The organism is Deltaproteobacteria bacterium HGW-Deltaproteobacteria-2 (genome assembly GCA_002840505.1).
In the GTDB taxonomy this organism is placed as follows: domain Bacteria; phylum Desulfobacterota; class Syntrophia; order Syntrophales; family Smithellaceae; genus Smithella.
Window position 1 is genome coordinate 779599 of sequence record PHBC01000001.1, and the last position, 115343, is coordinate 894941.

At 42.8% G+C, this 115343-nt stretch carries 110 protein-coding genes, 1 tRNA gene and 1 riboswitch (2 of these 112 only partly in view); of the genes, 63 read left to right on the plus strand and 48 right to left on the minus strand.

The window, feature by feature from the left end; translation table 11 throughout:
* The 11 genes from CVU62_03585 to CVU62_03635 all read right to left on the minus strand — a co-directional run.
* Positions 1 to 363, minus strand: partial view of a hypothetical protein gene (locus CVU62_03585; GenBank protein ID PKN39288.1) — the 5' portion only. It extends 27 nt beyond the left edge of the window; 363 of the gene's 390 nt are visible here — the first part of the coding sequence; the start codon lies at positions 361 to 363; its stop codon lies off the left edge, out of view.
* Between the two features lie 69 nt (positions 364 to 432).
* The gene (locus tag CVU62_03590; GenBank protein ID PKN39461.1) at positions 433 to 873 is read right to left on the minus strand and encodes an MOSC domain-containing protein; all 441 of its coding nucleotides are present in this window, start codon (positions 871 to 873) and stop codon (positions 433 to 435) included.
* Between the two features lie 50 nt (positions 874 to 923).
* Positions 924 to 1640 (minus strand): hypothetical protein, encoded by a 717-nt coding sequence (locus CVU62_03595; protein PKN39289.1) that lies wholly within the window; start codon positions 1638 to 1640, stop codon positions 924 to 926.
* A gap of 40 nt (positions 1641 to 1680) precedes the next feature.
* A complete protein-coding gene (gene metW, locus CVU62_03600) occupies positions 1681 to 2292 on the minus strand; it encodes a methionine biosynthesis protein MetW (GenBank protein ID PKN39290.1) in 612 nt (203 codons plus the stop codon).
* Entirely contained in the window at positions 2282 to 3454 is a 1173-nt protein-coding gene (locus CVU62_03605) for a homoserine O-acetyltransferase (protein PKN39291.1), read from the minus strand. The genes metW and CVU62_03605 overlap by 11 nt, the downstream gene beginning before the upstream one ends.
* Positions 3455 to 3552: 98 nt before the next feature.
* Positions 3553 to 4479 (minus strand): cysteine synthase A, encoded by a 927-nt coding sequence (cysK, locus tag CVU62_03610; GenBank protein PKN39292.1) that lies wholly within the window; start codon positions 4477 to 4479, stop codon positions 3553 to 3555.
* Positions 4480 to 4494: 15 nt separating this feature from the next.
* Positions 4495 to 5787, minus strand: a complete 1293-nt coding sequence (locus tag CVU62_03615) for an O-acetylhomoserine aminocarboxypropyltransferase (GenBank protein ID PKN39293.1) — start codon at positions 5785 to 5787, stop codon at positions 4495 to 4497.
* A 177-nt stretch (positions 5788 to 5964) separates the two neighbouring features.
* Positions 5965 to 7023, minus strand: a complete 1059-nt coding sequence (locus CVU62_03620) for a tRNA 2-thiouridine(34) synthase MnmA (GenBank protein PKN39294.1) — start codon at positions 7021 to 7023, stop codon at positions 5965 to 5967.
* Positions 7024 to 7056: 33 nt separating this feature from the next.
* Positions 7057 to 7494, minus strand: coding sequence for a hypothetical protein (locus CVU62_03625; protein ID PKN39295.1), 438 nt, complete (start codon positions 7492 to 7494; stop codon positions 7057 to 7059).
* Between the two features lie 206 nt (positions 7495 to 7700).
* Positions 7701 to 9125: a hypothetical protein gene (locus CVU62_03630; protein PKN39296.1), complete on the minus strand. Its 1425-nt coding sequence runs from the start codon at positions 9123 to 9125 to the stop codon at positions 7701 to 7703.
* A gap of 203 nt (positions 9126 to 9328) precedes the next feature.
* Entirely contained in the window at positions 9329 to 9958 is a 630-nt protein-coding gene (locus CVU62_03635) for a hypothetical protein (protein PKN39297.1), read from the minus strand.
* A 263-nt stretch (positions 9959 to 10221) separates the two neighbouring features.
* Between CVU62_03635 and CVU62_03640 the strand changes: the two genes are divergently transcribed.
* A complete protein-coding gene (locus tag CVU62_03640) occupies positions 10222 to 11781 on the plus strand; it encodes a hypothetical protein (GenBank protein ID PKN39298.1) in 1560 nt (519 codons plus the stop codon).
* Positions 11782 to 11822: 41 nt separating this feature from the next.
* On the opposite strand, the gene CVU62_03645 is transcribed toward CVU62_03640, so the two are convergent.
* On the minus strand, positions 11823 to 12272 hold the full coding sequence (locus CVU62_03645) for a hypothetical protein (protein ID PKN39299.1): 450 nt from the start codon (positions 12270 to 12272) through the stop codon (positions 11823 to 11825).
* Between the two features lie 389 nt (positions 12273 to 12661).
* Here CVU62_03645 and CVU62_03650 point away from each other — a divergent pair, with 389 nt between their 5' ends.
* The 9 genes from CVU62_03650 (at position 12662) to CVU62_03690 (ending at position 20540) form a co-directional block, all read left to right on the plus strand.
* Positions 12662 to 13600, plus strand: a complete 939-nt coding sequence (locus tag CVU62_03650; protein ID PKN39300.1) for a carbon-nitrogen hydrolase family protein — start codon at positions 12662 to 12664, stop codon at positions 13598 to 13600.
* Positions 13584 to 14603 (plus strand): hypothetical protein, encoded by a 1020-nt coding sequence (locus CVU62_03655; protein ID PKN39301.1) that lies wholly within the window; start codon positions 13584 to 13586, stop codon positions 14601 to 14603. The genes CVU62_03650 and CVU62_03655 overlap by 17 nt, the downstream gene beginning before the upstream one ends.
* A 25-nt stretch (positions 14604 to 14628) precedes the next feature.
* The gene (locus tag CVU62_03660; GenBank protein PKN39302.1) at positions 14629 to 15105 is read left to right on the plus strand and encodes a hypothetical protein; all 477 of its coding nucleotides are present in this window, start codon (positions 14629 to 14631) and stop codon (positions 15103 to 15105) included.
* Positions 15106 to 15175: 70 nt separating this feature from the next.
* Positions 15176 to 15943, plus strand: coding sequence for a hypothetical protein (locus CVU62_03665; protein ID PKN39303.1), 768 nt, complete (start codon positions 15176 to 15178; stop codon positions 15941 to 15943).
* A gap of 152 nt (positions 15944 to 16095) precedes the next feature.
* Complete coding sequence (locus CVU62_03670) at positions 16096 to 16752, plus strand: endonuclease III (GenBank protein PKN39304.1); 657 nt, start codon at positions 16096 to 16098, stop codon at positions 16750 to 16752.
* 197 nt (positions 16753 to 16949) lie between these two features.
* The gene (locus CVU62_03675; GenBank protein PKN39305.1) at positions 16950 to 18776 is read left to right on the plus strand and encodes a hypothetical protein; all 1827 of its coding nucleotides are present in this window, start codon (positions 16950 to 16952) and stop codon (positions 18774 to 18776) included.
* A gap of 147 nt (positions 18777 to 18923) precedes the next feature.
* The gene (locus CVU62_03680) at positions 18924 to 19811 is read left to right on the plus strand and encodes an MBL fold metallo-hydrolase (protein PKN39306.1); all 888 of its coding nucleotides are present in this window, start codon (positions 18924 to 18926) and stop codon (positions 19809 to 19811) included.
* 198 nt (positions 19812 to 20009) lie between these two features.
* Positions 20010 to 20357, plus strand: coding sequence for a preprotein translocase subunit SecG (locus CVU62_03685; protein ID PKN39307.1), 348 nt, complete (start codon positions 20010 to 20012; stop codon positions 20355 to 20357).
* A 97-nt stretch (positions 20358 to 20454) separates the two neighbouring features.
* Positions 20455 to 20540, plus strand: a tRNA-Leu gene (locus CVU62_03690).
* A gap of 45 nt (positions 20541 to 20585) precedes the next feature.
* Here the strand turns inward: CVU62_03690 and CVU62_03695 are convergent.
* The 6 genes from CVU62_03695 to CVU62_03720 all read right to left on the minus strand — a co-directional run bounded on the left by CVU62_03695 (position 20586) and on the right by CVU62_03720 (position 27332).
* Complete coding sequence (locus tag CVU62_03695; GenBank protein PKN39308.1) at positions 20586 to 21173, minus strand: hypothetical protein; 588 nt, start codon at positions 21171 to 21173, stop codon at positions 20586 to 20588.
* 94 nt (positions 21174 to 21267) lie between these two features.
* Positions 21268 to 22113 carry a hypothetical protein gene (locus CVU62_03700; protein PKN39309.1) on the minus strand — a complete coding sequence of 282 codons (846 nt, stop codon included), beginning with the start codon at positions 22111 to 22113 and terminating at the stop codon, positions 21268 to 21270.
* A gap of 152 nt (positions 22114 to 22265) precedes the next feature.
* Positions 22266 to 23183, minus strand: coding sequence for a cobalamin-binding protein (locus CVU62_03705; GenBank protein PKN39310.1), 918 nt, complete (start codon positions 23181 to 23183; stop codon positions 22266 to 22268).
* A gap of 78 nt (positions 23184 to 23261) precedes the next feature.
* Entirely contained in the window at positions 23262 to 25355 is a 2094-nt protein-coding gene (locus tag CVU62_03710; GenBank protein PKN39311.1) for a hypothetical protein, read from the minus strand.
* A gap of 26 nt (positions 25356 to 25381) precedes the next feature.
* Positions 25382 to 25560, minus strand: a riboswitch (cobalamin riboswitch).
* 18 nt (positions 25561 to 25578) lie between these two features.
* Positions 25579 to 26355: a heme ABC transporter ATP-binding protein gene (locus tag CVU62_03715; protein PKN39312.1), complete on the minus strand. Its 777-nt coding sequence runs from the start codon at positions 26353 to 26355 to the stop codon at positions 25579 to 25581.
* A gap of 2 nt (positions 26356 to 26357) precedes the next feature.
* A complete protein-coding gene (locus tag CVU62_03720) occupies positions 26358 to 27332 on the minus strand; it encodes an iron ABC transporter permease (protein ID PKN39313.1) in 975 nt (324 codons plus the stop codon).
* Positions 27333 to 27588: 256 nt separating this feature from the next.
* Here CVU62_03720 and CVU62_03725 point away from each other — a divergent pair, with 256 nt between their 5' ends.
* From CVU62_03725 to CVU62_03745, 5 genes are all read left to right on the plus strand, one after another.
* On the plus strand, positions 27589 to 28737 hold the full coding sequence (locus CVU62_03725; GenBank protein PKN39314.1) for a hypothetical protein: 1149 nt from the start codon (positions 27589 to 27591) through the stop codon (positions 28735 to 28737).
* Between the two features lie 156 nt (positions 28738 to 28893).
* Positions 28894 to 29892, plus strand: a complete 999-nt coding sequence (locus CVU62_03730) for an AAA family ATPase (GenBank protein PKN39315.1) — start codon at positions 28894 to 28896, stop codon at positions 29890 to 29892.
* Positions 29893 to 31095 carry a hypothetical protein gene (locus tag CVU62_03735; protein PKN39316.1) on the plus strand — a complete coding sequence of 401 codons (1203 nt, stop codon included), beginning with the start codon at positions 29893 to 29895 and terminating at the stop codon, positions 31093 to 31095.
* Positions 31074 to 32525, plus strand: a complete 1452-nt coding sequence (locus CVU62_03740) for a hypothetical protein (protein PKN39317.1) — start codon at positions 31074 to 31076, stop codon at positions 32523 to 32525. Before CVU62_03735 ends, CVU62_03740 begins: the two co-directional genes overlap by 22 nt.
* Positions 32526 to 32711: 186 nt before the next feature.
* Positions 32712 to 34556: a hypothetical protein gene (locus tag CVU62_03745; protein ID PKN39318.1), complete on the plus strand. Its 1845-nt coding sequence runs from the start codon at positions 32712 to 32714 to the stop codon at positions 34554 to 34556.
* A gap of 8 nt (positions 34557 to 34564) precedes the next feature.
* Here CVU62_03745 and CVU62_03750 read toward each other — a convergent pair whose 3' ends face one another.
* The 4 genes from CVU62_03750 to CVU62_03765 form a co-directional block, all read right to left on the minus strand.
* A complete protein-coding gene (locus CVU62_03750) occupies positions 34565 to 34825 on the minus strand; it encodes a hypothetical protein (protein PKN39319.1) in 261 nt (86 codons plus the stop codon).
* The gene (locus tag CVU62_03755) at positions 34822 to 35094 is read right to left on the minus strand and encodes a prevent-host-death family protein (protein PKN39320.1); all 273 of its coding nucleotides are present in this window, start codon (positions 35092 to 35094) and stop codon (positions 34822 to 34824) included. The genes CVU62_03750 and CVU62_03755 overlap by 4 nt, the downstream gene beginning before the upstream one ends.
* A 97-nt stretch (positions 35095 to 35191) precedes the next feature.
* The gene (locus tag CVU62_03760; protein PKN39321.1) at positions 35192 to 35560 is read right to left on the minus strand and encodes a hypothetical protein; all 369 of its coding nucleotides are present in this window, start codon (positions 35558 to 35560) and stop codon (positions 35192 to 35194) included.
* Between the two features lie 20 nt (positions 35561 to 35580).
* Positions 35581 to 36321 carry an alpha/beta hydrolase gene (locus CVU62_03765; GenBank protein ID PKN39322.1) on the minus strand — a complete coding sequence of 247 codons (741 nt, stop codon included), beginning with the start codon at positions 36319 to 36321 and terminating at the stop codon, positions 35581 to 35583.
* A gap of 296 nt (positions 36322 to 36617) precedes the next feature.
* Here CVU62_03765 and CVU62_03770 point away from each other — a divergent pair, with 296 nt between their 5' ends.
* Both CVU62_03770 and CVU62_03775 read left to right on the plus strand, forming a co-directional pair.
* The gene (locus CVU62_03770; GenBank protein PKN39323.1) at positions 36618 to 37247 is read left to right on the plus strand and encodes a hypothetical protein; all 630 of its coding nucleotides are present in this window, start codon (positions 36618 to 36620) and stop codon (positions 37245 to 37247) included.
* A 2-nt stretch (positions 37248 to 37249) separates the two neighbouring features.
* On the plus strand, positions 37250 to 37972 hold the full coding sequence (locus tag CVU62_03775) for a hypothetical protein (protein ID PKN39324.1): 723 nt from the start codon (positions 37250 to 37252) through the stop codon (positions 37970 to 37972).
* A gap of 96 nt (positions 37973 to 38068) precedes the next feature.
* Here CVU62_03775 and CVU62_03780 read toward each other — a convergent pair whose 3' ends face one another.
* The 6 genes from CVU62_03780 to CVU62_03805 form a co-directional block, all read right to left on the minus strand.
* On the minus strand, positions 38069 to 39490 hold the full coding sequence (locus CVU62_03780; protein PKN39325.1) for an amidophosphoribosyltransferase: 1422 nt from the start codon (positions 39488 to 39490) through the stop codon (positions 38069 to 38071).
* 82 nt (positions 39491 to 39572) lie between these two features.
* Positions 39573 to 39908, minus strand: a complete 336-nt coding sequence (locus CVU62_03785; protein ID PKN39326.1) for a DNA (cytosine-5-)-methyltransferase — start codon at positions 39906 to 39908, stop codon at positions 39573 to 39575.
* Between the two features lie 147 nt (positions 39909 to 40055).
* A complete protein-coding gene (carB, locus tag CVU62_03790) occupies positions 40056 to 43259 on the minus strand; it encodes a carbamoyl phosphate synthase large subunit (protein PKN39462.1) in 3204 nt (1067 codons plus the stop codon).
* A gap of 272 nt (positions 43260 to 43531) precedes the next feature.
* A complete protein-coding gene (guaA, locus tag CVU62_03795; GenBank protein ID PKN39327.1) occupies positions 43532 to 45061 on the minus strand; it encodes a GMP synthase (glutamine-hydrolyzing) in 1530 nt (509 codons plus the stop codon).
* Entirely contained in the window at positions 45058 to 46197 is a 1140-nt protein-coding gene (locus tag CVU62_03800; GenBank protein ID PKN39328.1) for a carbamoyl phosphate synthase small subunit, read from the minus strand. Before CVU62_03800 ends, guaA begins: the two co-directional genes overlap by 4 nt.
* Before the next feature lie 194 nt (positions 46198 to 46391).
* Positions 46392 to 48563, minus strand: a complete 2172-nt coding sequence (locus CVU62_03805; GenBank protein ID PKN39329.1) for a glutamine synthetase type III — start codon at positions 48561 to 48563, stop codon at positions 46392 to 46394.
* A 430-nt stretch (positions 48564 to 48993) separates the two neighbouring features.
* Between CVU62_03805 and CVU62_03810 the strand changes: the two genes are divergently transcribed.
* The 6 genes from CVU62_03810 (at position 48994) to CVU62_03835 (ending at position 60428) form a co-directional block, all read left to right on the plus strand.
* The gene (locus CVU62_03810) at positions 48994 to 50844 is read left to right on the plus strand and encodes a hypothetical protein (GenBank protein ID PKN39330.1); all 1851 of its coding nucleotides are present in this window, start codon (positions 48994 to 48996) and stop codon (positions 50842 to 50844) included.
* A 45-nt stretch (positions 50845 to 50889) separates the two neighbouring features.
* Positions 50890 to 52299 (plus strand): hypothetical protein, encoded by a 1410-nt coding sequence (locus CVU62_03815; GenBank protein ID PKN39331.1) that lies wholly within the window; start codon positions 50890 to 50892, stop codon positions 52297 to 52299.
* On the plus strand, positions 52296 to 53783 hold the full coding sequence (locus tag CVU62_03820) for an FMN-binding glutamate synthase family protein (protein ID PKN39332.1): 1488 nt from the start codon (positions 52296 to 52298) through the stop codon (positions 53781 to 53783). The genes CVU62_03815 and CVU62_03820 overlap by 4 nt, the downstream gene beginning before the upstream one ends.
* A gap of 132 nt (positions 53784 to 53915) precedes the next feature.
* Complete coding sequence (locus CVU62_03825; protein ID PKN39333.1) at positions 53916 to 56537, plus strand: glutamate synthase; 2622 nt, start codon at positions 53916 to 53918, stop codon at positions 56535 to 56537.
* Positions 56538 to 56621: 84 nt separating this feature from the next.
* Positions 56622 to 59207, plus strand: coding sequence for a phosphoenolpyruvate synthase (locus CVU62_03830; GenBank protein ID PKN39334.1), 2586 nt, complete (start codon positions 56622 to 56624; stop codon positions 59205 to 59207).
* Positions 59208 to 59648: 441 nt separating this feature from the next.
* Complete coding sequence (locus CVU62_03835; GenBank protein PKN39335.1) at positions 59649 to 60428, plus strand: hypothetical protein; 780 nt, start codon at positions 59649 to 59651, stop codon at positions 60426 to 60428.
* 144 nt (positions 60429 to 60572) lie between these two features.
* On the opposite strand, the gene CVU62_03840 is transcribed toward CVU62_03835, so the two are convergent.
* Positions 60573 to 62156, minus strand: coding sequence for a sigma-54-dependent Fis family transcriptional regulator (locus CVU62_03840; protein PKN39336.1), 1584 nt, complete (start codon positions 62154 to 62156; stop codon positions 60573 to 60575).
* Between the two features lie 286 nt (positions 62157 to 62442).
* On the opposite strand from CVU62_03840, the gene CVU62_03845 reads away from it, so the two are divergent.
* Both CVU62_03845 and CVU62_03850 read left to right on the plus strand, forming a co-directional pair.
* The gene (locus CVU62_03845) at positions 62443 to 63582 is read left to right on the plus strand and encodes an aspartate aminotransferase (protein ID PKN39337.1); all 1140 of its coding nucleotides are present in this window, start codon (positions 62443 to 62445) and stop codon (positions 63580 to 63582) included.
* 337 nt (positions 63583 to 63919) lie between these two features.
* Complete coding sequence (locus CVU62_03850) at positions 63920 to 65194, plus strand: RNA helicase (GenBank protein PKN39463.1); 1275 nt, start codon at positions 63920 to 63922, stop codon at positions 65192 to 65194.
* 99 nt (positions 65195 to 65293) lie between these two features.
* Here the strand turns inward: CVU62_03850 and CVU62_03855 are convergent, their stop codons facing one another.
* Entirely contained in the window at positions 65294 to 65746 is a 453-nt protein-coding gene (locus CVU62_03855; GenBank protein ID PKN39338.1) for a pyridoxamine 5'-phosphate oxidase family protein, read from the minus strand.
* A 33-nt stretch (positions 65747 to 65779) separates the two neighbouring features.
* Entirely contained in the window at positions 65780 to 66583 is an 804-nt protein-coding gene (locus tag CVU62_03860; GenBank protein ID PKN39339.1) for an SAM-dependent methyltransferase, read from the minus strand.
* Between the two features lie 80 nt (positions 66584 to 66663).
* Here CVU62_03860 and CVU62_03865 point away from each other — a divergent pair, with 80 nt between their 5' ends.
* Positions 66664 to 68235 (plus strand): hypothetical protein, encoded by a 1572-nt coding sequence (locus CVU62_03865; protein PKN39340.1) that lies wholly within the window; start codon positions 66664 to 66666, stop codon positions 68233 to 68235.
* Between the two features lie 129 nt (positions 68236 to 68364).
* On the opposite strand, the gene CVU62_03870 is transcribed toward CVU62_03865, so the two are convergent.
* Positions 68365 to 69105: a hypothetical protein gene (locus tag CVU62_03870; GenBank protein ID PKN39341.1), complete on the minus strand. Its 741-nt coding sequence runs from the start codon at positions 69103 to 69105 to the stop codon at positions 68365 to 68367.
* A gap of 85 nt (positions 69106 to 69190) precedes the next feature.
* Positions 69191 to 70057 carry a flagellar biosynthesis protein FlgM gene (locus CVU62_03875; protein ID PKN39342.1) on the minus strand — a complete coding sequence of 289 codons (867 nt, stop codon included), beginning with the start codon at positions 70055 to 70057 and terminating at the stop codon, positions 69191 to 69193.
* Positions 70058 to 70252: 195 nt separating this feature from the next.
* On the opposite strand from CVU62_03875, the gene CVU62_03880 reads away from it, so the two are divergent.
* Positions 70253 to 70591 (plus strand): hypothetical protein, encoded by a 339-nt coding sequence (locus tag CVU62_03880; GenBank protein ID PKN39343.1) that lies wholly within the window; start codon positions 70253 to 70255, stop codon positions 70589 to 70591.
* Positions 70592 to 70600: 9 nt separating this feature from the next.
* Here the strand turns inward: CVU62_03880 and CVU62_03885 are convergent, their stop codons facing one another.
* The 5 genes from CVU62_03885 to CVU62_03905 form a co-directional block, all read right to left on the minus strand.
* Positions 70601 to 71011 carry a hypothetical protein gene (locus CVU62_03885; GenBank protein PKN39344.1) on the minus strand — a complete coding sequence of 137 codons (411 nt, stop codon included), beginning with the start codon at positions 71009 to 71011 and terminating at the stop codon, positions 70601 to 70603.
* A complete protein-coding gene (locus CVU62_03890) occupies positions 71008 to 71403 on the minus strand; it encodes a hypothetical protein (GenBank protein ID PKN39345.1) in 396 nt (131 codons plus the stop codon). The genes CVU62_03885 and CVU62_03890 overlap by 4 nt, the downstream gene beginning before the upstream one ends.
* Before the next feature lie 183 nt (positions 71404 to 71586).
* A complete protein-coding gene (locus CVU62_03895; GenBank protein PKN39346.1) occupies positions 71587 to 72861 on the minus strand; it encodes a hypothetical protein in 1275 nt (424 codons plus the stop codon).
* Positions 72858 to 74648, minus strand: a complete 1791-nt coding sequence (locus CVU62_03900; GenBank protein PKN39347.1) for a hypothetical protein — start codon at positions 74646 to 74648, stop codon at positions 72858 to 72860. Before CVU62_03900 ends, CVU62_03895 begins: the two co-directional genes overlap by 4 nt.
* A gap of 280 nt (positions 74649 to 74928) precedes the next feature.
* Positions 74929 to 76812 carry a tRNA uridine-5-carboxymethylaminomethyl(34) synthesis enzyme MnmG gene (locus CVU62_03905; GenBank protein PKN39464.1) on the minus strand — a complete coding sequence of 628 codons (1884 nt, stop codon included), beginning with the start codon at positions 76810 to 76812 and terminating at the stop codon, positions 74929 to 74931.
* A gap of 249 nt (positions 76813 to 77061) precedes the next feature.
* Between CVU62_03905 and CVU62_03910 the strand changes: the two genes are divergently transcribed.
* From CVU62_03910 to CVU62_04005, 20 genes are all read left to right on the plus strand, one after another.
* Positions 77062 to 78066 (plus strand): TIGR01212 family radical SAM protein, encoded by a 1005-nt coding sequence (locus CVU62_03910; protein PKN39465.1) that lies wholly within the window; start codon positions 77062 to 77064, stop codon positions 78064 to 78066.
* 153 nt (positions 78067 to 78219) lie between these two features.
* On the plus strand, positions 78220 to 78771 hold the full coding sequence (locus CVU62_03915; GenBank protein PKN39348.1) for a hypothetical protein: 552 nt from the start codon (positions 78220 to 78222) through the stop codon (positions 78769 to 78771).
* Between the two features lie 15 nt (positions 78772 to 78786).
* Complete coding sequence (locus tag CVU62_03920; GenBank protein ID PKN39349.1) at positions 78787 to 79416, plus strand: imidazole glycerol phosphate synthase subunit HisH; 630 nt, start codon at positions 78787 to 78789, stop codon at positions 79414 to 79416.
* Complete coding sequence (locus tag CVU62_03925; GenBank protein PKN39350.1) at positions 79410 to 80189, plus strand: imidazole glycerol phosphate synthase subunit HisF; 780 nt, start codon at positions 79410 to 79412, stop codon at positions 80187 to 80189. Before CVU62_03920 ends, CVU62_03925 begins: the two co-directional genes overlap by 7 nt.
* A 76-nt stretch (positions 80190 to 80265) precedes the next feature.
* Positions 80266 to 81147 (plus strand): pyridoxal 5'-phosphate synthase lyase subunit PdxS, encoded by an 882-nt coding sequence (locus CVU62_03930; GenBank protein PKN39351.1) that lies wholly within the window; start codon positions 80266 to 80268, stop codon positions 81145 to 81147.
* Positions 81148 to 81153: 6 nt separating this feature from the next.
* Positions 81154 to 81828, plus strand: coding sequence for a pyridoxal 5'-phosphate synthase glutaminase subunit PdxT (locus tag CVU62_03935; protein PKN39352.1), 675 nt, complete (start codon positions 81154 to 81156; stop codon positions 81826 to 81828).
* 121 nt (positions 81829 to 81949) lie between these two features.
* Positions 81950 to 82624 carry a hypothetical protein gene (locus tag CVU62_03940; protein ID PKN39353.1) on the plus strand — a complete coding sequence of 225 codons (675 nt, stop codon included), beginning with the start codon at positions 81950 to 81952 and terminating at the stop codon, positions 82622 to 82624.
* A gap of 252 nt (positions 82625 to 82876) precedes the next feature.
* Positions 82877 to 84109, plus strand: a complete 1233-nt coding sequence (locus CVU62_03945; GenBank protein PKN39354.1) for an ammonia channel protein — start codon at positions 82877 to 82879, stop codon at positions 84107 to 84109.
* Positions 84110 to 84121: 12 nt separating this feature from the next.
* A complete protein-coding gene (locus CVU62_03950; GenBank protein ID PKN39355.1) occupies positions 84122 to 84463 on the plus strand; it encodes a transcriptional regulator in 342 nt (113 codons plus the stop codon).
* Positions 84464 to 84472: 9 nt separating this feature from the next.
* Positions 84473 to 84694: a hypothetical protein gene (locus tag CVU62_03955; GenBank protein PKN39356.1), complete on the plus strand. Its 222-nt coding sequence runs from the start codon at positions 84473 to 84475 to the stop codon at positions 84692 to 84694.
* A 5-nt stretch (positions 84695 to 84699) separates the two neighbouring features.
* A complete protein-coding gene (locus tag CVU62_03960; GenBank protein ID PKN39357.1) occupies positions 84700 to 85593 on the plus strand; it encodes a hypothetical protein in 894 nt (297 codons plus the stop codon).
* Positions 85594 to 85695: 102 nt separating this feature from the next.
* Positions 85696 to 86391, plus strand: a complete 696-nt coding sequence (locus tag CVU62_03965) for an amidotransferase (GenBank protein PKN39358.1) — start codon at positions 85696 to 85698, stop codon at positions 86389 to 86391.
* A 261-nt stretch (positions 86392 to 86652) separates the two neighbouring features.
* On the plus strand, positions 86653 to 87354 hold the full coding sequence (locus tag CVU62_03970) for a DNA-binding response regulator (GenBank protein ID PKN39359.1): 702 nt from the start codon (positions 86653 to 86655) through the stop codon (positions 87352 to 87354).
* Positions 87355 to 87477: 123 nt separating this feature from the next.
* Positions 87478 to 88332, plus strand: coding sequence for a phosphate ABC transporter substrate-binding protein (locus CVU62_03975; protein PKN39360.1), 855 nt, complete (start codon positions 87478 to 87480; stop codon positions 88330 to 88332).
* A 51-nt stretch (positions 88333 to 88383) separates the two neighbouring features.
* Positions 88384 to 88782: a low molecular weight phosphatase family protein gene (locus tag CVU62_03980; protein PKN39466.1), complete on the plus strand. Its 399-nt coding sequence runs from the start codon at positions 88384 to 88386 to the stop codon at positions 88780 to 88782.
* A gap of 18 nt (positions 88783 to 88800) precedes the next feature.
* Positions 88801 to 89688, plus strand: coding sequence for a phosphate ABC transporter permease subunit PstC (gene pstC / locus CVU62_03985; GenBank protein PKN39361.1), 888 nt, complete (start codon positions 88801 to 88803; stop codon positions 89686 to 89688).
* Positions 89689 to 89699: 11 nt separating this feature from the next.
* Positions 89700 to 90578 carry a phosphate ABC transporter, permease protein PstA gene (pstA, locus tag CVU62_03990; protein ID PKN39362.1) on the plus strand — a complete coding sequence of 293 codons (879 nt, stop codon included), beginning with the start codon at positions 89700 to 89702 and terminating at the stop codon, positions 90576 to 90578.
* Positions 90579 to 90580: 2 nt separating this feature from the next.
* Complete coding sequence (pstB, locus tag CVU62_03995) at positions 90581 to 91336, plus strand: phosphate ABC transporter ATP-binding protein (GenBank protein PKN39363.1); 756 nt, start codon at positions 90581 to 90583, stop codon at positions 91334 to 91336.
* 21 nt (positions 91337 to 91357) lie between these two features.
* A complete protein-coding gene (gene phoU / locus CVU62_04000; protein ID PKN39364.1) occupies positions 91358 to 92056 on the plus strand; it encodes a phosphate transport system regulatory protein PhoU in 699 nt (232 codons plus the stop codon).
* Positions 92053 to 93798, plus strand: coding sequence for a hypothetical protein (locus CVU62_04005; GenBank protein ID PKN39365.1), 1746 nt, complete (start codon positions 92053 to 92055; stop codon positions 93796 to 93798). The genes phoU and CVU62_04005 overlap by 4 nt, the downstream gene beginning before the upstream one ends.
* Positions 93799 to 93812: 14 nt before the next feature.
* Here CVU62_04005 and CVU62_04010 read toward each other — a convergent pair whose 3' ends face one another.
* From CVU62_04010 to CVU62_04035, 6 genes are all read right to left on the minus strand, one after another.
* Entirely contained in the window at positions 93813 to 94187 is a 375-nt protein-coding gene (locus tag CVU62_04010) for a transcriptional regulator (protein ID PKN39467.1), read from the minus strand.
* Positions 94188 to 94232: 45 nt separating this feature from the next.
* The gene (locus tag CVU62_04015; GenBank protein PKN39366.1) at positions 94233 to 95459 is read right to left on the minus strand and encodes an ammonia channel protein; all 1227 of its coding nucleotides are present in this window, start codon (positions 95457 to 95459) and stop codon (positions 94233 to 94235) included.
* Positions 95460 to 95680: 221 nt separating this feature from the next.
* Positions 95681 to 96343, minus strand: a complete 663-nt coding sequence (locus CVU62_04020) for a hypothetical protein (GenBank protein PKN39367.1) — start codon at positions 96341 to 96343, stop codon at positions 95681 to 95683.
* Complete coding sequence (locus CVU62_04025) at positions 96340 to 97101, minus strand: hypothetical protein (protein ID PKN39368.1); 762 nt, start codon at positions 97099 to 97101, stop codon at positions 96340 to 96342. Before CVU62_04025 ends, CVU62_04020 begins: the two co-directional genes overlap by 4 nt.
* On the minus strand, positions 97098 to 97508 hold the full coding sequence (locus tag CVU62_04030; protein ID PKN39369.1) for a hypothetical protein: 411 nt from the start codon (positions 97506 to 97508) through the stop codon (positions 97098 to 97100). The genes CVU62_04025 and CVU62_04030 overlap by 4 nt, the downstream gene beginning before the upstream one ends.
* Positions 97509 to 97555: 47 nt before the next feature.
* A complete protein-coding gene (locus CVU62_04035) occupies positions 97556 to 98395 on the minus strand; it encodes an ABC transporter permease (GenBank protein ID PKN39370.1) in 840 nt (279 codons plus the stop codon).
* 133 nt (positions 98396 to 98528) lie between these two features.
* Here CVU62_04035 and CVU62_04040 point away from each other — a divergent pair, with 133 nt between their 5' ends.
* On the plus strand, positions 98529 to 99983 hold the full coding sequence (locus CVU62_04040) for a peptidase (protein ID PKN39371.1): 1455 nt from the start codon (positions 98529 to 98531) through the stop codon (positions 99981 to 99983).
* A gap of 64 nt (positions 99984 to 100047) precedes the next feature.
* Here the strand turns inward: CVU62_04040 and CVU62_04045 are convergent, their stop codons facing one another.
* Both CVU62_04045 and CVU62_04050 read right to left on the minus strand, forming a co-directional pair.
* Positions 100048 to 100254: a hypothetical protein gene (locus CVU62_04045; protein ID PKN39372.1), complete on the minus strand. Its 207-nt coding sequence runs from the start codon at positions 100252 to 100254 to the stop codon at positions 100048 to 100050.
* Positions 100255 to 100510: 256 nt separating this feature from the next.
* Complete coding sequence (locus tag CVU62_04050) at positions 100511 to 101122, minus strand: hypothetical protein (protein PKN39373.1); 612 nt, start codon at positions 101120 to 101122, stop codon at positions 100511 to 100513.
* A 232-nt stretch (positions 101123 to 101354) separates the two neighbouring features.
* On the opposite strand from CVU62_04050, the gene CVU62_04055 reads away from it, so the two are divergent.
* From CVU62_04055 to CVU62_04065, 3 genes are read left to right on the plus strand one after another with little or no spacing between them, the layout of a single operon-like run.
* Positions 101355 to 101864, plus strand: a complete 510-nt coding sequence (locus CVU62_04055) for a hypothetical protein (protein ID PKN39374.1) — start codon at positions 101355 to 101357, stop codon at positions 101862 to 101864.
* 25 nt (positions 101865 to 101889) lie between these two features.
* Positions 101890 to 102393 carry a hypothetical protein gene (locus CVU62_04060; protein ID PKN39375.1) on the plus strand — a complete coding sequence of 168 codons (504 nt, stop codon included), beginning with the start codon at positions 101890 to 101892 and terminating at the stop codon, positions 102391 to 102393.
* Positions 102390 to 102839: a hypothetical protein gene (locus CVU62_04065; GenBank protein ID PKN39376.1), complete on the plus strand. Its 450-nt coding sequence runs from the start codon at positions 102390 to 102392 to the stop codon at positions 102837 to 102839. Before CVU62_04060 ends, CVU62_04065 begins: the two co-directional genes overlap by 4 nt.
* Before the next feature lie 14 nt (positions 102840 to 102853).
* On the opposite strand, the gene CVU62_04070 is transcribed toward CVU62_04065, so the two are convergent.
* Together CVU62_04070 and CVU62_04075 are read right to left on the minus strand one after the other, a co-directional pair.
* Entirely contained in the window at positions 102854 to 103627 is a 774-nt protein-coding gene (locus CVU62_04070) for a formamidopyrimidine-DNA glycosylase (protein PKN39377.1), read from the minus strand.
* A gap of 41 nt (positions 103628 to 103668) precedes the next feature.
* A complete protein-coding gene (locus tag CVU62_04075; GenBank protein PKN39378.1) occupies positions 103669 to 103860 on the minus strand; it encodes a hypothetical protein in 192 nt (63 codons plus the stop codon).
* Positions 103861 to 104051: 191 nt separating this feature from the next.
* On the opposite strand from CVU62_04075, the gene CVU62_04080 reads away from it, so the two are divergent.
* From CVU62_04080 to CVU62_04135, 12 genes are all read left to right on the plus strand, one after another.
* Positions 104052 to 105359 (plus strand): lysine 2,3-aminomutase, encoded by a 1308-nt coding sequence (locus tag CVU62_04080; GenBank protein PKN39379.1) that lies wholly within the window; start codon positions 104052 to 104054, stop codon positions 105357 to 105359.
* Between the two features lie 37 nt (positions 105360 to 105396).
* Positions 105397 to 106395 (plus strand): D-alanine--D-alanine ligase, encoded by a 999-nt coding sequence (locus CVU62_04085; protein PKN39380.1) that lies wholly within the window; start codon positions 105397 to 105399, stop codon positions 106393 to 106395.
* Between the two features lie 27 nt (positions 106396 to 106422).
* On the plus strand, positions 106423 to 107418 hold the full coding sequence (locus CVU62_04090; protein ID PKN39381.1) for a D-alanine--D-alanine ligase: 996 nt from the start codon (positions 106423 to 106425) through the stop codon (positions 107416 to 107418).
* A gap of 164 nt (positions 107419 to 107582) precedes the next feature.
* Complete coding sequence (locus CVU62_04095) at positions 107583 to 107888, plus strand: hypothetical protein (GenBank protein ID PKN39468.1); 306 nt, start codon at positions 107583 to 107585, stop codon at positions 107886 to 107888.
* Between the two features lie 6 nt (positions 107889 to 107894).
* Positions 107895 to 108377, plus strand: a complete 483-nt coding sequence (locus CVU62_04100) for an N-acetyltransferase (protein PKN39382.1) — start codon at positions 107895 to 107897, stop codon at positions 108375 to 108377.
* Between the two features lie 143 nt (positions 108378 to 108520).
* Positions 108521 to 109141: a DUF47 domain-containing protein gene (locus tag CVU62_04105; GenBank protein ID PKN39383.1), complete on the plus strand. Its 621-nt coding sequence runs from the start codon at positions 108521 to 108523 to the stop codon at positions 109139 to 109141.
* A complete protein-coding gene (locus tag CVU62_04110; GenBank protein ID PKN39384.1) occupies positions 109134 to 110135 on the plus strand; it encodes an anion permease in 1002 nt (333 codons plus the stop codon). Before CVU62_04105 ends, CVU62_04110 begins: the two co-directional genes overlap by 8 nt.
* 104 nt (positions 110136 to 110239) lie before the next feature.
* Complete coding sequence (gene lysA / locus CVU62_04115; GenBank protein ID PKN39385.1) at positions 110240 to 111505, plus strand: diaminopimelate decarboxylase; 1266 nt, start codon at positions 110240 to 110242, stop codon at positions 111503 to 111505.
* Between the two features lie 238 nt (positions 111506 to 111743).
* Positions 111744 to 113537 (plus strand): hypothetical protein, encoded by a 1794-nt coding sequence (locus tag CVU62_04120; protein ID PKN39386.1) that lies wholly within the window; start codon positions 111744 to 111746, stop codon positions 113535 to 113537.
* Positions 113538 to 113617: 80 nt separating this feature from the next.
* Positions 113618 to 114025, plus strand: a complete 408-nt coding sequence (locus CVU62_04125; GenBank protein ID PKN39387.1) for a hypothetical protein — start codon at positions 113618 to 113620, stop codon at positions 114023 to 114025.
* A gap of 203 nt (positions 114026 to 114228) precedes the next feature.
* Positions 114229 to 115077, plus strand: coding sequence for a glutamate racemase (locus CVU62_04130; GenBank protein ID PKN39388.1), 849 nt, complete (start codon positions 114229 to 114231; stop codon positions 115075 to 115077).
* A 3-nt stretch (positions 115078 to 115080) separates the two neighbouring features.
* A protein-coding gene (locus CVU62_04135; GenBank protein ID PKN39389.1) for a thymidylate synthase (FAD) crosses the window boundary here: on the plus strand, positions 115081 to 115343 show its beginning. The gene runs 1201 nt beyond the window's last position; 263 of the gene's 1464 nt are visible here — the first part of the coding sequence; its start codon is at positions 115081 to 115083; its stop codon lies beyond the right edge, outside the window.

The window sequence follows — 115343 nt, forward strand, 5'->3', positions numbered from 1 at the left end:
CGCCTGTGTCTTTCCGGCACGCGTGATTTTGATATTAACTGCCCAGGCTCCCGACATGGAAAAATTAACTCTTGCCATATACCGGCTACCGTTCAATTCGGCTTTTGCCTTGTAATTCATGGCCGGCATTCCGGGCATGGCCGGCATGCTGTAATCCACGGTCACCATGGCATCGGTTACATTGACCCCTTTGTCATCCTTGATGTTTATCTCCATCTTATTTGGACCGGTAATGGGCGGATTCTTGTCCAGCTTTACTTCAACCGTGTAGCCGCCGGCTTTTTTTATGACCGTGTAATCCTTCGCAAAGGCAAACCCTGCTGCAATTAATAATATGATTAACGCCGTAGCAAATTTCTTCATAATTTGTCTCCTTTCATTAATTTATCCAATATAATTAAATAATTTGTTCAATATCAAAAATATAATCATCTATTTGGCAATGTCTATAGAGTCATTTATTTTTATTTCGCCGCCAGTCAGCACTTTGGCGAAAATTCCTTCTCTGGGCATGACGCAATCTCCGACTGTGTAAAATATATTGCACCGGCTGTGGCATTCTTTGCCTATCTGAGTGACTTCCAGCAGAACTTCCTTCCCGACTTTTAACCGTGAGCCGATGGGTAGCGCTGGCAGATCAATGCCTTCAGTAGTGAGATTTTCCGCAAAATCACCATAGTTAACATCGAGTCCCTTGGCTCTGATTTTTTCTATACTTTCTTTGGCCAGGAGACTAACCTGTCTTATGATATCGGCTTGGGCGTGGGCGTCATTTTCGAGACCCAGGTTTTCCAGAAACAGACCGCAGTCGATATTGCTCTTTTTTTCACCTTTTTTCTGAGAAATATTTACCGCCAGAATTTTCCCACATATTTTTTTCATCTTAAATTACCTACTCTAATGAGTCCTAAGTTGTTGTGTTTTTAGATTCCTATCTTTTCGTTCAGTGATAACCTTCTTTGTCTTGTTTTTTTATTTTTCTTTATAGAAGTCGTTTTGGAGGGAATGATCTTATTCATAAGAACATCGCGGGTAACTTCTTTGAATTTTTGCGCGGCTATTTCCACATCATCTTGTGCATCCACGATCAGGGGTCTTAATATTGTGTTCAAGAAATCTATTTGTTTATTGTATTCTTTTGTTCCATCGAAGGCCAGCGAATGGAAAGAAAGTCCGATAAAATATATGAATATGGAAAGGGCAAATTGCCGCGATATGTTAAGTCTCTCGGACACACCACCTATATTAACGTCTGCAAAAACAGAATAAACGGCTTTCCACTGCTCGATATCCGTATTCCGAAAGTGGTCAATCGCAAGAAGCATGATGTTCTCATAAAACTCACCTTTTTCTTTCAAGTAATCCACAACGATGTCAAAACGATCGTGGATTTTTTCGACAGAACTGGTCAGGCGGATATATTCGTCCACATTTTTATCACCGATCCAGGCCATCATCGCTGCGAGAATGTCTTTCTTAGAGGGGAAATAATTATAGAGCGTTCCAGTGGACACATCTATCTCAGCGGCAAGTTGCCTCATGTTTATATTGAAATAACCCCTACGGGTAAATAGGGATAAACTTTTTTCCAGAATCTTTTCCCGGTATTCATCATGATTAACAATCTTTGGCAAAGGCAACTCCTCTTTTTAAATTAAATTTTATTCAGTTCATTCCATTTCATTTTACTTGACTCTTCCTATTCGTTAAAACGAAAATGGCATTCAAGGCCAATAGATTCGGCCAAAGATGCACAATTTTTTTTTCTCTCAGATAATGGGCTTCCACGATCCGGATATTTTTTTCTACACAAAAGTTTTTGAAATCTGTGATACTTAAAAAGCGAACGTTCGGTGTATCAAACCACAGATAAGGCAAAGATCCTGTAATAGGTGACTTCCCCTTGAAAAACAGCATAAGCCGCGATTTGATGTAGGCAAAATTGGGGAACCCGACAATGACCTTGTTGCCGATACGCAGGGCTTCCTGAATGACTAAATCGACTTTTTTTACTTCCTGCATGCTCTGGTTCAAAATAACATAATCGAAAGAATTATCCGGATATTCCAGTAAACTGTTTTCAATATCATCCTGAAAAACACTTAATCCCTTCCTGACACACTCCTGAATTGCTTTATCATTCAGTTCAATCCCTTGAGCCTTGATGCGCTTATCCCGGACAAGAGGATAGAGAAGTTCCCCTTCGCCGCATCCTAGGTCTAAAACGCGCGCATCGGGTTCAATAATCGAATAAATGATTTGATGATCAAGATTAATACTATTAGATTCCATAATTGCCCGTTACCAGATATCCGTTAAATGTCTTGTCGAGAAAATGTTTGATCAGCGTTGTCTGTTCATCCACTTCAATAAGAAAAGCGTCATGACCGTAACTGGACGTCAACTCGCAATATGTAGCATCAACATGCCTCCTTTTTAATGCGCGTACTATTTCCTGCGACTGGTGGGATGGATAAAGCCAGTCGGACTTAAAGGAAATGATTAGGAAGCGAGTGTTAATGGTCTTTCCGTGAGGGATGAGTTTTCCTCCAGACAGATCAAAGTAATCTATCGCTTTTGTAATATAGAGATAAGAATTGGCATCGAAGCGCTTCACAAAATTAGCTCCCCTATAGCGCAGATAACCTTCCACTTCAAAATCAGCGTCAAATCCGAAGCTGAACTTATCGTTCTTCAACCGCCGGGAAAATTTTTCTTCCATGGATTGATCACTCATGAAAGTGATGTGGCCAATCATGCGGGCAACCGACAGTCCCTTCTCTGGCTGACCATATTCATAGTAATTCCCTTCACGCCATGCCGGATCAGCCATGATGGACTGCCGGACAACTTCGTTGAAAGCAATCTGCTGGGGAGAGTGTTTCAGTGCCGTCGCAATAGGAATGGCCGATCGCACCCGCTCGGAATAGGAGGCAACCCATTGGAGTACCTGCATACCTCCCATGGAAGCACCGGCAACGCACAACAGTTTATCGATACCTAAAAAATCGATGAGATGCCGCTGAGCGTGGACCATATCGGCCACAGTTATAAACGGAAAATCCAGCGCATAAGGTTTTCCCGTAGCAGGATTCAGAGAAGACGGGCCCGTAGAACCTTTGCAACCGCCGACGACGTTTGAGCAGATGATGAAGTACCGGTTTGTATCAAAGGCCTTGCCCGGTCCGATCATATTATCCCACCATCCCGGATCATCCTGTCCACGATGAACGCCTGCCGCGTGGGCATCGCCGGAAAGCGCGTGCAGCACCAGGATTCCATTCGATTTATCCTTGTTCAATTTTCCGTATGTTTCATAAGCAAGGGTGATCGGCCCCAGTTTATCTCCGCTTTCAAATTTATATTCCCTGCCCGGCTCGGCAAAGGTGTAATACTGCGTTTCTACAACGCCAACCGATTCACCATATATTTTTTCGTTTCTCGTTTTCTTCATAATTATCAATCATCCTCTCCCCTCAAGGGAGGTGAACTTTTCCCTCCCCTGGCGGGAGGGATGAAAGGGAGGGGGTATGTTCGTAGTAAAAACCCTTACTATTTCTGAAACAGCCACGTTGACAAATACCTTTCCCCGCTGTCCGGCAAAAGAGCGACTATCATTTTACCTTCAGCCTCCTTGCGTTTTGCCACTTCCAGGGCAGCCCAGAGAGCAGCACCGCTGGATATCCCCACGAGGATTCCCTCTTCCTTCGCCAGTCGCCTGGCCATCTCTCCGGCATTTTCATGGACAACCTGGATAATTTCATCAATCACGTCTCTGTTCAACACATCCGGTACAAATCCGGCGCCAATGCCCTGAATTTTGTGAGGCCCGGGTTTTCCGCCGGATAGAACCGGGGAATCTGTTGGTTCCACAGCAATTATCTTCACGGAAGGATTTTTCTTTTTCAATACCTCTCCGATACCGGTAATCGTCCCGCCGGTTCCGACTCCTGCAATAAAATAATTAACTTTCCCGTCCGTATCATTCCATAACTCCTGGGCCGTCGTCCGGCGGTGTATCTCTGGATTGGCCGGGTTTTTAAACTGCTGAGGCATGAAACTGTTTTTATAGCTTGCAGCCAGTTCTTCCGCCTTTGCAATGGCTCCTTTCATGCCCTTGGCTCCTTCCGTTAGAACGAGCTCTGCCCCCAGAATACTCAAAAGATGTCTACGCTCCATGCTCATTGTATCGGGCATTGTGAGGACAAGCCTATAACCTTTTGCCGCGCAGACAAAGGCAAGGGCAATCCCTGTATTGCCGCTAGTCGGTTCGATGATCACCGTATCTTTGCTGATAAGCCCCGCTGTTTCCGCCGCCTCAATCATGGCAACACCGATTCTATCTTTCACGCTGGAAAGAGGATTGAAGGATTCGATTTTTACAAGAATCTCAACGTTCAATCCTTCCTGTATTCTATTGAGACGCACCAGAGGTGTGCCTCCGACTGTTTTGGTAATATCTTCAAATATTCTAGCCATAATAATCTCCTTAAATTAAACCTTTGCCAAGGCCTGTTCAATATCGGCAATAATGTCATCAATATGTTCAATTCCTATGGACAGTCTAATGAAATCCGGTGTCACTCCTGTAGCTAACTGTTCCTCCGCAGATAGCTGCTGGTGTGTTGTCGTTGCCGGATGGATCGCCAAAGTTTTCGCGTCGCCTACATTTGCCAAATGAGAGATGAGTTCCAGAGATTCGATAAACTTCTTTCCTGCTTGGGCGCCGCCCTTGATGCCGAATCCGATAATCGCTCCGGCACCTTTCGGAAGATATTTTTTCACCCGCTGTTGTTCCGGACTGAACTTAAGTCCCGGATAATTGACCCAATTGACTTTCGGATGTTTCTCCATATAACCGGCCACACTTAAAGCATTTTCGGAATGACGGGGCAGTCTCAAATGGATTGTTTCCAGTCCCTGCAGAAAGAGGAAAGCGTTAAACGGCGACAGTGCCGGTCCCAGATCACGCAGAAGAGATACACGAGCTTTAGTTATATATGCGATATTACCGTGCGGTTTCAGGGCTTCCACAAAATTGATTCCGTGATAACTCGGATCAGGATCAGCGATCAACGGAAACTTGCCGTTTGTCCAGTCAAATTTTCCTGAATCAACAATAACTCCGCCCAGCGATGTACCGTGACCGCCGATAAATTTAGTAGCCGAATATACTACAATATCCACCCCGAAATCAATGGGACGAAGCAGATAGGGCGAAACGGTATTGTCCAAAACAAAGGGAATGCCGTTTTTATGCGCGACATTGGCAATGCCTTCTATGTCGGCCACGTCCAGTTTAGGATTGCCGATAGACTCCGCGTAAATCGCCTTAGTCTTAGGTGTGATTGCTTTCTGCAAAGCATCGAGGTCGTTAGACTTGACAAACTTGACCGTAATCCCGAGACGGGAAAAAGTGTAATGTAACAAATTGTAGGTCCCGCCGTAGAGATTGTCTGCCGAAACTATTTCATCTCCGGCCTGGGCGATATTGAGAAGCGCCAGGGTAATGGCCGATTGGCCGCTGGCTACCGCCAGTGCCCCGACACCGCCATCCAGAAGAGCCATCCTCTTCTCAAAAACATCCGTCGTTGGATTCATCAGCCGTGTATAAATATTACCAAACTCCTTCAGGCCAAAAAGATTAGCCGCATGCTCAGTGTCTTTGAACTGATATGATGTTGTCTGATAAATGGGCACTGCACGTGATCCCGTTGTCGGATCCGCATCCTGGCCGCCATGTAGGGCCAGGGTTTCTATTTTTAATTTTGTATCGATTTTACTCATTGTATTTTATCCTTTCATATTAGTCTCATGCTTGTTCTCTGTCCGGTTATTCTCTCTTCTTGACTAAAGATGGAGCTACACATTATGTGTCCCCGGGCGAGACCTGCCGCAGTTAGAGTAATATTCAGCAAAACCGATCTTTCCTTCTTTGTTGATGTGAAAAAAGTATTCGCATGTCTACTTTCCATGCAAAACCTCTTCTATTGTTCCACCGCCCAGTACGCGGTCATTTTCATAAAAAACCACCGACTGGCCGGGGGTGATAGCTTCCTGCTCTTCAGCAAAGATTACTCTCAGTCTGCCGTTTTTGGTAGTTACTTCGCAAAGCGCCTCTTTTTTCCGGTATCTGATCTTCGCATACAATTGCTTGGGCCAATCCCGCACCAGTATATTTACATCGCTGGCCAGAAGCCCTTTTGCCATTAAGTCTTTCTTTTCACCAACAACAATAAGATTTTTATCGGAATCAATTGATACAACATACAGCGGCGTTGTATGACTTATACCCAAACCTCCCCGCTGTCCGATAGTATGAAATATAATTCCCCGATGCTTCCCCAGAACCTTTCCCTGCATATCCACAATCGGACCCGGTTCTAATTTCCGCACCCTTCCTAACAGAAACTCCTGATAATTTTTCTGTGTTACAAAACAAATATCCTGACTCTCCTGTTTTTCCGCAACAGGCAGGAGTGCTTTTTTCGCTACCTCCCTTACTTCCTCTTTGCTCAGAGAAGCGAGGGGGAAAAGTATGTTACCAAATCCATCATAAGGAATGGCGTAAAGAAAATATGTCTGATCTTTTTTTCGGTCTTTCGGCCTTTTCAGACAATAACCATCTTCATTTTGTTCAATGAACGCGTAATGACCGGTTGCCAGAAAATCAAACCCGAGCCCTTTCGCCTTTTTCAGAAGACTCCCGAATTTCAGGTAACGGTTGCATTCGACGCAGGGGTTTGGTGTTCTTCCTTTCTGATATTCGCTGATAAATTTTGCGATGACCTTATCTTCGAGTTGGGCCGCATAATCAAAAACATAGTGAGGAATTTTCAGCCGATCGCAGACTCTTTTGGCGTCATCGATCGCGGTGACACCGCAACACTTCGCTTCATCTTCCGTTGAGATGCCTAAACACATTGTTACGCCGGCGACATCGTAGCCTTCATTTTTGAGCAGCATGGCCGCAACTGACGAATCAACACCGCCGCTCATCGCTACCAAAACTTTTTTACTCATTTACTTTGATCGCTCCCTTCTAAATTTTCCTGATTATATAGACGGACTTATCGCCTGCTCTTTTTTCTCATTATTCATGACAACTAACTGTTCCAGCGTAATTGAGTTTAATATTTCCGATATCTTGCCGCCCAGCATGGTCCAGATATCACGACTGGCACAGGTGCTAACTCTGGGGCAGGCCTTGGGGTTTTTTACACAATCAACCAGACAATCTCCTTCGAATACATCAACAATATTTTTCAAGGTTATCTGCGATGGAGCTTTGGCCAGCGTATAACCTCCGGATGATCCCCTCACAGAATTAATCAGACCAACCCCTTTGAGCGGAATTATTATAAGGCTCAGATATTTTTCAGAAATTTCCTCCTCACGGGCAATATCTTTTAGAAATGTATTACCCCTTCCGTAATTTCTGGCCAAAGCCAGCATTAATCTCAGCCCGTAGCGTGATCGCGTAGAAAGTTTCATAAATTCAATTCCTTACAATTCACTATCAATACTATTGATTTACTAGTAATTAAACTAACAGAGTTAATTTGTCAAGAAAAAGTTTTTATTGATTATGTAAATTACAATTAATCTTAATTTTAATAATTAAGTTCGTTGCCTCAAGAATTTAGACATTCAAGGGAAATACTCTTGTGAATTATCGGATATGCGAGTCTGTTCAATTCTCAACCGAAGCGGCTACAATGTTTTTGAAAACGCACCATTGCGCCAATTGCTCTTTCAAAGGAAGGAAAAGCGGGAACTCCGGCTTCACAGAACCGCCTCCGAAGCTGTGATCCCTTTATGATGAGATCCTGATCACCGCCGTCATAATCAATTGTAAAGACTGTTGGTTTGGCTTTCTTGTGTGTTTTGATGAAATGTACGATTTCAGCAACCGAATCGGGAATATCCGGACTGTGAAACGCAAGACGCGGAATTAAGCGGTCGACAATCACCATGTGAATATTTTCATCTTTATAGGCCACGTCCAGCACTTCAAAAAGACGCTCAGGCACAAGAAAAACCTCCCAGAGGTCAAGTGGATTTCCGGCGATGCTTCCAGCTGTGGGCACAAATGGACGGATTCTTTCCATGCTTTCATTTGATAGTGTGGGCACATCCAGTCCGGCCCGAATGCATGAGTCAGAAAAAATAACGCTGTTGCCGCCTCCGCCGCCGATAATGAATACTCCTTTACCGTGTGTTTTAGGCAGAAGCGAAAATGCCAGACCTGTATCGACCCATTCATTCATGTTAGTGACACGTACAATGCCTGTTTGTTCGCAGACTGCATTCCATATTCTTTGATTGCCGGCCATTCTTCCCGTGTGGGATTCAACCGTCGCTGTCCCCTGGGCTGATTCGCCACCTTTCAGCATGATGATGGGTTTGCTGGGCGATATAGCCCTGGCCAGATTAAAAAATCGTCTTCCGTCACTGATGCTTTCCAGATAGACAGCGATGATGCTGACATCATTATCGTCAGCCATGAACTCCAGAAAGTCCGGGCTGTCCAACACTGTCGCATTGCCGATACTTGCCGCTTTACTCACACCTATGCCCAGCGAACAAACATATTCCGTGAAGCGCTGCGTCACGCTGCCGCTCTGGGAGATAATTCCCAAACAGCCGTCGCGACCGGGAACGCCGCCCCAGGCCGTCAGGTGCACAGATGGACAATAAGGTCCCATGCAGTTGGGACCCATAATCAGAAGATTGCGCTCTGCGGCTATCTCTACAATTTTATTCTCCAGCCGCTTTCCTTCTTGTGTTCCGATCTCACTGAAACCTGACGTCAGTATATGAATGTAGCGAACACCCGCCTTTGCGCAGTCCTCGAGCACGGATGGCACTATATCGGCCTTCACCGCAATCATCACCAGATCGGGTATCTCCGGAAGCGCTGCAAGCGAAGGATAAGCCTTCAGCCCCTGAATCTGCAATGCTTTGGGATTGATCGGATAAAGGCGTCCTTCATATCCCGCCTTCAGATAGTGACTGAGGAAACTGTTTCCTCCAAAAGTAAATGCTTCACGGGAGACGCCGATAACGGCGATGCTTTCTGGCTTGAAAAATCTGCCAAGCTCCGATGCTCGACGACGTGACATAAATTTTACCTCTATTCATTTTCGTTGCGGGTGATCGTGCCCCGCGTTTTTCTACCATAAGTTAAGTTAGAGTTCAGCCATTTTTTAAGCCGCTATCGATTAAGAATTGAATAAATGTTGAGGATTTCAGGAAGAAATATTGAAATAAACAATAAATGTCGATTGCTAATTCTATTTATGTTCCCTGCTCTGACAAAACTTGATCAACGGCATATTCCTTTGTTTTTAGCCAATTCCAGTGCTTTACAAACTCCTAATTTACAAGCCTTTTGTAAATCCCTGCAACCCGATTTGTCATTGTCCTGTTTTAAATAAGCAAGACCCCTGTTATTGTAAGCATCGGCATAATTCGGTTGCAAATGAATGGCTTTATTATAGTCTTCTATGGCACGTTGATATTGGTGAAGGCTGCCGTAATTAATCCCTCTGCTGTTGTATGCGATTATTGAATTTGGTTCCAGACGGAGAACTTTATTATAGTCCTCTATGGCATTTTGATATTGACCAATATTGTTGTAAACAGTTCCCCTGTTGTAGTAGGCCAAAACATTATCCGGTTTGAGGCGGATAGCTTCATTATAGTCCTCTATGGCACGCTGATTCTGGCCAAGATTTTTGTAAGCAACCCCTCGCTGGTTGTAAGTCTCAGCGTTATTAGGCTGCAGTTTAATAGCGTTATTCAAGTATTCAATTGCCTTATTCGGCTCCGTATATTGTTTCCCGTCCCATAACAGGCGCGCTCTGCTAATCCAGTCTTCCGCCGATTTGCCCTTTTCCGAGCATGAACAAAGAAAAATTAAAACACAAAAGATAAAAACGATAATCTTGCGCATAAAATCTCCGTTCGTATTTTTATTTGTTTTTTTATTATCACAATTGTTGAGAAAATTATATTAATAATTATTTACCTGCAGATCCCAGGGCTGCAAACGATTGCAGTAAATACTTCCGATGTGAGGAATAGCAAAATCCATCAATTTAGAGCAAATTGAGCACGCTCCTCGTTTTCCAGCAACAAATATATTCTTGCAATATCCGGCTCTTTCGACATAATTATCTCGGCGATTTTAAAATATTAAAGGAGAGGGAATTACTCATGGGAAATATTTCTTTTGAAATGACCAGAAGGCAACTGATGCAGACAGTGGCGGCATCCGCCTTTTTTCTGGGAATGCCGAATATTACCGGTTGCTCGTCTATTCCCAAATATCAACCGGCAGGCACCATCGAGGGTAAAACACTTTATCTCATCCATAGCAATGTTCTTGATGTTATCCTGGGTGTCATCCGTCGTGACCAAACTATTGCCATACGGAATGGTGTCATTGAAACTATTGCCAATGAAAGCCCCTCTGCAAGGGAAGGCGATATAATTATAGATTTGAAAAATCAGTTTATTATACCCGGCTTGATTGACGCGCATTGCCATGCGACCCTGCCTGGCCAATCGGAGCTCAATCCTTTGGGAATTTTAACAATTATGAATCAACAGAAAAGAAATTACATCCAGCAGATAAAGCATGGCGTGACGACTATCCGCGACATGGGCGCGATGCCGAAATTACTGCATGACTTCATATCACAAATAGAAAAAGGTGATCTCATCGGTCCGCGGGTTGTTTACTGCAATTCATTCACCAATATCTATGGCGGGCACCCCGATATTGATCCTTCAGACGTCAGCATTTTTTCTCCGGTGGTGATTGCGTTTGCCGGTGACACCAATTTATGGTTCAAGAATACAAAGGATCTGGAAGAAAAGATGCGGAAAAACTCCGCCTTCGGCGCATCGTTTATCAAACTAACCATGGACCAAAAGTCCGTGCTGTGCGGAAAAGGTGAGATTCCAGCTTATACAGATGAACATCTAAAATTGATATTTGACTACGCGCAGAAAAATAATCTGGCCACGGCCGGACACATTCATACCAAATTCGGGTTTGACCGTGCTCTGCAATACGGGATCAGTTCGATGGAGCATTCCATTGCTGACGCGGTGCTGACGGAGAAAGAAATAACCGCAATGGCTAAAAAGAATATCTCCATTGTGCCAACCATGATCATCGCGCAAATGCTGGCCGCACCGGAAGCCTATGAGGAACTGCCTCAAAAATACCGTAACGATTTCATTGATAGAGAAATGACCATTCGACGCGAATACATAAATTCTTCATTGGGAGATTATACTGAAACATCCATTCATGAAAGCAATATAGTTCATCTAAAAAACTATCGTAAACACGGTTGTGGCAATTTATACCAAAAAGGAATGTATATGCCCAATCCTGAAATTTATTTCGATATCCTGCTTGTCGGACCACGAAATTTAATGGCGATGAAAGACGCGGGCATTGCCATTGGCTGCGGCACAGACTCCGGAGTTCCTTTTTCATATCATGGAAGTCTATGGCGCGAAATGGAAATGCTGGGCCGCGTTGGATTTTCTTGTCTGGAAGCCTTGCAGTGCGCCACCATCAACAACGCAAAGATTATCGGAATGGCCGACAAAATCGGATCGGTGGATAAAGGAAAATACGCTGATCTGGTTGTACTGAAAGAAAACCCTTTGGAAAACATCAAAGCTTGTCGTAATCCGCAAGCCGTCATCAAAGACGGCAAGATTTATGATGTCAGCAAAATTATATTTAATGCATAACGATTTCGTTTCTGTGATCTGGAGGATTTAAAAAAATTCGATTAACAGGGAGGGGAATAGGAGCCTATTATCTTTTTGTGATCGGTACCGATTTCGGAAAACGTAACGCCCACTACATTCTTATGCACTCTGGTTATTTTGGTCACACCCTCTATCCAGTCTTGATTAATTTTCATTTTCAGCTTGTAAAAACTCCCAATTGCAAGTCCGTTGACATGATCTTCAAAAGAAAAAGAAGCTCCAATTTCGGAGATATTTTTAATGATAACCGGAATGTCCTTCTCTGCTAAAAGAATACCGGGCAAAGAACATCTCTTCCGATGCGCAGATCTAGTATCAAACAATAATTGATATTTTGCTCCACACATACAAGCTCGATCCAGAACTTTGTTTTGCAGTTCCTTTTCAGGCTTAGTATTTGTTTTTACCCCGCAGTCAGGACAGATAATTACTGCCCACCCTAAAGGGTTTACGAGTACTTTGGAAACCATGTATTTTCTCTCTCCGGATAATCCAGTTTCTTCTCCATCTTTAATTTGTAGTCTTTACATTCTTCACAAATATTATTGCTGAGCATCGCTTGACAGTAATTTTTATGGTGTGCGAGTATATGAACAATGATTTTGTTTGTCAAAGAATTTTTGAGAATAAAATTAATATATTGGTATTGCATAGAAGAAATTTAATATATTAATTTATTAAGGATTGAGTTATTATGGATAATCTTTTCAGCAGGAGAATACTTCTCGTGAACAGACGCTATATGTTTTCGCCGGCAGTATTTATTATATTGGTCATTTTCTCCATCTTCATTTCGCGCGAACTGTATAAAATATTCCTTAATGAACAAAGAAAAGCTAAATAACAAATAAGGAGAACCATGAAGAAGCCTGTCAAAGTCGCCGCAATCCAACTTGCTACAAAAATAGGAGATTCAAACACGAATATCGCCAGCTGTGAGCGATTAGCACTTATGGCTATCAAGGAGGAAGCGCGTTGGATAGCTCTACCGGAATTTTTTACTACGGGAGTCAGCTGGAATCCGAAGATTGTCGAGGCCATTCAGAACATTGACGGCACAGCCGCAAGTTTTATACGTGACTTTTCGGCAAAACATCAAGTTGTTTTGGGAGGTTCATTTTTGTGCAGGCTATCCGATGGCAGTGTACGCAATCGCTACCAGTGTTATGCTAACGGCTCTCTTCTGGGCCAGCACGACAAAGATCTTCCTACGATGTGGGAAAATTATTTCTATGAAGGCGGTGATTCGACTGATAGCGGCATTCTCGGGATCTATAACAACACACGTATTGGCGCGGCCGTCTGTTGGGAATTTATGCGCACTATGACCGCACGGAGGCTGCGCAATCAAGTGGATGTGATCATGGGCGGTTCCTGCTGGTGGAGCATACCAACCAATTTCCCTGACATGCTCCAGAGGCTTTGGGAACCGGCAAATAATCGTTGCTCCCTTGCGGCCATACAGGATAGCGCCCGTCTCATCGGTGCTCCGGTCATTCATGCCGCGCATTGCGGGGAGATTGAGTGCCCGATGCCGGGTTTACCGATCAAATACCGGGGTTACTTTGAAGGAAATGCGGCCATTGTGGATGCGAGCGGTCAAGTGTTGGCGAATCGCAGTGCCTCAGAGGGCGAAGGTATCGTTTGCGCAGAAATATCGATGGACGCACAAACAACTACTGAAGAAATCCCCCATCGTTACTGGCTGCGCAAAAGAGGATTCCTGCCTGCTTTTGCATGGCATCATCAACGCTTGTTGGGTCGGCGCTGGTATAAACGTAATGTGCGCCGGACATAAAATTTTGTTGTATTCTTTCTTCTACGAAAAAAATATTATAGAAGGAGATTGTATGGATACACGACGAGACTTCATCAAAAAAAGTGCCATCATAGGCACAGCTTTGTGCCTCCCGGTTTCTCTTACACAAGAAAGCATCGCTGCCTATCCCGATTTAAAAACACGCTCTCCGAAAAAAGTCCTGATTTTATGGTACAGCCAGACAGGCCATACTTATAGATACGCCAGGCTAATCGGCTGCATTTTGAAAGGTAAAAATTTAGAGGTAGATGTGTGCGAAATCCAGGAAACGGATAAAAAAATCCTACCTGATTATGATTTTATCATCGTTGGCAGTCCTGTTTTTTATTATGATACACCTTCCAATGTCAGTGATTGGCTGGAAGAAATTCCATCCATCAAGGGAACACCGGTTGCCACGTTCGTTTCCTTTGGTGGTCCCGAAGGCAATCAGCACAACGCCTCCTGTCACATTCTCAAAATCCTGGCAAGCAAAGGCGGAGTACCCGTAGGAAGGGATGCGTTTCGAAATATTCCCTCTTATCCCACACCAAAATGGGACAGTGCCAATCAAAAATCCGGACAACACCTGCCCAACGCAGCAACATTTGATCAGGTACGCCGTTTTACGGCAGACACTCTGACAAGAATTTCCCGAGGTGAGACAATTTCCATTAGCTATGAAATTGCTTTGAGAGAAGGTTTGCGGGCTTTGCCTCTTATCTGGTTAAACAAGAAAGCAATCAATAAACATACGGTGGACGCCTCAAAATGTATCGGTTGTGGAACATGTGTTAGAAAATGCCCGACCAAAGCCATCAATCCTTTTAAACAAACTGTTGACAGAGACAAATGTCTGGCCTGTTTCGGATGTCTGAATAATTGCCCTGCCGATGCCGTAGTGATGGAATACAGAGGCCAGCGTCTATACGGTTTCCCCGAATATTTAAAACGAAACAATATTACAATTATGGAACCACCGGAATTTAAGACGTGCACTTGAAATTATAAGGTGGAAGACCGGCAAAATGACTAAACGGAAATTGGCATCGATTATGGAGTGGCTTCGGCCTGCGGGTATTGGACTTGCTATTTTTTTCGCCTACTACGCAGGCCATGACCCGATATCACAATTTCATATTATGGGGTTGTTCATAGTCATGATTATGTCCGGCACGGTGGCCTTTGAATCTCTAATACTGGGAGAAGCGGCCTCCGAGAAAATCGGCTATGCGCCAAATCGCGCTTATCAAATTCAATCGGGACTAGCCAACGCGGCCACAGCCGTCACTGCCGTGCTTGTTTATGTGCTGGATTGGGGACGATACGCTGATGCAACAATCGTCACAGCGATGTTGATTTTCTTTACTTTCTCAGCGGCCAATCATCTGGCCACAGCCATCAGGAACGGGAACATGAAACCTGTTAACTTATTACGTCCTGCGATGACATTGGTGTTGCTTGGCTTACTGCTGCCTCTTATGATAAAAGCGCTGTCTTCGTAAAGCTGCACACAGCTTATTAGAACAGAATTTGAATAAATACTTGTTCTTATTAAAAAAGGGAGAAAAATTTATGAAACAATTTGTTATCACTCCGGCGGCGGGTAAACGTTTGATTGGAAAAGCAATAGCTAAAAATACTGCGATTGTAAAAGCACTGAAAAAAGGAACCATTGTCATTGTTGCCGGAACAACCAATGGCTATGTAGCGGAAGAAATTCTCAAAGAGCTTGGTCAGGCCAAGGCATTCCAACGGAATCATTTTTACCGCGGAATAATTTTACCGCCAAATCGCCCAACAACATCGACAGGAAGAAGTTATGACGAAAGCAAATTTCCGGGTGATGTTGTAATAATAAAAGGCGTGTATCAGAAGGGTAAAACAATATTTGATGTGGTCGATGAGCTGCGCGAAGGAGACGTCATTCTGAAGGGAGCCAATGCCGTTAATTTAATCCAAAGAAGAGCGGCAATTCTGATCGGTGCCCCGAATGCCGGAACCATCGGTGCTTCCCTTCCCGCAATTGTGGGAAGACGTGTCAAACTAATCGTACCGGTGGGATTAGAAAAACGTGTTTACGAAAATCTTGACGACTTGGCAGTAAAAATGAATGCCCTTGGAGTCCAAGGCCCCCGGTTTTTGCCTGTGCCGGGAGAAATATTTACCGAGCTTGACGCAATTGAGTTGCTTACAGGCGCTTCAGCTTCTTTGGTTGCGGCAGGCGGCGTAAGTGGCGCCGAAGGAAGCGTATGGCTGGCTGTCAGCGGTAAACCTTCGCAGGAAAAGGCTGCGGAAATTCTTATAAAATCCGTCGTCAATGAACCGGTGTTTACCTTCTAACAAATTCTCCTATTTGTCATTCCGGGCTGGAACTCGGGCGAATGCCTGATGACCCGGAATCCAGGAAATAACAAACACTACTGGATACCGGCCTTCGCCGGTATGACACCCTTTAAAAGAATGCTCCGAAATGACAAAGGACTTGTTAATTTATGAAAGACAGTCAAATTAACAACATCATTAAAATATTAAAGAAAGAACTGGCAGTGGGAACAATGCCGATTGTTTCTCATCTGGCGGAAGATCAGCGCGATGCTTTTGTGATTCTGATTTCAACACTCCTGAGTTTGCGGACGAAGGACGAAGTAACGGAGGTCGCAACAGAAAGGCTCTTTGAGCTGGCATCCTCTCCGGAAGAAATGCTGAAAGTGCCCTTGGATAAGATCGCTAAGACAATTTATCCGGTCGGCTTTTACCGCGTCAAAGCAAAAAATATTCATCACACTTGCCGGGAATTAATCGCGCGTTTTGGCTCCAAAGTGCCGGATAATATCGATGACTTGCTGACCATTAAAGGCGTCGGCCGCAAAACCGCCAATCTGGTTGTCTCTCTTGCTTACGGCAAAGACGCGATTTGCGTTGATACGCATGTGCACAGAATTTCCAACCGTCTGGGCTATGTAAAAACAAAAACACCGGACGAAACGGAATTTGCTCTGCGCAAAAAACTACCGCGCCGCCACTGGATTATTTATAACACTATCATGGTTGCCTTTGGCCGTAAGACATGCAAACCGGTTTCTCCTCTGTGTAGTCAATGTCCCGTAAACAAATATTGCGACCGCGTATATGTGACTTTGAGCCGATAACTTCCTGTAATCTTCAGTTTATTAGTCCCAAAAAATGATATAGACTTTCAGTTGGTAATCAATTATCGTTGTACGACATCTTATAGTAATGATTCACTTGACACACAAAAAAGTAATTTATATATTACACCATTCAAAAAATAACGCCTCACACTTTTAGCTTCACAAAAAATATTTTCCAAAAATCTGGAACTGATATGTCTAGTGACTACGAAATAATTGACTTAATCAAAAGTGCTGCTCAAGAAGGTCAATTTGATAAAATGTCATTGGAAGACCTGGAAAGCATTTATCAAAAAGGCTGTTCTTTAATTAAAGCTGTGCCTAATGACGAGGTTTTCATTAAGGCAGTTAATCAATTCAAGAAGGAAATTAGAAAAAGGAAAGTCAGACAATTCTTGCGTTGGGAGTTTTCTTTTGTTGGTTCTTTTTTAATGAAGTTATGGAATATCATCATTCTATTATTAGGATTTGCATGTTTAGGCTACTTTAGCGTTTTTTTAATACCTTTCTTCGCATCATTTCAGACACCAGTTCAACGAGTTATATTCGCATGTAGTGTATTTACAATATTTATTATTATCCTCGGACTCTGGCTTAAAATAAAGTATTCAAAAAAACACCCTGAAATTACCTCAGTCAAGAAATCTAAAATATACATATCTGATAATCTGAAAATAATCTTGGTAATTTTAGCTAATATTCCACCTTTACTTACCATGCTTGCTTGGCCATTTTTTGTATTTTGTTTCTTGTTAGGCATAGCTGATTCAGGACTTTCAGGAATATCGTCGATTGATTATATGTTTTTTTTGTGGCTCTACTTATTGTTTTATCCACTACTAATATTTTGGGGCATATCAATAATCTTCAAAGCTTTTCGTACAGGGAAATCTTCTCGTTCCATACCGGGATTCGTATTGACATACGGCAGTCTTCTTTTGTTTAGCATAATTTTCGGATTGGTTACGGGCACCGACAACATTGTTTTAAAAGCTTGGTACGCAATAACTATGAATCATAAAGGTCCCCATATTGTTCATTTGATGAAAGAAAAATCATCAAAAGAATATATTAGAGCAGTTGCTTGGAGCTCTGATGGGAAATCGATTGCGACAGCTGGGGAATCGAAGCAGATAACAATATGGGACGCATCAACTATGTCGATAAGGCATCAGTTAAAACAAGATTGGAGTAGTTCAGCAGTTGATAATATAACCTTCAGTCCGGATAGTCGATATGTGGCATCAGGCCTAAGAATTGTCAACGTATGGAAAGTCACCGATGGAACTCTACAAGCGACATTAGTAGCTCCTCATGTCATACCAGACATGCCGCAAGGTATAGTAATTGAATCCCTGCACTTTAGCCCTAATGGCAAAATTCTTGTGGTCACTTATTGTCATGATAAGGAAATCATGATTGCCTATCGTACAGATAACTGGCAAATTGCCTGGTCCTATGTGCCGCAAAAATACACGTATTTCCAAACGCCGCTGGTATTCACACCAGATGACAATAATGTCATTATTGGTGTAGGTGAGGTCGGGTCTAATCTTAGGTTCTTGCCCAAGATATTGATACTGAATACGGCCTCCGGCAAGTATCTACGAAGCATCGACAAAATCCACATTGACAAACCTACAGCTTTGGCCATCAGTTCGGACGGCAAGTGGGTGGCGACCGGTACAGAGACCGGAAGTAAAACTAATGGCATAGAGAATAAAGATCCTGTGAGGCTATGGAACATTGAAACCGGGAAACTGATAAAAGAACTTCCGGTGAAATGTGCTGTTAAGTCATTAGCCTTCAGCCGTAACGGAAAATTTCTTTTCGGTGCCAAATGTGATACTCACATGGCCAGGTTGACTTTGGCGGTTTGGGATATTGAATCGGGAGAATTGGTTCAGGAAGTTAGGAACAGTTACCTCCCTAATAGCTTAGCAGTCAGTCCCGACGGAAAGAAACTTGCCGCGGCTTGCGGTTATAAGCTGTCGATATATGAAATTACGACAGGCAATTGATTACAACCAGAAATCCTCAAATTTGATGATTCCCAAAAACTGTACCTTCGTAGGTATAAGCAATAAAGAGACAAGACTTCATTGGACTATTTCTGTCAATTCAAGTATAGGTCAAAAAAGATAACCTTCGAGGAACGTGAGTTAACCATGGATGTTCAATTTGGACGGATCAGGTTTATCCGCGGCGATAACTGCGGTAAATATCCCTTCAATCATTCCGTATATCTGGAAGGCAAAGATATCAGAGTAATCATCGATCCTTCCTGCAGCCAACAAAAACTAACGGATCTAAAACAACAAGATGGAGTTGATCAGGTCTGGCTTTCGCACTGGCATGAAGATCATATGGGATTTTTGAATCTTTTTGACAATTGTGTATTACGCCTCTCGGAGAGGGATTTTCCACCGTTGACCGACATCGAAATTTTTCTGGACTGGTACGGAATTAAAAAAATGCAAAGCCGTGAAATATGGAAAAATATCATGCTGAACAATTTTAACTATCGCCCGCAAAAGAAAGCTTTATTTCTTCAGGATGAAGAAACTATTGATCTGGGTTCTCTCAAGGTTAAGGTGATTGCTACGCCCGGACATACACCGGGACATCTTTCTTTTTTCTTTCCGGACGAAGAAATTCTTTTTCTGGGCGATTATGATTTGACAACATTTGGCCCCTGGTACGGCGATGTTTACTCCAGCATAGAACAAACAATAACATCCATCCACACGCTGAAGAACATTCCCGCCCGCCGATGGATTGCTTCCCACAACACCGGGGTCTTTGAAAGAAATCCGGGAAACCTCTGGGACGACTATGAAAATGTCATTTATCTACGCAACGAAAAAATTATGAACTTTCTGAAAGAACCCAAAACTCTGGAGGAAATTCTTGCCGCCTGGTTGATCTATGGCAGGCCAAGAGAACCAAAAGAATTTTTTGAATTCAATGAACGAGCTCTGGTTGGCAAACATATTGAATACTTAGAGAAAAACGGAAAGATTGCTCTGGACAAAGACAAGTATGTCAAAATCTGAGCTAAGGGACTTAAATGTATAAAATAACTACGGAAAGAAAAAAGTTGACTAGCTTATAGCGTTTTGGTATTGTCCAACCGCTTCAAGCGGATAATATAAAAACAAAAATTATTGTTTGAGCACAAGTAGCGGTTGGCCTCGAGAGCCTGGATTAAGATTAAATTTAACAATAATAAATTTTAGATAAGAGAAAATTTTATGTATACTTTATTGGTTATTTTACATATTGCAGCTTCCCTTACTTTGATTCTAATTGTGCTTTTACAGGCAGGCAAGGGTGCCGATATGGGCGCTGCGTTTGGCGGTTCCAGTCAAACGGTTTTTGGTTCTTCAGGAGCCGGTACCTTTTTGGGAAAGCTTACCGCGGGGATAGCTGTACTTTTCATGTGTACATCTTTGCTACTTACCTATACGGCAAGCCACAGAAGTTCTTCTTCATTATTGGAACGAACCAAAGTCCCTGTTACAGAGCAGAAACTTCCGCCGGTAAGCCCAAATGTACCAACACAACCATCGATGCCTCCCGTGGCACCGGTAAGTAAGTAGACAAAGAGCTTTTCATATTGACAATCCCACGACCGGATATGATAAAAGTTTAAATAACATTAGAATTCACTGCGTGGAGTGAAATATTTTTTTTGATGCCGAAGTGGTGGAATTGGTAGACACGCCATCTTGAGGGGGTGGTGGACAAAATCCGTGCTGGTTCAAGTCCAGTCTTCGGCACCATAAAAAAACTTTTTTAAGCATTACTCTAGTCGTTTTTCCAGCCTCTTATGCGCGTGAGCGCTTGCGACTCTGCCAAGCAGCAAATCCATTAACCATTGCCAGAAAAGGTGCCGCCACTGTAGCCACTATAATTTCATCAAACAGGCGGCTGTGAGAAACGGTATTGCCGCTCAAACGTGCGACAAAAGCATCAAATGTGTTGCCGCTTAAGTTTCCCAACATAATTATACGTATATAGAGCATAATATCATTAGCGATAACATCTCCATAAAAACGTTTAAGTTCCAGAAGATTTTCAGATGATGGATTGCGCTCCGTCTGTGCATATTCCTGTGCGAACTGCAAAGCCGGTCTTTCATAAGCGCTAACCTGCGTACCAATTTCCATCTGTAGAAGTTGAGTCACTTCCCCTGCTTCCACACCACTCATCTGCGCCAATGCGCCATGAAAACGCGCGCAATGCTGGCATCCATTCACTGCGGTAACTGCCAACATGATTTTTTCCGCCATTGGCCAGGGAACCCGCTTTGAACGATAAGCTCCTATTATCCAAGGCAGACTGTACGCAAAAAAATTAATATCCAGCAAAAACTGGTTAACCCTGTAAACTCGCTTGTGAAATTTTTGTGACATACTGCTCTCTTTCCGGATATGTCAATATATTGATCTCATTTAACAAATGGATAAGTCGGCTTGATTTTGTGGTTGCTTAAGATGCAAACTGTTATCAGCCGTTCTTGATTATCTGTTCTATCTCCGCGCCGTATACTTTAATTTTTCTTTGCGATAAATATTTTTCAGGATGTTCGATGTCCTGCGCGAGTTCAAGCAAATTGCTGTCCTGCAGAAACATGAATACGGCACGATTTTCATCTTTTGCCCGATGAAAACGCCAGAGGAAAAGTCTTTTAAGCAAGTCTTTTTGTTTTTGATTCAAAGAATTGTAGCCATTAATCCTTGTATGTCCTTGTCTATCTATTCTTTTTTCCTTCCAATTTGTCCCGGCAATCCTTGCAAAAGCTTCTTCGGCGGAATCTTTTAAATCTCTTCTGCTCAATTCCATGAATTGTTTTTCATAAAGCGTTGGAAGATATATAACATCCTGAACTGCGTATTGAAGTTGCTCTTCCGTCAATGGCCGGTTGTCCCAGCGCGATCGCTGCATTTTTTTGTCTTTTTTCAATTCCACACCGGCAAACTCTTTAATCATTTTTTCCAGCGAAAGTTGTTGAAAACCTAAAAGAAACGCCGCCCGATGAGTATCGAAGATATTTCTGAAACTAAATTTATAATCCCGTTTCAGAAGGCGTATATCGTTATCTGCCGCATGCAAAATCTTGACAATGTGCTGGTTATCAAAATATCTGCCCAGAAAAGACAAATTCAGATTATTCAGGGGATCAAAAACATAGGTTGTGTGATTGGCATGAATTTGAATCAGACAGAGTTTTTCTCTAAAATACCGGAATGAATCATATTCTGTATCGATGCTTAAAACATTCGCTTGCTCAAAATCATTAACGGCACGCTGTAATTTTTTAGGCGTATCCACCAAAAGCCATTTTGCAGTCATGGCGATTAACTTAACTGAAATGTAAATTTAATTCCAGTTTAAAGTGCGAAAGTTCCGGCTTTATTGAAGAACCAACGGAATTCCGCCATGCAACATCACGGACAGGACGGCCAAGATCAACAGTTCGTTTTTATTACACAATCTTAAATCAACTACGGTATTGATTTTTTAATATCCGGATGAAAAATCAACGCCATTTTTTCTATAGCATCCACAATGCGCGGTGACGCCCTGCTTATAAGATCAGTATTTACAGGGTAAATTTTATTATTTTTTACAGCCGGAATTCCTTTAAATTCCTGCCAGAATTTTTTTACTGCCGTAAATTCTTTATCGTGGATCATCGGCGCGAAGAGAACTATCTCCGGCGATGCCTGCATGATACCCTCAGCGCTGTAGCGGGGATAGCGGGCGGTATCAAGACCGGCAACATTAACTCCTCCGGCGCGTTCAATTGTTTCGTTGATTAACGTTCCTTTGCCGACTGTAATAACCGGCTCCAAACCAATCTGGAAAAAAACTCTTGGTTTACTTTTGTGTTTTATTTGTTCGGCAATATTATTTAATCTCTTTTGAAGTTTCTCCACCAGTTTTCCGGCTTCTTTTTCCCTGTTGGTTATTTCACCGATGTGTAAAATGCTTTTCAGGATGCCGGCGGTATCCGAAGGATTTGTCACATAGACGGACAAACCGATCCTGTCCAACTTTTGTATTATATCTTTTCTGTTGCCGTCAGCGGTGACAAGGATTAAATCCGGTTTCAAAGAAACAATTTTTTCCACTGAAGGATTGGTGAAACCGCCTATTCGAGGTTTTTGACGCGCCTGGGTTGGCCAGTTGCAATAACTGGTTACCCCGGCTATTTTTTCGTCAAGACCGAGCGAGTAAACTATTTCAGTAAGTCCGGGGGCAAGGGAGACAATTCTTTGCGGCGCAGAAGTTATATTTACACTACGGCCTATTTCGTCAGTAACTGTGCGGGCACAGGATATATCTGCGTAAAAAACCGCCAAGATAACGGTAAATAAAACCAGTAAAATGCTGTCAGTGTTTATTAACTGTTTGCGCATAATTTTTCACCAGATTGCGGCAGGGAAAAGTTTTCACCCGCCGCAATCCTTTTGACTACAATTTCAGCCAGTTAACTTTTAAAACTCAAAAGAGAGGCCGCCTTTAAATGTGATTCCGGGCATGGGGTAATAGAAATTCGAATAAGAGACACCCGGATAGCTATACTGTTCATAATCAAAACCGGAGGAAGAATATTTCACGTCGGCAATATTATCCACACCCAGAAAAGCTGTCAGGCCGAGCTTCCCGAAAGTCGGTTTGTAATAGACATAAATATTCATCAGCGTATGAGCTTCCAGTTTTTCGGTGCTGTTGTCGTTATCGCCGGAAATGAAAGCATCACCCACATACTGTACTTCAGGCCTCAGTGTCAGATTGTAGGGCAGATAAATTTCTAAACCGGCATTGGCCATATGGTTGGGAACCATGGGCATCTCTTTTTTATTGTCGGCGCCGTTTTCAAAAGTTGCCTTATGATATGTGTAATTTCCAAATATCTTGAAATACTTCGGCCAGATATAAGCCAGAGAAACTTCCATTCCATCATGACGGGTCTTTCCGGCGTTTTGATTATAACCCGTCGGGTAATATCCCACATACTGAATTTCATCTTCCATATCACTGCGGAAAAGCGTTAAGCCAAGTTTCAAATTCTCCAGAGGATAAAAATCCGTTCCCACTTCGGTACTGATTCCTTGTTCTTTGTCCAAACTCGTTAAAAATCCTCCGCCGCCGCCATTGAAATAAGCAACTTCCTCAAGAAAAGGAATGCGATAAGTGGTGCTGAATTTCATGAAAGCTTTCGACTGCTTTCCCCAAAGCAAAGTTAGTCCTGCTTCATAAGCTTCGGCATTATAAGTATTTTTCTGATCAGTAAAATTGTTCGATGGTGAAGAAAAATCCACGTTGGAACCTTTAATTGATGCCTGCTCGAACCGATAACCGGCGCTGATAATAAGATTTTCTAAAATACTGAATTCATCACGGATATAGCATCCCAAAGATTCCCGCGAAAGGTCCGCTTTGCTTAATTGTACCGTTCTTTCCCGATCACTATAAATATCTTTTTTGTATGGTTCATTATAATAATCGACACCTACTATTACTTTGTTATGAAAACCGACAATATCTTTTTCCAGAATATATCTCGGCGTAATTCCGTAAGTGTCGGCATTCGTATCGGAATAAACGTACGGAAACCACATGGTCAAGGATGACGGCATATTCATTTGCAGATCTTTTTTTCCATACAAAAAATTAATTTCCATCCGTCCCCAAGAGCCCCAAAAAGATTTAAAGCCCAGATTGACGTTTGTGTATTTATCCGACCCGTCATCATCCGGATGAGCGTTCATCCAATATAGCGGCATGGCTGGTTGATATTGCCTTCTGTCCTGCTCCATTTGTTCCTTAGTTAAAGCGCCGGGCATCTGATAATCAACTTTATTAAATGAAACGCCCAGCGAGATATTCAGCAAGTCATTTGCAGAATATCCCAAATCAAAGCCGCCGCCCTGCGCGGAATATTTCGAACGCTCCCGATAACCAAAATTAAAATTGTTTTCTCCGGTTATGGAGTAAGTCCATTTCTCGGTCGCACCGGTTACGCCGACCCGTTCGTTGTTGAGACCATAACTTCCCACAAGAGCAGAAGCACTAAATTTCGGTTTACTCTTGCCTTTTTTGGTGATGATGTTAATTACACCACCTATGGCCGCATCACCGTAAAGAACGCTGCCTGGGCCGCGAACAACTTCGATTTTTTCGATTGTATTGACCGGCATCTGTAACCAATTGATAGAAGCCATATCGGTTCTATTCAACCGGCGGCCATCCAGCATAACTAAAGTTTTACCAAAAGGATTGTCTCCGCCGAAGCCGCGCATATCAACCATTGCCTGCGATGAATTTCCGCTGTAAGTGCGAAACTGAATACTTTCCAGTTTGTCCAATGCTTCAATTATGGTTGTCACTCCTGATTTTTCAATTTCTTCAGCAGTAATGACTGTTACGCTGGATGGAGCTTTGCGGATTTCCTGCGTGTCGCGCGTCGCAGTAACGACAACTTCTTCCATCGTTACAATCGGTTCGCTGGATTTTTTATCTTCGGCTTGTGCAGGTGAAAAAACAGATACTGAAAATAACAGAACTAAAAATAAGACTTTCTTCATGGAGCTTCTCCTTCCCCCTCGGGATTAAGTAAGTTGGACTCACCATAAAGTTTTCTGACTTGCGGCGACCTAATTTCCACGCCTTCCCGATGCAGGGCATCAGTGACAAAATGTGGATTTCGTTCCGCTTACAGCTGCGGGGCAGTGCCGGATTTTAACCGGCTTCCTTTATTTGGCAGTCTTTGCTGATCTCTTTGAAAGAAATTCAGCAACATTTTTTCAATCAGGTTAATAATGTCACTCTGGGCAAACCGTTTTGCGGATTTTGATCAACCAGCACATCGACATCATAAACCTCTTTTATGTTCGCCGCAGTAATAACTTCTGCGGGTTTTCCTATAGCATAAATTTTGCCGGAGTAAAGCAAAATTATTCTATCGGAGTTTTGAGCGGCCAGATTGATATCGTGAGTAACAAAAATTACTGTGAGTTTTTGCATTGTGTTCAATTGTCGCAGCAAAGCTAAAAACTGAACCTGATGTTTCAAATCCAAAAAAACGGTGCTTTCATCCAGCAGCAAAACTTTTGGCTCTTGCGCAAGGGCGCGCGCAATCAATACTCTCTGACGCTCCCCGGCGCTTAGTTCACTGAAACGCCGTTCGGCAAACGCCAGTGTATCTGTTTTTTCCATGGCTTCATGGACTATCTTGTAATCTTTCTTATCCTCAAAACCATACCGGCCCAAATGAGGAAATCTCCCCATCAGCACAATTTCTTCCGCGTAAAACGGAAAAATCATCGCCGTTTCCTGCGGCACGATGGCTACTTTTTGTGCGATTTCCTTTCGCTGCCATCTGCCGGTTTCTTTGCCGTCAATAAGCATTTGCCCGGCATCGGGAAATAGCGTGCCGTTGATGATTTTCAAAAGAGTGGTTTTGCCGGAACCATTCGGCCCGATAACCGCTACGATTTGTGCTTCATCAATAGTAAATGAAACGTCTCCCATTACAGGTTTCGTGGCATAACTGAAGCTTATGTTTCTGGCATCGATTACAGGCATGTTTAACGCTTATTCCTTTTCAAAAGAAAAATAAAATAAGGTGCGCCGCAAAGCGCTGTTATAACTCCTACCGGCAACTCCGCCGGAGCAAGGACAATTCTGGCTATGGTATCGGCTACGATTAAAAACGACGCACCGAACAAAGCGGAAACAGGCAAAAGCAGTCGGTGGTCGGAGCCAAAAACAAGGCGCATTAAATGCGGCACCATAATCCCCACAAAGCCTATTATGCCGGCCAGAGAAACTGCCACGGAAATAATAAGCGAGGTTATAATCAGAAGTCTTTGCTTTGTTTTCTCTACATGGACACCTAATTGCTGCGCCGTGTCTTCACCTTGAACAATCAAATTCAGTTTCCTTGCATGCGCGTAAAGCAAAACAAAACCGGCAAGCAGGCAAACAGCCGCCACGCAAATTTCTTTTGCTGACGCCCCTGATAAGTCGCCCATCAGCCAGAAAGTGATGCTGTGCAACTCCATACTGTTGACTATCGATAAGAAAAAGAGAATAGCCGCAGAAAAAAAAGCGTTAACGACAACGCCGGAAAGTAAAAGCGAATTATCCGACAGAGGCCCTCTAACGCTTCCGGCCACTACAAACACCAAGAAAACAGTGGCCAACGCTCCCACAAAAGCCAACAGTGGAATTCCTAAATAAAAAGAACCCGCCCCGATAACAATGCCGATAATTGCTCCGAGAGCCGAGCCGCCCGATATTCCCAGAATATATGGATCAGCAAGAGGGTTGCGCAAAATCGCCTGAAAAACAACTCCGCCCAGAGAAAGAGAAGCACCGACAATTCCGGCAAAGATGATCCGCGGCAGGCGCACTGAAAATATAATTAATTCTTCCTGGGAAGAAAGAGAGCTTTCTCCGGTGAAGGAATTAACCAGCGATCTGAGCACCTCGATAAAACCAATATGGACACTACCCAACGAAAGAGAAACAACACAAACAGCAAGGAAAATCAGCAGCATCACGGCGCTTATTTGCAGTACCCTGGATAAAGTTACACGGCGGTAAATGTGCGATACCCTCCTTAGATATTAATATGGACTTATATATTTTCTTTAATTTGTTTTCCACCACTAAATATTTCACAGATTGCGCAGCACTCTTTGGCAAGGCACTGGTTGCGCACCTCATATCTGGCAACCAAGATTTTCTTGACATACTTAAGAGCGTCTCCTATATTTCCTCCTGCAAAAATAAGTCTTATAAAGGCAGGAGATCATGGACACGTTAACAGGCAAATACGCCCAGGCAGCGGATATTATTGTAAGGGCCGGAATTCTTCCGTTCGTAATATCAGATACCTTACTGGAAATAGTTAAAATCTATTTAACAGAAGAAGAGATCGATTTCATAATAAAGAATTTTGACAAAGAGACAACCCTCTCTATCGATCAGCTTAAAGAAAAATCAGGACTATCTACGGCCGACATAGAAAAAATGACAGATGGGTTGGCAAAAAAGGGCTTCATATTTAATCAGCCCAATACAAAGGGTGTAATGATCTACAGACTCTTGCCGCTAATTATCGTGGGCGCTTTTGAATACACGTTCATGAAGGAGCGCATGCAAGGTGAGAAAATAAAGGAATATGAAAAAATAGCTAAACTGTATCACAAGCTTTTGGAGGAACTTAAGGACACCGTACAAGGGCAATACGACGCATTCATTCCAATCTTTGAGGTTCAGCCTGCCCCTGACCGTACCGTTCCCGTATTTACAAACGAAAGCGGCAAGCCTATTAAAATAATCATCAATGAAACGGTAAAGGTAGAGGAGCAGGTTCTGCCTTCCAGGACTGTTGAGGACATCATCAGGAAAAATGATGACATCGCAGTAGGATACTGTTTCTGCAGGAATTATAACAAAGTTCTCGGCCACGACTGCGAAACAAACGCACCGAATGAAGTGTGTTTCACCTTTGGAAAGTCAGCCCGCCACGTAGTCAATCAAGGCTTCGCCAGAAAAATCACAAAAGAAGAGGCTCTTAAAATATTGAAGCAAACCGAAGAAGCCGGACTCATTCATAAGGCGATACACAATGGATCAAACATTATGAAAGAAGAAAACAGCGTCTGCAACTGCTGCAAGGACTGCTGCGACGCCTTTACTCTCTGGCGCAACGGCATTACGCCGATGATCAATTCCACGAACTATTTATCTTTAATCGACGAAGAAGAATGCACCGGTTGCGGAGAATGCGAGACTCGCTGCCCCGTGGATGCAATCAAGATTACCGACGATAAGGCAAAGCGGGAGGAGCAATATTGCATCGGATGCGGTGTATGCGCACGTTTCTGTCCCACAGATGCTATCTCGCTTAAGGAAGGCATGAGGCGGGTTTGCGTTCCGCCCCCAAGAAGGAGATAGTGAGAGGTACGCGGATAACATATTAACTTATTTTTTGTGCACGTCGCACAACTCACGCTATTCCTATTGCACCTCTGTTTGGAAATTTTTCCTTTAAACGCTTTTTATCTAAATTTCACACTCTACTTTTGGTGGTTAATTTATCATTGACATACAATGGTGTTTTTTCTATACTTCCGTTCACAAAAAAGATTTCCCCATCAAAATTTTATAGGAGACCTCAACGTGGATTTTAATGCGTGTCAAAATCTAATTGAGAATATTGCCCGCGTAATTGTGGGAAAACAGCGTTCGATTGAATTACTGGTTGTAGCATTGATTGCTGATGGACATGTGCTGATAGAGGATGTGCCAGGTCTCGGCAAAACCTTGCTTGCCAAATCTTTAGCCCGGAGTATCGGTGGATCATTTAAACGGGTGCAATGTACGCCGGATTTGCTGCCTTCAGATATTACCGGCTTCAATATATACAATCAGCAAAGCGGGCAATTTACTTTCCAGCCCGGTCCGGTGTTAACCAATATTCTGCTGGCGGACGAAATTAACCGTACGATCCCGCGCACGCAGGCCAGTCTTTTGGAAAGTATGGAAGAACGGCAAGTCACGGTTGACGGGTGCACGTATCAGCTACCGACTCCGTTTTTTGTAATCGCTACACAAAATCCGATTGAACTGGAAGGAACGTTTCCTTTGCCGGAAGCTCAGCTTGACCGGTTTCTATTGAAAACACAGATCGGATACCCTGAAAAAGCAGAAGAGCTGTTTATTCTGGAACGTTTTCAGGAAAACGAACCGTTTCTGGAATTGAAAGCTGTGACCAGTTTGGCGCAGATAACAGCATTGCAGCAAGCTCGAAAACAAATTCGGGTGTCATCTCCGTTACGGGAATATATCGTGAATCTGGTAGAAGCCACGCGGCATCACCCCGCAATTCGCTTTGGAGCAAGTCCGCGCGGGTCGCTGAGTTTAATGCGGGCGGGACAGGCGCTCGCCGCACTGCGCGGACGAACTTATGTGCTGCCTGATGATATTAAATATTTAGCCGGACCGGTGCTGGCGCATCGTTTGTTTTTACAGGAAACAGAACGACTCCGTGGCCAAACGCCGGAACAGGTGATAGATGAAATTCTCACCGAAATCGCAATCCCTTTGTAAATGAATATGGATGCACAGGAATACGATGTCTCAACACTGCTGACCGTAAAGCTAATTCAAATCATCATAGGCATCTTTCTTTTCATCGCACTATTAAACGGTGAACAGACGTTGGCATTGTTGACCTTTCTAATTCTGGTTATGGTCAGTGGGGTCAAACTCTGGAGTCGGGCCTGTGCGAACGGATTAATATGGAACGCGCGGCTAGACAGACAGCGTCTCTTCCCGGGAGAAAAATTAACTTTCACTGTCCGCGCTGAAAATACGACCTGGTTGCCTGTGTGGCTACAAATCGGCATTGCCACGGAGGGCCCGTTCCAACCCGTGGCGGATACAGCCGCATTAACACAGGAAAGCGGTTTGCTGTGGTATCAGCAGGTTGACATGCAGTGGGAGCTTGTCGCACAACGGCGTGGTGTATACCACATTGGCATGACGTCGCTTTGTGCCGGCGACTTATTAGGTTTCTTCCCTCATGACCAGCAAGTACATGATCTCCGGCAGGTGTTGGTGTATCCGCGTCTGATTCCACTGATCGGTCTCGGTGTGCAGAAACAAGACGTGTGGGGAACGCCGGGGGCCAAACATCCTATTCATGATCCCGTATATCTCCTCGGTACGCGAGAATATCATCATTCACAGCCAGCCAAATATATTCATTGGAAAGCCAGCGCCCGCTATAACCGGCTGCAGGAAAAACTCTTTGAACCGACAACACAGGAAAAAGTTCTGCTGGTGCTGGATGTGACTCAATTTACCAGACATCAGACCGCAGATACCTTCGAGCAGACGCTGGAAGTGGCGGCATCCGTCGGTGTACAATTGCTGCAAAAAGGACAAAGTGTAGGAATCGTCACTAATGGCCGGGTTATCGACGGTAGCCCCGGAATGCTCCCTATCGCCAGCGGTCCCCGCCAGTCGCAGGCACTGCTGGAACTGCTGGCTAAACTGCTGATGGAGACCACTGAAAATATATTAACGGTGCTCATGCGCGACATGAATTTACCCTGGGGGGTAAGTTGTTTTCATCTGGCATATTGTTATGACGATACGACAGCAGCTGTCAGCAACTTGTTTCAGCACCGCCATTTGCCGGCAATATTTGTAATGGGACAACTTTCGGCAGAAACGGACGGAATGTCAAAAGGCATACGCGGGAAGTGGTATCAATTGGAGGATTTGTGTCTGAACACAAAGAAATAAAACCAACACATCCTACGATATTATTACTGGCATGCGGCGTGATGGAAGTAACCTGGCTTTCTGCTTGGGCAATCTTCGTTATGTTTTCATTAACGCAGCGGCTGTTTCCGCTGCCTACCGCTATTGTGGCGTTCAGTATAGCTGCTGCACTAACATTTTTCATACGCGGCAGAGGTTGGCGCTGGATTACAATCATTGGACTGCATCTCTTGATATGTCTACCTGTGACACTTTACATTATTTATGCTTTTAATTACTGGTCGTATCCTTTTTGGAGCCGGACATGGACAGATGCTTTATTTAATACGCCTGATGGTCATCTGAAATGGTTGATTCTGTCCTTGACTTTATTCTGGGCATTACTGTTTTGGATGGGCGGAATACAATTTACACGATGGTCCAACACTTATCGGAATGTATGCAGGCGGTTTGATTTGGGTCTCGGAATGTTGTTAGGTCTGTTTTTAATAAAACTAATGGTTCTTATCCGCGACGGCGTTCCGCTTGTTGATCCTTTAACCAAGTGGCTGATTTTGCCATTTCTGCTGTTTGGAATGATCGCCATTGGCAGCGCCCGCAATCGTAACCATACACCTAAAACATATCGGGCAGGATACCGACTCATCGGGGTTGTGCTGAGTTTTGCGGTTGTAGTGATAATGTCCGGCGTGGGATTGTTGGCGTTTTTCTGGACATACTTCACGATGACTGCCGAAACAGGTTATGATCTGCTCAAGCAGGGATTTCAGCCTTTTGTCCCGATGCTCCGTGCAGTTCTCCTCTTTTGGTTTATGCCGCATGGGGGAGGCGTGGCCCCTGTAGATACGAGAAGAGATATAAATGTAGGAAACGTAAATCTTTCTCCGGGAGAAATGAATTGGTGGACGGCACTTTTAGAAAAAATTCTGAACTCGAGTATCGGGGGCATACTGGGTATACTACTTGTAGTAGTACTGGGCATTGGAATCTGGCATTTTATCCGGTGGTCGCTTTCTAAAACACCGAGAAGCAAGCAGAAACATCTTTACTTAAAACGCCTGTTAGCGTTCCTTCTTCAGATCACGGTCTTTTTCCAATCTTGTATAGCATTGATATTAAGCCGTTTACGTGGATATTCTACCGCGACCCAATTTTACCGCCTACTTATTGTTTGGGGACGGCGTAGCGGACTGCCGCACCGATCGAGCGAAACGCCATGGGAGTATGGCTCACGTTTAAGTCGTTATTTCCCTGCGATTTATCAGGAGATTATGCTTGTTGTCGAACTCTTCCAGCAGGAAGTATATAATGAAAATCCCTTGAATGCTCAACAAATCACCCAGGCATCGCAGGCCTTACACCAATTACGCAGTCCCATCCATTGGTGGTCCCGTTTTCGAATCTGGCTGCGGGAAGGTAAAGATGAAGCTTTCAGAACATCAGTAGTGTAAAAATTTTAGAAAGATTTTAAAGCTCGAGAGGCATAAGTATGCTAAAAATATATTGATGAGAAGGCCGGAATGGAGAAAAGAAAAAATGGACAGCATCCAGTATAATCATACTTTTGGCCTTTGGTTTTAAGGATGCTACCCTCGTTGAGGATAATTATCATCTTATTTTAAGGCGGTCTATATTTTATGAAAGAAAAAAGTTTTTTTTCAATTCTGTTAAATTTGCCCCGCTTAATTTTTATGAGAGAAACCCGTGGAGTTGCCCTGGTTGCAATAAAACAATTGGGTTTAGTGACTATCATAAAAATTTTGTTTAAAACCGTGACCAGAACCGGTTTTGTCAAAAGTATAAAATGCGTCTTTACTTTTAAACTCGATGATCTTTTAGCCAGCATGTTTGTATCGATGTGGGATGTTTTCGGCGACAGAGAAGCAATAATTACAGGGGAAAAGAGAATCACCTACAAGGAGCTTAAGGATAGAGTGCTCCGACTCGCGAATGGATTACAGGCACTTGGCTTAAAACCCAAGGATAGATTCGCCGAACTTCTTTTTAATGGTAACGAATTCTTTGAAGCGCTTTTTGCCGGTTCGCTTATAGGCTGCCCCATGCCCTTTTTAAACTGGCATTTGAAGGGTGACGATCTCGCCGGAGCAATAAACAGGGCATCACCGAAAATATTAATATTCGACGAAGAATTTTATGATGATGTTGTTGCTATCAAAGATAAACTTACCACAGTGAAGCACTATGTTATGGTCGGAGCAAAACTAAAGGATGACGTCATATTGTACGAAGATTTATTGTCCAAATCTCCGAATACCATGCCGAAGATCAGTATGGCCCTCGCGCTCAATCCCTATAGCGGCGGCACTACCGGTGCTCCGAAGAATGTAAATTATTTTGATGGATTCGGGTATCTGATCAGCGATACATCAGAAAAACCGAAGACATCGCTTAAAGAATATTTAACTCTTTTGGTAAAACAGGTAAGCTTTACATATTGGTTTGGCGCTCATAAGATCAAGGATAAAAAGTCTGCTAACATCAGACTCTTAATGCCGAGTCCGGTTTATCACGCCGCGTCAATCATCGGATGGACACCATTGCTGCTGCACGGGGCAACCGGAGTCGCCATGAGAAACTTCAATGCTGAAGAACTTCTGAAGCTGATAGAAAAGGAAAGGATAGGCTGGGTGTTTATTGTCCCTACAATTATTGACAGGCTGCTGCATCTTCCCGATAACGTAAAGAATAAATACGATTTGAGTTCTATGAAATCTTTAATATGCGGTTCCGCGCCGGCGTCTCCGGAACTTAAAGAAGCCGCGAATAATTTTTTTAAAGAAAGAGGCTGCAAAAATGATGTTTTCCATGAATTCTACGGATCATCGGAAACGGCGGTTGTAACAACTCTGATTCCTGAAGACTATGAACAAAATCCCAAAAGGCTGGCGAGCGTGGGTAAAGCCCGCTGCGGCGAACTGGGGATTTATAACAAAGAAGAAGCCAGATGGTGCGCATCGAATGAACAAGGCTATATATTTAACAGAACCATGATGACCGAAAGTTTAAAGTATTCCGGATCACCGGAAAAAACAAAGAGCGTTTTTGAATTCGTCGATGGAGTAAGATGGTTTGATGATGGTTTGATCGGTTATTTGGATGAGGATGGATATGTTTATTTAACCGGCAGAGTAAAAGAAATGATTATCTGCGGTGGCGTGAACATCTATCCTAATGAGATTGAAAGAATAATCAATAATCACCACGAGGTTGTAGATGTAGCGGTTGTAAGAGCGCCGGATGTAGATTTGGGCGAATGTGTAGCCGCTGTCGTGCAGCCGAAGAAGGGCTCAACAATAACCAAAGAGGATATACTGGATCACTGCAGGAAGAGCGGTTTGCACGGATTCAAGATTCCAAAAATTGTCGAATTTTCAGCAGAGCTTCCGAGGCATATCGATGGAAAACTCGTAAAGAGAGAGCTTGAAGATAAATTCTGGCAGGGCATAGAAAGGCGAGGCTAGATTTATCACTAGTAGACATGCTTTCGATGCTTAATCGTAAGAATAAAAATGATATGGCCGGATGTGTTGAGTTCGTAAACAATTCGGTAGGCGCCAACCCGCAAAGAAAACTCACCTTTGTGATTACCTGTCAAAGCTTTTCCTTCACGGGGATTATCGGCAAGAGATTCAATTTTCTTCAAAATGCGGGCAAGGAGTTTCTTGTCCGCATAAAAGAGCTCATCAACATCAGATGCAGCTTCTTGTGCTAATTCAATATTGTATTTCATAGGAGTTTGTATTTCTTTTTAATGGTGGAAAGAGAAATGGTTTTGCCGTTTCTAACTTGTTTTTTTGCTCTGGCAATGGCATCTTTTTCTTCCTTATTGGAAAGAATATCCAAAGTTTCAAGTAACCCGTCAAACTCATCACAACTCATTAGAATCGCTTCATTGACGCCATTTTTAGTGATGGTAAAACGGTCATATTTTGCTTCAACATCTCTAATAAGAGCCGATAGATTTTTCTTGGCTTCCGCCAATGGAATTGTCTTATTCATATTTTTGTCCTTGTTTTTTATTGATCATAATTATAGTCTATTTATGTTAACAATGCAACAAGAAAAATATGTAAATAAATTAATTGCAGCTGCCCCATTAATTTTTGCCGGTTGAAGAATATTCCTTTATTTTTCCCCGTAAATATTTTTCTGATGATATGATCTTCCCATCTGGAAATTTTATCATGTAAGGCTTACCTGTCATATAAGATTTGGAAGCGCACAGTTTTATAAAATCGTCGGCAGTCCGGACATGCTTGCCTGCTTTTTCCAATTTCAGCCGTAAATGTTTTGCGGCTTCCAAGCCGTCATATTCCGCTCCGTTTCTAATAAATTTTGCACCTTTTAAATCCTGAATCGAAGCTATCAGAAATTCTATTTTCTTTTTTTCGATATTATCCTGAGCGCTGACCGCTGCGGAAAATATTGCTATGATTACAAATGCCGTTATTAATATTTTTCTCATGACTTTCCCAAATAATAAATTCAGTCTGCCTTTTTTACAAAATCAGTTATTTCTTTAAACAGGGAAGCTTCGGCATACATCGGCCAGTCGTTATGACCTGCGCCTTTGATTATCCACATACGCTTTCGGCCTTCGGGAAGAGCATTATATAAATTGATGGCGTGTTTGATCGGCAGGATTTCATCTCGTTCCGCTCCAACGACGGATATTTTATTTTTAAACGTTTGAAGATTTCCGATGCTGTCATACTTGTCGGTCAAAACCAGTCGCACCGGAAGGTACGGAAATAAAGATTTGGCAACAGATGCCAGCGTATCCCAGGGAGTAATTAAAATTATACCGGCAATGGGAACTGTTGTCTTTTTAGCGATGGAAGCAACAACGCCGCATCCCAGCGACTCACCTACCAAATAAAGAGGCTCTTTATATTGTTCATAGGCCAGGCGAACAGTTTCTAATCCGGCTGCAACAAATGGCTTCTCCCCTACCTTGCCGGGACGTCCTCCGTACTTTGGATATTCAGCTAAGATTACGCGAAACCCAAGCTGCATAAAAGGCTTTAAATAAAATCCCCTATCAAGCGCTGTGCCGCCATTACCGTGAAAAAGAACCATCGTGCCGTTGGGCGCGGGCGCATCATAAGCGGCAACCAATCCCTGATAATCATCAGCAGTTGCCTGCCATAATTTCATATTTTCATATTCCAGCCCTGACTCGGTAGGCCACACCGGCTCGGGAAAATAAAGAAATCTATTTTGCATATCACACCCTCCCAAAAACATCGCGGTGATTAGAAACAACGGAATTATTTTTAATTTCTGTTTCATTTATATTAGATGACAAAAACAAGTAGCAAACAAAAGAAAAATTTTAATGGAAATTATTTAAAAAATGATGTTTTATTATGAACGGCTTTCAACTAAATTACAAAATGTTTTTTATTATTGTTGAACGTTTATATATTACATTGATATTACTTATACCAGCTTTTCTTAGTTAATATTATTGCAAAAACATCACATTGATCCGCGTCCATTCACAATACGGGGAGGAGCAAATGAAAAGAACATGTATTTCTCGCATATCATTTTTGCTGATTCTATTATTAGTGTTCACTACAAGTGGTTGTATATCAACCGGTTATATAAAAGTTCCAGAAGGACAAAAAAATTATATTTTGAAAGGTTTTTCTCTTTCACCGCCTTTGGGTGGGGAATGGTATGTTCAACTGTTTGGAGAAAGCAGCATATCATTTACAAAAAAATTGAAACAGCCCTCACCGCATACATATGCGGCGGTAATCTGGCCACAAGATTTCGACCAGATCTGCTATGTAAAAAACAGAGATGATTTTTTCGAATGTATCAAAAAAAACTTTGAAATTGAACAAAAGCAATCTACACGCTTCGAGTTTACTAAATCAGACTGTATTCAGGATAAACGGTTTGGAGAATTTTCCGTAAAATGTCATAGCATTGCGAAAGATTATAAACCGGCGAAGCTCCCCAGTGAAGTTAATTACCTTATTATGGATAATTATGATTATTTCATCAAGCATCCGACACTTAATAAATATTTTCGGATAACTTACTCAGAAAGAAGCATCCCCGCAGAAGAAAATAAGAGCATTAAGGAAGACGCGCAACATTTTTTTGATTCCATACAGCTTATTACACAGGAGAATTAACGATGAAATATAAGATGCGCATTGTTATTGCCATATTGTGTGTATTAACATCGCTGCTAATAATGGGATGCATATCCGCCGGCTTGTCATCGGCAGTATCCAAAGAAAAGCTGAATACCATAAAGAGAGTTGGTATAGTATCGCTCCTTGGCGATGACATCGAATTGCATGAACACCCAGGTCTATTCCAGGAAAGCAGTAGAAGTTTTTCAGTAAAAAGTTGGGAAATTGATGAATATGTGCAGGACATAATTGCCAAAGAAATCTCTACAAATCCTAAATTTACTGTTGTTAAACTGGCGTATGATCGTAATCGCTTGATAAAGCTACACTTAAACGAACGTCAAAATTACAATATAATGATTGATCAACTATCAACAATCACAAAAGAAAACCGACTTGATGCGATTATTGCTATTTACTATATTGGGCATCCGAAATATCAAAGTCTTCCATTGTATCTTGCAAAAGGTGAGCTGACAAATAATGTATCATGGAAAGTAGCAAGCGGTATATATGTTTTTGACGGCGCTTCCCTTGAAAAAATTGGTGGTTCCTGGTTCTTGCATAGATTTGATCAAGAGCTCGATGAATCATACTGGCCATCATCTATAAGCAATGTCGATAAGCTCCGGTTTTTGGAAAATATGTTTAAAAGAGTTCTAAAAGAGGAGCTGTTAATTAAGATTGAAGCACTTGGTTTTATCAACTCAAAAGATAATTGAGGAGAAATATTAATTTTACCTGGCACCTTAATTTTATTAGTTTGACTGCTTGATATTTATACTGAAACACGACATATAAGCAACCGCGGGAAAAGCCTACTTCATTTCCATGCAGAACTTGTCAATCGTCTCCGGCGGCGCAATAGGATAATTGCCGGTATAGCAGGCAAGGCAAAAACAATCTTTGTTCAGGCCTGTTGCCCTGATCATGCCCTCTATGGACAGGTAGTGAATGGAATCCAGGCCGATGAAATCGGCAATGGCTTTTTCGTTTTCTTTTTTCGCCGCGATGAGCTCACCTTTGGATGAAAAATCAATACCGTACGGACAGGGATAAACTGTTGGCGGGCAGCTGACCGCCATATGCAGTTCTTTTATTCCGATGCTGCGCAGATTTTTTACACGGTTGCGGCTGGTTGTGCCGCGGATGATGGAGTCTTCCACAATCATCACTTTTTTACCCTCAAGAATGGCTCTGACCGGATTCAACTTTACCCTGACACCGAAATCGCGCATGGGCTGCGATGGCTGAATAAAAGTACGTCCGATATAATGATTGCGAATCATGCCCATTTCAAAAGGATAGCCGCTTTCTTCCGCGTAACCCAGAGCGGCGTAAACGCCGGAGTCCGGAAAGGGCATGACAAGATCTACCTCCGGTTTGTATTCACGAGCCAGTTCATGCCCCAGACGCTTGCGGCACATATAAACATTCTGACGGAAAATCTGGCTGTCGGGACGGGCAAAATAAATTAACTCGAAAATGCAGTGACAATGCTTAATTTCCGGGAAAGGATGGATGCTTCTGACACCCTTCCCGTCTATAATCAAAACTTCACCTGGTTCGACATCACGCACATATTCGGCGCCGACCAGATCAAAAGCGCATGTTTCCGAAGCGACAACCCAACTGCCGTTTAATTTTCCCAGTGCCAGAGGCCGGAAACCACGCGGGTCACGCGCGGCAATTATCTTATCCCGAGTCATTATGATGAAGCAGTACGCGCCCTCCAGACGGGAAAGAGCGGCAGCCAATGCTTTTTCCAATCCTTTTTTCATGTGGTGCGCCATACGATGAACAACTACCTCGCTGTCCATCGTTGATTGAAAAATAGAGCCGCTATCTTCCAACTCTTTGCGCAGCTTGTTAGCGTTGAGTATATTGCCGTTATGCGCCAGTGCGTAATAATCACCGGCAAAATGAACCAGGAACGGCTGGGCGTTGGAAATGGTGGAAGAACCGGTGGTAGAATAGCGAACATGGCCGATGGCCAGTTTTCCGGGAAGTTTTTTCAGGTGCTCTTCCTTGAATACCTCGGCAGCCAGCCCCATGCCCTTGTGCTCCCAGACGTTGCAGCCGTCGGAACTGACAATGCCCGCTGATTCCTGACCGCGATGCTGTAAAGCAAAAAGCCCATAGAAAGCCACGCGGGAAGCTTCTTCGTGATCGTAAATGGCAAAAATGCCGCATTCTTCCCGGGGACGACCGGATTCCTCTAAATTGTTACTGACATGCATATAAATCCTTTTTCAAACAGTTAAATCTCCATCCCTTACGGGAGAGTATTTCTAAAATTTCCCCGCCCTCGACGGGAGGGGATTAAGGGGCGGGTGATAAACAACTCTCCCTTATAACTTCCAATACTCCATTTATATTTTGCAAAACTTCATTATTCCAAAATCTCAATACTTTAAATTCTTGTCGTCTAAGATATGTATCTCTTGCGATATCATCTTCGCTTTGTGTTGCATGTTGGCCACCGTCTACTTCAATAACAATCCTTTTTTCAAAACAAACAAAATCAACGATATAATTATCAATGGGCTGTTGCCTTCTGAATTTGAATCCTTCAATTTGCTTTAGTCGCAATTGTTTCCAAAGTAATTTTTCTGCATCTGTCGGTCTTTTTCTAAGTACTTTTCCCAAGGCAGTCATTTTATCCAAGGTATAATCACCCTCCCCTCGCCCCTCCCGTCAAGGGAGGGGAAGATTAGAACTCAGACCTTACCCTCTTGCCATTAGGGAGAAGGCACTTATAAATCTAACCTTCTCCTCTCATGGAAAAGAAATATTTTGAGGTCGTCACTTTTGATATTCCTGCAATGAACAAACCTGCCAATCATCTTTTTTTATTGCCGCTACCGCTTCGCACAATGCGCGCGCGCCTGCAATGGTCGTGGTGTAAAGAATATTATAAGTAAGCGCGCCTCTTCTTATGTGATAAGCGTCCCGCGATGATTTACGTCCGATACTGGTATTAATCACCATCTGGATGTCGCCGTTTTTAATGTAGTCCACAATGTTCGGACGCCCCTCGCTTAATTTGAAAACAACCCCGGCACCAACGCCGTGTTCCACCAGGTACAGGGCTGTGCCCTTGGTCGCTAATATCTTGAAACCCATTTTCTGAAAAGTTTTGGCTACCGTTACAATCTTATCTTTGTGAGAATCATTGACGCTGATAAAAATGGTCCCCTCCGTCGGCATTTTAAATCCCGCCGCCATTTGCGATTTGGCAAAGGCCAGGCCGAAAGAACGGTCTATGCCCATGACTTCGCCGGTGGATTTCATTTCCGGCCCCAGCAGGATATCCACATCGGGAAAACGATTAAAGGGAAAGACGGCTTCTTTGACGGAAACATGCTTAGGCTCCGGCGCTTTAGTAAACCCAAGTTCTTTTAAAGATTTGCCCAGCATTACTTTGGTAGCGAGCTTGGCTAGCGGCACGCCGATGGCTTTGCTGACAAAAGGAATGGTGCGCGACGCGCGTGGGTTGACTTCCAGCACGTATAATTTGTCGTTCTTGATGGCGTACTGAATATTCATCAGCCCGACAACATTTAATTCCTGTGCCAGCATTTTTGTCTGCTTTTTAATCAAATCCAGAAGCGGAGCGGAAATGGTCATGGGCGGCAGCATGCAGGCGCTGTCGCCCGAATGGATTCCTGCTTCTTCGATATGTTCCATAATTCCGGCCACAACAGTCATCTTTCCATCGCTGATGGCGTCCACATCTATTTCTATGGCGTCCTCTAAAAATTTATCAATAAGAATGGGGTGCCCGGGAGAAACAAGAAGGGCTTTGGCCATAAAGCCGCGTAGAGTTTCCGCGTCATAGACAATTTCCATAGAACGGCCACCCAATACATAGGAGGGGCGCACCAGCACCGGATAGCCAATGCGTTCGGCTGCCACAAGTGCTTTTTCCGCATCCATTGCCGTGTCATTATCCGGTTGGTTAAGTTTTAATTTGGTGACGATTTCCTGAAAGCGGTCGCGATTTTCCGCGCGGTCAATGGAATCGGGCGATGTTCCCATTATTTTTATTCCGGCCGCTTCCAGTCCTCTGGCTAAATTAAGAGGTGTCTGGCCGCCGAATTGAGCTATCACTCCTTCAGGTTTTTCCGTTTGCAGGATGTGTAAAACATCTTCCAGCGTCACCGGTTCGAAAAACAGTTTGTCGGATGTGTCGTAATCTGTGCTGACCGTTTCGGGATTGGAATTGATCATGATGCTCTCGACACCTTCTTCACGCAAGGCAAACGAAGCATGGACGCAACAGTAATCGAATTCGATTCCCTGACCGATGCGGTTAGGTCCGCCACCGATAATCGCCACTTTTCTTTTCGTCGAAGGCCTGGTTTCGTTTTCTGTTTCATAGGTGGAATAGTAATAAGGCGTGTAGGCTTCGAATTCCGCCGCACAGGTATCGACAAGCTTATATACCGGGATAATTTTTTCTTTTTCTCGCCACTGGCGAATCTCCGTCTCCGTCATTTTCCAAAAAGTTGCCAGCGCCCTGTCGGCAAAGCCCATTTTCTTGGCAGCTTCGAGCAACTCCACGGACGGAGCGGAATTTTTCAACTCATCTTCGGCATCCACAATTTCTTTGACCTGATGCAAAAACCAGGGATCTATTTTTGTTAATTGATAGAGTTCATCTATCGACATTCCGCCTTGCATCGCCGCAGCAATGTAGAAAATCCGCAACGAATTGGGTTTGATCAGTTTGCTTTTAAGAAATTCTTTTTTATCTTTCAAATCATCCGGCAGAGACTGGCCAAGACTAAAACGCCCGATTTCCAGAGAACGAATCGCCTTTTGCAGGGACTCTTTGAAAGTACGGCCGATAGCCATAGTCTCGCCGACGGATTTCATGGAGGTAGTTAAAAAATCTTCGGCTTGCGGAAATTTTTCAAACGTCCAACGCGGAATTTTCACGACGCAATAATCTATTGTCGGCTCAAAAGCAGCCATCGTCTCGCGGGTAATGTCGTTGGGGATTTCGTCCAGTGTGTAGCCGACAGCAAGTTTCGCGGCAATTTTGGCAATGGGAAAGCCTGTGGCTTTTGAGGCTAGCGCCGATGATCGCGAAACACGGGGATTCATTTCGACGACAATCATTTCACCCGTTTGGGGATGTATAGCAAACTGAACATTGGAGCCGCCTGTTTCCACGCCAATTTCGCGCATGATGGCGATGGCGGCGTCGCGCATGATTTGATATTCCTTATCCGTCAATGTCTGCGCAGGCGCGACGGTTATGGATTCTCCGGTATGCACTCCCATTGCGTCGAAATTTTCAATGGAACAAATAATGACGACGTTATCAGCCTTGTCGCGCATTACTTCCAGTTCGTATTCTTTCCAGCCCAAAACCGATTCCTCGATCATGACCTCCGAAATCATGCTGGCATCCAAACCGCCTTTGGCTACGTCCATTAATTCTTCACGGTTATAAGCGACGCCACTGCCGGTACCGCCCAGGGTAAAGGACGGACGAATAATAAGGGGGAAGCCTATTTCATCGGCAATCTTTAAAACATCGCTCATGGAATGGGCAAAGCCGCTTTTGGGCACACGCAGACCGATTTTTTCTATCGCGTGCCGGAATTTTTCCCTGTCTTCCGCTTTATGAATAACATCGAGTGACGCCCCGATCATTTCCACATTATATTTTTTCAGCACGCCGCTTTCGGCCAGCGCCACGGCCGTGTTCAAACCAGTTTGCCCGCCCAGGGTGGGAAGCAGAGCGTCCGGCCGCTCGCGGGCGATAATTTTTTCCACCGCTTCCGGTGTTATTGGTTCGATGTAGGTTCTATCGGCCGTTTCCGGATCGGTCATAATTGTGGCCGGATTGCTATTGATTAAAACAACCTCATAACCCTCTTCGCGCAGAGCCTTACAGGCCTGGGTTCCTGAGTAGTCAAATTCGCAGGCCTGACTGATAATAATAGGACCGGACCCGATGAGTAGAATTTTCTTTATGTCTTTACGTTTAGGCACTTCAAACAACTTTCGATGTTAATTATTGAATAACGAATACCTTATTTATAAGGTGTCTTTTATCTTTCTTTCTCATCTCCGGCGATATACTGGCGCAAAGAGTTGCGAATTGAAGCTTTTTCCGGGGAACCCTGTCTGCGCAGCGAAACGTCCGCCGGGTCGCTTGTCTGAGCGCCGGAGGCGTGAGTTTGCGAACCGGCAGTAAAGCGAGCAGTTACAGGGTCGGGAAAAGATTTTGAGCAACGCTTTAAGTTAGTATGTCGCCACCTCCTTTATTCCCACTCAATCGTGCTGGGCGGTTTGGAGCTGATGTCGTAAACAACGCGGTTGATGCCGGACACTTCGTTAATGATCCGCGTCGAAACGCGGGCCAGTAAATCCTGAGGCAGACGAGCCCAGTCGGCCGTCATGGCATCGTCGCTGGTAACAGCGCGGATGGCCACAATATTTTCATAAGTGCGCTGATCGCCCATAATGCCTACACTCTTAAGCGGTAATAAAATGGTAAACGACTGCCACAATTTATAATATAAATTCGCAGTGCGGATTTCCTCAAGCAGAATGGTGTCAGCTTTACGCAATACCGACAAACGCTGTGCGGTGACCTCACCGATAATGCGAATAGCCAGGCCTGGCCCCGGAAACGGCTGTCGCCAGACAACATCATCGGCCAATCCCAGTTCTTTTCCCAAAAGCCGCACTTCATCCTTGAACAGGTGTTTGAGCGGCTCGACCAACTTCAGATTCATTGTCTTCGGCAGTCCGCCGACATTATGATGAGATTTAATCACCGCGCTGGGACCGCCAAATGCCGAACGCGATTCGATCAGGTCGGGATAAAGAGTGCCCTGCGCTAAAAATTTCACGCCTTTAATTTTGCGAGCTTCCGTGTCAAAGACTTCAACGAATGTGCGGCCGATGATTTTTCGTTTCCTCTCCGGATCGGTCACGCCTTTTAATTTCTTAAGAAATATTTTCCCCGCGCGCGCGAACCGCAGATTGATTTGCAGATTTTTTTTGAACATTTTGATAACGCGTTCGGCTTCACCCGCTCTCAGCACGCCGTTATCGACAAAAACACAGGTTAATTGTTTGCCGATAGCCCTGTGCAGTAAAACGGCAGCTACAGAAGAATCGACTCCGCCGGAAAGACCCAGAATTACTTTTTGTGTGCCCACCTGATGGCGGATTTCTTCGACAGCGTTGGTGACAAAGGATTTCATCGACCAGGATTTTTCACACCGGCAAATATCAAACAGGAAGTTTGCCAATATCTTTTTGCCTTCTTTGGTATGAACAACTTCCGGGTGAAATTGCAGACCGTAAAAATTGCGCTGGACATCTTCGGTCGCCGCAACCGGTGTATTGGCAGTATATGCGGTAATTATAAAACCGGCAGGCAGTGCACCTATGGAATCACCGTGGCTCATCCAGCACTGGGTTTCTTTAGTCACGCCTTTTAAAATGCCTTTTTGCTTTTTGACCAGCAACTCGGCAAAACCGTATTCGCGCTTTTTGGAACCGATTACTTTTCCACCCAGCGAATCAACCATATATTGCAGACCGTAGCAGATACCCAGAATAGGAATACCAAAATCAAAGATCTTTTTATCAACTCGAGGCGCTCCTTTGCTGTAAATGCTCGCCGGGCCACCGGATAAAATTATTCCCTCGGGTTTAAGCTCTTTGATTGTGTCAATGGAAATGCCAGGTGGTTCAATCTGGCAGTAAACATGATTTTCTCTTACCCGCCGGGCTATTAACTGATTATATTGCGAACCGAAATCAATAATCAGAATCACTTTGTTTTCCCCTTTTCCTTTTTCATTATTTTAACAAACTGTAAAAACAAATATTCCGTATCGTGCGGCCCCGGAGCAGCTTCCGGGTGATACTGCACGCTAAACGCTTGCGGCATCTGCATTCCTTCGGATGTATTGTCATTCAAATTATGACAGGTTTTTTTCGCTTTCTTGTTAACTGAATCCGGTACAACGACAAATCCGTGATTTTGAGAGGTAATTTCAACTCTGCCCGTATCAACATTTTTTACCGGTTGATTAATACCGCGATGGCCGAACTTTAACTTTTCCGTATAACCGCCTATCGCCTGACCGATAATCTGATGCCCGAGACAGATACCGAATACAGGAACCTGGCCTATTACCGTGCGGGCGGCATCTACTATATAAGGCAAAGCGGCCGGATCACCGGGGCCGTTGGAAAGTAATACTCCATCGGGTTTTAATGCCAGAATATCTTTACCGGAAGAAGAGGCCGGCAAAACCAGTACTTCACAGCCGTTATTTTCCAGGAGCCGCAAAATGTTATATTTAACGCCGCAATCGAGAACAACAACGCGCAATTTTTTAACCGGTTTCCTGGAAGGAAGGCCCGCGTGAGGAGCGCCTTTTTTCCACAAATAGGGTTTTAGACAGGTAACTTCACGGACTAAATCCCGTCCAACTAGGCCGGGGTAAGCTTGCGCCTGCGCGAGAAGCGATTGAATATCATTACTCTGAGTGGAAATAATTCCCTTCATGGAACCGGAAAGTCTTAAGCGGCGGGTTAACGCGCGCGTATCGATTCCTTCGATGCCGATTTTTCCGTAATTTTCCAGAAACGATTTTAAACTTCGTTTCATCCGCCAGTTGCTGGGAGTAGACTGATATTCTTTGACAATAAAACCTTCGAGATGGATGCCCGCCGATTCCATATCCTCGTCATTGATTCCGTAATTGCCGACGAGAGGATAGGTCATGGTAACGATCTGGCCTTTATAGGAGGGGTCGGTAATAACTTCCTGATAACCGGTCATGCCCGTGTTGAAAACGACTTCGCCCATAGTTTCTCCGTTTCCGGCAAAGGCAAAGCCTTCAAAAACACTGCCATCTTCCAAAACCAGTAAAGCTTTTCGTTTTTGATTCAACAGCGGCATTAAATTTTGCCTCCCGGCAAAAAATGGCGCGAAAGAGAAGGGCGTTGACTGCATACATACATTGAAATGGACATGGGATATTTCCTTATACTTATCTACCAAGTGCGGAGTGTCTAGCTTTTTTCCCCTGCCTAGTCAATCTTAAAGATAAGGGTCAGCGTGTCGCGCTGACCCTTATCTTGTTTCGCTGGTCGTTAGCTTATAAATAGCATTTCCCAAAACTTCGGCAAAGGCCATATTTCATCATCGACCAAAACTTCCAGAGCATCAACATATTCTCTTAGTTCATCCATCTTGGGCTTGACTTTAATGCAGAGTGTTTCTGCTTTTTTCGCTTCGTCATGAACAGATGATGTGGCTTCAACCTTGGCCATAATTTCTTTGTTGACCGAATAAATATTATTAACCAGATCCACCACTTTCTTTAAGATTTCTGTTTCGGCGGAGACAACCGCCGCATTTCCCAGCACTTCTTTTGTGGCAAGAACCGCTTTGGCAATAGCCTTTTGATAAATAACCGCTACCGGAATCACTTGATTCAGGCAGATGTTGTTGAGGCACTTGACTTCGATTTCCAGATCCTTAATATATTTTTCCAGGTAAATAATATACCGGGAATTGAGTTCCACCTTGGAAAGAACCTGATATTTTTCAAAAAGATTGAGCGCCTTGTTGGTAATCAAGGCTTTCAGAGCCACTGGTGTTGTTTTGTTATTCGGCAGACCTCTTTTACCGGCTTCGGCTTCCCATTCTTTGGTATAGTTGTCTCCATTGAACAATATGGGCTTTATGTCTTTGATTTCGTTTTTCAAAACTTCAAAAACAGCCTGATTGATATTTTTCGCGCCTTTTGCTTTGATCTTTTCAGCCAGATAATCCAGGCTTTCCGCAACGATCGTGTTGATTACCGCGGCCGGGAAAGAAATGGATTGCGATGAACCCACCGCCCGGAATTCAAATTTATTGCCGGTGAAGGCAAAGGGCGACGTGCGGTTACGGTCAGTATTATCTTTACTGACAATCGGCAGGGAGGAAATACCCAGATCAATAATTTCGGCGTTCGTAGCTTTGTTTACTGTGCCCTTCTCTATATTGGCCAGGATGTTTGTCAGTTGTTCGCCTAAGAAAACGGAGATGATTGCCGGGGGCGCTTCGTTAGCCCCCAGTCTGTGATCATTGGCGTATGAGGCCACCGAGGCGCGTAAAATGTCGGCGTGTTTGTAAACAGCACGCACCGTAGCAATCAGGAACACCAGAAACTGAATATTATCTTGAGGGGTTTTGCCGGGATTCAGCAGGTTATTACCATTGTTGTCGCAAATAGACCAGTTGACGTGTTTGCCGGAACCATTGATCCGGGCAAACGGTTTTTCATGGAGCAGGGCGGCAAGGTTATGCTTCTTGGCCACTGACTTCAATGTGTCCATAACCAGTTGATTATGATCTACGGCCAGATTGGCTTCTTCATAGACCGGCGCGATTTCAAACTGGCTGGGAGCCACTTCGTTGTGCCTTGTCTTGGCCGGAACGCCGAGCTTGAAAAGCTCTTCTTCCACATCGTGCATATAGGAGGATACTCTTTCCTTGATACTCCCGAAATACTGATCTTCCAGTTCCTGACCTTTAGCCGGAGGGGCACCAACAACTGTGCGGCCTCCCAGAACGAGATCCTGACGTTTGAAAAAATAATCCATATCGATCAGGAAATATTCCTGCTCCGGGCCCAGATTCGAATAAACTTTTTTGACATTTTTTGCGCCCAGCAGTTTGAGCATGTTTACGGCGCTTTTGCTTACCGCACGGCTCGATCGCAACAACGGGGTCTTTTTATCCAGTGCTTCGCCGGTATAAGAAATAAAAGCTGTAGGAATGCACAAAGTTGTAGAAATACCATTTCTCTTAATGAAAGCCGGAGAAGACATATCCCAGGCAGTGTAACCTCTCGCTTCAAATGTCGCGCGAATACCTCCCGATGGGAAGCTCGATGCGTCCGGTTCGCCCTGAACCAGTTGTTTTCCGGAAAATCTCTCCACAACCTCGCCAATTCCTGATGGGTCGGCAAAGGCATCGTGTTTTTCCGCTGTGATTCCGGTCATTGGCTGAAACCAGTGAGCAAAGTGAGTGGCACTCTTTTCAATAGCCCATTCTTTCATAGCATGAGCGATTATATTAGCTGTTTCGGCATCAAGAGTTTTATCTTCATTGATTGCCTCCATCAGTTTTTTAAATGTGTCTTTGGGCAGCTTTTCTTTCATCACCTTATGACTGAAGGTGTCTTCACCATAATATTCAGATACCGGAACGAATTTCTCCTTTTCGATGGTGTAATTCCTCTCCGATGCTATTACTGGTTTCGATTTTTTCATAATTCCTCCATTCATCTTTTTAAAATATGATTGGCTTAGTGCGAAAAATATGCCATGCCATATACTGTGAGTACATTATAACAATTCGCAGCCGTTCGTCCACTTTAATATTGGCAATTATGGAACAAAATCTGCTTGATCTTGATTAAGATTTGCTGTAAATTCAGCATGTCAGTATTTAAAAATGAAACAATAATGTATTATAAGTGCAGCAAAAAAACAAATTTGTAACATTATATTTGTTAGTCGTTTAAGGATTTTTCTTCCAGCATTTAATTTTCTAGAAAATTATTCACCTTGTTCTTCCATTATAAGCGGTTCCTTCATTTAGTCTTAGTCATTGGCATCCATTTTGCTGTTAATACATTTCCGGATACATATGTAAACAAAGTTTCACCATTAATATAGTAACGGAAGAGAAAGACAAGACATGAATCTGGCAGAAGAATTCAAAAAAATCGCTGGTGATATTAAAATTATCGCCAAAGAAGAAGAAAAAGAAATGTATAGTCATGATATTGGAGATGTTCCCACAATCATGACTAAAACATTTTTTCAAATACAACCTGATTTTGTCGTACAGCCTAAAAGCGCCGAAGAGATCAAAAAAGTGCTGGAATTTGCCAATGAAAAAAAAGTGCCGATTATACCGCGAGGCGCCGCATCATGGGGATTCGGTGGCGTAATTCCGACAAACGGGGGAATAGTTGTCGATTTATCGCCCTTTAGAAAAATCATCTATCTTAATAAAGGACAAAAAACCGTTACGGTGGAAGCAGGCGCCAGATGGAGCGATATTGACATTCTGGCCAAAAGAGTAGGCCTTTGTCTGATGACTTACCCGTCAAGCAAGTTCTCGACGGTTGCCGGCTGGATTGCCACAGGCGGTTACGGAATCAACAGTTTTCGCTATGGCCACCTGGCCAATCAGATTGTATCCATGACAGTTATAACGCCGTCCGGTGAGTCTCAAAAGATTACCCCCAATGATCCTGATTTTGAGTATTTCGTTTCTACCGAAGGTGAATTTGGAATTATTGTCGAAATAAACCTGAAACTACGTGATGTCCCCCAGGATTCTTATCCACATCTGTTCTATTTTGAAAACGACAAAGCCGCCTTTGGATTTATTGAAAAATTTGTCAAATCAGAAAACGCAGATGCACCGAAACCTAATACAATTCGTTTTCTTGACGAGAATCATTTAAATGACATCAACGAGATGATGCATTCGAAGGTATTTAAAAAAAGCGCCGCCGTGCTGATGGACTTGGACAACCCTGAAGAAGATAAGAAGTTTTTAAAAATTATCGAGCAAAGCGGCAATATTGAAGAAGCGCCTCGCTATGTTGCCAGTTATTTATGGAATGAGCGGCTTTTCGGCATGAAAACAAAACGTCTCGGACCATCGATTCTGAGCAGTGAAAGTATTATACCCATAGAGTCGGCAGCGGATTTTATTGCCAAAGCAAAAAAACTGGGATCGAATTTCGGCGTGGAAATATTCATTGATTCTCAGATTATTAATACCAAAATGGCTTTGATCATGACCAATTATCTTTGCGATTCCAGAAGGTATAAATATTATATCGATTTACCTCTGGCCATGATGCTGATCAAGACGGCTGTTTCCATGGGAGCAGAGCCCTATGGGCTGGGCATTTGGAATGCGGGCTTTATTAATTATCTGTATAATAGCGAAAAGAAACAAAAACTTCTGGCCTACAAAGCCCAGATTGATCCCAATAATATTATGAATCCGGGTAAGTTCTTCAGGATTAAATCAAAGTTTTTCAATATTCCGGCAATTATTTTCCGTCCGGCCATTTTTAACTTTTCCATCAAGCTGTTAATTCTCTTCTCTCCCGTTATCGGGAAAATAGCAACGATAACTTTGGGTGAAATGAAGAAGGTCGACAGTCTTGATTATGAGCTGACCACTCATGCCTGCGCCAAATGCGGAAACTGCATTGCGGTATGCCCGGCATATCTGGTCACCGGAAATGAAGCAGTTACCGCGAAAGGAAAAATTGCTCTTGCCAAAAAACTTATTGAAGGCAAGCCGGTAACTAAAGAAGAAGCAGAAAACGTATTTATGTGCATGCATTGCAAAGGTTGTGAAGAAATATGCCAAACCAATCTGGAATTGATGATGCTCTGGGATGCACTGGAAAAAAGGATAGAGGGTAACTTTGGCCGTCCCGAAGAAAAGATCAATGAATTCCTTAAAAAGGTTGATGATAGCAAAGATTATTGGGAAATGGTGGATCGGAATAACTGAACCACCTTATATTAAATTTATTATTTAAAAGGCGAATTAAGGACTATGCCAAAAAAATATCACATTCACCCTAAAGTAACGCCGCTTAATCTGGATTACGTTTTCAAATTCAGAATTGAACGCGGAGAAAACTGCATCAATTGCGGCAAGTGCACCAAAGTGTGCATTTATGAAGCGCACAAACGGGGCAAAGGCGGCGATTCGCGCAAAATGGCCGACCCGAACACGATGGTTTGCCGAAACTGCTTCCGCTGTATTCAGGAATGTCCCCGGGGAGCGCTGGAAAAATCTCTGGATAAAGACTTTCTAAATATCGGTGGTTCCTACTGGAAATCCGATATGTTTATTACTTTATGGAAACAGGCGGAGGATGGTAAGGTTCCGGTTACCGGCGCCGGTTATCGCGGTCCTTTTACCGGACCGGGATTCGACAGCATGTGGACCGATATGTCGGAAATCGTTCGTCCAACACGAGATGGAATCCATGGACGGGAATATATCAGCACATCCGTTGAACTGGGCAGAAAGCTCAATCACCTGACCTTTGATGATTGCGGAAAGTTACTGTCGAAAATTCATGATACCATTGATATTCCGATTCCTATCATTTTTGATTTCCCTCAGGATAATTTGAGCCACAATGTGAAAATAGCCATTGTGAGAGCGGCAGCGGAACTCAACACCTGTGTCGTATTATCTGCGGATCGTATTGCAGCGGACTTAAAGAAATATACTAAAAACATCATTCCGTTAATTTCCCATAAAGAAATTGATAAGCATCAGGCCTTGATCAAGAGCGTAAGAATGGTGGCGATTGATTATAATGATGAAGTTTTAAGTGCCTTGCCGGTGCTGCAGGAGAAAATTAAGAAAATAAATAATGTGCTGACTATCGTTCGAGTTCCGGCAACGAATGCCGTGGAAGCCCTGGTTTCCAAGCTGGCGCAAAGCGGCGCGGAGATTATTCATGTCGTGGCCGATTACCGCGGGATGGAGCACGGTTCATCCAACGCAGATCAGCGTCTGGCCAAGGATATTATCCGTGCAGTGCATCTGAAGCTTGTAGAAGAAAGAATTCGCGACGAGGTTACCATTATCTTTTCCGGCGGAATCGCCATGGCCGAACATGTGCCTAAGGCAATGATCTGCGGCGCTGATTTAACAGCGATCGATCTACCCCTCCTGATCGCGCTGGGCGCCAGATTATACGAAGAACCGGAAAAGATACTGGTATTCCCCGAAGCACTGGAAAAAATCACAGCGCGAATTGTAATGCAAAGAATCATCAACCTCATGGGCGCCTGGCATTCGCAACTTCTGGAAGTCATGGGCGCCATGGGTATCCGTGAAGCACGGCGTCTGCGCGGTGAAACCGGAAGAGCCATCTTCTTTGATGAAATCGATAATGATACTTTTGGAAAATTATTTAAAAAAAGAGAAATAGCAAAAACATGAAACCATCAACTGTAAAAATTAAAAAAATGCCGTCGCGATTTAAGCATCAGGTGCCCAAGTATAAAGTTACTCGATCCGGCGCCTGCATCAATTGCGGAACCTGTGCCAAATCTTGCCCTTATGGAGTGCACGAAAGACAGGAAGGGCACAACAAGATGAGCGTGCCAATTGACTATAAATGCATCGGGCTGGAATGCAGGAACAATGATTTCTATTGCGTGGCGAAATGCCCGCGGCAGGCTTTGAGCATTGCCCTCAATCCCATGTATGAAACGCTCGGCGATTATCGCTGGACAGCAGATATGATCACCGGAACCTGGATAATGGCGGAAACAGGATACCCGCCGGAGCGAAAAGATCTGGAATATAATACCGGTAATTCCGGCGGCGGCTTCGACAAGCTTCGCCTCAAGTTTCCGGACAAGCCGTCGAAAATTGACAAGCTGGAAATATCAACGGAAATTCCCTTAAATCGCAGAAATGACGGTCGCGCTAATGTTATCATTTCTACTCCTGTCTACGGCGGAGGAATGTCCTTCGGATCGGTAAGTCTGCCGACAATGGTTTCCAAGGCACACAACGCGACAATATGGAATACATTTACCTGTACCGGCGAGGGAGGATACCCGGAGCTGCTTCAACCTTATAACGACCATGTGATCACTCAGGTGGCGACAGGTTTATTCGGGGTGCGCGAAGAAACAATCCAGCGGGTAAAAATAGTGGAATTTAAATACGCGCAGGGCGCCAAACCCGGCTTGGGCGGGCATCTGCTTGGTGAAAAAAATACGGAAAGCGTCGCCCGGATGCGGGAAGCGGTCAAAGGAACGTCCTTGTTTTCACCTTTTCCTTTTCATTCGGTGTATTCGATCGAAGATCACAAGAAACACATTGACTGGATCAAACAAATGAATCCCAACGCTCTGGTTTCTGTTAAGGTTTCGACTCCCAACGATGTGGATATGGTTGCGGTAGGGTCTTACTATGCCGGCGCTCATATCATTCATATCGACGGCGGATATGGCGGCACCGGCGCAGCGCCGGACATTGCCAAAAAGAATATCGCTATGCCCATAGAATATGCCATCATGAAGGTCCATAATTTTCTAAAGGAAGAAGGCGCGAGGGACGCAATGACACTTATTGCTTCCGGCGGCATAAGGACCGCTCATGATTTGGCCAAAGCCATTTGCCTGGGCGCGGATGGCGCGGTGATCGGTACGGCAGAAATGGTTTCGCTGGAATGTGTCCGTTGTGGAAATTGCGAATCCGGACGCGGCTGCGCCCGGGGCATTGCCTCAACGGATTCGGAGCTGGCTGATTTGTTTAACGAAGAATGGGCAACACAGCGTTTAACAAACATGTACCATGCCTGGAACGTCCAGCTTGTGGAAATATTACAGAAGTTCGGCATGAGAAGTGTCAGAGAGCTTGTCGGTCGTACGGATTTGCTGGAGCATATAGATTACAGTGAAAGTCATTAGCTTAAGCATAATAACTCCCCTCTTTTTTAAAGAGGGGTTGGGGGAGATTTTGGAAGACCATAAAAATCCCCCTTTCATCCCCCTTTAACAAAGGGGCAAACATTACGGTAATTAAAGCGGAGTTTAATAATAATGGACAATGTGGAAAAAATAACTATATCACGCACTGAAATTTGCAGTCAGGTGCCGCCTTTGAGCTTGAATACCGAAGAAGAAGGGGGCTGCGGAGTAACGGGGTTTATCAGTTCTATTCCTGTAACGGGGAAGAACATCTTCGAGCCGTCAGCCCAGATGCACAACAGAGGCAACGGAAAAGGCGGTGGTATTGGAGCTGTCGGGTTTGTTCCCGAAGCAATGGGTGTATCTAGGCAGGTTTTGCGTGATGATTATATGCTGCACATCGCTCTTCTTGATGAAAGCGTTTGTACCGAAATCGAAGATCAATACATCAAGCCATACTTCAAAATTGATAAATCGGAAAAGCTTGCGACCATTGATGATCATCACAGTATCGGATTGGATGTCCGGCCGCCGGATGTTATGCGCTATTTTGTACGTGTGAAGGACAATGTACTCGATAAGTTCATTTCTGATAACAAATTTTCATCCATGGATCGACGTGATGCCGAAGATGAATTTCTCTATCAGAACAGCTTTAAGATCAACTCGCACTATTACGCATCACTTGGTGAAAAGAAGGCTTTTGTCATGTCGCATGGCAGGAACATGATGATCCTGAAAATCGTGGGATATGCGGAAAACGTGGTCAAATATTATAAATTGGATGACTTCAAAGCGCATGCGTGGCTGGCTCATCAGCGTTACCCTACTCGCGGACGTGTCTGGCATCCGGGTGGCTGCCATCCGTTTTCCGCGCTTAATGAGGCATTGGTGCATAATGGCGACTTTGCCAATTATCAGGCCGTGAGTGAGTATCTTAAACAGCGCAATTATTACCCGCTGTTTTTGACCGATACGGAAGAAGCGGCACTGCTTTGGGATTTGTGGAGCAGAGTCTATAAATATCCGCTGGAGTACCTGATTGAAGCCATGGCGCCGACTTCGGAAATGGACTTTGATATGTTGCCTGCCGATAAGCAGGCGTTGTATAAAGCCATTCAGACCCATCATGTAGGCTCTTCACCGGATGGGCCATGGTTTTTTATCATCGCGAGAAATGACGTCAGAAACGATCAGTTCCAACTGATCGGTATTACGGATACCGCTATGCTGCGCCCTCAGGTTTTTGCCCTGCAGGAAGGCGAAGTCCAGATTGGTCTGATTTGTTCGGAAAAACAAGCCATTGATGCGACTTTAATCTCACTTACGCGGGAAGATCCGCGCTTCGGGCCTATTGCCGACAAATACTGGAACGCCCGCGGCGGCAGCTATACAGATGGTGGCTCATTTATTTTCAGCCTGAAAGATACCGCAGAAGGCATGAAACTAATTTGTACCGACAAATTCGGAAAGGTCATTGAAACTCCAAAAGGAAAAGCCACCTGTGATGTAGCGAAAAAAATAACGGCTATAGAAAACTACAAGCCCGTATCAGATAAAATTGATTCTCTATTTGCCGAAAATGATTATTCAGCCGCTGCCGATAAAGTGTTTACATATGTGAAGGATAGCATTGTCAGCTTTAATCCTGATAAACTCAGATTCTGCATTGAGGCGATAAAAGATCATGCTCTGAAAAATGACGATTCCAAGCATACGGCTATCCGCGCGTTAACGCTTTTGAATGATCGTAGATTCAATACAGGAACGATAAAACGAAGTTCTTTGCAGCATATACTTAAAATAGCTCTGGATGAAATATTTGACACAACGCCTTCGATCACAAAAATGTCCAATTCTCGTTTCAGCCGGATTAATTTTGCCTGCCGCGACCAACTGCGCGCTCCGAAAAATAATGAGAAATTTCTGATTATTGATGCTGAACAGTTTGAACCGGAAGGCAACGATTGCGACGCCGTAATGATTGTTAAAGCTTTTAAACTCGGATGGAAACATTTCATTGTGTACAAATATCGCGGTCAGCGTTTTACCGGTTGCGGTTTCGGTCCGGCCACAAAAGATGTTAGGATTGATATTTACGGGGCGTCGGGTGACTATGTTGCCTCTGGCATTGACGGAATGGAAATTTATGTTCACGGCAACGCTCAGGATCAGCTCTGCCAGATTATGAAAGAAGGAAAACTCGTTGTGTTCGGCGATGTCGGACAGACCTTTATGTACGGAGCCAAAGGTGGCAGCGCTTATATCATGGGCAACGCGGCAGGCCGTCCTTTAATTAATGCCGTGGGCAGACCGCGGGTGGTTATTAACGGCACCGCGCTGGACTATCTTGCCGAATCCTTTATGGCTGGCGATCCACTCAACGGCGGAGGTTTTGTAATTCTCAACGGCATCGGTTTTGACGATGAAGACGGTTCAATTTATGAATACGACACACCCTATCCCGGTTCGAATATATTTTCTCTGGCTTCAGGCGGCGCGATTTATGTCCGTGATCCGCACGAAAAACTTGTTGATGAGCAGCTCAATGGAGGAGAATTTGTCGACATTACCGACGCGGATTGGAATCTGATAGAACCTTATCTGGAAGAGAATGAAAAACTTTTCGGCATTACCATCGAAAGGCTACTCACAATCGACGGCAATAAAAAGACTCCTCAGGACGTCTACCGAAAGATCAGACCTCTAAAAGCTGCAGCTGTCAAAAAAGATGATGATGGCCTGGAAGAATAAGCTCTGAATTGAAAAAGTGGTGCTTTAATTTAAATTTGGAGTTAGTGTAAGTTATTAACATTGTCAAAGTTGAATGGTGCTTTAATGGTTAACATATCCAGCGTCAGCACAGGCATTCCAGGATTGGATAAAACTCTTAATTACCTGCAAATGGGTGATAATGTTGTTTTTCAGCTCGAAAATATTGAAGATTACAAAATTTTTGTGACTCCATATGTAAATAAGGCGCTTGAAAAAGGACGGCGCGTTGTTTATATGCGTTTTGCTAAACACCCGCCACTTATAGATACCACCGGAAAAGTTACTATTTACAAACTTAACGCCGATATCGGATTTGAGTCTTTTTCCACGCAGGTTCATTACATCATCCGGCAGGAAGGACGGGATGTCTTTTATGTGTTTGATTGTTTATCAGATCTGCTTTTGACCTGGGCAACTGACCTGATGATCGGTAACTTCTTTGTTATTACATGCCCATATCTTTTTGAGTTGAACACTGTTGCCTATTTCTCCATCCTACGCAACCGGCATTCTTTTAAAACCATCGCCCGCATCAGAGAAACTACTCAGGTGCTGCTGGATATCTATAACCATCAGGGTAAACTTTGTATCCATCCTATCAAAGCATGGCAGCGCTATTCACCGACGATGTTTCTTCCGCACATGATGGAAAAAGACGAATTCGTCCCCATTACGAACAGCGCCGATGCCACAAACTTATTTTCCTTTCTTAATCAGGCCAGCGACTCTAACGTCGAAAGAAATCTGGATTACTGGGATCGCCTGTTCATGCAAGCCAGAGACATGCTGGAAAACCCGAAGGACATCAAAGAAAAACAGAAAATGGTGGAGCAGCTTTCCCGTGTATTGATCGGCAGAGAGAAAAGAATGCTGGCTCTGATCAAAGAATATTTTACACTGGAGGATCTTCTCGAAATTAAAGACAGGCTCATTGGAACAGGTTTCATCGGTGGTAAATCCGCCGGTATGCTTCTGGCACGCAACATTTTGCGAAAAGATTCTTCTGTTAAATGGTCTGAACATCTGGAGCTGCATGATTCGTTTTATATCGGATCGGATGTCTTTTATTCTTACATGGTACAAAACGGCTGGTGGCGGGCACTCATGTCTCATAAAACCAAAGAAAGCTATTTTGAGAGCGCTCGTGAATTAAAAGACAAAATGTTAAAAGGCGTTTTTCCTGAAGAAGTACGGGAAAGATTTTTATTAATGCTGGAATATTACGGACAATCACCGATTATCGTACGCTCTAGCTCTCTTCTGGAGGATGCGTTCGGCAATGCTTTTGCCGGAAAATATGAAAGCTATTTTTGCGCTAATCAGGGAACACCGGAAGAACGTTATGAGCATTTTGAAGAAGCAGTAAGAAAAATTTTCGCCAGTACAATGAATGTAGATGCTCTTACTTATCGTTTACAGAGGGGTCTTGATCAACAAGACGAACAGATGGCACTCTTGGTACAGCGCGTTTCCGGTTCTTCCCGTAAACATTATTTCTTTCCAGAATTGGCCGGTGTCGGTTTGTCTTATAATCCCTTTGTCTGGCGTAAAGGAATGAATCCCAAAGCAGGCATGCTCAGGCTTGTTTTCGGGCTCGGAACAAGGGCTGTAAACCGTATGGAAAATGATTATCCCCGCATTGTTGCCTTGGATGAACCTCTGGTTAAACCTTATGCTAAACCGGAAGATGCGGCGCGTTTTTCCCAGCACTGTGTTGATGTCTTAAACCTGACAGAAAATAGTTTTGAGTCATTATCTGTGGACGAAGCGCTCAACGATAATTTAGACGCACGACTGGACATCATTGGCACTCGCGATATTGAGGCCAGTGAAAGGATGAGGGATTTAGGAAAACAAAGGGATGTGTGGATACTAACTTTCGATGACCTGCTTGTGAAAACAGAATTTACGGAACTGATGTCCATAATGCTCAAGAGATTGGAATCAATCTATAATTATCCCGTGGATATCGAATTTACTGTGAACTTCAATGCGGATGAGAAAATGCAAATCAATCTCCTGCAATGCAGGCCTTTTCAGACAAAAGGCCTGTCCAGCCGTGTGGAAATTCCCGAAAAAATTAAAAAGAGTAAAATATTGCTGCGACAGGAAGGCAACTTTATGGGCGGCAGTGTTCACGAGAATATTGCACGAATTATTTATATTGATCCCAAGGGTTATGCAAAGCTTCCTCTTTCCGAAAAATACAACGTTGCCAGACTGGTAGGAAAGATCAATAAGACAATAAATGACAGGGCCGAGATGCCGACGATTTTATTCGGGCCAGGCCGATGGGGCACAACAACACCGGCCATGGGCGTACCGGTGACTTTTTCCGAAATCAACAACATCGCAGCCATTGCTGAAATAGCATACAAGGAAGGAAGCTTGATACCTGACCTCTCTTTCGGCACTCATTTCTTTCAGGACATGGTGGAAATGAACATCTTTTATATGGCCATTTATCCGGGACAGGAAAAAGTTATATTCAACACATCAGTTATGGAAGCCATGCCCAACATCACAAGAAAGCTTGTTCCGGAGGATCGCCAGTATGAGAATGTTGTTCAAGTCTATGATGTTAAAGAAAAGAAATTGATCTTGCTTTCCGATATTGTGGCACAGGAAATGCTCTGCTTCTTCGAATAAGCCCGACTAGTGTGGAGTATAAAATACGAGTGGTTAGAAGAAATTGAAACCACAAACAGATATTTACACAATATATTTTGTGATTAATATATGATTCAAATATAAGATACTTCTTTATATCTCTCCACTATGAAACAGGTACAATTAGATTCCATTGTTTTTCAAGCTATAGAAACATGTACTCGTTATATTTTGGTTTATTAATAATTTATCATTTAATAACAAGCAATTATTTAGCTTATATTTTGTTGGCACAAGTATTGCTGATATTTTCTCTGACGGACATCTGTTCGACAATCTATCAGATGTCTGTGATCGCAATTAACAACGCCTAAATCTACTAGAAAATAGATATGGTGGTAAAATCATCAAATGTGAGCCATATTTTTTAATTTGTCGGCTATTCGATAACAGACCGACTATTTATAACCGGGAGGAACTATGAAACTAAAAACAAAGCTATCATTGGGTTTAGGATTTTTGTTTGTGATTATTTTCACTCTTGCAGGTGTTTGTTCCTATTATGTCGCAAGATTGGGTCAGGAATCCGACAATATCCTGAAGAACAATTACAAATCCATTGTCTATTCCAGAAATATGCTTTCTGGTCTTGGTGATATGAGAACATCTATCAGTAGCGTCATATATAGTAAAAATAATACTGCAAGAATGTCTGATTATTACCTAAAACTTTTCGAATCAGGAAAAAATGTATTGGAGACTAATTTAAAAGAGGCAAACAACAACATAACAGAGATAAACGAGAAAGAATATATCGAGGGACTCAACCATGAATATGAGAGTTTTTTGAAGCTTTGTCTTCAGATGCAGAGCGTTGCAGGCGAAAGCTCGTTGTATTTTAGCGACTTTCTGCCAGCTTACGAAAAACTGAAGCAATCCATCAATAATATTTATGACGTAAACATGCAGGCAGTAGTGCGGAAAAGCGAATTAACTAAGCACGATTCCGCTAATTTTCACAGGTATATGGCGATGATAGGATCTATCTGCCTCCTATTGGCGTTGGGATATTTTTGGTATTTCCCTGTCTATATATCCTCCACGCTTAGCTATCTCTCTGACAAGATGATAAATTTACTGAAGAATAGCGGCATTACCTATGATATAAAAACAAGTGACGAGGCTCATGTCATTCTTCAAGGTATAAACTTACTCGAAAACAAATTAGGCATAAAAAAAGAGACCATGCGCAAAGAGTAGGGATAAGTAATAGAAAAATTGTTTCACGAATTACTTAAACGTTCTTATATTTCGCTTTCGCGGCATACTATCCAATGGTCTTTGACTATTGGATAGTTCGTCCAACAAATTTCAGTACGCTACACTTATGAAACTTGGGACTCACTATTCAGTATCGTCGTTGTTTTTACTCTTCTTACGGAAAAATTTTGGATCAATTCCCAATTTATTAATTTTGTATTGAATAATTCGCTTTGTAGTTCCCAACATTTTTGCGGCCTTTGTTTGATTGCCGCCAGTTGCTTCGAGCGTATCAATGATCAAAGACCTTTCCTGAGCTTCAACAACAGAAGATAATTTGCTGTGTTCCTTTTTCTCCGCTTTAATTTCTTTAACCTGCAAAGAGGGCGGCAGATGGGCACAATCGATAGTATCGGTCTTGGATAATAATACAGCTCTTTCAATGCAATTTTCCAGTTCACGCACATTCCCCGGCCATTTATGGGATAAGAATACTTCTATTGCCGCGGTGGAGATTCTTTTAACATTTTTGCCCATCTCCTTACTGTATTTCAAAATAAAATGATCTGCCAGGAGTATAATATCGCTGCCTCTTTCGCGTAAAGACGGTAAATATAGGGGAAACACATTCAAACGATAAAACAAATCGGCGCGAAAACGTTCCGCGATAATATCCTGTTCCAAATCTCTGTTGGTTGCCGCGATAATTCGTACATTAACGTTGACAACCCTGGAAGAGCCCAGTGGCTGAAATCTTTTTTCCTGCAAAACGCGCAAAAGTTTTACCTGAGCGGCAGCGGAAAGCTCACCTACTTCATCCAGAAAAATTGTTCCTCCATTGGCCTCTTCAAAACGCCCTCGGCGTTGCTGAAGCGCACCGGTAAACGCCCCCCTTTCGTGACCGAAAAGCTCACTTTCAATCAAAGTATCGGGAATTGCCGCACAATTAACCTGTACCATTGGCCCTTTGCGCCGGGAAGAGTTCATGTGGATCGCTCTGGCGATTAACTCCTTGCCTGTTCCCGTTTCACCGGTAATTAAAACTGTTGTATTGGAATCGGCTACCTGGGCAACCAAACCGAAAACTTCCTGCATTGGTTTGGAATGACCGATAATATCTACAGAAGGCGGTCTCTCGCTGCCGACAATTTTTTTCAGCCGTTTGTTTTCCTCTTCCAAGGCCCTGATGTGCACGAATTTGGCCGTTAATTCCGCCACAGCAGAAAGCATCGCCAGTTCTTTATCCAGACTTTCAACTTCTTGCGCAACCTTGTCGGCGGATAAAACGCCGACAACCTTGTCATCATAAATAATGGGAACACAAAGAAAGGCCAGTTCGGACCTGTTTAAGTTACGCCGGGCACCGGTACGGTCTAAAAAATGAGCGGAATGTCCCAGATTAGCCACGGCCATGGGACGTCCAGTCTGAGCGACTTCTCCGGTAATCCCTTCTCCGGGCTTGTATGTTACATCCAGCCCTTCTATATTTACATCATGAGCAATATCCAGCCAAATTTCATTCTTATCGTGGTCAAAGAGGGATATCATTCCCCGCTGCATTCCAAGACGCGCACTCATCTCGTGCAGAATCTGCTCCAATTCATCACGCAAATCTGTGGGCTGAGCTAAAATTTTAGCTATCGCGTGCAGCGCGGCAAGTTCTTCATAACTATGAATACTCAATTTGTGATCGTTCTCCAAAAAATACTTTTTTGTACTTTTATTCATTGCAGGTTTAGCCGACCTTTAAAGTATTTTGTAACAAAATTGTGCCAATATCAATCTTTTTTTAACCTTCCTGAGATAAATGTGCAAAGAATAAGCCAATTTTGAGTTTTTATGACAATTATGATGAAAAGTACAAGTTCGCAAACTATGTAAAGTCTCATTCGGCGATTTCACCACTTCTTCAGCCGGAGGCCCTGCTTATTATGTTTTGACAAAATAACAAAAGTTAGTTGAAAAAATTTGATAATCTCTTTAGAAAGACTATACAAATTGGAAAGGAATTCAGATGATTTCAAAGAGAGCCGAGTCATTTACATCTTTCATTGTCATGGATATCATGGCGAAAACCGAGGAATTGGAGCGCAAAGGCGAACATGTTATCCATCTGGAAGTAGGCGAACCTGATTTCCCCACACCGAAAGTTATCACACGGACGGCAATCCAGGCTCTACACAATAACAAAATCCGCTATACTCATGCCCTTGGTCTTTTAGAACTAAGACAAGCCATCTGCAATTTCTACCTTAAAGAATATGGCGTTAATATTACGCCTGACCAGATATTGGTTTCTACGGGAACTTCACCTGCGCTGTTGTTCGCGATGCTGGCCATTTTAGATCATGGCGACGAGGTAATTATTTCCAACCCTCGTTACCCCTGCTATCAGAACTTTATTCTCGCGGCCGGCGGTAAAACTAAAGAAGTTAAAACTTACCCGGAAGACGGATTTCAGTACCGTCCTAAAGACATAAAAAAGAAACTATCTGCAAAAACAAAAGCTATCCTGATTAACTCGCCTTCCAATCCCACCGGCATTGTGATGACGGAGGAACAATTACAGAGTGTCGCGCAATTTGAAAAGCAGTATATTATTTCCGACGAAATTTATCATGGTCTCGTCTACAAAGATCGCGCTCATTCCATTTTGGAATTTACAGACAAAGCATTTGTCATTAACGGTTTTTCCAAACTATACGCGATGACCGGATGGCGTCTGGGCTACTGCATTTTTCCCAAAGAGTTTTCTAAAGTAATGCAGCGCATTCATCAGAATTTTATGATTTCTGCCAACGGTTTTATTCAATGGGCGGGAATTGCCGCATTAACCAAAGCTAAAAAAGATGTGGCTAAAATGGTCAAGACTTATGATGAACGCCGCCGGTACATGCTGGAGCGATTAAAGGACATGGGCTTTGTCATCCATGTCGAGCCGACCGGCGCTTTTTACGTATTCGCTGACGCACGGCGTTTTTGCTTAGATTCTTACAGAGAAGCTTTTCGTATTACCGAACAGGCAAAAGTCGGTGTCTCACCCGGCATTGATTTCGGCAGTGGCGGCGAAGGATTTTTGCGCTTCTCTTATGCCAATTCTCTGGAGAACATCAAAGAAGGCTTAAATCGCCTGGAACGCTATCTAAGCAAATAGGATTCCAGTCTTTCATTCATCCCCTGCAACTATCCCGATTAAATACCTAAATCTAACACATTGCCTGATTAGAAAGATAATCCTTGCTATTTATTAATAATACCTGTACAAGCCTCACCAGTGATCGCGATAGTTATTTGCCTCCCATCCTTTCTACGTCAGAAATTTCGGCAGGAAAATCCGGCTAATCGTAACCGAATCCAATTTTAGAGCCATGTATGCGGCCTGTTTTCAGGCTCCCAATCATGACACACCGCGGTGTGTTCTCAACAACCGCAACGACTAGACCTGGGTTCAAATGTCACAAATACTGAAAGAAAAAGGAAAAAAGAAAGAAATGAGTTTTGAGAAGTTTGAGTTACACGCGAAAATAATGGCCTGCGTGCAAGCGGCTGGCTATAAAGTACCAACACCAGTCCAATTACAATCAATCCCGCCGATTATGGAAGGCCGCGATGTTATGGGGCTTGCCCAGACCGGAACGGGAAAAACAGCAGCTTTTGTGTTACCGATTTTGCAACGTCTGATGCAGGGTTCACACGGTTATGTCCGCGCGTTGATTATTGCGCCGACACGAGAGTTAAGCGAACAGACCCATAAAGCTATCGGGCAACTGGGACGCAGAACGAATGTGCGCAGCGCTTCCATTTATGGCGGCGTAAATATCAATGGTCAAATCAATAAGCTGCGAAATAATGTAGAGATCATCTCCGCTTGTCCGGGCCGCTTGCTGGATCACATCGACCGCGGCACCGTGGATTTATCCAGGGTAGAAGTCCTGGTCCTCGATGAGGCTGATCATATGTTTGATATGGGCTTTCTTCCGGACATCAGAAAAATTGTGAAGCATCTTCCCGCAAAGCGTCAAACATTGCTGTTCTCCGCGACTATGCCCGAGGACATCCGCTCACTCGCCAATGATTTATTAATAAATCCGGTGAACATTAAAATCGGTAACACAGCACCGGTAGAGACTGTTACACATAAATTTTACCCGGTACAAATGGACACTAAAACAGCTCTGTTGAAAGATATTCTTGATAAAACAGAAATGGATTCCGTTCTGGTTTTTACAAGGACAAAATCGCGCGCCAAAAGCGTAGCCCTGCAGCTGGATAAATCGGGATATAAAGTCACTTCACTGCATGGAAACCTAACGCAGCAGAAACGCCAGCAATCTCTTGACGGATTCCGTGACGGCCGTTACGAAATAATGGTGGCAACCGATATCGCCGCCCGCGGCATTGATGTAACAAGAATTTCACATGTCATCAATTATGATATGCCGGAAACTACGGATGCCTATACTCACCGCATCGGCCGGACTGGACGCGCCGACAAAACGGGAGATGCCTTTACGTTTGTAACAGGAGAAGATCTTGGACTTGCCCACTCTCTGAAAAAAGTGCTGGGAGAAAAGCTTGAGTACCAAAGTGTTGACGGATTAACTATCAGCATGCTTGTTGACAGAGCTCCTGCACGCCGTAACAGCAGAGGTAATGGTGGAAAACCAAATAATGGCAGAAAGCTTTTTTCTCCCAAATCGAAAATGAACAGCAGGCCCAGGCAGCGTTCTTTTGATTCTTCAAACCGTAGTCAGTGGGCACACTAGATAAAGGCGATTCAATGCTTATTGGCCTTGATCTTTATAAAACAAAAACTCTCCGGGGCTTGCCACGGAGAGTTTTAAATTATTGGTAGTAGGAATAATTTATTTTGCCTTACCGCTGATTTCCAGTATTAGCACACGAAAAATCAAGGTCTTTTTAATAATTTCATCGGAAAAATCGTTCACGTCGCTTCCGTATTGACGCATAATACATTTCAGAGCGGCTTTTTTGTCCTCCACATCATTTACTATTTCCGCTGTACCTGTTCCTACAACACTTTCGTATTTTGCTCCCCAGTCGCAAGCCCGTTGTGCTGTGACAATATTATGGAGGATATCAAATTCAAAACCTACGCGATTATTTCTTTTGATAATTTCAATTTTTCTTCCTTCCAGCGCGGAATGAAAATAAAGAAAACATCCGTCATAGCCGAAGTGAAGAGGAATAACATAAGGTTGTTTATCGTCACACATTGCCAAATGACAAACACGGCAGCGTTCGATAATGCCGTCAATAGCTTTTCTGTCCGTTATCTCTCGTTCTTTTTTACGCATTTTTTATTCCGCTGATAAAGCTTGGCTCGGTAATCATTTTCTGCCTGTTGCTTTAAAGAACGTGTAACAGAAGACACCGTCAGCCTCGGCGGTTCGATATAAATCCCGTATGCCCTGATCAAAAATGTTTTCTTCTATTATTCCCGATTTGATAGCCGCTTCGCGGACACCTTCTGTCATCGCCGTGAATGTCTTTTTAGTGAATCCTTCCACAAGTTCAGGTTTACTGGAATCAACATAAACCATTCGCGGAGAAACATGAACCGACTTAAAACCGGCTTGAGTTAACAACGGATAAAGTTCTCTTCCTATCATGGCATTGCCGCCGGCTCTGCGCTGCAGTTCAACCTGACACTGAATCGCTTTATGCGCGGCTTCGCTTTCCGGATGAAAATAGACAGAGCCATGATCCCCTTCGATAACTGTAATCGTACCGCCTTCTCTCAAATAATCTTTCAATGCTTTCAGCGCCGCGACTAACCGTGAGAGATGTTCCAGAACAAAACAAACAAAAATATGATCGAAGGCTTCCTCCACATAAGGCAAATTAAAAATATCCGCCTGCTCAAAGAAAACATTAGTCAAGCCTGCCGCTGCCACTTTTTTTCTGGCTTCAACAAGAGAGGTCTCGGATATATCGACAGAAGTAATCAAGGCATCAGGACTGTTTTTTGCCAGCGTAACCGTTTGCGCTCCAACGCCGCAACCGGCTTCCAAAACACGGCTTCCTGCCGGATAAAAAGTGTCTGCGTGCAATAATTCAACCAGCGTAGATGCCTGATCCTGCAATCTTATATTTTCTTTCTGGTCATACCCATGAACGTATTTTTTATTCATTAATCAGTTACGCTTATTCCTTTAATGAAATAACAACGATTTTCACTCTAATGTAACTTAGGGTATCCAAATAGCATAGCTTGTTTTTTCTTAAAAGGAGAAAGTTATCAAATTTTTGCCCGTTTTGCCGGAATGTGGTATTGACCATTAGCCTCTATAAAAAAGCAGGAGGAGGATTTTTGGCAACAGAAAATATCTTACAAGAATTTGCAGATCTTGACAGAATATTCGATCCTAAGAGCATTGCGATAATCGGTGTTTCTTCCGAGGGGCCCGGTTTCGGTCGCAGCATTTTTGTTTCACATCGTTCCATTGGCTATGAAGGCAAATTGTATCCTGTTAATAAGCGAGGCGGTTCCATTGAAGGAACAAATATTTATCCTTCCATAGAGGCCATCCCCGACAAAATAGATTTTGCCATTATTGCCGTGCCGGCGCATCTGGTTCCTTCAGCATTGGAAGCCTGCCGGTCAAAGGGAGCGGTGGGTGCTGAAATTCTTTCCTCGGGTTTCAGTGAAACAGGTACACCGGAAGGAATAGCGCTGGAAGAAGAGCTAAAGACGATAGCTAAAAAAGGAATCAGGATCATCGGTCCGAATTGTTTCGGAATATATTGTCCTAAATCAGGACTTACCATGCTTCCCGGACCGGACCTTTCACGAAAACCGGGAAGTGTTGCGTTGCTTTCTCAGAGCGGCGGCCTCTCTGTAGATTTCGGCTATATTGGAAAATGGAAAGGAATACATTTTTCCAAAGTTGTCAGCTTCGGAAACGGTTGCGATCTCAGGGAAACAGAGATGCTTCGCTATCTTCGTCATGATCCTGAAACAAGAGTAATCTGCATGTACATCGAAGGAGTTTCCGATGGCCGTGATTTTTTTACTGCTCTCAAGGAAGTAGCCGCGGAGAAGCCCGTCATCATAATTAAGGGAGGTTTGTCGGAATCCGGAAGCAGAGCGGCCGCGAGTCACACAGCTTCACTCGGTGGAAACAAGGTTATCTGGGAAGCCGCGCTAAGGCAATGTCACGTAACTCAGGTTGAAAATCTTGAAGAAATGAGTGATGTAGCACTGGCTTTTTCACTGCTTCCACCGCGGGAATATAAAGGCTGTGCCGTTATGGGCGGTGGCGGTGCGTTGGGGATAGCGGCAGCGGATACGGCAGAGTCCTTTGGAATCAAAGTGCCGAGCCTCAGAAAGGATTTACAGGAGGCAATTCTGGAAGTTCTGCCCAAGCCCGGTTCAAGCGCGACCAATCCTGTAGACATAGCCAATCCTTATGTCAGTCCTAAGTACATCAGGGAGATTCTTCTTCATGCTTCTCAGGACGAAAATATTGACTTTCACATCGTCATCCAACTTTTGTATCACTACAAAGCACTGCAGTTGAACCTGGGCAACGTCAAACTAGGGGAGATTACTCCGTACAAAGAACTGGCGAAAGTTTGCCGCGAAGCAATGGACATCGGAAAGAAACCGGTAATGCTTATTTTGCCAAATATCAGGCGGGACGAAGATGACCTTGAGATTGAAGAAGTCAACCGGGAAACCCGCCGTCTGTTTACCGAAGCGGGAATGCCGGTTTTTGACAGCGTGAAAAATGCGTTCAATGCCGTTGCCTCGATTTCCAGGTATTACCTTTATCACCGATAAGCTTAAAAACTTTGTTTCCTTTTTCCCGGGATGGATGACAGGTGCCCAGTATTTTTCTGGCGTGGATGCCCGACATAGCATCTTATTGATATCGATTATAACCGTGAACTTATTACTTTTTATATTTGTTTATTTATCCGGAAAGACTTCATGCATTAATTTCAAAGTTTTTTTCTTATCCTTTTTATATAAAAAGAAACATATTACAGCAATTGATAAAGCGCCAATTGAATCAAATATGAGATCCGACATTGTATCCCGCAAGCCTATTCCCTGAAATGATCTGCCTAGTTCTATTGTATTTGCAGGCAAATTCCATGACTGCATATCCGTTCCGAAAATTACATCCATTGCAAACTCATAAATTTCAAAAATCACATCCATAGTGACGGCAAAAGTAAAGGCGAAAACCGCGACCAATAACGGGCTTATATTCATACTATACTTGCCGTTAATCTTATATATGGCTAGAAATCCTATAAATCCAAGAATGAGACCTGAAGCGGTATGCAGTACGACGTCCCACCAGAACACTTCATCATACAAATTAAAACGAGCGCTTAAAAATATGCTGGCATATATAAAAATAATTATAATGGTTTCCAGAATATCAGGGATATGTATGTTTTGATTTTGTTCAAAATAATCATGTAAAAATGTAACTGCGAATGTTACAATTGCCCAAGTGGTTATCGTTATATTCCTATCCAGGATGCTCATCAAAGTGCTTCTCGTGGCAGGGCTATAATCAAATAAATGTATTATTATATAAGCAACATTAATTATCACCGAACAAATCAGCAAAAATCGAATCGTTAATAATACATATTCATGAGTGCTCTGTTTATATTTTTTAATTCTTTTTCTCACAACAAGATCTCCAATTATTCGGGAAACAAAAGCAACCCGAATTCTTGATCCTTCATAAGTATATAGATATACCGGCAGTTAAGTCTTATATATTGCCGGCATTGAATGTATCACAGGCATTTATGTTACCCTGCTCAACGCCTTTTTTAAACCAGCTAACACGCTGTGCCGAACTTCCGTGCGTGAATCCGTCGGGCACAACATAGCCTTGTGTCTGCTTTTGAATGCGGTCATCACCTACTGCGCTGGCCGCATTCAAACCTTCTTCAATATCTCCGGCCTCTAAAATATGACGGCTCTTATCGGCCTGATGAGCCCACATACCTGCAAGACAATCCGCTTGCAGTTCCATCATTACGGATAATTTATTGCTCTCTGATTTACTCGCGCGCGACTGAAGCTCGTGAACTTTTTCGGAAATGCCCAAAAGCGTCTGCACGTGATGGCCTACCTCATGGGCGATAACATAAGCTTGGGCAAAATCGCCGGATGCACCAAAGCGGGAATGAAGTTCTTCAAAGAAAGCGAGATCAAGATATACCTTATGGTCACCGGGACAATAGAAAGGCCCCACGGCTGATCCGGCTATACCGCACGCTGATTCAACAGAGTCGGAAAAAAGGACCAGTTTGGGCTCTTCATACGTTTTTCCAGCTTGCTGAAAAGTATCCTTCCAAACATCTTCAGTCTCGGCCAAAACGACGGCAACAAAATTACGCATATCATCATTGGCGGCAGTAGTAGCGCTTTGCTCAACAGACACGGAGGAAGACTGCGTGTTCTGCTGAACTACCTGTAAAATAGAAGTAGGATCGACACCCATAAACATGCTGATTACCACAATGGCAATCAGGCCAATGCCGCCTATGCCACCAACCTTTGCGCCGCGGGATATTGACATCCCTCTGCGGTCTTCGACATTGTCACTTTGTCTTTCACCTCTCCAGCGCATGAGCTTTCTCCTTTCATAATAAGGATAGTAACGTTAATTGCGACCAAAGTTGCTAAACACAAAAGCGATTTATTGTGAAACGAGTATAGAAACAAGACCTTAGACTGTCAAGACAATTCAATTTTTATAGCCGATTGACAAACAAACGCATCAATTATATGAACTGACATCGGAAATAATTTTAGAGAGATTTTTATGCCTTTATATTTACAAATAATTCTGTTGGTTGCCGCTTTAATTGCCTTTGTTGTCCTTGTTCTTTACATGGGTGGTTTAGCTGTACAGAAAACTTGCTTAAAAATAATCGCCGAACTGGAAGAGGCCAGAGCCTTTAAAGAAGCGAGGGCGATGAAAATTCAGGATGAACGGAAAAATATTTTCCGCGTAGGCACCAAAAATATTCGCCCCAAAGCACTAAAGCTGCTGCTTGAAGATGGTCTGGTAATTAAAACAAACAACGGGAAATATTATCTGGATAAAGAAAAACTCGCCCAGGCAAAAGCGCAATTAGATTCTAATTACAAACTTAAGTAGAAAAGTTTTTTACTTTTTTGTGTTAATAGTGTTGTTAGACACGCCAACATTCCGCCTACGAGATGTTATCAGGTATGCGTGTTTTATTTGTAATCCAAAAAAGTTGCTATTTTGAATATCGGCTATGCTATGCTCTATATGCATAGAATTGTGTATAGCTTTCAAAGCTGGATTTTTTTCATCGATAAGCACAATGCGAGAGAGCATAAGTAAGTTTTCTTTAGATAATGCTTTCTGTATGATGCCTGTAATGTATTTGAGAGATTCCTCTTTATTCTTTTCAATCCATTCGGCAGCGATTAAAAGATCCCATTTATCGGGAGCATCTTCTCTTAGAAAAAGAGCAAAAAGGTCAAGAGGTCCTTTTTCTTTAGCTATTGTAATTTCACATTCCCTAAGCTTTTCTGCTAGTTCTTTCATAATTTATCCAACAATGACTTAGCTGATGATATCATCAAATACGCATCTGCTTGTGTTGCATTTCCTACAGGATTATACCTCGATTCTGGGTCCCATGCAGCCACAGAAGACCACTCAGCGAAAAAATGCGTTTTAACGCGATCTTCAATTCCAGTGAGATGTAATAACACGTCAAGATCATGTGTTTTGAAGCTTTGGTAACCTTCGAACTCTTTTTTTGAAAATGGAAATCCCTGCCATTTTAAGGTCTTACAAATACGCGCCTTCAAACCAAGTTCTACCGCATATCCACAAAGATAGATTGCACCTTCACATCTATTTGCGTTAGCTAAGACTTCGGCATCTCGTAAACGAGCTTTTGCAATCTTCTTGACGTTCTTAGTATCAATCATAGATATTTTGATATTATAAGTGCCTAACTGTTAATATTCGATTTTGCTTTTCACCGATGTTTTTCATGGACAAATTAACACAACTTTTTGCTTTTCAAAAGAAAAAATCCCACGTTTCAGGGCTGTTCAAAAGCTTGTCCCGTACTTGATACGGGATGTTCAGATGCGAGGCGCGCAAAGAACTCACTGCTCCATACGCCTGAAGACGCGATACTGTAAAAAAATGAGGCCAGCAATAACCAGCATCACCAGAATATAAAGAAGATATTTATATCGCTCGGTAAAAGGAAGCCTTGCGTTATCACCGGCAAATTTGGAATTATTAAATGCTTGTCCCAGATAAGCCATAGGCAATACATCTATGTTTTGTTTTGCAATGATTCCCGATAAATCATACCGAGGTTGTTTTGCCAGAGGGTTTCCCCAAAAGAGATATAATTTCCTGTCAGATTGCTGTTTGAAAACAAGCAACCGGCGATAACCTTTGCCGATGACTTTATTGACTGATAAGGGCGGGCTGTCGAAATTTTTGAATACTAGACGAAATTCCTTGGTTGCAATCATCGGTATGTCAATTGTCAATTGCGATTCATGCATGGTTGCAGTATCAAAACTAAAAACTGTCCCCTGCGCCCAAGGTTGCCAATTTTCTTTTTCTATCTTTATTTGCACCTCCACAGAACGCTGAAAATTGCGCTCTGTAGTGTTTATCGTTAAACGGTCGATGGGAAATACAGCATTCATACGCACAATTATGCTGTTTTCTTTCCGGTTAGTATTTGTATCTGTGTTTTCAATTGTTCCATTAATTACATATGCCTGTTCCGGCTCAACACTTTGCCGTAGTACTTTGACATCGCTTATGTTTAATGGCTGCGCCTCGCTATTATTTATTTTGAGGGCAATATATCGAAAACTTACTTGAGGAAAGTTTATGCGCGTATGCCGAAGTTTTTCCATTCTGGTGATGTTAAAAATAACTCCGTCCTTACGGACAACATTCCAGTTCTTGCCATCCGCGCTACCGAGCACTTGCACTTGGCGGGAAAAATCCATGTCGGGTGTCATGACTTCAACAGCATTGATCATAGCTCCTTGTTGTTCGATTAGAAGTTCCAGCCATGTTTCACCTTTCTCGTTAATAGAGAGATTTTGCATCTGATGTGGTATTTCTTCCTGCTGTTGTTTCGGTCTTCTTTCTATGATTTGCCAGGCAACTTCTTCTTTCCGGTCGGTGACTACTCTTAAATCAGCAAAAGGTGTTTGGGCGGTTATGTCGCCTAAATGCTGCGGGTCAAGGTATAAGACAGCCAGATTACCATTGCTTTCGTTTGAAGAAATTTCGATCTCGGCATATTTCTCCCAGAGTATTTCGTCGAACGTACCGCAAAAGCCTGCCGCTGCTAATAGAAATATAAGAATGCAACAAATGAACGTACAGGAAAAATATTTATTCATGGTTCATCTTCTCCGAAGATTAAGTGTTTAAAACGATTGTAGCCATAGGAAACTGCCAGAAGCAGTAAGCCAAGCACAACAAATGAAATAATTCTATAGAAAGTCTGTAATGACGATAGGTCCATTAAAAATACTTTTAAAACTGTTACGCTCAACAGCAGGATGCCGAGAATGCGTGCTCCACGAATACGTTTTAAAATACCCACTCCTGTTAAAATAGATGCGTACAAAGCCCAGAGAATGGACAGTGAAAGCTGATAAGCGTAGTGTGAAGATTCAAAGTTAAGAACTTGTTGCGGAAAACGGGACCGAAAATAATCATATGTCTCTATAGAAAATAAGATCAACGACAGTGCTTGGATTATTATGAAGATGATTTTAAAAATGTTACGCTCTTCCGATGTCAGATTTTCTTTATACCATTTGATGGCGTACAAGAAGATGTATAAACCGACGATGGCAAAAGAACAAACCAGAAACCGGCCATTTAAAATGGGTATGAAACTCTGAAATGGTTCAAAGTGAAAATTAATATCGTACGCAAAGCGAATCAACACCAGGAAGCTCATCAGATAAGCTCCACGCCGCAAAACCTGCAAATTCATCTTGAGGCCGATAAATCCCAACGCAACCATTTCAGCAGTCAACGCAGGCATTATCCAGCGTTGTTCTAGAATGATAAAAGTTGCAATAACTGTCAGAATTATCGAGACTATCGCGTAAGATGCTGTGCTTATTCGAGCCATTAATGCCGATTGGCTGATAATCATGGCCAACCAAATCTCAACAACTGCCAGACTTAATGTAAAAAGCTTTACCGGCCATGTAATTTCACCATGATATTGATGGAAAAAAGCTAGAAAGAAGAAAAGGGCCGAACCGAAAATTACACTTTGATCATATACGGTATCGTCGTTTTGCGAATTTAATCGAGAGATAAGGATATAAAGATTATAAAATATGAAGAACATTAAAATTACACCGAAGGCAAGCCATTTCTGAGCATCGTTGTAAAATTCAGAGTGCCAGCCGAAATAAAGCAGGGCAGTGCCGAAAAGAGACGCAACAACCAATGACGGCCATTGTCGAAAACGCATCAGCAATAAGGTCCCCATGTCCAGCAAGAGGATGTATCCAAACAGCGTCATAGGCTGGTTTTGTCCAGTGGATAGCATGATTGGAGTAAGAAAGCCTCCCAGAATTGCTATTGCGGCTAAAGAATAGGCCGTATATCTTATGGAAAGAGTCATTCCTGTGGTAGTAACCGCGAGCATGCAGGCCGCTGCCAGGGAAGCGGGAATCAGATGATAAAGGGCAAAGGCCGCATACAATGCCAAGTAAAGCACTGCAAGGCCACAACCGCTTAGCATCTGGCCGTATAATCCAAGATTCTTTTTTTTCTGAAGGTACTCTCCTGCGCCAATAAATACGGCACCCCAGAATATTCCAAGGATTACTCGACCCGTTTCACCGATCAATTTATTGTCGAAAGAATATTTAAGAAAGAAAGCGACGCCAAAGAGAATGGCCAGTACGCCAATGCGTCCAATCCAACGTGTGCCAATTGCACTTTCAAGAGATGAATCTAGCGCTTTGTTTGTTTCTCTTTTCGGTTCTGTTTTGGGAATGAATTTCGTTTCAGGTATTTCTATACCATTATCTTGTTGTAGTGATATGTTCTCTTCAACGAGGATTTCGCCCTTTAACTGTGCTACTTCATTTTCAAGGGCATTAACTCTGGAGATAAGCAAATCTATACACTTGTCACGTTCATCATCAGACCGCATAACACACCTTCAGACTAAATTTATTTGTTTCTGAACAAGTATTTGCCTAATAATTAATTGTGTGAACTTAATTTGCTTGGTGATTTGAAAAAGGAAATAGCACAAACTCTTTTTTCTTAAAAGAAAAATGTTATAAAATTTGGATTTATTTCTAGGGCTGTTCAAAAATGTTCAGATGCAAAGCGCGTGAAGCCAGAGAAGTGAGGCGTACTTTTTGTGTACGTCGCAACGACGAGGGCTGAAGCGCAATCCCGATTTTATCGGGACAGATGCACATTTTTCAACAGTCCTTGCTTAGTTCCTGCTTTTTCATCATGATTAACACCGCCGAAATTGCGCCTTCGGTCATGCCGATAATGCGCTCCATCTGGCCGAGAGTTTGCGGCGCTATTTTGGTGAGTTTTGCTTTTAGTTCGTTGGAGAGGCCGGGTACACAGTTATAATCAAAGTCCGGCGGGATTTTCTTTTTTTCCTGATCTTTTAATTTTTTCACGGCATCGAACTGCCGCTTGATATAGCCTTCATATTTCGTTTCAATTTCAATCTGCTGTTTGACAAAAGAATCATCTTGCGGTTCCCAGCCGGGAAATCCGGTAAGATTGTCATAAGAGATTTCATGACGTTTCAGCAAACCGTGAAGAGTGGAGTGATTATTCAAAGGCGGCGATGGAATTTTTGCCAATGCTTCGTTTATTTCCGGTGTTGGATTGATCGATGATGCTTTGAGATGTTCAATGCCCTGTTCTATCTTTTTAATTTTGTCATGAAGCTCCAGATAATGCGCACGTTCAATCAACCCCAGCTCACAGCCTTTGCCCATCAAACGAATGGTTGCATTGTCTTCCCGCAAAATCAGGCGGTACTCGGCACGCGAGGTAAACATTCGGTAGGGTTCATCCACACCTCTAGTTACCAGATCATCTATCATCACTGCCATATAGGCTTCAGAGCGATCCAGAATAAATGCTGGTGCTCCCTGCACAGCGCAGGCGGCATTTATGCCGGCCCAGAGACCCTGCGCCGCCGCTTCTTCATAACCCGATGTGCCATTTATCTGCCCGGCCAGATACAGGCCGTCAACCAATTTTGTTTCCAGCGTAGGTTTGAGTTGCGTGGGCTGAACAAAATCATACTCGATGGCGTAAGCCGGACGCATGATTTGCGCCTGTTCCAATCCTTTTACACTGCGCACAATCTTGTATTGCAATTCCAGCGGGAGGCAGTTGCCCAAGCCCTTGGCGTAAACTTCCTGCGTGTCCAGTCCTTCATGCTCAAGCACCACCGGATGGCTTTCACGCTCACTGAAACGCATAACCTTATCTTCCAGCGATGGGCAGTAGCGGGCACTCACGCCTTTAATGATGCCGGAATACAGAGGCGAGTGCTGAATATTTTCCCGAATTACGCGATGTGTTTCAGCGGATGTGGCAGAAAAATAAGAAGGTAGACGCTCCGTACGCAACGCCTTCGTGGTAAAGGAAAAAGGCTGCGGCGAAGGGTCGCTGTCCTGACGCTCGAGTCTGGAAAAATCAATGGACGAAGCACATAGGCGCGGAGGAGTTCCTGTTTTCATTCTGCCGATATCAAAACCAAGGTTTTTAAGATTTTTCGCCAGCCCAATAGAAGCCAGTTCTCCGGCGCGTCCCGATGGGATTTGAGATGCACCGACGTGTACCAGACCGTTTAAAAAAGTTCCGGTGGTGATAACAACTTTTTTCGCTCCGTAAAAATGTTCGCTTTGATCCAGTACTCCTATTACTGTGCCGTCTTCAATGACTAAGCTCTCTATCATGGCCTGCCGGATATAAAGATTTGGCTGGTTCTCGACAACGGCTTTCATTGTCAGACGATAGAGTTGTTTGTCACACTGCATGCGGGACGAATGCACAGCCGGACCTTTGGAAGCATTAAGCATACGAAAATGCACGGCTGTTTTATCCGTAACCTTGCCCATCTCGCCGCCGAGCGCGTCAATCTCTTTGACGAGTTGACCTTTGGCTAAACCGCCGATTGCCGGATTGCAGGACATGAGGGCTATAGAGTCCAGATTGATATTGAATAAAATTGTCCGGCAACCCATGCGAGCGCAAGCCAGAGCCGCTTCACAGCCGGCATGCCCACCGCCGATTACCGCAACATCATAATTGTCTGTTAAATTTTCCATGCTTAATCCGATTACTTGCGCTTGTATTAAATCAATGTTAGAAAACACCACAAAGTCATACCGTTGAATAGCGGCATCCAGAACTCTTTTCCCGCTCCTAGTAGGGAACCCCGGCGCATGCCTGGGGGCGGGAATTAAAGGAAGGGGAATTTTAAGAATTTTCACCCTCCTTTTGGTTTCCTCCCCTCAAGGGAGGAAAGAGCAATAGTGGATTTCCGTTTCCACAGGAATGACAACTTTTTCTACGGCATAGACTGTAAAAAAACAACAAAAAAAGAGGCGGCCTTGGGTAAACCGGATTTTTGGAAAAATTCTAAGCGGTACTACGACCTGAAAAGCTACTGGCGAAATCTGTTCGGCTGTAATGTCCATAAACTGCAGATTGATGCAGGCTTTACCTGTCCGAATCGTGACGGGCATGTGGCTGCAGGCGGTTGTATTTACTGTGATAGCAGAGGATCAACTTTGCGGCAGAAGGGTGAACTGCCATCAGTTGCCGAACAGATCGCCTCCGGTAAAAAATATTATAAGCCGCATGCGTCAAAATTTATTGCTTATTTCCAAACATTTACCAACACTTACGCTCCAGTGGAAAAATTGCGGGCAATCTACGATGAAGCTTTGAAGCAGGAAGACGTCATCGGCCTTTCCATCGGCACAAGGCCGGATTGCCTTGGTCCCGATGTTATCGAATTATTAAGCGGCTATGCGAAAAAATATCACATCTGGGTTGAACTGGGTTTGCAATCTGTTCACGACAAGACTCTGCAGTTCATCAACCGGGGACATAATTTTCAGCAATTCTTGGACGCAGCGAATGCTTTGGCGGGAAGCGGCTTAAACATTTGTGTTCATATTATTATTGGCTTACCGGGCGAAAGCGACAAAGATGTGCTAACCACAGCCAAAACCCTTGCGTCACTTCCAATCAACGGCATAAAAATTCACTCTCTACTGGCTTTGGAAGGAACAATTTTGGGTGATATGTATAAAAAAGGTACGGTAAGTATGATAACTAAGGAACAATATGTTTCTTTGACCGCCGATGTTCTGGAGGTATTACCGCCGGAAATGGTCATCCAGCGCCTGACTGCCGACGGTTACCGCGATATTTTTCTTGGACCGAACTGGGCAATGAATAAATTAGACGTGTTGAACTCAATAAATAAAGAATTGGAGCGGCGGGACTCTTATCAAGGAAAAGAATATATAAAATCAAAACCAGATCCTCCGGTAAAAAATTCCGGGCAATAATTTGTTCTTTTGTCACTTCGAATCTCGATTTATCGGGATGAGAAGTCTTATAAAAACAAGATGTCTCGTTACACTCGACATGACAAAATAAAAAATTAGCTGTAATTTGAGCATAAAAATTGCTAAGTGAAGGGTTAAGGCTGTTTTGCCGAAATGTTTACAAAAAACAATGGAAATCAATTAAAAATAGAGGATATCCGCTTATCGCCGGAATTATTGAGAATTAATTCCCGCTTTACCGGCGGGGGAGGGCTGGCGAAAATTCTCCTTATTTTGATTGTTGCGCTTCCATTGATTTTTTATAAGGACATTATACACATAATAAAGGATAAATCGCCTGACGAACAGCTTGTGCTGACGGCGATGGCTGTGTTTTTTTTAGCAGCTTTTTTCTTTACATTGTACAAAATGACCCAAAACAGTGGCAAAGTTCTGATAGTTACTGAAAAAGGCTTTTTTATAGAACCGGGACTGGCTGAATTTTGGAAAGATATTGACGAATACAGATGGAATGTTCCTTCTGCTGCAAACAAAGATTTATTTTCCGGGCAAAATGAAGGAACGTCATTGCTCTTTTTCAATAATAAGGGGGCGTGGCCAAAAACATTTGACCTGATGCAATACAACATTTTTTTTACACCCGATCAGATGCAACAGGTGGATACAATCTGTAATCGTATGGGAATTAAAAGATCAGAAAGTTAATTTTTACTTAGATTTATGATAGCAATAATTAATTATAACGCCGGAAACATAACGAGCGTAGCACGGGCTCTGCAAAATATCGGGCAGGATTTTGTCATTACGGACGATACAACAAAGCTCGAAACTGCGACTCATGTAATTTTCCCGGGTGTTGGCGCGGCCGGAGAAGCAATGGCTTATCTGCGCGAAAAAAAGCTCGATACCTGGCTGAAAAAATATATTAAAACCGGCAGGCCGCTTTTGGGCATTTGTCTGGGTACACAGATTATTCTGGATTATTCCGAAGAAAATAAAACCGAATGTATCGGCCTTGTTGCCGGTTCCACAAAACGCTTTCCCGACAATCTGACTTCCGTTGGTCAGGTATTAAAGATTCCGCACATGGGCTGGAACAGCGTTAAGTTGCAACGCAGTCATCCGGTCTTTAAAAATGTTTCGCCGGATGCCGAATTTTATTTTGTGCATTCCTATTATCCGGCACCGTCTGACGATGCAGCCTTTTTAGGAACAACCGATTATGGCATGATATTCTGTTCTGTTCTGGCCAAAGATAATCTTGTGGCCATGCAGTTTCACCCGGAAAAAAGCGGGCGTCCCGGATTACAGATTTTGAAGAATTTCTGCGCTTGGGAGGGGCAATGTTAAGCAAGAGGATAATTCCCTGCCTTGATGTGCGTGACGGCCAGCTCACCAAGGGTATCAAATTCAAAGGAAACGTGGATATCGGCGATCCGGTAGAAGCCGCACGGGAATATTACGAACAGGGCGCTGATGAAATTGTTTTCTACGATATCACGGCATCGTCAGACAAACGCGACATCATGATTGATGTGGTAAGGCGCGTGGCAGAAACGATTTTTATTCCTTTTTCCGTGGGCGGCGGTATCCGCAATCTGGAAGATATGAGGCGTGTGATTCTAGCTGGAGCGGAAAAAGTCAGCGTTAATTCCGCCGCGGTCGATGAACCGAAAATTATCACTCAGGGAGCAAAAGCTTTTGGTAGTCAGTGTATTGTGCTGGGCATGGATGTAAAAAAAGTGGAAGTATCCGATAAAATTCCCTCAGGCTACGAAATGGTAATTCACGGCGGCAGGATATTTACCGGTATTGATGCTCTGTGGTGGGCCAAAGAAGCGGAAAAGCTCGGCGCCGGTGAAATTTGCCTGAATTCCATAGACGCCGACGGCATGCAAACAGGATATGAACTGAATTTAACAAAATTGGTTTCCGAAAATGTACGTATTCCGGTTATTGCCTCAGGCGGTGCGGGAAAGCCGGAACATCTGGCTCAGGTATTAACGGAAGGAAAGGCTGATGCGGCTTTGATTGCATCTATGGTGCATTATCGTACGTACACAATCACTGAAATCAAACAATATTTAAACGAAAAACAAATAAAAACGAGAATGCTGTGGTAGTTTGATAATTATTTTCACTAGGAAACACCGATGTGAAGTATTATAATATGCTTATTAAGTTAGGAGGCTAATTAAAGTGGATGCAAAAAGGTATGAATTAAATGTCCAGTTGGCGCAAATGCTCAAAGGCGGCGTCATTATGGATGTAACCAATGTTGAACAGGCAAAAATCGCGGAAGAAGCGGGAGCCGTGGCGGTCATGGCTCTGGAACGTGTGCCTGCAGATATTCGCAAAGACGGCGGAGTGGCCAGGATGTCCGATCCTTCAATGATTGCCGCAATTAAAAAAGCCGTATCCATTCCGGTTATGGCGAAAGCCCGAATCGGTCATTTTGTGGAAGCGCAAATCCTGGAAGCCTTACGTATTGATTATATTGATGAAAGCGAAGTTTTAACTCCGGCTGATGAAGAATGCCATATTGATAAAACAAAATTCTCGATTCCTTTCGTCTGTGGCGCGCGAAATCTTGGTGAAGCCTTGCGCCGGATTGCCGAAGGCGCGGCAATGATTCGCACCAAAGGCGAGGCGGGAACGGGAAATGTTGTAGAAGCTGTCCGCCATATGAGAACAATGAATCGTGAAATTCGACAACTGGCACAGATGCCTGTAGAGGAAGTCACCGGTTTTGCTAAAGCAAATGGTCTTCCTTATGAATTATCTTTAAAAGTCAAGGAGTTAGGACGTTTGCCGGTGGTTAATTTCGCGGCAGGCGGTATTGCCACTCCCGCTGATGCGGCGTTGATGATGCAGTTGGGCTGTGATGGTGTTTTTGTAGGCTCGGGAATTTTTAAATCAGCCGACCCGGCCAAACGAGCACGGGCTATCGTCAAGGCAACAGCTTATTTCAATGATCCTCAAAAGGTTCTGGAGGCTTCTATGGATCTCGGAGAAGCCATGCCCGGTCTGGAAATTTCTCAAATTCCACCCGAACAAATCCTGGCAGGACGCGGCTGGTAATTTTCTATGACTCTTCATTTAGTGAGCAACAAACCATCTGTAATCGGCGTTCTGGATTTACAGGGCGGAGTGCATGAGCATCTGGAACACCTGGAGAGGTTAGGCGTAGCTTATAAACGAGTTAAGCAGGCAGAGGATTTTGAGGATCTCGCCGGATTAATTATCCCCGGCGGTGAAAGTTCCTGTTTGTCCAGATTACTTAATATTTTTGAAATCAAGAATGTATTGCTTCAGGCTCATCGACGTGGAATGAAAATCTGGGGCACCTGCGCGGGAGCAATTCTACTGGCGAAGGAAGTGGTTGGTGAAAAGGCTTGCCTTGGTTTGATCGATATTACAATTGAACGTAACGGCTTCGGCAGCCAACTGGATAGTTTTGTCAGCGAAGCTTTGATTCCAGCTGTTGCTCCTGAACCCATACCTCTTACTTTCATTCGCGCGCCTAAAATTATTGATGTGGATCCTGATGTTAATATTCTTTTGAAAATTGATGATTATGTAGCGGCAGCGGAAACTGAATCCATATTGGTTACTGTTTTTCATCCGGAGTTAACCGGATGTCTTGCCTTTCATCGTTATTTCGCCATGAAATGCGGCTTGAAAACAACTGGCAATAATCATGATTATATTGATCCGCTTTGGAAAAACTGGAGCTGGACAAAACATGCCGGCATAATTTAAAAAAAATAAAGGAAATTTCATCCTCATCAAAATCAAAAATGTTGAAGAAAATTTTTTTGCCGTCAGCCGTTACTGGGGAAGCTTAAACTCATCGTTAAAGCGTATTGAACCAATCTGTGCGATGCACACGGGCGTTGCTATTTCCGATATCAACTGGGTCTGGAATGAAAAGCCTTTAAAAAAAGACGACGTACAAGCTATTGCCCAAATAAAAGAATATTACAAAAATTTAAATCTACGTTTCTGGTGGTGGGTATATCCCCGTGGACAATCGCCTGAAACCTCAAGAATGCTACAAGAAGCGGGACTGCGTTTAATTGCAAAAGTCCCCTGTATGGCCGCGGATTTGAATAATTCATTATCCGACGCAAAGTTTTCTGAAAATATATCAGTCATCGAAGTAAAGGATAAAAGCGACTTGTTTTTTTGGGAAGATGTTTCCTTCCATGGTTTTGAAATGCCTCAACACGCCAGAGAAAAGTATGACACTTTTGTTTCTTCATTTAATCTTGGCGGGCAATCTCCCCAAAGACTTTTTCTAGCCAGTTTAGATGGAAAGCCCGTAGCTACCTCCCTGCTTTTCACGCACGGAAAGTCGGCGGGCATCTACTACGTATCTACTCTTCCGGATTATAGAAACAAAGGATGCGGTCTGAGCATCACACAAGCAGCGATGCAAGCAGCGATGCAGGCGGGATTTAAAGATATAATTCTACAGGCAACACCATTGGGGGAAAAGGTTTACACCCGGGCAGGCTTTAAAGAATACTGCCGTGCGGAAATTTATAAACTTTAATGTCAGCTTAAAGCTATCCTGAAACATCTCAGAATTTATAACCTCCATCATCAATTTAGGCATTAAGCCTCAATTTAGATAATACAAAATTGTCTCTTCTTAATTTTTAAACGACTTCTTTGTTGCGCTTTATTGATTCTCCTTAAGAAACAAATTCATAAAAAATCAATATAATTAGCATATTATATATGTTGGCATTTATCTTGCCCTAATCAAAGTTGAAAGAAAAACTTTTTGAGGGAGGTATTGATAATGAATTCGGGAGATACAGCGTGGGTTTTGATGGCCAGCGCTCTGGTCTTATTAATGACCATACCGGGACTGGCATTTTTCTATGGAGGATTGGTTCGACGCAAGAACGTTCTGTCTATTTTGATGCAGTGCTTTATTATCGTTTGTGTCATTTCTCTGCAGTGGATGTTGTTCGGTTATTCTTTGGCGTTCGGTCCTGATTTCCATGGCATCATTGGTAAACTGGATTGGATAGGACTTGCAGGAGTCGGTGCGACACCGAATCCTGATTACACCAAGACAATTCCTCATTCTGTCTTTATGATTTTTCAGGCGATGTTTGCGATTATCACACCAGCCTTGATTATCGGCGCTTACGCGGAGCGGGTAAAATTTTCCGCATTTCTGATTTTCACCTTATTGTGGACAACATTTGTCTATGATCCGCTGGCGCATTGGGTCTGGGGTGCGGGAGGTTGGATGAGGACACTGGGCGCACTGGATTTCGCGGGTGGAATAGTTGTGCATGTGAGCTCCGGAATCTCGGCACTGGTACTGGCTCTGCTTTTGGGAAAAAGAGTTGGCTACAATCACAGACCCATTCGTCCGCATAACCTGCCCTTTACAGTATTAGGCGCTGCTCTTTTATGGTTTGGCTGGTTTGGATTTAACGCCGGCAGCGCGCTGGCCGCCGATGGACTTGCCGCCAATGCCTTTATTACCACGCATATTGCAACCGCAGCGGCAGGTCTTACCTGGGCTTTAGTGGAATGGTGGCATAATAACTCTCCGACAATCCTGGGCGCCGCGACCGGTGCTGTTGCCGGACTGGTGGCCATTACACCGGCCTGCGGTTTTGTCAACCCGATGAATGCCATGTTTATCGGCATGATCGTAGCGGTGATCTGCTATCTTGCTGTAGCGATAATTAAAGGCAAACTTGGCTATGACGATTCTCTGGATGCTTTTGGCGTGCATGGTGTGGGAGGAGCTGTCGGTACAATAGCAACAGGTTTTTTCGCGGAAAAAGCAGTAAATGCCGCCGGCGCAGATGGCTTGCTTTTCGGTAACGCTCATCAGCTTGGTGTTCAATCCTTATCGCTTATAGTCACAGTTACCTTTGCCGTGATCATGACTTTCATCATCTTCAAGATTGTGGATGTGTTTATCGGTATGCGTGTGGAAGAACACAACGAAATCGTCGGTCTGGATTTAACGCAACAAAGCGAAGCCGCTTATACAGTGATTGAATAGGAGGAATAAATCATGAAACTAATCATTGCCATTATTCAGCCGCACAAACTGGAGGCGGTCAAAAGAGAGCTTGAGGCAGTGGATGTAAATTTGATGACTGTCTCCAATGTTCTGGGACAGGGCCGGCAAAAAGGCCTCACGGAAATATACAGAGGCGCGAAAGAAGCTGGCGGACTGCTCAATAAAGTCCGGCTTGATATCGCGGTAAATGAGGATTTTGTCGAGCCGACAATTAAGGCGATCACCAAAGGGGCTCATACCGGAGGCGTCGGCGACGGTAAGATTTTCGTAGTGGAGCTCGCGGAATGTATTCGCATCAGCAGCGGTGAACGCGGCGGTGGCGCCATAGGCTGAGGTTATCTTATGAATAAAGATAAATTTAATACCGAAAAAAATACATTGCAGCGCTTTGTTTTCGACTGCGAAAAAACAGTCATCCGTCATGCATTGGTAAGAACTAAAGGCAACATAACTGCTGCCGCAAGACTTTTAGGAACTACAAGACGCGTTCTGACTTACAAAGTTCATAAATACGGTATTGACTATGAACAATTCAAACCTGGATGGAGTGTAAAGGAGAATTAAGCACTATGAAAAACTATATGAAGAAGATAATTACTGCTGTTTTACTTTTATTGATTATTGCCACATTACCCGTAACTATTCGGGCAGAAGAACAGAAGCCGGTCGAGCCGGAACAAATAACTGTGGAGCAAAAGCAAGAAGAGGATAAAGTAACCGGCGAGGTCGCCGCAAGTATTCTCAGCGCTTACATTTGGCGCGGTCAGGAACTGAGTCGCCACAGCGTGGTGATCCAGCCCTCCGCAACGGTGAGCTATCGGGGAGTTACTGCCAGCATCTGGGGCAATCTGGATACGAGGCCTTATAATGTTGGAGACGAAAAATATTCATCCAATTTTACAGAAACGGATGTTACCATTTCCTATTCGCGAAAATTCGGCATGGTGCAGGTAGGCGCCGGGTATATTTACTATGGCCTAGCATCCTTGACGCCGGGTGGAACAGACCCGCTTGATGCTCAGGAACTCTTTGTCACCTTGGGCTTGGATACGATTTTGGCACCCACAGTGACTGTCTATAAGGAAATCGATCATTACCGTCAGTGGTATGCAACGCTGGGTGTATCCCATACCTTTGCCCTGCATGAAAAAGTTGGTTTGAAACTGGCGGCAACAGCAAGTTATTTGCTTTCTACCGATGAGACCACTTATCCCAAATTTGACGGTGATTCTCTGGCAACCACGGACAAGTTTAATAATTTGCACGATGGCATAGTTTCTATTTCTTTGCCAGTCAACGTCATTTCATCTCTTGCGGTTATTCCGACGGTGTCCTATGTCTTCCCGCTGTCCGACGATGCGAAGTATGAGATGAGAGCGCGCGGTCTTCAAGGTGCGGCCAATCCGTCAGACAAGGATTTTTCATACCTTTATGGCGGGATTGTTTTGAGTTATTTATTCTAAAAGCTATATATATTTATCAGTCACGGCAAGCTTTCGAAAGGATTGCCGTGACTTTTTATGAGAATGTTTTAAAGTGTTTACTTGTAATATAAAGGGGAAAATATGCACGCGCATTATTTACAACATGTTCCGTTTGAAGGGCTGGGCAGCATTGAACCCTGGCTTAAAGCGGCCGGGCACGAAATAACAAATACCAGATTATTTGAATCAGCAGAATTCCCTGATTTAAAAAAGATAGACCTGTTAGTGATCATGGGCGGTCCGATGAGTGTCAATGATGAAAATACGTTCCCGTGGCTGGTTTCCGAGAAACAGTTCATTTGTAAAGCCATCAATTCAGGGAACCCTGTCTTGGGCATTTGTCTTGGTGCGCAGCTTATTGCCAGTGCTATGGACGCTCGAGTGTACCGAAATTCGGAAAAAGAGATCGGGTGGTTTCCCATCGAGGGGGTCGCATCGACCGACAGGTCCATTTTTAATTTCCCGCCGTCTATGAAAGTGTTTCATTGGCACGGTGAGACATTTGACTTACCATCGGGAGCTGCCCACCTGGCGAAAAGTGATGGATGTGAAAATCAGGCCTTTCAAATCGGCAAGTCGGTTATCGGTTTGCAGTTTCACCTGGAAACCACACCAAAAGCGGCTTGGGAAATTGTTTCCCATTGTCGCAAGGAACTGGTTCCATCGAAATATATACAGACAGAGGAAGAAATCCTGTCAGCCACTCCGGAGAGATATAAATCAATAAATCAACTGATGGGTAGTGTCCTGTCTTTCCTGCTGCGAAAAGATGGCTAACTGGACCGGGTATTTAACGGCAGCTTCCGCATTGAGAAATTGTTCGACAATATTGTAGTCAGGCATATGCATATTTCCTGTATATTGCTTTTCTCCTTTTTCCGATTCACACAGCATTTCTACCAGAAACAATCAAAAAACTGCTGAACTCTAACTTAACATGTGGTACAAATCTTAAAGACAGGTTAAAGGCTTCCCGGATTTTTTAAAGAAGAAGACATAAAAAGCAACCTTCAACGCATTCTGCCAACGGTATAAATTATTATGCCTAAAATACTGATTGTTGATGATGAAAAAGATATAGTTGATCTCATTTCTTATAATCTGGAGAAAGAGAGATTTTCTACGGTAAAAGCTTATGATGGCGAAACCGCCCTAAAGCTTGTCAAAACACAAAAGCCGGATTTAATTATACTTGACCTTATGCTGCCCAAGATGAATGGACTTGATGTATGTCGGGCAATTCGCCATAATCCGGAAACGGTTGGCCTGCCGATAATTATGTTGACGGCAAAAAGTGAAGAAGTTGATAAAATAATCGGTTTGGAAGTAGGGGCTGATGATTATGTGACCAAGCCGTTCAGCATTAAAGAATTAATTGCCAGAGTGCGCAGCATTTTACGTCGCCTGAAGGAAGGTGAGAAATACGCAGGTAAAGAAGAGTTCATTCATAAAGGACTTAAAATAAATTACGTTTCGTGTCTTGTTTCAGTTAATGGAAAGGAAGTAACGCTGAGTCCAACTGAACTTAAGCTTCTTTTCTTCTTATCTCAAAATGCCGGTAGAGTTTATTCCAGAAACCAGATTATTGATCACGTCTGGGGCGATGATACTTTTATTACGGATCGTGCCGTTGATGTACACATCCGGCGTTTACGATCACAAATAGAAGAGGATATGGAAAATCCCCATTATATTCTTACAGTTCGTGGTTTTGGCTATAAATTTGCCGATAAGAAATAAATTTCTGCTTATTTTAAAATTAGATTAACTATTCGTGTTGTTTCTGCATTTTAATCAAACTGTCATCAAATTGTAACATTTGTCATCTATAATACAGGAAAATTAAATCAGGAGGAGAATTAAATGTTAAGTATTTTCAAAAAAACAGTAATGGCAATGGTAGCTTTTTTTCTAATGAGTGGCCTTGCTTTTGCCGGTTCATCAATTGTTATCAAGGGGTCAACAACGGTTTTGCCGGTTGCCCAAGGGACACTGGAAGCCTTTATGAAAAAAAATCCCCAAATTCAGATATCTCTTTCTGGTGGCGGCTCTGGCGAAGGCATTAAAGCATTGATTGATAAGACAGCGGATATTGCCACGTCATCCCGCGAAATCAAAAAAGAAGAAGTTGATCTGGCCAAAACAAAAGGTATGTATGCTGTCGCTCATGTCGTGGCCAATGATGCCATTGTTCCGGTTGTTCATCCTAAAAACAAAGTTAAAAATTTATCCATCGATCAGTTAAGCCAGATCTATCAGGGCAAGATAACCAATTGGAAGGAAGTCGGTGGCGATGATCTAAAAATCGTCGTCATTTCGCGAGACTCTTCTTCGGGAACTTTTGAGTCATGGGACCATTTCGTCATGAAGAAAGTTAAAGTAACACCTAGAGCGCAGATGCTGGCGTCCAACGGTGCTATAGTTACGGCGATTGCCAAGAACCGTTATGCAATCAGTTACCTGGGGATTGGTTATGTCAATAAAAGCGTCAAGGCTTTGCAGGTCAATGGAATACCTGCTTCTGTGCAGACGGCTATTGCTAAGGAATATCCGCTCTCCCGCGAACTTTATATGTACACGGATGGAGAAGCAAAGGGTGACGTGGCCAAGTATATTGATTTTGTCAAATCACAGGAAGGACAAAAAATTGTCGTTAAAGAGGGATTTGTTCCTTTGACGGAAACAAAGGGGAAAAAATCAGCTAAAAGCAAAGAATAACTAGGTACGCTTTTATAGGGTATTGCAGTGAAAACAGATTCTGTAAAAAAGATGGTTCTCTTCGTCTGCACACATAATGCTGTCCGTTCACAGATGGCGGAAGCGTTTTTAAGCAAGATTTACGGAAATCGATACGCGGCCTTTAGTGCCGGTTCCGATCCCGCACAAATTGATCCCCTTGTTGTATCAGTGATGAATGAAATTGGCATTGATGTCAGTCATGCCTATTCCAAAGGATTGGATATGTTTAAAGACTATACCTTCGACTACGTGGTGACCGTCTGCGATCAAGCCAGGGAATCCTGTCCGTATTTTACAGGAGGAAGTTTCCGTATCCATAAAAGTTTTTCCGATCCGTCCATGTTTGATGGACGGCCTGATAACAAAATTAAAGAATATAGAAAAACACGAGATGAAATAAAAACATGGATAGAAAAAGAATTTAAATAAGACTCTGAGGAATAAATCGTGTCCAGACACATTAAAGAAATTATTATTAAGTACATCTTTTTCCTGTTTTCGCTGGTGTCCATTGTTGTTTTGGGACTGATTGTTTTTTCGCTTTTTCGGGAAGGACTACCTATATTGGGGAAAGTATCAGTGCGCGATTTTATTTTCGGCATGGAGTGGTACCCCACTTATGATCCGCCCTCTTTCGGTATTTTCCCGCTAATCATAGGTTCTTTAATTGTTACATTTATGGCTACAATAATTGCTGTGCCATTAGGTGTGCTGGCTGCTATTTATATTTCCGAGATCGCTCCTGCATCCATTAAAGAGATTCTCAAATCGGTTATAGAACTTTTGGCTGGGTTGCCCTCTGTCGTTCTTGGTTTTTTCGGGATGGTGATTATTGCTCCCTGGCTCCAAGAAACATTTGATCTGCCCACAGGCTTAAATATTATTAACGCATCGGTGATTCTGGCCATGATGGCGATACCGACTATTTCCAGTATTTCGGAAGATGCTCTTTATTCCGTTCCCCGTGAGTTCAAAGAGGCGTCTTATGCTTTGGGTGCCACTAAATTTGAAACCATTATACAAGTGATCATTCCGTCAGCAATGTCCGGCATTTCTACAGCGGTAATGCTTGGTATGGCGAGAGCCATCGGCGAAACGATGGTTGTTTTGATGGTGGCCGGTGGTGCGGCGGCTATTCCCGAGAGTATATTTGATTCAGTTCGTCCTATGCCCGCAAGCATTGCAGCAGAAATGGGAGAAGCACCTTTTCGGAGTGCTCATTATCAGTCGCTTTTTGCCATCGGTATTGTTTTATTTTTTCTGACATTAACATTTAACCTGATTGCCGATTATGTCTCCCATAAATTCCGGCAGGTCGGGTCGGGTACATTGTAAACGGAAATAATATGAATTCGTTAAAAAATAATTCAATGAAGTGGCGCTATTTTAAACAGGCTCTTTTTTTCGGCACGGTGCGTTTATCGGCATTGATTATTGTTTTGGCCTTGGGCGGCATACTGTTTTATATTATTGTGAACGGTATTGGTGCAATCAGCTGGGATTTTGTTACCAAAACTCCGACCGATTCCATGACAAAGGGCGGCATCATGCCTGCCATTCTGGGTACGATCTATTTAACCATAGGGGCCATTGCCGTAGGATTGCCCCTAGGCATTGCCTCAGCAATATATTTGACAGAATATGCCATTCAAAGCAGATTTATACGCTTTATAAAAGTCGGCATCAATTGTCTGGCCGGTGTCCCTTCAGTTGTTTTTGGTTTATTCGGGCTGGGTTTTTTCGTTATCTTCATGAAATTCGGTTCGAGTATCTTATCCGGATCTCTCACTTTGGGTTTTCTGATTCTCCCGACAATTATTGGTGCCGCGGAAGAAGCATTGAAAGCTGTGCCTCAGACTTTTCGAGAGGCATCACTTTCGCTGGGTGTGTCTAAATGGCAGACAACTTATAGAATTGTTTTACCTAACGCCATGCCTGGAATTCTGACAGGATCTATTTTAGGCATAGGGCGTGCTGCCGGAGAAACAGCTCCTATTATGTTTACCGCTGCTGCATATTTTACCACCAAACTGCCCGGTTCTGTTTTTGATGAAGTGATGGCGCTGCCGTATCACATTTATGTATTGGCAACGGCTGGAACGAATATTGAGGCAACAAGACCTATACAGTTTGGTACAGTACTTGTTTTAGTTGCCGTTGTTCTGGGAATTGATCTGTTTGCGATTATTATTCGCAGTTACATGAGAAGAAATAAAAGGTGGTAAGAATGGATTCCAGTATTATTAAATTGAATAACGTAAATTTCTATTACGGGCAAAGTCGTGCCCTGACGAATATTTCGATGAAGTTTGTAAAAAATAAAGTCACGGCTCTTATCGGACCTTCGGGATGCGGCAAATCCACGCTGTTGAGACTTTTGAACCGAATGAATGATTTAATTAGCGGGACGAGAGTTGAAGGAGAAATACTTTTTGAAGATAAAAATATCTATGCGCCGGATATTGATCCGGTCGAAATACGCCGAAAGATTGGGATGGTTTTTCAGAAACCCAATCCCTTTCCCAAAACAATTTACAATAATATTTCCTATGGACCGAAGCTTACAGGCATTGGAACGGGGAATATGGATGCTTTGGTCGAGCAGAGCCTGAAACAGGCCGTATTATGGGACGAAGTGAAGGATATTTTAAATAAATCAGCAATGAATCTTTCCGGTGGCCAGCAGCAGAGGCTTTGTATTGCCCGTGCGTTGGCTATGAAGCCGGACATTTTACTGATGGATGAACCTACTTCTGCGCTTGATCCCATTTCTACAGCGAAAATTGAAGAGTTGATTGAAGAATTGAAAAAGAACTATACTATAATTATAGTTACTCATAATATGCAGCAGGCGGCCAGGATTTCCGATGAGACAGCGTTCTTTTATATAGGAAACTTAGTCGAGTATAATAAGACGGATAAAATATTTACTAATCCGGATATAAAACAGACAGAAGATTATATTACTGGCAGATTCGGGTAAGGATTAACTGGAGGATCAATTATGGAAGAAAAACGACATACCAGTTTGCATTATGAAAAAGAATTGCAGGAAATAAAGAATAATCTGATTTATCTTGGCGCTGTAACGGAAAAAGCTATTCAGAATGCGATGAAATCTCTGTCGGAAAGAAACTCCAACATGGCGCGTAAGGTTATCAAAGACGATGATGAAATTGATAAAATGGATGCGGATATAGAAGAACGGTGTATAAGAATACTTGCTTTGCGTCAGCCCACGGCGATAGATTTAAGATTTATTACAACAGCGATAAAAATTACAGGACATCTGGAAAGAATCGGCGATATGGCAGTTAACATCGCGGAAAAAGCCATTCAGCTCAATGAAGAACCGATACTGAAGCCATATATTGATTTGCCGCGTATGGCTGACCTCGTTGGAGAAATGATCAAAGACTCTTTGGATAGTTTTATCAGAAATGATTTAAATATGGCCGATAAAGTCCGGCGGACGGAACAGGTCACCGATGATCTCAACGAACAAATCTTCCGCGAACTTCTGACATTTATGATGGAGGATTCCAAAACTATTCATCGGGCTTTAATGATTATGCAGGTATCAAAAAATTTGGAGCGTATTGCCGATCACACTAAAGGCATTGCGGATATGGTCACTTATATGGTTACCGGTGAAAACGTAAGACACCAAACTTCAATCATCAGCGGCGAGGAATCAGCTTGAAAAAAAATCTTTTTTACAAAATATTTTTTAGCTACCTTGTCATAATATGTATATCTTTTTTTCTTTTAGATGTTTTCATGCGTAACGAGGTAAGGGAGGTACTTACTGCCAAAATTGAAACGGAATTATTTTCCTATGCTCAGCTTATTGACCTGAGCTCTCCCCGGAAAATATCAAATCAGTTGGAGCAAGTTGCGAAAATATCGAATTCCAGAGTTACTTTGATTGACGCTCAAGGAAATGTTTTTGCTGATTCAGAAAAAGACATTGCCAACCTGGAAAATCATTTTAACCGCCCGGAATTGCAGGAAGCGAGACTGCGGGGCAAAGGTAAGTCGGTGCGATTTAGTAATTCGCTGGGCATTGATATGCTATACGTAGCCGTTACAATCAAAGATGGGGCAAGAACTACCGGTTATGTTCGTCTGGCACGTCCTCTACATGATGTGCAGAATGTGATCGACAAAGTATATCAATATATTCTTCTCTCACTATTCATAGTGGCAATTATTTCGCTCATGATTGCGCTGTTCTTTTCTTACCGCCTGGCTGCGCCAATTAGATCTATGGAAAAATTTACCGAAAGATTACGGCAGGGAGAGCAGGTTGGAACAATTATTTTAGATACAGCAGATGAAACCAAAACACTGGCCGATAATATTAATTTTCTTGTTGAAGAACTGAAAAACAAAATCAGAACTGCCAATGAGGAGAAAAGTAAATTAATGACGGCCTTTACCAGCATAAACGAAGGCGTCTTAATTATTAATGAGCAAAACATAATAGAGTTTGTCAGTCCCGTTCTAAATAATATGTTGGCTGTTCAATACGATGACGTATACGGAAAGACACTAATGGAAGCTTTTCGCAATATTGATTTACAAAAATCTTTTTTGGAATTTAAAGAAGCACACACAAATGTGTCTCGAGAAATTACTATGGGTACTGTAGAACCGATTATCTTAAGTGTCAGCATATCAACGGTTCATGGCCATCCCGATGAAGAAAAAACTATGATTGTCTTTCACGACGTAACCAGGCTTAAAAAGCTTGAACAAATACGAGTTGATTTTGTAGCCAATGTTACTCACGAGATCAAGACACCACTTACGGCGATAATTGGATATTTAGATACAATCAAAGACGGCGCAATAAATAATATTGAGGAAACAAAAAGATTTATTGATGTAATTTTAAAACAAGCCGAAAGACTTAATCGCCTCGTTGAAGATCTGCTGACAATATCAAATATTGAAATGAAAGAAACAAAGCTTAATTTCGAAAGTGTCTCCTTAAATGCAGCTTTAACTAATGTTATTTCTCTGGTGGAAGCCAAAGCGAAGTTAAAAAATATTACTATTCAAAACGATGTGAGCGAAAATATTGCTCAAATCAAAGCTGACAAAGATAAGCTTACGCAAATATTTGTCAATGTTTTAGATAATGCGGTTAAATTTACACCGGAGTCGGGCACTGTCGTCATCAAAACTGATGAAGCTGGTGCTTATACAGTAGTATCGATTAGTGACACGGGTATCGGTGTGCCCAAAGATGAAATTCAACGGTTAGGAGAACGTTTTTATCGAGTGGATAGATCTCGTTCGCGCGATTTGGGCGGAACCGGGCTGGGACTATCAATTGTTAAGCATCTTATGATAGCACACGAAGGCAAGATGGAAATCGAAAGTCAATTGGGTCGCGGCACAAAAGTGTCTTTATTTTTCCCCATAGTAAAAGGATAAAAATGGAATGGGGTTCACCGGTTTTTCTTTTCATCAATATCACCCGGATACATCATGGCCTCCGGTCCCCGCTCGCGTGTGCGGACGCGAATGACATCCTCGACAGGCGTAACAAAAATAATGCCGTCGCCCGTCTCGCCCGTATAAGCCGATTTCAGAATCGCTTCAATCGCAGCGTCAAGGTTGCGTTTGTTCAAAACAATATTAATTTGTATCTTGGGAAGCATGTTGACCTGATAGGTTCCGGCGCGTCCGACCAGCTGAATCCCTCCCTGGCGTCCATGACCGCGCACCTCAAACATATTCATGCCCACAATGCCTATCTCATTAAGGGCTTCCCGGACATCGTTTACTTTATCTTCGCGAATAATTGCTTCGATTTTTTTCAGCATGGCAAAATCTCCAATGTATAAAAGCTGTAACTGTTATGTTGTCTATGAGTATGATCTTTCTCCATGGGAACTGATATCCAGCCCCACTTCTTCTTCCATCGGGCTTACCCGCAATCCGATGCTCATGTTCAACGCCTTGGCCAGCACATAGGTCATACCGAAGGAAAAAGCGATGGTGACGATGACAGCAATGATCTGAATAGCAAGCTGGCTGGGATTACCAAAAAATAACCCGTTGGCTCCATCGGCGTTAACGGCTACTGTAGCGAATAAACCCGTGGCAATGGTGCCCCAGGTGCTGGCCATGCCGTGACAAGCCCAGACATCAAGCGATTCGTCCAGTTTGCGTCGATCCCGGAAACGCATAGTATAATAAGAAAGAGGCGCGGCTACGGCCCCGATAATCATAGCAGCCAAAGGTGTAATATAACCGCAAGCCGGTGTCACCGCCGCCAGGCCGACAACCATTCCTGTGGCGATCCCCAGGGTGCTGGGTCTGCCGTCCAACCAGGAGAGCAGCATCCAGACCAGACCGGCGGTTGCCGCTGAGGTGTTGGTCGTCACTAAAGCATTTACCGCCACACCATTTGCCCCGAGAGCACTGCCTGCGTTAAAGCCGAACCAACCGACCCACAGCAATCCGGTTCCCAAAACCGTTAGCGGAATATTGTTCGGTTCCATCGGAACATTACTGTAGCCTTTGCGCGGACCGATAACTAAAGCAAACGCTAATGCGGAAAATCCGGCAGCAATATGCACAACCGTCCCGCCGGCAAAATCGAGAACGCCCATTTCCTTTAGCCAGCCACCTTGTCCCCAGACCCAGTGGCAAAGAGGATCATATACCAGCGTCGCCCAGAGAAGACTGAAAAGCAGAAAACTCTTGAATTTGACCCGCTCCACGAAAGCACCTGTAATCAACGCAGGCGTAATGACAGCAAACATCATCTGAAAAGATGCGAAAAGTTCATGAGGAATGGTTTTAGCGTAGGCGGTGTTCGGCTCGGCGCCGACTCCCTGAAAACCCAGGAAATTCAATCCACCGATCAATCCACCGATGTCCGAACCGAAGGAAAGAGAATATCCGTAAAGCACCCACTGCACTCCGATCAGGGACATGAAGATATAGCTCAAAGTTAAAGTGGAGAGCACATTTTTTCTCCTCACCATACCTCCATAAAAAAACGCCAGAGCCGGCGTCATCAAAAGAACAAGAGAACAACACACTAATATCCAGGCCGTATCGCCTGCACTGATTTGCGCACCCATTATATTCCTCCCATCTATATAATGGGATTACGTAACAGCAATTATCCTGCCATAATATATTAGCTATTAAATACAGCTGGTTATGAAATTTACAAAAAGGCGGAAGGGCGCATATTTGTGCAGCTTGAAAAATGATGAAACATAATTGTACCGATTTATTTAGCTAGTATAACAGAGTTTTCTATGTTCCCGCCTGCACAGGAATTGCTAGAACAATAGGGCTACTTTTTCAACAAATCCAGCCGCTCTTTGATTCCCTTTGCTTTGACCGTTTCACCGCGATCTAGATAATATTTTTGCAGTTTGGTTAAATACGCCCAAAGAGGTCGCCTCCATCCGTTCTCGGCGGAAGTATTGATGGCTGATTGTAAAATTTTTTCATCATAAGATAGATACTTTACCAAGATTCCGCAGGCAATTAAACGGGAAAGGGGATCACTAATGGATTTAATTTCCCCAACAGCTTTTGCCATATCTTTGCTTCTGGCAGCCTTTATAAAACCGCTATAGTTGGAAGGAAGAAGATTATCTTTTACCGCAGCAAAGCTTCCTTTTAAAAAGGAATAATAGGCAAAATTGGATTCATTGGGCTGGAGGTTATTAATATGAATAAATTCACTATCGTCAAATTCTTCCAACGCCGCCGTGTGCAAAGCATATTTGGTCAAATAAATTCTGGCTAAAAGATTTAAATCGTTACCATCAGACAAGGCTTGTTTTGCTTTGTAAAAATGAGGCTCAGATGCACCTTCTTTGCCGTTTAAAAAATTAGTTTTGTAGTTTTCGAAATTTCGGAAAGCCACATCTTTCCAATCAGGAAGCTGTTGTGTCGATCCGCAAGCGCAAATAAATACCAACAATACCAGGATTAAATATTTTCTCATGGCAATTTAATCTCCGGTTCTTTTTTCGTGGAAATGATCGAATCAACTCCTCTAGCCACACCTTCCACGGCTTTAAGCGTATCGTCTACATTCGAGCGCAGTATACCAATATCTTTCAAGCCGTCCGAAGCATCTGTGCTTATTTTATTGATGTTATCCACGGTGGGATTTATTTTTTCCAGTTTTCCATTAACATCCTTGAGTATTTTATTAAACTGCGGCATTGTGCCCTCCTTGCCGAATACCTGCACATCGGCTTTCCCCGCCATAACATCAACTTTACTGCTTATTCGTTCCAGATTTTCCGCGATCTGAGTTATTTTGTCCAGCAAGGGCTGCACCTTTTCAATCGAGTCATTGATGTCATTAACTGTTTGCACTTCCGGAATTTTGCCTTCCGGCAACGGTTCGCTATTTAAATTATCAGTTGTCACGACAACGCGCGCGGTACCGATCAACGAGCGGTAAAGCGTAAAAGTACTATCTTTTCTGATCCATTTTACATGTTTTTGAGGAATTTTAATTTTAATTAGCACGATACCTTTATTGTTGAGCTCCAGCTTCTGAACCTTACCGATAGTAAATCCTGAAAATTCAACCGGCATACCTTCTGTAAATCCGTCACCCGACCGGGAAGCAAGTGTAAAAGTGTCATGTCTGGTAAAAAATCCTTTTTCCTGTGCCAGATAAAGAAGAGCCAGACAAATTATAATTGCCGTGCAAACGATAAACAAACCAACTTTAATTTCTCTTTTCATTTAGATAACGCCTCATATTTTTCTCTCATCCATTCATAATCATATATATGACAGCTTAAATAAAAATCTTCAATATTTTTTAGCGCCTGAAAAATGTAATCAATATTTTTCAGATGCGGAACAATTTTAAACGGTCGATCGATAATTATCAAAGCATCTCGAACCATAGCAGCTCTCAGCAGCATAGCAAAAAATCGCTCTTCATTAGTTAAATCAGGATTTCTCTTATAGGCAATATGTTCCAATTTAAGTCGCCGCAATGCGCTAAAAACAATCGGCTCGACTTTGGCTAAGGGCATATTCTCATGATACTGCTTGATTAAGGCTATGTTCATCAAAACACTTTGATTAGAAATCAGAGGAACATCAACGGAAACAGGCGCCGCCTGCCGCGGATTATTTTCCATAAACGCTTGCAGACCTTGATCCAGAGCCTGTTCGTTCTCAAAAAATTTTAAAATAATTTGATGATTAATGACAACACCTCAATAGTCATAATGGCTGCAAAAACATTGACCATCCCACGGGAAACAACGATGGGAATACTGGTAAGCTCGTGCGAAGCCTGCAAACCAAAACGAACCGGAATTAAAATGATAAAAAAACCGAAAACAATACTTTTCAGCAAGGCTATTACTATATCAGAAAAATTTGCCGAATTTAATAAAATGTTTGAATATGCATCCATACTCATGCCAAAAATTAAACTTGAAAATAAAATACCACTGCCCAGCAAAGCTACAGAAAATAAAGTGCTCAACAAAACTATTGATATCACTCCATTAATTACTCTGGGCACCAGAAGGTAATTGATTACATCTATATGGAATGCTTCCAATGCACTCATTTCTTTATTGACTTTCATCACAGCCATTTCCGTGTTGATAGCGGAACCTGAACGTAAAGTGATCAACAGTACCGTTATAAATGGAGAAAATTCGGTAACAATAAAACCCATTAAAAGATTGCCAAAATATTGCGTGAGCCCTAATTGCTTTAATTGGAGAAAAAGGACACCTATAAGCAACGATCCAAAAATTATTGATACTATTAGAAAAATTGGCAATATTTGTACGGAAGTAAAGTATATTTGATCAAGCAACACTGTACGCATAGCACTGTTGTAAGTGTTGCGGTTAAAAATACGAAATAAAACTTTCCCGGCAAAATAAATAATATCGGTAAATGATTTTATAAATTTTATTGCCAAACGCCCTATATTTTCTAGAAAAGCCATAAATACAAATTCCTTAATTTTGTGATAGTAACACATGATGGCCAAGACTTCAAACATCTAAAATCTAAGAATATTTCATTGACAAAAATACGGCTATCGTTATATTAATCTAACTTGTTAAATAAATTAATTTTAAACAAAGTGACAGAAAAGCTTTATTTTTCTATCAATCAATATGGTGGAGGATGATATGGAAAACAAAAATCGTAAGACATTTTTCATGTTCTTATTGGCGTTTTTAGTTGCATTTTTTATTGTTTCTTTTGTAGAAGTTCTAAGATCTTCTTTTTTTCCGTCTGGTGCGCCAGAAATTCAAACGGCATCAGCAGTTTCCCCAGACGCTATGCCTGGTTCTTTTTCCGATTTAACCGAGCGTGTTAAACCCGCAGTAGTTAATATCAGTACAACAAAAATACTTAAAGGACGAAACGGATCAGGCCGATCGCCTTTCAGAGGACCTTTCGGAGATGACTTCTTTGAACGCTTTTTTGGCGATATACCTCAACGCGAATTTAAACAAAGAAGCCTTGGTTCCGGTTTTATTATAAGCAGCGACGGCTACATATTGACCAATAATCACGTTGTAGAACAGACAGACAAAATTCTGGTAAAAGTCTCCGACGGCCAAGAATACGAAGCAAAAATTATTGGTACCGACGCAAAAACCGATATTGCCTTAATTAAGATAAAGCATGAAAATAACTTGCCTTTTGTCGAAATTGGCGATTCCGATGCGGCAAGAGTGGGCGAGTGGGTCATTGCCATTGGCAATCCCTTTGGTTTGGAACAAACCGTTACAGCCGGCATTATCAGCGCCAAAGGACGTGTCATTGGCGCTGGAGTTTACGACAATTTTATACAGACTGATGCTTCCATAAATCCCGGCAATAGCGGAGGACCATTATTTAATATGGCCGGAAAAGTCATCGGTATCAACACGGCAATTGTTGCCCAGGGGCAGGGAATAGGTTTTGCGATACCAATCAACATGGCAAAAAGTATTTTGGATGATCTTAAAACCAAAGGAAAAGTAACGCGAGGATGGCTGGGCATTTCCATACAGAATATTACAGAAGACATAGCAAAAAATATCAATCATCAAAATAAGAATGGTGCTTTAGTCTCCGATGTTTTTAAAGGCGATCCTGCAGACATAGCTGGGATTAAAGTTGGTGATATAATTACTGAAATAAACGGAAGGCCTGTTAAAGACACTCATGAATTACTTCTGACAATAGCATCTCTTCATGTTGGCGAAAAGGCAACCATCAAAGCCCTGCGTGATGGCAAAGAAATATTATTTAAAATTGCTGTGGCAGAGCGTAAAGACAAACACGAAATTGCTCTGACTAAAAAGGCAGGTGAATATTTCGGAATCTCTGTACAGGAAATAACCAAAGACATCGCTAAACAACTAGGAATTCCTCAAGATGCCGGCGTAATAGTTACTGATGTAGAAGAGGGTAGTCCGGCAGATGATGTAGGCATTCAAACGCACGATATAATTGCCCAAGTTAACAAAATTAAAATTACATCCATAAAACAATACAACTCGGAAATGAACAAGGCAGCCCAAAAGAAGGGAGTTATGCTTTTAGTTAAGCGTGGTAAGGCTAATTTCTTTGTAGGATTGCACATGGAATAAAGCACAGAGTCTTTATTTGCAAAGAAAAAGGCAGGTTAAAAAAACCTGCCTTTTTTGTGTCTCCTTAACGATAATGTTTCACGTGAAACATTTCATTAAACCGAAACAGATAAATATCTATTTCCTTTATATCCGTTATTTTTATACTGATCCGGGACAAATGGAAAAACATTTTCATCGGTACATCTTTATCCCAGCACATTGCATGCAAAAAGAACTGAGCAAGTTCTGAACAAATAACCCGCCAATTATTTTTTGTCTTCGTTATCAAGCGGAGCCAGCCAAATAATCTTATCCTTAATATTGTAGCACTAAATTGTTCATCATGGAAAGGATTGACAACAAACTATCTTTTGCTTTTCCGTATCGGTAATATTAAAAACCATTAAAGCACTTCCGGCTGCTTTCTTTACATGCAGAGGGCCATGAATCGAAAATCATCTTTTTTAATTTATTCATATATGCTTTATACGTTACTCTATACTTACTACATCTTTTATGTTTTTCCATTTTATGAAATTAAAACATCATTTCAATTCCTGTTCATTCAAAGGAGCAACAACTCTCCAGAAAAAATCAAAAAATTTGTTTATCGTATCGGTGAGCTTCCATTTCATACCATGAATATACCAATTTTGTATGTGTCTGTGTATGATCATCATATAAAGATCAACAAAATAATGGTTTTCAATATCTGATCTTATTGCACCTTTTGTTTTTGCCTTTTCAATGATTCCGTTCAATATATCTATTTCTGCTTCTCTTTTATAAGATTTGTCGGCCATAAAACTTTTCAATGGAACCGTTATAAAAACTGTAATTGCCAGTTCAGGATTGTTGTCGAAAAAATTCATGGTAACCCAGAATAACTTTCGGAGCATTTCGCGAATATCCTCGATTCCCCCTAAATGCATCCTTAACAATGAAGCGAGATCTCGCAATTTTTCATCAATTATAAAAAGACAAAGGTCTTCTTTGGATGAAAAATATTTGTAGATGGTTCCTGTGCTTATTCCACTTTCCTTAGATATATCACGCATATTGACAGTATGAAAATCTTTCATAGAAAACTGTCGCAATACGACCGGATACAAACGTTCTTTTATTTTTTCATTAATGACTGGTTTTTCTGGAATCATATTTTTTTACTTTTATATTTTTCTTGAATCAGAATATGAAACATTGTTTCATATGTCAAGCATTAATTGAAACATTGTTTTAATATAATTTACCAATAGGCTCATAAAAGTTTTTTCGAATATTGTGATTTTAATTTTACTCTACAAAGCTTATATTAAAATGATCATTTTCTCCTTGACGAAACAGTTTTGCACTAATACATTCAGTAGATAAAACTTTTAAGGAGCCAATATGGCTAACGATGAAGTTAAACAAATTATGATTAACGGCCACTTGGTTGGAATTATTGGCTTAAATGATATAATAATAAAAACAGCTAAAAACCAGCCCGGCAAGAGCGATGAGGACATAAAAAATATTTTACTTAATGAAATTATCGTCAATAATTATGTGCCTCCCTCCGCAGTCGAAGCCTATGGACATGCTCTTTTACGCGAATATAAAATAACTCAAGGGTTCCCTGTTGCTGACGAACCAAGCCACGGATTAAATATAGCAGTTTTGGGTATCGGTTGCACTCGTTGTCATCAATTGGAAAATGATGTTCGTGATTTACTATCGGAAATGAAAATTGCCGCTGATTTACATCACATTACTGATTTAAAAGAAATAGCACAGTATGGGGTATTAGGTTCTCCGGCTCTGGTTATTAATAATAAGGTAATGTCGGTTGGCGAAGTTCCGCCTAAAAGTAAAATTCGCCAATGGATAATTGAAGCCTATAATCCATCCGATAAATAATACTAACATTCGGCATAATTTCAGAATGACAAAAAATAATTTCTCGCAAAAATTTTATTCGTCTTTTCGTGAAGTCATCATTATTTTAGCCATTGCTTTATTTATTGCCATTGTTTCTAACTCCATTAGATCTAATAATACTCCCTTGTTTGGTTTTTCCTCCGCGGCTTTGATTAAGGAACAACAAGCAAAAATTCCTTCTATAACTCTTTCTGAAGCTTATGATCTTTATCTGAAAAAGAAAGTCATATTTATTGACGCCCGCGATCCTTATAGTTTTGAAGAAGGCCACATCGTTGGCGCAATCAACATTTATCCTGATGAAGTTTCATTTCACACAAAAAGTCTTAAAGCAAAAGCTAATCAGGGTTTTATTTTCGTAACATATTGCGATGGTCCTCAATGCCCATTAAGCAAAGAAACAGCACACGCGCTGATATTGCGCGGAATCTCAACAGTAAAAGTTTTAGTAACTGGATGGAGTCTCTGGTTAAATGCCGGATATCCAATCTCTAAAGGAAAAAAATGAAATTACGAAACTTTCCCCGTCCCTTGCTTCCTGTTTTTGCTCTACTTTGCCGATTGACTTTGGCCATAATTTTTTTGTACTCCGGTATAGAAAAACTTTTTAATCCGGGCGATTTTGCCGTAGCCATTTATAACTATCGTCTGCTTCCGGACTATGTCATCAATTTTGTCGCCGTACTCCTACCGTGGTTGGAAGTTATCATAGCGATAAGCCTTATCAGCGGTACTAATACTCGAGGAGCCGCCTTGCTTTCCGCATTACTTTTTCTGACATTTGCCACAGCGTTGACGATCAACTTAATGCGAGGGTTGGATATTTCCTGTGGTTGTTTCGGAGCGTCTTCAGGAAATATAAATTGGTCTTATCTCGTGCGCGACTTTGCACTTTTCTGCATGTCTGTTTTTGTTATGATTTACGACCGGGGCTGGCGTTATTTCGTTGTTTAGTTCTATCGAAAACGTTATTGTTGGCAATCGGGGCAATAAAAAGTGCTTCGTCCTCCCTGCTTTATACGGCAGATTGTCCCTCCGCACATTAAACAGCATTTTCCTTCACGTCCATAGGCTTTTAACTCATTTTGATTCTCGCCTTTACAGCCATACAGATCGCGCCAGTCGGAAATAGACGTCCCCCGCTTTTCAATCCCTTTTTTCAAAATGCTTTTAGCATGACTAAAAACTGTCTTCCATTCCTTTACAGATAAATTTGCGGCTTGTCTTAAAGGAGAAATCCCCGTGCGATATAAAATCTCACAGGCGTAAATGTTGCCGATGCCGGCCACCGCCTTCGGGTCCATCAGCAGGACTTTAACATTGACCTTGCGTCTGGCCTGTTTCTCCAGAAATATACCCTGATTAAAACCGGTGAGCAGGTCGTTGTCTACTTTCTCGTGCTTTGTCTTTTCGACGCTTACTGTGGCAAAGCGTCGCGGATCAACAAGAAAGATATCTCCTTCTTTAAAGGTTATTTTCCATCGGCTATGTTTCGGCCTTGCTGAACTGGATGACAAAAGCAGCCTTCCGGTCATCCTCAAATGTATCAGTATTGAATTCCCATCATCAAGATGAATGGCGATTGTCTTTCCCCGGCGTTCAACGGCAAGAATTCTCCTTCCCTGAACATTTCTCATCCCGTTCAATTTATCGTCGTAAACCTTTGAGGTTAGTATTACGCATCCGCAAATTTTCCTTTGCAGCTGACGACTCAGGGTTTCTACTTCCGGCAACTCCGGCATGGACGATCTCCAGATTAAAATTAAAATCGGTTCCCTTATTACTAAAAAGCATTCCGTTTGCCTACTTCTTTTTCTCTGGGAGAAATGTTTCCTCTAAAAATAATCGGATATATTTTAAAATGCTGATACCTCTCTATTCCAGTATTGACGGGAGCTAGCGAATATTGATTCCATGATAAATATTTGCTTAAAATACTTCCGGCTGAGTCTGATAAAAATGTTTTTCCCCACATTAATGCGCCAAAGAAAGCCGGTGGGGGATATTTTTGAGGAGACGCTATCAAATAATATTTTAATTTTTTCTGTCAATAATGCAAAAAAGTGTTGACAAAAATTTTTGTATGAGTACATTCGTAAATTAAGAAGTAATTTTTTCATCACAGAATTATTTTACAGGAGGGAGACCTTCATCAAGGAGGAACAAATGGAAAGCGAGACCCTGTTCAAAGAGGAGGAGGAACCTCCTGGTCATTTGACCGGTCTTGTTAATGCTAAAAATAATGTAAGTGACTTTTTGTTATTCAAAGAAGGGATTACCCCGTATTCGATTAAACAAAAGTCAGATAGCGTTTTATTTCCTTTTAAAGATTCCGCCCGCTCCCGTATCTTCCGAACACGACTTTATCCCGAAATCACCCGTCTGGAATGGTTCGATTGGCACTGGCAAATGCGTAACGCCATTAGGGATGTTGATACTCTTTCCGAAATAATTAATCTTTCGGACAATGAACGCCAGGCAATGATGCACCATTCCGGTGCTTTGCCCGTTTCCATTACTCCTTATTATGCCAGTTTGCTTAATCCCGATGATCCTTCGGATCCTCTGCGTCGTTGCGTTGTTCCCGTAGTGGATGAGTGCCTGCATACTGAAGGCGAAGAAGAAGATCCTCTCTGCGAGGATGTGGATTCTCCTGTGCCTGGCATTATTCATCGCTACCCTGACCGTGTTTTGTTTCTGGTAACTGATAGCTGCTCAACTTATTGTCGCTATTGCACCCGTTCCCGCATAATTGAACGAAGCAAACATCATTTAATAAGTTTGGAAAAATGGGAAAAGGCTATTCAATACATTGCCGGTAATAAGAATGTGCGAGACGTCCTGCTTTCCGGCGGCGATCCTTTAACCCTGTCCGATGAAAAACTGGAATGGCTATTAGCTAAATTGCACAAGATTTCTCATGTTGAACTTATCCGTATCGGTACAAAGGTGCCGGTTGTTTTGCCACAGAGAATAACGCCGGCTCTAACAGCTATGCTCAAAAAGTATCATCCTTTATGGATGAGTATCCATATTACCCATCCCAAAGAACTGACTCCGGAGATGAGTGCCGCCTGCATTCGTCTGGCTGACGCCGGTATTCCACTGGGAAGCCAGACAGTTTTGCTTTCCGGTATTAATGATGACGTTGAAACAATGACCAGGCTGGTGCATGGTCAATTACAAATCAGAATCCGTCCTTATTATCTGTATCAATGCGACCCTATTCCAGGCTCTTCTCACTTCCGGACCCCCATCAGCAAGGGCATTGAAATTATTCAGGGCATGCGCGGACATACCACTGGTTACGCTGTGCCTACTTATGTTGTCGACGCCCCCGGCGGCGGCGGCAAAATTCCTTTACTTCCCGAATACGCCATTGGATGGGAGAACGGCGCCTTGCTGCTGCGCAATTACGAAGGCAATACCTTCCGCTACCCCGACAATCACGCAAAGTCTAAGGATATACATTAAATCGGCAGAATTTTTTCAGGGGGTAGATAGTTTAACTGTGGGTCGCGTCAGTAAGAAACTCAAAATCGGTCTCACCTATGATCTGCGCGACGATTACCTGAAAGAAGGATACGGTCTCGAAGAAACTGCCGAATTCGACCTCCCCGACACAATCGAAGCTATCGAAAAAGTAATTTTTGACAACGGCTTTATTGCTGATCGCATCGGCAACATAAAAGCGTTGACCCGCCGTCTTGCGGCAGATAATCGCTGGGATCTTGTTTTTAACATTGCCGAGGGAGTGCATGGCTTTGGCCGTGAAGCGCAGGTTCCCGCACTTCTGGAAGCATATAACATCCCGTATACTTTTTCCGATCCCCTTGGCCACGCCGTTTCTCTTCACAAAGGCATTACAAAACAGATTCTGCGCGATCTGGGAATTCCCACGCCTGACTTTGCCATAATTAACAATGCAAAAGATATTGAAAAGGTTACTCTTCCTTTTCCACTTTTTGCCAAACCGGTGGCGGAAGGAACGGGCAAGGGTATAACGGCGCTTTCCAAAATAACTACTCGTAAAAATCTGCAAAAAGTCTGCAGGCAGCTTTTAAAGACTTTTCAGCAACCGGTTCTGGTCGAAACATATCTTCCCGGACGCGAATTCACCGTGGGAATTCTGGGAACAGGAAAGGATGCCCGTGTCCTGGGAGCACTGGAAGTAATTCTGAAGCCCAACGCGGAAAAGAACGCTTATTCTTACGAAAATAAAGAACACTATGATAAACTGGTCCAGTATGTTCTGGCCAACGATGATGAAGCCCAAAAAGCCATGGAAATCTCCCTGATGGCTTGGCGCGGACTGGATTTAAAAGATGCCGGACGCATTGATTTGCGCTCCAATGTTCATGGTGTTCCTCATTTCATGGAAGTCAATTCCCTTGCCGGACTTAATCCCGTGCGGTCTGATTTGCCCATTTTGTGTTCTAAAATAGGAATGAGCTATCATAAATTGATAAGTTCCATTATTAAGTCAGCCCTAAAGCGCACGAAAAAATAATTATCCATAAATGCCGGTGAAATAAAATTGAAGAAAAAAATATTAATTTTGCACAGTGATATTTCGCCGGATGCCAGCCAAGACGAACTTGATTGCCTTGAGCAGGCCGAAGCTATAGCCCAAGCTCTGTGCACACTTCATTACGAACCCATTCTTCTGCCTTTTGAACTCAATTTAAATCATACAATAACGATGCTGCAATCATTAAAACCTTTGGCTGTTTTCAACATTGTGGAAACTCTGGACTCCAAAGGCAATCTGATTCATTTTGCGCCTGCTTTACTTGATTCTTTAAAGATTTCTTATACCGGTTGTCCAACGCAAGCTGTTTTTCAGACATCCAATAAACCTCTATCCAAGAAAATCATGCATTCTGCCGGGATTGCCACTCCGGACTGGATAGAGCAGGATGGTTTCAGTTCTCAACAAGAAATTTCCGGGCACTATTTAATCAAGTCTTCCTGGGAACATGCCTCCATAGGCCTCGATGAAAACTCGCTCATCATCTACACAAACAAAGCGAAGATATTACAAGAAATGAAACGCCGCGAAGAAAAACTTGGCGGCTTCTGTTATGCCGAAGCTTATATTGACGGCCGTGAATTCAATGTCGCGCTAATATCAGATAGGGCTGGCGTCAAAGTATTACCAATAGCTGAAATGTTGTTTCAGGATTACGCACCGGACAAATTGAAAATAGTTGATTACAAAGCTAAATGGGACGCGGATTCTTTTGAATACAACAATACGATAAGAAAATTTGATTTTGATGACGACGATGCCCCGTTAATATCGTCTTTGAGTGAAATTTCTCTGCAGTGCTGGAATATTTTTTCCCTGCGCGGTTACGCACGCGTTGATTTTCGTGTTGATAACAACGGCAAGCCCTGGGTACTTGAAATAAATACCAATCCATGCTTATCTCCCGACGCTGGTTTTGCCGCAGCACTTGCGCAAGCCAATATAAAATATCACGAAGCTATCGGTTTGATACTTGATAATGCATTAAAATCAAGGGCATGAATTCCAACGCAAGCATTGTGATTCATGCCCTCCGCTATGCGTGATAATTTGACCTGCAAGCTTCCGTGCACTCTGCTTCTGGAGCTTGGGTCTCATTAATTTTTTAAGGAGATTTTAATTCTGTGTTAAGAACCATTGTATTTCTTTTCTTTTCCAATTTATTTATGACCTTCGCCTGGTATGGACATTTAAAAAATTTTAACAGCAAACCTTTATTGTTTGTTATATTTTTCAGTTGGGGTATAGCTTTCTTTGAATACGTTTTGCAGGTACCCGCCAATAGAATAGGATTTCAATATTACAGTCTGGGACAGCTCAAAATTATTCAGGAAGTTATCACAATGATTGTTTTTGCCGGTTTTGCGATTATGTACATGAAACAACCTTTGAAGCTGGATTTTCTCTGGGCGGGACTTTGTCTTGTCGGCGCGGTTTACTTCATGTTTCGAGAGGGATTGCCTCAATCTTAATATTTTATGAAAAATTTTACCTATCGTCAACAGATTCAGCCTTCGGATATCGGAGCCATTGCCGATATCGTAAAATCAAGCGGCTTTTTTTCCGACGAGGAGGTAGCAATAGCCATAGAACTGGCTGAAGAAAAGCTGGAAAAGCAGGAAGCCAGCTCTTACCGGTTTTTATTTGCCGAAAATAAAAATCGTGTCATCGGATATGCATGTTATGGCCTCATTCCCGCAACCTCTTCCAGTTACGACATTTATTGGATCGCCGTCCACAAAACCATGATCGGCAAGGGACTGGGCAAGCTTCTTTTGGCCGAAACCGAAAAATTCATTTACCAGAGTGGCGGCAGACAGGTTTATGCAGAAACATCATCAAGAGACCAGTACAAACCAACCCATGGTTTTTATGAGAACTGCGGTTATCGAAAAGAAGCTTTCTTGAAAGATTTTTATACGGAAGGCGACAGCAAAATTATATACGCAAAAACTCTTTAATAACATATAGTAAGCCCTCAAAACGAAAATGTCATGCTTTAAAACAACTTGCATTTTTTTTCAAAATTCGCTAGAGCACTGCCAGCATTTTTATAACGTTTTAACAACATTAATTTATTACGGAACGCAAGGAGGATTTTCTCATGCGCTTGTTCCCTAAAGAAGAAAATTTTTTTGAACTTTTTGAAGAACTTGCTGATAAAATTGAAGAAGGCGGCAAGCTTTTTCTGGAAATGGCTCAAACCAGGGATTATTCCGACGTAAGAGTTGCCAAACTCAAAGAAGTTGAGCATGAGGCTGACGGCATTACCCATAAAACATACGAAAAAATGCACAAAACATTTCTCACGCCCATAGATCGAGAAGATATTTATGCGCTAGTTAACAAAATGGACAGTATTATGGACGTCATCGAAGCTACCGCTGTCCGTATTCATCTTTATAAAGTCAAAAGAACATCCGATGAAATAATCAAACAGGCTCAAATTCTGAACGACGCTATAAAGAAAGTAAAAAGCATTGTTCACGCCATGCGCAATATGAAAAACTCCGCAATGATTCTGGCGGATTGCGTGGAAATTAACACACTGGAAAATGCCGGTGACATTACTTTAAGATCCATCATGGCTAATCTTTTCGAAACCGAAAAAGACGCCATTGAACTTATAAAGTGGAAAGATATTTTTCAACTCCTGGAAGAAGCAATTGACGTTTGTGAAGATGTATCCAACATCGTTGAAGGGATTGTCCTGAAACATGCTTGATTCAATGGCTTTTGTCATTTTTCTCGTTTTTGTCGCGCTTGTTTTTGATTTCATCAATGGTTTTCATGACTCTTCTAATTCCATTTCCACTATTGTTTCCACTCGTGTTCTTTCTCCCAAATATGCGGTACTCTGGGCGGCATTCTTTAATTTTGTAGCCGCCTTTTTTATCGGCACAGCGGTAGCGCATACTATCGGCAGAGGCATCATTCATATTGAAATTGTAGATAATTTAGTGATTCTTGCCGCCCTTAGCGGCGCCATAATCTGGAATCTTACAACATGGTATTTCGGATTGCCCAGCAGTTCATCGCATGCCCTGATTGGCGGTCTTATCGGTGCGGGTGTTGCCAAAGCGGGTACCAGCACACTCGTTTGGTCGGGCATAATAAAAACGACAGCCTTCATTGTTCTTTCACCGGCCATAGGCATGTTTTTAGGCTTCTTCTTTATGGTACTTTCTATGAATCTAAACCGCAATTCCAACATGGCCCGTTCTGATAAGCTTTATCGAAAATTACAATTTGTTTCTTCGGCGATATATTCACTCGGCCACGGCATGAATGATGCGCAGAAAACTATTGGAATAATTGCAATAGTTCTTTACAGCAAGGGTCTGATTAACTCCAATTTCAACATCCCTTATTGGATTATTATCATGTGTTATTCTACCATTGCATTGGGAACAATGTTCGGCGGCTGGCGAATTGTAAAAACTATGGGAACAAAAATTACTAAACTACAGCCAATTGGCGGATTTAGCGCTGAGGCGGCCGCGGCCTGTGCAATTATCGGAGCGTCAATAGGAGGTATCCCCGTTAGCACAACTCATACCATTACCGGCGCGATTGTTGGCGTCGGGTCCACCAAAAGACTCTCTGCCGTGCGCTGGGGCGTCGCCGGAAACATTATCTGGGCATGGATTTTAACCATACCCATTTCCGCTTTCATTTCCGCCGTAACATACTTTCTCATCTCATCTTTCATCCAATAATAACAATTCATCCGGCACTGGCGGAAAATAATATTGATAATTTTCTGATTTTGCCGTAAATCTGTTTTCACGTTTCATTTCATATAAAATCAACGGAGAGCTTTATGTCTCAAAAGCTATTGCCTTTTACCAAAAACCAAATCGAAAAAATAATAAAACAATATCCGACGCCTTTTCATCTTTACGACGAAAAAGCTATTCGGGAAAACGCGCGCGCCTTTAAGAACGCTTTTAACTGGAATAAAGGTTTTAAAGAATTTTACGCTATCAAAGCCGCCCCCAATCCCTATTTGATGAAAATCCTGCATAAGGAAGGCTATGGCGCTGATTGCAGTTCACTGGCCGAACTGATTATGGCGCAAAAAACCGGTGTAACCGGTGAAGAAATCATGTTTTCTTCCAACGACACGCCCGTGGAAGATTTTCTACTGGCCAAAAAATTAAAAGCCATCATCAACTTGGACGATATCAGCCACATTGCCTATCTCGAAAAATGCGCCGGACTCCCTTCTTTGATTTGCTTCCGCTACAATCCCGGCAAGTTGAAAAAAGGTAACCATATTATCGGCCACCCTGAAGAAGCAAAATACGGCTTCACCAGAGAACAGCTTTTTGAAGGCTATAAAATTTGCAAAGAAAAAGGCGTTAAACGATTCGGCATTCATACCATGGTCGCCTCCAACGAACTCGATGCCTATTATTTTGAAGAAACCGCTGAAATATTGTTTCAACTTGTAGCGGAAATTTCACAAAAGCTGAAAATCAAATTTGAATTTGTCAATATCGGCGGGGGAGTGGGCATACCTTACCGGCCGGAACAAAAACGCATTGACCTTAAAGTAATGAGCCACGGCATCAAGAAACAATACGAAAAAATTATTGTTGCCAACGGCCTTGCCCCACTGAAGCTTTTTACGGAATGCGGCCGATATATCACCGGCCCTTATGGTTATCTAGTCTCACGTGTTTTGCATATTAAAGACACTTATAAAAAATTCGCCGGCTTGGATTCCTGCATGGCCAACCTGATGCGTCCCGCTCTTTACGGCGCGTATCATCATATAACTGTAATGGGTAAAGAAAATAAACCTCGTAATGTTGTTTATGATGTCACCGGCTCGCTTTGTGAAAACAATGATAAATTCGCTATCGATCGCAAACTTCCCAAACTCGACCAGGGTGATATCATAGTAATTCATGACGCCGGCGCTCATGGATTTGCCATGGGCTTTAATTACAACGGCAAGCTTCGCTCAGCAGAACTACTTTTAAGAGCAAACGGCGACGTTGTGCAAATCCGCCGTTCTGAAACAGTCAAAGACTACTTTGCTACTTTAGATTTCAACGGTTTGACTGACTTTAGGGTGTAAGCATAAAGCAAAAAATATTATAAATATTTCTTTGGAAATGTTGTTATTCTTATTTTTTCAATTCACATAACATTTTATGGCCGTTATTTCCTTTGACATTCAAGGAACTTATTTGTATATTTTACAGTGAAATAAGATATATTCTCTTTCCTATGATTAAGAACAATCAAACGGCCACGTTAATTGATTAATTAACGTTTAATCTATCAAATTATTTACATACACAGGAAGCAACTACATGCAGGATACATCCCTTCGGTTATTAATGGTTGAAGATTCGAAAGATGATGAGTTTCTTATAATACGCGGACTAAAAAAAGGTGGATACAATCCGGCATATGAACGAATAGAAACCGCCTCCGCCATGAAAAAAGCCCTCAAAGAAAAGCAATGGGACATTATCCTTTGCGATTATAAGCTGCCGAAATTCAATGCTCACTCAGCCATTACACTATTAAAAGAAGTAAAAATCGACATACCTATTATCATTGTATCCGGAACTATTGGTGAAAATGAGGCTATAGACTGCATGCGTTTAGGCGCGCAAGATTATATCATGAAGGAAAACTTATCACGCCTTTGCCCGGCCATAGCCAGAGAAATACAAGATGTAAAAGTCAGAGCAGAACAAAGGCGTACAGAGGAGAAATTACGCCACGAGGAACAACTATTCAGGACTTTTACAGAACAAGATTCTGATTTGATTATTCTAATAAATAAAGATTTTCAAATCACTTATAGTAATCCTGCGGTGGAAAGCTTTCTGGGAATCAAGAAAGAAGAAATCATAGGAAGTAAAGTATATAATTATCTTCACCCTGATGATTTGGAACCTGTGAGAGATATACTTGATACATTTTTAAAGGATACAAGTACCAATATTAAGAATGCTGAATTTCGCATTTGTAACAAGGACGGAACATGGCACACAGTCGAAGCTGTAGGAACAAATCTGGTGCACAATAATGTCTTTGAAACAGTTGTTGTTAAACTCCGTGATATCACAGATCGCAAGAAGGCGGAAAAATCGTTGAAGGCCAGCGAAGAACGTTACCGTCTTCTTGCGGATAACGTGGCCGATGTAATCTTAACCTTGGACATGAATTTTCAATATACTTATGTCAGTCCTTCCGCTTACCATCTCTTCGGACATACAGTTAATGAATTAATGGCTATGAAAGTAAAAGACCTGGCCACGCCTGAAACATTTAGCCATCTCGTTAATGTCTTTTCAGAAGAATTGGAGATAGAAAAAAGAGCGGACAAGGATTTGACAAGATCACGGGTGCTGGAATCTCAATACATGCGTAAGGATGGAGTTAAAATATGGGTAGAGAGCAAGCTTACTTTTCTCAGGGATGAAAATAACACGGCCGTGGGAATTCTCAGCATTGTGCGCGACATTACTGACCGAAAGGAAGCGGAGAGCAGACTTCATCAAAGCCTTGATAGCCTAAAGAAAGCGGTTAGCACAACTATTCAGGTTTTGGTGTCAGCTTTGGAATCCAGAGATCCTTACACGACAGGTCATCAGTCCCGGGCTTCCGATCTGGCCTGTGCCATAACTACAGAGATGGGATTAGATCAGGATAAAGTTGAAGGAATTCGCATGGCAAGCATCATTCATGACATTGGCAAATTAGCGGTCCCCACGGAGATATTGGCCAAGCCCGGCAAATTGACAGACATTGAATTTTTACTGATTAAACAACATTCTCAGACCGGATACGAGATGTTGAAGGATGTGGAATCTCCATGGCCGCTGGCGCAAATTGTTCACCAACATCACGAGCGAATGAACGGCACAGGTTATCCCCAAAATCTGAAAGGAGATGAGATTCTTTTGGAGTCACGCATTTTGGCTGTCGCTGATGTTGTGGAGGCCATTTCTTCCAACCGTCCTTACCGGCCGTCCTTGGGTATTGACTTCGCGCTTGAAGAGATCGATAAAAATAAAGGAATTCTTTATGACGATGTCGTCGCCAACGCTTGCCTGAATTTATTCCGGGAAAGAGGATTTCAACTCAAATAAGATGGAGAGAACAGTCCATGCTATAGAAAAACGTTTTTATAATTTTTAATCGTTATTTATACAAAAAGGTTTATATTGTTATGAACGAACAAAGAAAAGCGGAACGCCTGAGGGAATTAAACGAGATTACAATATCTTTGATCTCCAAAGGAAAAAATATTCCTCAAGAAAAAATCTCATATAATTACAGTGAGGATATCTCTGCGACCGGCACTAAAATTCGTGGGAATATTCTTCTGCCTGTCGATACTCTCCTCCAGATAGATTTCAGATTAAAGACTCTGAAAAAACAGATCACCGCAGTCGGCAAAATAAAATGGATCAAGGTCATTATTGAAGATAAGTATTATGAGGCTGGTGTGGAGTTTGTCAATACAACCGACGAAGCGATCCAGATAATTGAGAATTACGTTTCGTGGAAACAAACCAGTAGAAGGCTGAATCCATTTTGGATTTTTACAAAATTTAACGAACTAGAACCCAAGTAGACAAAGCGCACCCGGACTATAAAATTCTTATAAGAAATCTTGCTATATTTTGATTAGTTATGATAAGCATTTCCACGATGGCAACATCGTGGAAAGAGACAGTTTTAATACCATGTTGCATTCAAAGGATAACAACGCTGCTAATAAAGTTAGCCGAAAAATGCGATCTGGTATAAATTAAATTCAAGCTTAAAGAATAACCAATGAATTCAAAATCTAATCGTGCCATAGGCGTATTCGATTCCGGCATCGGCGGCCTGACAGTTGTCCGCTCTTTAATGGAGCGTCTGCCTTTCGAAAATATCATCTACTTCGGCGACACCGCCCGCGTGCCCTACGGAATTAAATCGGTGGAAACGATAAACCGTTACGCGGCGCAAATTACTGAATTTCTAATCAAAAAAGATGTAAAACTTCTGATTGTTGCCTGCAACACCATGGCGGCTGTCGCCCATCAGACAATCGTTGATTTATCCAATGTGCCTGTGGCGGCTGTCGCCTCTCAAAAAATTGTTGAACAGGTACCCGTGCTCGAAGTAATTGAAGCCAGCGCCCGCATGGCTTTACAAAACACCAAATCCAAATCAATCGGAGTAATCGGAACACCGGCCACAATCAATAGTAACGCTTACGCCAGGGCAATTCATCTTTTGGATAAGGAAGCAAAGGTTTTCTCGCAGGCATGTCCTCTTTTCGTCCCTCTGGTGGAAGAAGGATGGTTTGATCATCCGGCAACAAGGCTCATCGCTCAGGAATATTTAAAACCGGTTATTGCCGAGCAAATCGACACGCTGGTTTTGGGCTGTACTCATTATCCTCTTTTAAAACCATTGCTGCAGGATATTATGGGAAAAGGGGTACACCTGATTGACTCGGCGGAAGCAATGGCTGATATTACCGCTGATTTAATTGATAAACAAAACATTGGTAATAAAAAAAGCTCACCGCCGGAATATGTTTTTTATGTCAGCGATGTCCCTTATCGTTTTCAAACAATCGGCGAGCGTTTTTTGGGACGCACGCTTGGCCGTGTGGAGTTGGTTAGTCTTTAAACTATGAAAATTATTCTTGCCGGCTACAATTTGGATTATGACCTTATCCGCGAGCTCAAAGATAAAAGCGGGCTTAATCAGGATTTAACGCCCGAAACCATTTCGGCGGCGTATGCGCGAATCAGCCGCAGTCCGAAGGCAGTCAATGAATTACGCGAAATCGCTCGCGATGAAGTGGACAAGGCGCGCCAATCCAACCATAATATCGTTTTTGAAATGGGGCACAGTTCCGTCGCCGAACATGCCGTATTTAATATTGATGTCAT

Coding starts and splice junctions, on each gene's coding strand:
- metW (PKN39290.1), bottom strand. CDS start 2,292: ATGGAATCTAATAGTATTAATCTTGATCATCAAATCATTTATTCGATT.
- CVU62_03605 (PKN39291.1), bottom strand. CDS start 3,454: ATGAAGAAAACGAGAAACGAAAAAATATATGGTGAATCGGTTGGCGTT.
- cysK (PKN39292.1), bottom strand. CDS start 4,479: ATGGCTAGAATATTTGAAGATATTACCAAAACAGTCGGAGGCACACCT.
- CVU62_03615 (PKN39293.1), bottom strand. CDS start 5,787: ATGAGTAAAATCGATACAAAATTAAAAATAGAAACCCTGGCCCTACAT.
- CVU62_03620 (PKN39294.1), bottom strand. CDS start 7,023: ATGAGTAAAAAAGTTTTGGTAGCGATGAGCGGCGGTGTTGATTCGTCA.
- CVU62_03625 (PKN39295.1), bottom strand. CDS start 7,494: ATGAAACTTTCTACGCGATCACGCTACGGGCTGAGATTAATGCTGGCT.
- CVU62_03630 (PKN39296.1), bottom strand. CDS start 9,125: ATGTCACGTCGTCGAGCATCGGAGCTTGGCAGATTTTTCAAGCCAGAA.
- CVU62_03635 (PKN39297.1), bottom strand. CDS start 9,958: ATGCGCAAGATTATCGTTTTTATCTTTTGTGTTTTAATTTTTCTTTGT.
- CVU62_03640 (PKN39298.1), top strand. CDS start 10,222: ATGGGAAATATTTCTTTTGAAATGACCAGAAGGCAACTGATGCAGACA.
- CVU62_03645 (PKN39299.1), bottom strand. CDS start 12,272: ATGGTTTCCAAAGTACTCGTAAACCCTTTAGGGTGGGCAGTAATTATC.
- CVU62_03650 (PKN39300.1), top strand. CDS start 12,662: ATGAAGAAGCCTGTCAAAGTCGCCGCAATCCAACTTGCTACAAAAATA.
- CVU62_03655 (PKN39301.1), top strand. CDS start 13,584: ATGTGCGCCGGACATAAAATTTTGTTGTATTCTTTCTTCTACGAAAAA.
- CVU62_03660 (PKN39302.1), top strand. CDS start 14,629: ATGACTAAACGGAAATTGGCATCGATTATGGAGTGGCTTCGGCCTGCG.
- CVU62_03665 (PKN39303.1), top strand. CDS start 15,176: ATGAAACAATTTGTTATCACTCCGGCGGCGGGTAAACGTTTGATTGGA.
- CVU62_03670 (PKN39304.1), top strand. CDS start 16,096: ATGAAAGACAGTCAAATTAACAACATCATTAAAATATTAAAGAAAGAA.
- CVU62_03675 (PKN39305.1), top strand. CDS start 16,950: ATGTCTAGTGACTACGAAATAATTGACTTAATCAAAAGTGCTGCTCAA.
- CVU62_03680 (PKN39306.1), top strand. CDS start 18,924: ATGGATGTTCAATTTGGACGGATCAGGTTTATCCGCGGCGATAACTGC.
- CVU62_03685 (PKN39307.1), top strand. CDS start 20,010: ATGTATACTTTATTGGTTATTTTACATATTGCAGCTTCCCTTACTTTG.
- CVU62_03695 (PKN39308.1), bottom strand. CDS start 21,173: ATGTCACAAAAATTTCACAAGCGAGTTTACAGGGTTAACCAGTTTTTG.
- CVU62_03700 (PKN39309.1), bottom strand. CDS start 22,113: ATGACTGCAAAATGGCTTTTGGTGGATACGCCTAAAAAATTACAGCGT.
- CVU62_03705 (PKN39310.1), bottom strand. CDS start 23,183: ATGCGCAAACAGTTAATAAACACTGACAGCATTTTACTGGTTTTATTT.
- CVU62_03710 (PKN39311.1), bottom strand. CDS start 25,355: ATGAAGAAAGTCTTATTTTTAGTTCTGTTATTTTCAGTATCTGTTTTT.
- CVU62_03715 (PKN39312.1), bottom strand. CDS start 26,355: ATGCCTGTAATCGATGCCAGAAACATAAGCTTCAGTTATGCCACGAAA.
- CVU62_03720 (PKN39313.1), bottom strand. CDS start 27,332: ATGCTGCTGATTTTCCTTGCTGTTTGTGTTGTTTCTCTTTCGTTGGGT.
- CVU62_03725 (PKN39314.1), top strand. CDS start 27,589: ATGGACACGTTAACAGGCAAATACGCCCAGGCAGCGGATATTATTGTA.
- CVU62_03730 (PKN39315.1), top strand. CDS start 28,894: ATGGTGTTTTTTCTATACTTCCGTTCACAAAAAAGATTTCCCCATCAA.
- CVU62_03735 (PKN39316.1), top strand. CDS start 29,893: ATGAATATGGATGCACAGGAATACGATGTCTCAACACTGCTGACCGTA.
- CVU62_03745 (PKN39318.1), top strand. CDS start 32,712: ATGAAAGAAAAAAGTTTTTTTTCAATTCTGTTAAATTTGCCCCGCTTA.
- CVU62_03750 (PKN39319.1), bottom strand. CDS start 34,825: ATGAAATACAATATTGAATTAGCACAAGAAGCTGCATCTGATGTTGAT.
- CVU62_03755 (PKN39320.1), bottom strand. CDS start 35,094: ATGAATAAGACAATTCCATTGGCGGAAGCCAAGAAAAATCTATCGGCT.
- CVU62_03760 (PKN39321.1), bottom strand. CDS start 35,560: ATGAGAAAAATATTAATAACGGCATTTGTAATCATAGCAATATTTTCC.
- CVU62_03765 (PKN39322.1), bottom strand. CDS start 36,321: ATGCAAAATAGATTTCTTTATTTTCCCGAGCCGGTGTGGCCTACCGAG.
- CVU62_03770 (PKN39323.1), top strand. CDS start 36,618: ATGAAAAGAACATGTATTTCTCGCATATCATTTTTGCTGATTCTATTA.
- CVU62_03775 (PKN39324.1), top strand. CDS start 37,250: ATGAAATATAAGATGCGCATTGTTATTGCCATATTGTGTGTATTAACA.
- CVU62_03780 (PKN39325.1), bottom strand. CDS start 39,490: ATGCATGTCAGTAACAATTTAGAGGAATCCGGTCGTCCCCGGGAAGAA.
- CVU62_03785 (PKN39326.1), bottom strand. CDS start 39,908: ATGACTGCCTTGGGAAAAGTACTTAGAAAAAGACCGACAGATGCAGAA.
- CVU62_03800 (PKN39328.1), bottom strand. CDS start 46,197: ATGCCGCTGTTGAATCAAAAACGAAAAGCTTTACTGGTTTTGGAAGAT.
- CVU62_03805 (PKN39329.1), bottom strand. CDS start 48,563: ATGAAAAAATCGAAACCAGTAATAGCATCGGAGAGGAATTACACCATC.
- CVU62_03810 (PKN39330.1), top strand. CDS start 48,994: ATGAATCTGGCAGAAGAATTCAAAAAAATCGCTGGTGATATTAAAATT.
- CVU62_03815 (PKN39331.1), top strand. CDS start 50,890: ATGCCAAAAAAATATCACATTCACCCTAAAGTAACGCCGCTTAATCTG.
- CVU62_03820 (PKN39332.1), top strand. CDS start 52,296: ATGAAACCATCAACTGTAAAAATTAAAAAAATGCCGTCGCGATTTAAG.
- CVU62_03825 (PKN39333.1), top strand. CDS start 53,916: ATGGACAATGTGGAAAAAATAACTATATCACGCACTGAAATTTGCAGT.
- CVU62_03830 (PKN39334.1), top strand. CDS start 56,622: ATGGTTAACATATCCAGCGTCAGCACAGGCATTCCAGGATTGGATAAA.
- CVU62_03835 (PKN39335.1), top strand. CDS start 59,649: ATGAAACTAAAAACAAAGCTATCATTGGGTTTAGGATTTTTGTTTGTG.
- CVU62_03840 (PKN39336.1), bottom strand. CDS start 62,156: ATGAATAAAAGTACAAAAAAGTATTTTTTGGAGAACGATCACAAATTG.
- CVU62_03845 (PKN39337.1), top strand. CDS start 62,443: ATGATTTCAAAGAGAGCCGAGTCATTTACATCTTTCATTGTCATGGAT.
- CVU62_03850 (PKN39463.1), top strand. CDS start 63,920: ATGAGTTTTGAGAAGTTTGAGTTACACGCGAAAATAATGGCCTGCGTG.
- CVU62_03855 (PKN39338.1), bottom strand. CDS start 65,746: ATGCGTAAAAAAGAACGAGAGATAACGGACAGAAAAGCTATTGACGGC.
- CVU62_03860 (PKN39339.1), bottom strand. CDS start 66,583: ATGAATAAAAAATACGTTCATGGGTATGACCAGAAAGAAAATATAAGA.
- CVU62_03875 (PKN39342.1), bottom strand. CDS start 70,057: ATGCGCTGGAGAGGTGAAAGACAAAGTGACAATGTCGAAGACCGCAGA.
- CVU62_03880 (PKN39343.1), top strand. CDS start 70,253: ATGCCTTTATATTTACAAATAATTCTGTTGGTTGCCGCTTTAATTGCC.
- CVU62_03885 (PKN39344.1), bottom strand. CDS start 71,011: ATGAAAGAACTAGCAGAAAAGCTTAGGGAATGTGAAATTACAATAGCT.
- CVU62_03890 (PKN39345.1), bottom strand. CDS start 71,403: ATGATTGATACTAAGAACGTCAAGAAGATTGCAAAAGCTCGTTTACGA.
- CVU62_03895 (PKN39346.1), bottom strand. CDS start 72,861: ATGAATAAATATTTTTCCTGTACGTTCATTTGTTGCATTCTTATATTT.
- CVU62_03900 (PKN39347.1), bottom strand. CDS start 74,648: ATGCGGTCTGATGATGAACGTGACAAGTGTATAGATTTGCTTATCTCC.
- CVU62_03905 (PKN39464.1), bottom strand. CDS start 76,812: ATGGAAAATTTAACAGACAATTATGATGTTGCGGTAATCGGCGGTGGG.
- CVU62_03915 (PKN39348.1), top strand. CDS start 78,220: ATGTTTACAAAAAACAATGGAAATCAATTAAAAATAGAGGATATCCGC.
- CVU62_03920 (PKN39349.1), top strand. CDS start 78,787: ATGATAGCAATAATTAATTATAACGCCGGAAACATAACGAGCGTAGCA.
- CVU62_03925 (PKN39350.1), top strand. CDS start 79,410: ATGTTAAGCAAGAGGATAATTCCCTGCCTTGATGTGCGTGACGGCCAG.
- CVU62_03935 (PKN39352.1), top strand. CDS start 81,154: ATGACTCTTCATTTAGTGAGCAACAAACCATCTGTAATCGGCGTTCTG.
- CVU62_03940 (PKN39353.1), top strand. CDS start 81,950: ATGCACACGGGCGTTGCTATTTCCGATATCAACTGGGTCTGGAATGAA.
- CVU62_03945 (PKN39354.1), top strand. CDS start 82,877: ATGAATTCGGGAGATACAGCGTGGGTTTTGATGGCCAGCGCTCTGGTC.
- CVU62_03950 (PKN39355.1), top strand. CDS start 84,122: ATGAAACTAATCATTGCCATTATTCAGCCGCACAAACTGGAGGCGGTC.
- CVU62_03955 (PKN39356.1), top strand. CDS start 84,473: ATGAATAAAGATAAATTTAATACCGAAAAAAATACATTGCAGCGCTTT.
- CVU62_03960 (PKN39357.1), top strand. CDS start 84,700: ATGAAAAACTATATGAAGAAGATAATTACTGCTGTTTTACTTTTATTG.
- CVU62_03965 (PKN39358.1), top strand. CDS start 85,696: ATGCACGCGCATTATTTACAACATGTTCCGTTTGAAGGGCTGGGCAGC.
- CVU62_03975 (PKN39360.1), top strand. CDS start 87,478: ATGTTAAGTATTTTCAAAAAAACAGTAATGGCAATGGTAGCTTTTTTT.
- CVU62_03980 (PKN39466.1), top strand. CDS start 88,384: ATGGTTCTCTTCGTCTGCACACATAATGCTGTCCGTTCACAGATGGCG.
- pstA (PKN39362.1), top strand. CDS start 89,700: ATGAATTCGTTAAAAAATAATTCAATGAAGTGGCGCTATTTTAAACAG.
- pstB (PKN39363.1), top strand. CDS start 90,581: ATGGATTCCAGTATTATTAAATTGAATAACGTAAATTTCTATTACGGG.
- phoU (PKN39364.1), top strand. CDS start 91,358: ATGGAAGAAAAACGACATACCAGTTTGCATTATGAAAAAGAATTGCAG.
- CVU62_04015 (PKN39366.1), bottom strand. CDS start 95,459: ATGGGTGCGCAAATCAGTGCAGGCGATACGGCCTGGATATTAGTGTGT.
- CVU62_04020 (PKN39367.1), bottom strand. CDS start 96,343: ATGAGAAAATATTTAATCCTGGTATTGTTGGTATTTATTTGCGCTTGC.
- CVU62_04025 (PKN39368.1), bottom strand. CDS start 97,101: ATGAAAAGAGAAATTAAAGTTGGTTTGTTTATCGTTTGCACGGCAATT.
- CVU62_04030 (PKN39369.1), bottom strand. CDS start 97,508: ATGGAAAATAATCCGCGGCAGGCGGCGCCTGTTTCCGTTGATGTTCCT.
- CVU62_04035 (PKN39370.1), bottom strand. CDS start 98,395: ATGTTTGAAGTCTTGGCCATCATGTGTTACTATCACAAAATTAAGGAA.
- CVU62_04040 (PKN39371.1), top strand. CDS start 98,529: ATGGAAAACAAAAATCGTAAGACATTTTTCATGTTCTTATTGGCGTTT.
- CVU62_04050 (PKN39373.1), bottom strand. CDS start 101,122: ATGATTCCAGAAAAACCAGTCATTAATGAAAAAATAAAAGAACGTTTG.
- CVU62_04055 (PKN39374.1), top strand. CDS start 101,355: ATGGCTAACGATGAAGTTAAACAAATTATGATTAACGGCCACTTGGTT.
- CVU62_04060 (PKN39375.1), top strand. CDS start 101,890: ATGACAAAAAATAATTTCTCGCAAAAATTTTATTCGTCTTTTCGTGAA.
- CVU62_04065 (PKN39376.1), top strand. CDS start 102,390: ATGAAATTACGAAACTTTCCCCGTCCCTTGCTTCCTGTTTTTGCTCTA.
- CVU62_04070 (PKN39377.1), bottom strand. CDS start 103,627: ATGCCGGAGTTGCCGGAAGTAGAAACCCTGAGTCGTCAGCTGCAAAGG.
- CVU62_04075 (PKN39378.1), bottom strand. CDS start 103,860: ATGTGGGGAAAAACATTTTTATCAGACTCAGCCGGAAGTATTTTAAGC.
- CVU62_04080 (PKN39379.1), top strand. CDS start 104,052: ATGGAAAGCGAGACCCTGTTCAAAGAGGAGGAGGAACCTCCTGGTCAT.
- CVU62_04095 (PKN39468.1), top strand. CDS start 107,583: ATGACCTTCGCCTGGTATGGACATTTAAAAAATTTTAACAGCAAACCT.
- CVU62_04100 (PKN39382.1), top strand. CDS start 107,895: ATGAAAAATTTTACCTATCGTCAACAGATTCAGCCTTCGGATATCGGA.
- CVU62_04105 (PKN39383.1), top strand. CDS start 108,521: ATGCGCTTGTTCCCTAAAGAAGAAAATTTTTTTGAACTTTTTGAAGAA.
- CVU62_04110 (PKN39384.1), top strand. CDS start 109,134: ATGCTTGATTCAATGGCTTTTGTCATTTTTCTCGTTTTTGTCGCGCTT.
- lysA (PKN39385.1), top strand. CDS start 110,240: ATGTCTCAAAAGCTATTGCCTTTTACCAAAAACCAAATCGAAAAAATA.
- CVU62_04120 (PKN39386.1), top strand. CDS start 111,744: ATGCAGGATACATCCCTTCGGTTATTAATGGTTGAAGATTCGAAAGAT.
- CVU62_04125 (PKN39387.1), top strand. CDS start 113,618: ATGAACGAACAAAGAAAAGCGGAACGCCTGAGGGAATTAAACGAGATT.
- CVU62_04130 (PKN39388.1), top strand. CDS start 114,229: ATGAATTCAAAATCTAATCGTGCCATAGGCGTATTCGATTCCGGCATC.